This is a genomic window from Pseudomonas sp. FSL R10-0056 (assembly GCF_009600105.1).
Lineage (GTDB): Bacteria > Pseudomonadota > Gammaproteobacteria > Pseudomonadales > Pseudomonadaceae > Aquipseudomonas > Aquipseudomonas bubulae.
Genome location: NZ_WIWL01000226.1, coordinates 1 through 115,021, shown reverse-complemented (window position 1 = coordinate 115,021; position 115,021 = coordinate 1). Strand labels below are relative to the sequence as shown.

Below are 115,021 nucleotides of genomic sequence, written 5' to 3'. Positions count from 1 at the left end.
AGCGTTTGTGCAAGTTGCGGATTTCAAGCGCGGGCGTGGCCAAAGCCATGTGCGTTCCTCTTTGTGTTCGGGTGCGATCCTGCTGTTGGGCGGCCTTCCTGGCGCAGGCCAAGCTAGCATAGGGTTGCAGAGGCAACCAGCCGCCCTGAAGACACAAAAGGCGCGAGGGTGGCAGTTTGTCGCATCGCTACAGCAGAGTGTCGCGCCGACAACAACCGACCCTGTAATTCGCCGTTCGGCCAGACAGGTGTCGCTTAAAAAAGGTCGCGATGTTGCCAGCTTTGGCCCGGTGTTGGAAGCGCGAACCTACTAAAGGTTAAAGATGTGCACTGCTTTTGGGCCATATGGGGTGTTTTGGGTATTTTTGGTGCGTCGAGACCCTTGTAGCTGAGTGTTTCGGTAACGACTTGGCGAAATGCCATTGCGCTCAATGGCTTGCAATGTCTGTTGCAAATCGTTGCAGCCCGCGGAAACCGTGCATATGTCACATTCTGGCTCAGTTATTGCGTCAAGGATTCTAAACGCCCCGTTGGTTACTTTTTACGAAAGTCAACGCGGGTGCTCGGAATGGCTTCAATGAAAGGTAGTCCCAATGAGCAATACGCAATCCTCTAGCGGCCTGGAACAAGGGCTCAAACCACGGCATGTGACCATGCTGTCGATTGCCGGTGTTATCGGCGCCGGTTTGTTTGTCGGTTCCGGACACGCGATTGCCCAAGCGGGCCCTGCCGTGTTGCTGGCTTATGCCGCAGCAGGCACCTTGGTCGTGCTGGTGATGCGCATGCTGGCCGAAATGGCCGTTGCCTCACCTGATACCGGTTCGTTCTCCACTTACGCCGACCGTGCCATCGGGCATTGGGCTGGTTTTACCATTGGCTGGCTGTACTGGTGGTTCTGGGTCCTGGTGATCCCGCTGGAAGCTGTCGCCGCAGGTACCATCCTGCATGCCTGGTTCCCGGGTACGGCGATCTGGGTGTTTACCCTGGTCATCACCCTGTTGCTGACCGCCACCAACCTGTTCAGCGTCAAGAACTACGGTGAGTTCGAGTTCTGGTTTGCGCTGGTCAAGGTGCTGGCGATTATTGGCTTTATCATTTTGGGTCTGCTGGCCATCTTCGGCTATCTGCCTACCAGTCAGGTCAGCGGTGTCGCGCATCTGTCCGATACCATCGGCTTTATGCCCAATGGCATGGGCGCTGTTCTGGCTGCCATGCTGACCACCATGTTCTCGTTCATGGGCACTGAAATTGTCACCATCGCGGCGGCGGAATCCAAAGATCCGAGCAAGCAGATCACCAAGGCCACCAATTCGGTGATCTGGCGTATTGGCCTGTTCTATCTGGTATCGATTTTCATCGTTGTGGCCCTGGTGCCGTGGAACGACCCGAGCCTGGCGCAGTTGGGTTCCTACCAGACCGTACTTGATCGCATGGGCATCCCGAATGCCAAGCTGATCGTTGATATCGTGGTACTGATCGCCGTAACCAGCTGCCTGAACTCGGCGCTCTACACCTCTTCGCGCATGCTCTACTCCCTGAGCAAACGTGGTGATGCACCGGCTGCGGCCAAGCGCACCAATGCTGCGGGCACGCCTTACTGGGCGGTGATGATGTCCACGGGTGCAGCTTTTGTAGCGGTATTTGCCAACTATGTGGCGCCGGCTGCCGTGTTCGAGTTCCTGCTGGCCAGCTCTGGCGCGATCGCGCTGCTGGTGTATCTGGTGATTGCCGTGTCGCAACTGCGCATGCGCCAGAAGCGTACGGCCCTGGGCGAGAACATCTCGTTCAAGATGTGGCTGTTCCCGGGCCTGACCTATGCGGTAATCGTCTTTATCGTGGCTATTCTGACGGTCATGCTGTTCCAGGAAGCGCATCGCGTTGAAATCATGGCGACCGGTATGCTGAGCATTCTGGTGGTGGTGGCAGGCCTGCTGGTGGCACGCCGTCGTCGCATTGAGAAGTTGGGGGCACCGGTACTCAACTGAGGCCAGGACGGTTCTCGCGGTTGAATACCCAGAAAAGCCGTCATCCTTCGGGATGGCGGTTTTTTTGTGCCTGTAAGGGGGGCAATTTGCGACCGCTGATCACTATCTGGCGGTTTTTTCCCATTCAGTGGGAATCGAATTTCAGCTAATGGGAAACACCGTGCACCATGCAGGCAAGAGCATGGGGCCGATAATGAACTACAACACGCCAACTGATCGCTTGCTGCAAATCCTCGTCAGCCTGGGGCAATCCGCCGAGGCGATCTCCGCCAAGGCGCTTTCCGAGCAACTGGGGCAACCGCTGAGCAGCACCTATCGCCACCTCAACACCCTGTTGCGTTGGGGCCTGGCCGAAGAGAACGGCCAGGGCCGCTATCTGCCAGGGCCAGCCTGTTTGCAGCTGGCGAAAAAATTTGACCGCGAAGCGGTTCTGGTAACGCTGGCCAAACCTGAACTCAAGCGTCTGGCCGAGCAAAGCCAGGAGAGCGTGGCCTTGATGGTGCCGAGCAACGGTCAGGCGATTTGCATTGAGCTGGTCGACAGCCCGCAGCCGCTGCGCTGCTGTTACCAGAAGGGGCTGGCCCAGCCGCTGCTGGTCGGCGCTTCTGCGCGGGTGCTGCTGGCGTATATGGATGAAGCGCACAGTGTGTCGGCGCTTCTGGCGCAAGGCGTCGAGCCTGAAGAAGTTGCCACCTATCAGCGCAGCTTTGCCCAAATCCGTGCTGCCGGTTATGCCGTGAGTGTGAGTGAGATCGACGACGGTATCTGGGGCATCAGCGCGCCGTTGCTCGACAGCCGCAATCGCCTGCAAGGCGCCATCAGCCTTATGGCCCCGGCTACCAGGGCACACACCCGCAGTGAACGCCTGATCCGCTGGACCCAGGACGTTGCCCTGCGCCTGAGCGCCCGGCTCGACTGAACTTGACTGGAGTTTCAAACATGACGGTTGTACCCGACATGTCCTTGTGGACAGGCCGTATTGATGCCGCTGAAGGGCAGGGCGCGTTGCGCTGGCATCAATGGGTCAAGCCTGTGGCCGATGGCCTGCCAGCGGGGGCTGCATTGATTGGTTTGGCCAGCGATGAAGGGGTCAGGCGCAATCAGGGCCGTACCGGTGCCCGCAAGGGGCCGGTGGCCTTGCGCAAGGCCTTGGCCAATCTGGCATGGCACGGTCACGCGCCGCTGTACGACGCCGGTGATGTGAGCTGCGCGGGCGATGATCTGGAGGGCGCGCAGCAAGGCTATGGCCAACAGGTCAGCCATTTGCTCGACCAGGGGCATTTACCGCTGGGCCTGGGTGGCGGGCACGAAATCGCCTTTGCCAGTTTCAGTGGTCTGGTTGATCACTTGCGCCGCAAGCACCCGCAGCCACGCATTGGCATTCTCAATTTCGATGCGCATTTCGATTTGCGCCACGCCGAACAAAGCAGCTCAGGCACACCCTTCCGGCAGATTGCCGAGGCTTGCCAGCGTTTCGATATGCCGTTCACCTATTGCTGCCTGGGTATCAGCCAGTTGAACAATACCCAGGCCCTGTTTGAACAGGCCGGGCGCCTGAATGTGCGTTACCGCCTCGACCGGCAAATAAACAGCTGGGACATCCCCGCCTGCGAAGCGTTGATCGATGATTTTCTGCAAGACGTCGATCACCTCTACATGACCCTTTGCCTCGATGTCCTGCCCGCCAGCCAGGCCCCCGGCGTCAGTGCGCCGTCTGCCCATGGGGTGGACATGCAGATCGTCGAGCACCTGGTACGCCACGCCAAAGCCAGCGGCAAATTGCGCATGGCCGACATCGCCGAGCTCAACCCGAGCCTGGACATCGACAACCGAACCGCCCGCATTGGCGCGCGTCTGCTCGCCAGCCTGATTGATTAAGTTTTGCGCAAATCCCTGAAACCGCTTGTTGAATCATAAGAAAAAGAGAAATTCGCCATGCTGACATTCGAACTGGATGCGCTGAGCACCCTTGCTCTCGCGTTGCTCCTGCTGGGCCTGGGTGCCCAACTGAAAAAGCGCAGCTACTGGCTGCGTCAATTGTGTGTTCCTGCACCGGTCATCGGTGGTTTTGGGTTTGCCTTGGTGATCTGGTTATTACGGGATCAGCAACTGCTCAACCTGAGCCTCGACACCAGCCTGCAAACCCCGCTGATGGTGGCGTTCTTCACCACCGTGGGTTTGGGTGGCAGCCTGGGGTTGTTGCGCAAGGGCGGCAAGCTGCTGTTTATCTACCTGGGCGCGTGCTGGGGCCTGGCGCTGGTGCAAAACGTGGTGGGAGTGAGTGTGGCCAAGCTGCTGGGCATCGACCCGCTGCTGGGGATCATGGCCGGGGCGGTGTCACTGGAGGGCGGCTTTGGTGCGGCGGCAGCCTTTGGGCCGATTGCTGAAAACCTGGGGGCGGTCGGGGCTACGACTGCCGCGCTCGCCGCTGCAACCTTTGGCATGGTGGCCGGCGGTTTGCTCGGCAGCCCGCTGGCGCGCTGGTTGATCGAGCGCAACAAACTGGTGGTCAAGGCCGAAGCCGCGGGCAGTCTCAAGGCGTTCGAAGACGTGGTCCACACCCCTGTGGCCGCGCTGGATGCCGCAACCCTGCTGCGTTTGCTGACCTGCATTGTGGTGATTATGGTGCTGGGGTTCTGGCTGGGCTCCAGCTTGCAGCAGCAACTGGGTATCGTCTTGCCGAGCTATGTGGGGGCCATGTTCGTCGCGATCATCCTGCGCAACCTCAATGACCGGGCCCAACTGATCGAGGTGCCCGACCATGCCGTCAGCACTATCGGTGATGTGTGCCTGGGCATGTTCCTGACCATGGCCATGATGAGCTTGAAGTTCTGGGAGCTGGAGAAGCTCGGCTTGCCGTTGCTGGTGATTCTGGTGGTGCAGGTGGTGATCATGATCCTGCTGTGCGTGTTCGTCCTGTTCCGCCTGTTTGGCCGCAACTACGACGCCGCGGTCTTGTGCGCTGGTTTCATGGGGCACGGGCTGGGCGCGACGCCCAATGCCGTGGCCAATATGGGGGCCATCTGCGATCACTACAAAGTCTTCTCGTACAAGGCCTTTATCATCGTGCCGCTGTGTGGGGCGGTGCTGATCGATATCGTGGCGATCCCGATGATCACCTGGTTTATCAACGCCTTCAGCTGACGGGTTGAATGTAAAACGGCCGCTCTCCCGTCAAGGAGGCGGCCGTTTTTATGCATCATTCAGGTGTGATAGCTGCAGGGCATTGTGCTGTTAACCATCAGACCATTCTTGGGACCGTGAAGCGAAACTCGCTGCCTTCTCCCGGTGTACTTTCGGCCAGTAGCTGGCCGCCATGGGCCTTGATGATGCCCTGGGAAATGTACAGCCCCAGGCCCGTGCCCAGCGCGTTGCCTTCTTTAGCCGTCCAGTAGCGGTCGAAGATATGTGGCAGCTGCTCGGGGGCTATGCCCTTGCCCGAATCTCGCACGCTGAACACGATATCGTCCCCGTTGGACATGGCTGCTACGCCGATCTTGCCCTGTGCGGGGGTGAACTTGATCGCATTGCCGATCAGGTTGGAAAGCACCTGGAACAGGCGTTCGGGGTCGGCGCTGATTTTCAGGTCGGGCTCGGCGTGGAAAGTCAGTTCCACGGCCTTGTCCAGCGCCAGCGGCGCGAGCAACGACAGTGCCTCTTCAAAAATCTGGCTGACTTCCAGTGGCTGCGGGCTGATGGTGTAGCGACCGGCTTCGATTTTCGAGGTGTCGAGCAAATCGTCGAGCAGCACGTTCATGCGGCTGCTGGCCTGCTGCATGGTGTCGATGGCCGAGGTGATGCGTCGCGATGTGTGCGGGCCGTCGCTACTGAAGGCCTTTTGCATCATGCCGCAGAGCATCGAGATGATGGTCATGGGGTTGCGCAGGTCGTGGGAGACCACCGCCACCAGCTCGTCGCGTGCGCGCACGGCCTGTTGCTCGCGCAGCACCTGGCGCGACAGGTCGTTTTCCAGGGCCGAGCGGCGCAGGTCATTGGCAGCAAACAGATCGCCGTGGCTCCATTTGCTGGAGATGCCGTCCATCTCGACTTTCCAGATTTCGAACGAGGTGCGCGGGCTCAGGCGCAGGCCGTTGCTGCCGGCTTCCAGGTTCAGCGGTTTATTGGGATCGCCGCTCCACTGGATGCTTTCTTTGACTTCGCGGCGAAACCACAGCACGGCGTTGTCCACGGGCTTGGGCAGGGTCATGGCCAGCAGGCCGCTGGCGATGTCCTTGTACTGTGCTGCCGGGGCGTGCAGGGTGCTGAGGTTGTGGCTGGAGAAGACTGGCTGGCCGCTGTCCTTGAACCATTGGTACAGCGCGCGAGTGTCTTCCGGGGAGGGGCACTGACCATAACGGTGCAGCACCTTGTCTTCCAGAATCGCCACACCGCTGGCGCCAGTCAGATCCATCAAGGCTTCGGGCATTTGTGCCAGGCCTTCAAACACGGCTGCGGTGCTTTGCACCATGGCGGCGTTGAGGCGCACCAGGGCATCCATCTTGGCTTCGCGCTGACGGCTGATTTCCAGGGTTTGCAGGGCGCTGATCTGCAGGGACAGCACCTGACCGATGGTCTGGCAGGCCATGCGCAGTTCATGGGGGACATGCAGCGTCTGGCGATGCCCGCAACTGATGAGTCCCCACAGGCGCTCGCCATCCATCAGCGAGATGCTCATGGACGACAGCACGCCCATGTTCTTCATGTACTGGCAGTGAATCGGAGACACGCTGCGCAATACGGCCCCGCTCAGATCCAGTGCCTCGCCGGTGTCCGGGCGCAATGTGGGAATCAGCGGTACGGGTTGGTAATCGGCGTTCGGAATAATGCGCAGCCAGTGGGTGCGGTACAGCTCGCGGGCTTGTTCAGGGATGTCGGAGGCAGGGAAAAACATGCCGTTGAACAATTCCAACGCTGGCGAGGAGGCTTCCGCGATGACCTGGCCGTGGCCTTCATCCTGAAAACGGTAGATCAGAACCCGGTCGTAGCCCGTCAGTGCCTGGATCTCGCGCACGCAGATTTCATACAGTGCGGTGAGGGTCTTGGCCCCTTGCAGGCGTTGCAGCATACGGCTCAGGTTGCGCACCTTGCCCATGGTGCTGTGAATTTCTGAGTCATCGGGTTTGAGTTCCAGCTCCAGAACCAGAATGCCCTGGTCACGGTGCAGCAGGCCTTCGTATTCACGCCCCAGCAGGTTCAGGGCCAAAGGCGGAGCATCGGCCAGGGTGGTGTAGACGGCGGCCTGCTGCACTGCGTTGGCGGCTTCGGAGCCGCTGAGGGCGGCCAGTGGCAGGCCCAGCAGTGATTCGGCACTGACGCCGAACAGGGTCAGCACATTGGCACTGACCTGCTGGATCTGCAGCCCCGGCTCCGTCAGTGTCACGAGCAGGCCGTGGGGCTGGATCGCCCCGGGAAAGCGAATGGGTTCATCAGCACAATTGGCCAGCAAGCGTTCAAAGGCTTGAGGGTCCTGTGGGGTCATAATAAAACCTCCTGACGTTCGAGCCAGTGCTCGAAACAGCTAAATGTTGAGCTGGCAGCCTGTACGGCCTGGTCTCGCGCTTGGGCGTCCAGGGGCACGCTGCCCAGAAACTCCAGGAATGCCTTCCATTGCCGCCCGGTGGCCTCGCCGTACACGTAAAGGAAAGCGCAGCCGTTGTGTCCCTCCAGGCCCAGTCGTTGCGACATCTGCTTGCGCAGCACGTTGCCGCCCAGAGTGGCGCCTTCCAGCACATACAACACACCCAGTACGCAGGCGGGGCTGTGCAATGCCGGAAGGGTTTCGCACAGTGCAAGCGACTGGATGCTGACCCCCAGGGCCTGCAGATCCCGACGCAGCGCGGGTGTTTTGAGTCGTGCCTGCAGGTCGAAACCGTGGGTCATCCAGGGGCTGTGTTGCAGTCGCTCCTCCAGCTCGTGATAGAAGCCGTAGTAAGCGCTCAACAGGCGCGTGTAGCCTTCAAGGTCGAGTGTATTGCTGAAGAACGGCAGGCGTTTTTCAAGGGCTACATGGCGTGTATGAGTGCCAGCGCGTAGCTCGTGCAGAACGGGCGATACCGCTGATAAAGGTTGGTCTTCTGACATGCCTTGTAAGACGGCTCTCTGTGTGGCGCGTGAATTAGGCGCTCATAACTGTAGGAGGCCATGGTAATAAAAAAGTGCAATTATTTTGCTACAAAACCGGGCAGAACAGTGGTTGTTTGAGTGCGCACAGGCTCGACTTCTCTCCGTAGCAGGATGCTTATTGGGTAGGCTCAATTCGTGACGCGCTGCGTCACAGCTTCGAAGGTTTGCAATGGCGAGGATGTGTATCGCAGGTTGGATACATTTAGGCCATTCCCGAATTCCGCTCTCTTGGCTTAGATCGGGGTTGGTTTTTCGTGGGAAGCGTCTTAAATGTAAAGATGAAAATTACCGGTTCAATGTGAGGTGCTTATGCTCGAATTACGCCCCAATTGCGAATGCTGTGATTGCGATTTGCCGCCAGATTCAGCACAAGCGCGGATTTGCTCATTCGAGTGCACCTTTTGTGCGACATGTACGGAGCAGCATCTAGGTGGTCTTTGCCCCAATTGCGGGGGCGAGCTGTTGGTCCGGCCGCGTAGACCGGTGAGCAAGTTGGCGAGCAATCCGCCGTCCAGTGAGCGGGTGTACAAACCTGAAGGCTGTGCTGCGCGTTGATTTTAAAGCCCCTCACCCTGGCTCTCTCCCGAGGGAGAGGGTGCTTTTACAGAGACTGTCTGCCCCGGGACATCCCCGTTCAATTCCCCGCGTTGCAACCACTGCAAGGCAATCGGCCATAGGCTGTCCTGAAAGCGACTATGGAAAAACGCGAAATGACCTATGGCTGTTTCGCCAATGTCTTGCGGCTGGATACGCAGATGCGTACGCGAGCTGGCACTGAAGTAGTTCAGCAGGCGTTCGATGGCCGCGACAGTACCGAAAGGATCGTCAGTGAAGCTGATGGCGAGGGTTTTGGCCGTAACCGAGCAAAAGGGCAGGGCAGTGAAGCTTCGGGCGCTGGGGAGTTTTTCGTAGCGGGTACTGAAGGCGCCCCAGTCCTTGACCACCCCCGCCGGGGTATCTTCGAGCCAGCCCAGGCGCTTGCCGGGGAAGTAGCCGCACATGCGGGTCAGCAACGGCATGACCCCGTGCCATTTGGCGAGCATCTGCCAGCGCTGTGCGGGTGCGTAGTCACGCCAGTGGGCATATTGCGCGCCGACTGTGACCAAATGGCGAATCGCCGGCCCGGAAGCCGCCAGGCCCGCCGCACAACCGCCAAAGCTATGGCCCACCACATCGATCGGCTGGCCGGGGTACTCGCGCTGTGCGCGCTTGAGCACCGCTTCTGCGTCCAGCGTGCCCCAGTCCGACCAGGAGGCCGTAAAACCGCGCAACGATCCGCTGCGTGAGGCGCCGATGCCGCGGTAGTCGAACAGCATCACGTCCATGCCCTGGCGGAACAGGTATTGGGCAAACCGCGAGTAATACTGGCAACGCACCGAGGTGGCGGCGTTGATGATGATCACTGCTCGCGTGCTGTCCGGTATGCGCTGGCGCCATTCGAAACCGCCCAGCAGGTAACCGTCAGCAGCAGGCTCGGTGAACGCCCGGCTGACAGGTTCGGGCAGGGCTGCTGTCAGTGTGCGCTCCGGGCGTTGCGTTCTGTCAGCAGACGCGAAGCTTCGACGTAGGCTTTCTGGAATGCCGGGGTTTCGATCCAGGCCACGGCGCTGTCTTCGTCATCGCCATGTACGGCAATGCGGTATTCGATCAGCAAGCCCATCAGAAAATCGGTGGCCGGCTCTTCCTCTTCTTCCGAGATCACCAGTTCCAGTACCGGGTACTGCAGGAATACCGCACACAGGGTTTGCAGGTTGATGGCTTCGGCGGCTTTCATGGCCTGGAACAGGTCATCGTAGTCAGCGGGGTCAAAACCGTTGTCGAGGATGTCCTGGAAGTTGAAGGTGCTGAGGTCGATTTTCACGTCATCGAACGGGTTGTCGATCAGGGCGCCAGCCGAGGCTTTGGCCGGTTTGCCCACGCGATTCTGCTTGGCCTTGGTTTTGGCCCGCTGCGCGTTTTTTTGCTGCTTTTTTGGCGATGACATGAAGGTGTGTCCTTTGCAGGCTGATGAGAGGATTGAACCCCATCTCTTTGCAATCGCCAAGAGAGGTGGCGCCGCCGGGTATAAATAACGGCCAAAAAAAAACCCGCACTAGGCGGGTTTTCTTTGTTTTGGCGTGGTGTGAACACCACATCAAAACTGAATGTGGTGCCCAGAGACGGAATCGAACCGCCGACACGGGGATTTTCAATCCCCTGCTCTACCGACTGAGCTATCTGGGCAACGGGGCGCATTAGAAGCCTTTTTCGATAACCCGTCAAACACTTTTTTGAAAAATATTTAATTATTACCGTCGCTTACGGATCAAAGCCTTTAAAACCGGGGTTTATTCGGTTGGCGGAACGTAGCCTTCGGCTTGTGCGTATTCCTCGCCGCTGAAGAACTTGTCCATTTCGCCCTGCAAATATTTACGGTCTTCGGCGTTCATCATGTTCAAGCGCTTTTCGTTGATGAGCAGGGTCTGGTGTTTTTGCCAGTCAGCCCAGGCTTTGGCCGAAACGTGGTCAAAAATGTCCTGGCCTTTGGCGCCCGGAAACGGAGCGCGCTCAAGGGCAGGCAGTTCTTCTTTGTACTTGCGGCAAATGATGGTGCGGGTCATGACGTCTCTCCAGCGTTCAATAGGTCGGCTGCGCGTTTGAGCAGCTTCTTGACCGGGGCGGCAAGGCCCAGGCGCGGCGGGGTGGCGAGGTTATACCAGAGCCAGTCGGCCTCGGCCACGTGATGACCGGACTCCTTGACGTGGATCAGCCAGGGTTCGATGGCCAGTTGGAAATGGCTAAAGGTATGGGTCAGGCCGGTCAGTTCGTGTTGCGCGCCCAGGGCCAGCGAGTGTTGCAGCGCCAGATGCTCGATGTCCTGCAGGTCATCGAGCTCGGGCAGGCTCCACAGGCCGCCCCACAAGCCGGTCGACGGACGGCGGTAAAGCAGGATTTCGCCCCCGGCATTGGCCAGCATTGGCATCAGCGTGCGCTTTTGCGGGATGACCTTGCGCGGTTTGGGGATCGGGTAGCGGGTTTCCAGGCCCAGCAAGTGCGCTTCACAGCCGCTTTCAAGCGGGCACAACAGGCAGCTGGGCTTGCTGCGGGTGCAGAGCGTGGCGCCCATGTCCATCATCGCCTGGGTGTAGGCGTTGACGCGGTCGTGGGGGGTGAAGCGCTCGGCAGTGGCCCACAGCTGTTTGGCCACCTTGGGCTCGCCGGGGTAGCCCTCTTGCGCCGTGTAGCGCGCCAGTACCCGCTTGACGTTGCCGTCCAGAATCGGCGCCCGCAGACCCATGCTCAGGCTGGCAATCGCACCGGCTGTGGATAAACCGATACCGGGTAACTCGACCAGTTTTTCCACATCCCGCGGAAATTGGCCGTCATATTCGGCGACAACGATTTTGGCGGTCTTTTGCAGGTTGCGCGCACGGGTGTAGTAGCCCAGGCCGGTCCACAGGTGCAGTACTTCGTCTTCCGGTGCAGCGGCCAGGGCCTCGACCGTCGGCAGTGAAGCCATAAAACGGTCGAAGTAGTTCAGCACGGTACTGACCTGGGTTTGCTGCAGCATGATTTCCGAGACCCATACCCGATACGGGGTGATGCCCTGTTGCCAGGGCAGGTCGTGGCGACCGTGCTGGTCATACCAGTCCAGCACCGCGGTTGAAAACTGCTCATCTCTCATCGGTTGAACAGCCCTTTGAGCGCGTTCTTGAGCTCGGGGCTGACCTTGTCGCCGAGTTTCTCTTCAAGTTTGTCGGTGAGCTTGTTGCCCGCCACTTTGGCGGCAACCTTGCCCAGCCCTTCCTTGTCCAGACGGCAGGCCTTGGCCCCCAGCTCCAGCGGGCCACGGCAGCGTAATGGCAGCTCGATGCCGACAAAGTTCTTGCCGACCTGGCAGGCCGGGTCGGGCATGGCGCGGGTGTCGCCTTCGATGATGATGCCGATGCGGTAATCCATGCCCAGTACGCGCAGGTCGATGTCGCCATCGCCTTTGACGCTCAGGCCGGGGATGCGCACGATCATGTCCGGGTTGCTGGCCACGCCGTTGCGGAACACCAGGGTGCCCTTGAGCTCCTTGAATGGCGTGTCTTTGCCCAGGGGCGCGCCGCTCAGGGTTTTGCGGTTGAGTACCGAAATACCCTTGCACAGCTGTTGCTCAAGGTTGGCGTTGAGCAGCACACCATCGTTAAGCATAAAGCTGGCGGTGCCGTTGAGGCTGGAAATCAGCTCGCTCTGGCTGTTGCCGCTGCCAGTGACGTTGCTGTTGAGGGTCAGCAGACCGGTCACCGGTGGTTTTTGCCCCTGGCTTTGCAGGATTTTATCCACCGGCACATTGGTAATACGGGTCTGCAGTTTAACCACCGGTAGCATGGGTTGTACGTCCAGGCTGCCATTGGCGGCAAAGCTGCCTTTGTAAAGGTTGCCGCTGAGGTTTTCCAGGGTCAGGACACCGGCTTTGCTGTTGGCCTTGAGCACCGCGTTTTGTATCGGCAGTTTGCTCAGGGTCAGTTGGCCAAAACTGATATCAGCATTCAGGTCGAGCGCCTTGAGGCGGGTGACCGGAATGATCCTGGCGGTGCTCCAGCCGCTTTTGGTCGGAGCCTCCGGCAGCGGCGTGTCGCCCGATGCGGCCAGGGCGCCGGCTTCGCTGCTCTGTACTTCAGCCTTGCGCGCAACGCTGGCGCTGCTGGCTTCGGCCGACTTGGGCGGCATGTAGCGATCAGCGTCGAATGTGTCGCCTTTGAGCTGAATACGTACGGCTTGTTTGGCGAAATCGTCAATGGCCACGAGGCCGGTGAAGGTGCTGTCGTCGACTTTCAGGTTCAGCTCGTCAAAGGTCACGCTGCTGGGCGTGCCCGAAAGGCGACTGACCAGTTCGACCTTGCTCAGGCTGTTCGGCGCCATGGCAGGTAGCGGGTGGCCGATGCTGTCGAGGAACCGGGCCAGATCAAGCTGGGCAATCGACAGGCCGCCACTGATTTGCGGAGTGGTATCGAGGCTGTTGGCCTTGAACTCACCCAGGGCGCGCAACTGGTTGGCTGAAATCTTCAGGCTGCTCCATTCGGCGACGTTCGCAGCCAGATCAACCAGAATTTGCCCCTGTGCGGCGAACGTCATGGTCTTGCCCTGCAGCGGCTCACCGGAGGCTTCGCCGGTGACCTTCATGTCTTCAAACTGATAGCGCTTGAGTACACGGTCAAAGCGCAACTTGCCGTCAACTTCGGTCTTGACCCGCATCACCGGCTGGTTGGTGCCCAGGAAGGCGGTCAGCTTGACCGGGATACTGGTAGCCTCGTGAACCGGGCCGGTGCTCAGCTGGATGCTTTCGGCGCTGAACTGCTTGCCGCTTTGCTCGTCGTTATATTCAACCCGGGCGTTGTTCACGGTCAGGCTGTCGATATCGAGCTTGAGGGGCTGGCCGGCGCTTTCAGGCTTGTTGCTCGCAGCGGGCTCGGTGCCGGTGGTTGGCGCGGCGGCGGTGGCTGGCTTGCCGATGTCCTGCCAATTGCCGTGGCCGTCCTTGTCGCGGGTCAGGCGCAGGTTCAGGCCTTCGACACGCACGTCGCTCATCTGCACTTCTTTGCGCAGCAGCGGCAGTACGCGCACGGACAGACCGAGCATCTGAAGATCGGCGAAAGGCTGGGTCGGCGCTGCGAGAGTGGCAACGCTGGCGTCGTGCAGTTCCAGGCCAAGCCAGGGGAAGAGGCTCCAGCCGATGTCGCCATTGAGGGTCAGCTCAATGTGGGCTTTGTCACGGGCTATCTGGCGGATCTCGTCTTTATAGTCGTTGGGATCGAACAGATGGCTGAGGGCAAAGCCCAGGGCCACGATGATCAGCAACAATCCGAGAAGCACCAGACCCAGGATTTTGCCGAACGCTTTCATGGGCGAGTCCTTGTAAGTCTGTGTGAGAGTAAGTTTTAAATTCAGCCGCAGAGTATAGCGCCACGCGCACGCCGACTGGGGGGTGGATAGTAGCGGATCAGTTGCTTGGCCAAAGACCACATCAGGTTAGGGCCAGGCTGGCGATCAAATGGTAATCTTCGCTTGTTTTTCGGGCCTTCTGCGGCACATTGCCGCGTCTCGATCCAATAAAAACGACTGTGTGCCACAGAGCGCCAAAGTCAGGGAGCGAGCGTGCCGGGGAAATAACTTCATTACCTGGGGGAAACACCTATGAGTATCAGCATTGCTGCGGGCAGTTCTGCTTCGCCGCCTGCGTTCCTGTCCAAGGAGCGCATCATCGCCAAACCCGGCTTCAACCGCTGGCTGGTGCCGCCAGCTGCTCTGGCCATCCATCTGTGCATCGGCATGGCCTATGGCTTTTCGGTGTTCTGGCTGCCGTTGTCCAAAGCCCTGGGCGTGACTGCACCTGTGGCTTGTGCGCCAGACATGAGCTTTATCGCGCAAGTGTTCTCGTCGCAATGCGACTGGCCGATTTCGATGCTCGGCTGGATCTACACCCTGTTCTTTATCTTCCTCGGTTGCTCGGCCGCGGTATGGGGCGGCTGGCTTGAGCATGCCGGGCCACGCAAGGCCGGTGTGGTGTCGGCCTTGTGCTGGTGCGGCGGTTTGCTGATTTCTGCATTGGGTATTTATACCCATCAGATCTGGCTGATGTGGCTGGGTTCTGGGGTTATCGGCGGTATCGGCCTGGGGCTGGGTTATATCTCGCCGGTGTCGACACTGATCAAGTGGTTCCCGGACAAGCGCGGCATGGCTACGGGCATGGCGATCATGGGCTTTGGTGGCGGGGCAATGGTGGGCGCACCGTTGGCTGCCGCATTGATGAACCATTTTGCCGGGCCGGACGGTGTGGGCGTGTGGCAGAGCTTTGTGGCCATGGCGGCGATTTACTTTGTGTTCATGATCGGCGGCGCGTTGTCTTATCGCGTACCACCGACCGGCTGGAAGCCTGAGGGCTGGAAGGCGCCGGCAAAAAAAGCGGCCAACGCGATGATCACCCAGCGCCATGTACACGTAAGTGTGGCGTGGAAAACTCCGCAATTTGCGCTGGTATGGCTGGTTCTATGCCTTAACGTATCGGCCGGTATCGGCATTTTGGGCATGGCCTCGCCATTGCTGCAGGAAGTCTTCGCGGGCAAGTTGCTGGGCAATGATCTGACCTTCAGCCAGCTGGATGCAGCGCAGCTGGCGCAGATCGCCGCGATTGCAGCAGGGTTCACCGGTTTGCTGAGTCTGTTCAATATTGGCGGGCGGTTTTTCTGGGCATCGTTCTCGGATTACCTGGGCCGCAAAAACACCTACTTTGTGTTCTTCGCCCTGGGTTTTGCGCTGTACGCGATGATTCCGAACCTGGGCCATCTGGGCAACGTATCGCTGTTCGTGGCGGCGTTCTGCATCATTCTGTCGATGTACGGCGGCGGGTTTGCCACAGTGCCAGCGTATCTGGCCGATCTGTTCGGTACGCAGATGGTCGGCGCGATCCACGGTCGCCTGCTGACCGCCTGGGCGGCTGCGGGCGTGCTGGGGCCGGTGCTGGTCAACTACCTGCGCGAGTATCAGTTGAGCATCGGGGTGGAGCGTGCGGCGGCGTATGACATCACCTTGTACATCCTCGCCGGTCTGCTGGTGTTGGGATTTATCTGCAACCTGCTGGTACGCCCGGTGGCCGACAAATACTTCATGACCGACGCCGAGCTGGCCGCCGAGCAGGCACTGGGGCACGACAAGGGCGCGGACGCCAGTACGTCGCTGGAGTGGAAAGCCGCACCGGGCAGTCAGCCATTGGTGATTGCAGCCTGGCTGGCCGTGGGCATCCCCTTGTTGTGGGGCGTGTGGGTAACGGTGCAGAAGACGGCGGTGTTGTTTCACTGATTGATGTGTTGAGTCAGCGCTGACGCCATCGCGAGCAAGCCCGCTCCCACAGACGGATTGCGTCTCTGTGGGAGCGGGCTTGCTCGCGATTCAGGCGGCGCGGCCTGTGCGTCAACGCGCATTACGTCAGCCACCGCACCCTTAATGTTTCTGTTTGCCTGACCCGTGCCTATAATGGCCACCTTTTTCGCCCAATGATTTTGCGGAGCTGGTGATGGCCGAACGTAAGGCGTCAGTCGAGCGCGATACTCTGGAAACCCAGATTAAAGCCTCGATCAACTTGGATGGTACCGGTAAGGCCCGATTCGATATCGGTGTTCCTTTTCTTGAGCACATGCTCGACCAGATCGCCCGACATGGGTTGATCGACCTGGACATCGAGTGCAAAGGCGACCTGCATATCGACGATCACCATACCGTCGAGGATGTCGGCATTACCCTGGGTAAAGCCTTCAGCGAAGCAGTCGGCGATAAAAAAGGCATGACCCGCTACGGTCACGCTTACGTCCCGCTGGACGAAGCGCTGTCCCGTGTGGTCATTGACTTTTCCGGTCGTCCTGGTCTGCAAATGCATGTTCCCTACACCCGCGCCACCGTCGGCGGCTTCGATGTTGACCTGTTTCAGGAGTTCTTCCAGGGCTTCGTGAACCACGCCAATGTCAGCCTGCACATCGACAACCTGCGCGGCACCAACACCCACCACCAGATCGAAACCGTGTTCAAGGCTTTCGGCCGCGCGCTGCGCATGGCCGTTGCACTGGATGAGCGGATGGCCGGGCAAATGCCTTCTACCAAGGGCGTGCTCTGATGCAGACAGTGGCGGTAATCGATTACGGCATGGGTAACCTGCACTCGGTGGCCAAGGCGCTGGAGCACGTTGGCGCCGGTCGGGTGCTGATTACCAGCGATGCCAGCGTGATTCGCGAAGCCGACCGCGTAGTGTTCCCGGGTGTGGGTGCGATCCGCGATTGCATGGCCGAAATCCGTCGCCTGGGTTTTGACTCGCTGGTGCGTGAAGTCAGTCAGGATCGTCCGTTTCTCGGTATTTGTGTCGGCATGCAAGCCTTGCTCGACAGTAGCGAAGAGAACGGCGGTGTTGATTGCATCGGCCTGTTCCCGGGCGCCGTGAAGTTCTTCGGCAAGGACCTGCACGAAGACGGCGAGCATCTCAAGGTGCCGCACATGGGCTGGAACGAAGTGCAGCAAAAAGTCGATCACCCGCTGTGGCACGGCATCCCCGACCTGGCGCGTTTCTACTTTGTACACAGCTACTACATTGCGGCGGGCAATCCTCGCCAGGTAGTCGGTGGCGGGCATTACGGTGTTGATTTCGCCGCAGCGCTGGCCGAGGGCTCGCGCTTCGCGGTGCAGTTCCACCCGGAAAAAAGCCATACCCACGGCTTGCAGCTGCTGGAAAACTTTGCGGCCTGGGATGGCCGCTGGTAATGGCGCCGCGCAAAAAGCCGCCGATTCTCACGCTCACCCCTGAGCAAGAGAGCGAAGCCAACAGCAAGATCAAACGCTTTATGGAAGACCGCTTCGAACTGGACCTGGGTTCGTTCGAGGCGGCTGAAATCCTTGAGCTGTTCACCCGCGAAATCGCCCCGCATTACTACAATCGGGCGATTTTCGATGTGCAGGCGCACCTCAAAGAGAGGTTCGAGAGCATCGAAAGCGACCTGTGGGCGCTCGAGAAGAACTGATTTCCGAGTCTCAGACTCCCGAATTTGAAGGTTTGCCACATGCTGATTATTCCCGCTATCGATCTTAAAGACGGTGCCTGTGTACGTCTGCGCCAGGGCCGCATGGAAGACTCCACGGTATTTTCCGATGACCCGGTGAGCATGGCTGCCAAATGGGTAGAGGGCGGTTGCCGCCGTCTGCACCTGGTCGACCTCAACGGCGCCTTTGAAGGCCAGCCGGTCAACGGCGAAGTGGTCACTGCCATTGCCAAGCTGTACCCGCACCTGCCGATCCAGATCGGTGGCGGGATTCGCTCCCTGGAAACCATCGAGCATTACGTCAAAGCGGGCGTGAGCTATGTGATCCTGGGCACCAAGGCAGTGAAAAACCCTGAGTTCGTAGCCGAGGCCTGCCGCGCGTTCCCGGGCAAGATCATTGTCGGCATGGATGCAAAAGACGGCTTTGTGGCCACTGACGGCTGGGCTGAAGTGAGCACCGTGCAGGTCATCGATCTGGCCAAACGATTTGAAGCAGACGGCGTGTCGGCCATCGTTTATACCGACATTGCCAAGGACGGCATGATGCAGGGCTGCAACGTGAGCTACACCGCCGCATTGGCCGCTGCCACCAGCATTCCGGTGATCGCTTCGGGCGGCATCCACAACCTGGGTGACATCAAGGCCCTGATGGACGCCAAGGCGCCGGGCATCGTGGGCGCCATTACCGGTCGCGCCATCTATGAAGGCACACTGGATGTGGCCGAGGCGCAAGCCTTCTGCGACAGCTACAAGGCCTGAGGAGAGACCCATGGCGCTGGCCAAACGCATCATCCCTTGCCTGGACGTGGATAACGGCCGGGTCGTAAAGGGCGTCAAGTTCGAGAACATTCGCGATGCTGGCGACCCGGTAGAGATCGCCCGTCGTTACGATGAGCAGGGTGCTGACGAGATTACCTTTCTCGATATCACTGCCAGCGTCGATGGGCGCGACACCACGCTGCATACAGTCGAACGCATGGCCAGTCAGGTGTTTATCCCGTTGACCGTAGGTGGCGGGGTGCGCTGCATCCAGGACATACGCAACCTGCTCAATGCCGGTGCCGACAAAGTCTCGATCAATACCGCAGCGGTGTTTAACCCGGAGTTTGTGGGCGAAGCGGCGCAACATTTTGGCTCGCAGTGCATTGTGGTCGCCATTGATGCCAAGAAAGTCTCCTTGCCGGGCGAAACCCCGCGCTGGGAAATTTTCACCCACGGCGGGCGCAAGCCAACCGGGCTCGACGCGGTCGAGTGGGCCATGAAGATGGAAGGCCTGGGCGCCGGCGAAATCCTGTTGACCAGCATGGATCAGGACGGCATGAAAAATGGCTTCGATCTGGGTGTTACCCGCGCAATCAGTGATGCACTGGGCATTCCGGTGATTGCCTCGGGCGGTGTCGGTAACCTCCAGCATCTGGCTGACGGCATTCTGGAAGGTCACGCCAGTGCAGTGCTGGCGGCGAGTATTTTCCACTTTGGTGAATACACGGTGCCAGAGGCCAAGGCGTACATGGCAGAGCGCGGAATCGTGGTTCGCTAAGGCCAAAGGCTACTGGACAGCATGGCGTGCCCACGGCACTCTTGAGCACGCCATGGATTCAGGTCGCCTGTCATGTTTAAACGCTTTGTGCCTATTCTCGTCAGTTCCACCATGTGGCTGGCGAGTACCGCTTTTGCGGCTGATACGTCGAACTCATCGATCGTGTTACTGACTGAAAACTTCCCGCCGTACAACATGGCCAAAAACGGCAAGAATTTTGCGCAGAACGATAATATTGAAGGTATCGCCGTCGATATCCTGCGTGAAACCTTTAAACGTGCCGGCATCCCCTACAGCATGACCCTGCGTTTCCCTTGGGAGCGTATCTACCACCTTGCCCTCGAAAAACCCGGATACGGTGTGTTTGTCACCGCCCGCGTGCCCGAGCGTGAAAAGCTGTTCAAATGGGTCGGCCCTATTGGTCCTGATGACTGGGTGTTGCTGGCCCGAGGGGATAGCCCGATTACCCTGACGTCCCTCGAACAGGCCCGCCAGTATCGGGTGGGCGCTTACAAGGGCGACGCCATTGCCTTGTCCCTAGAGAAGCAGGGGCTGGCGCCGGTGATTGTGCTGCGCGATCAGGACAACGCCCGCAAGTTGCAGGCCGGGCAAATCGACTTGTGGGCCACAGGTGCTCCAGCTGGCCAATTTTTGGCGCGTCAGGTAGGGATTTCAGGGTTCAAGACGGTGTTGCGTTTCAATCAGGCCGAGCTGTTTTTGGCGCTGAACAAAGACGTGCCGGACGAGGTGGTGAGCAAGTTGCAGAAGGCGCTGGATGAGTTAAAGGCAGAAGGCGTGGATGAGAAAATCCGCGCAAAGTACCTGTAACACACAGAGCGTGTAGCCGCTGACGAGGAACGAAGGCTGCGCTCCTCAGCGGCTACAAATGGCACGGGTCTCAGCGATAAACCCCATCCTTCCCATGCCCGGCCATCGCCTTGTTGCTGCGCACGCCGATCATTTGCCTGATATCGATCCAGTCAATGCCCTGGGCCTTGAGCTTGGGCAGCTCCCGTTCAAGCACGGCGAGGGTTTGCGGGTAGGGATGGCCGATCATCACCGCCGAACCTTGCTTGCGCGCCAGATTGATCGCGGTGTGCAGTTGTGTGGTGATCGCCTGCTCGGTACGTACGTCATCGAGAAACACATCCCGCGAAACACTGGCCAGGCCGATTTTTTGCGCCTCGGCCGCCGCGACCGTCTGCGCGCTGGTGCGGCTGTCGACAAAGAATTTGTGACGTTGCTGCAAGTTGCCCATCAGCCAGGCCATCGCTTGTGGCTGGGAGGTCATGCGGCTGCCCATGTGGTTGTTGATACCGCTGGTGTAGGGCACTGCCTTGAACGCGGCGTTGAGGCGCTTTTCAAGTTCGTCGACAGGCAGGTCCGGGTGCCAGGCAAAGGGCCCGGTGGCCGGGTCCATTGGCATGTGCAAAATGACGATCTTGCCGGCCTTGTGGGCTTCGCGGGCAAATTCGGCAGCATGGGGGGTGTCGGGCATCACGGCGGTGGTGACCGGGCCGGGCAGCGCCAGCACGCGGCGGTCCCGGGGCAGGTTTTGCCCAAGGTCATCGATAATCAGGCTCAGGTAAGCCTTGTGCGGTGTGGCGGGCGCGCTGACCGGTGCCGCGTGGGCGGTACCGGTCAGGCAGCAGAGCAGGGTGAGGGCCAGGGAAAGACGCACCTCAGTTGCCGCGTGTGATGCTCAAGCCTTTAAGCAGGCTCAGGGCCTGGCTCAGCTGGAAGTCATCGTCCTGGGGCATCGGCTTGGCTTTGGGGCCGGAGCCGGTCGGCTTGTCGGCACCGCCGTTACCATTGCCGAGGTGACCTTGCAGGTCGGCCTCTTTGTAGTACTCGGTGTCTTGCTCGCGGGTGATCCTGGCGCGGCTGACTTCGATATCCGGAACAATGCCCTGGGCCTGGATCGAGCGCCCGTTCGGAGTGAAGTACAGCGCCGTGGTGATCTTCAGCGCGCGGTCATTGTTCAACGGCAGTACGGTTTGCACCGAGCCCTTACCGAAGCTGGTGGTGCCCATCACCACACCACGCTTCTGATCCTGCAAGGCACCGGCGACGATCTCTGACGCCGAGGCGCTGCCGCCGTTGATCAGTACCACCAATGGCACGCCTTCGCTCAGATCCTTGCCGGTAGCCGAGAAACGCAGCTCAGAGTTGGCGATACGGCCCTTGGTATAGACGATCAGACCTTTGGTGATGAAATGGTCTACCACTTCAACTGCCGACTGCAGCACGCCGCCCGGGTTGTTGCGCAGGTCAAGGATGATGCCCTTGAGGCGCTTGTTGCCGTTTTCCCTGCGCAGTTTGGACAGCGCAGCGGCCACTTCTTCGCCAGTCTTGACCTGGAACTGGGTAATGCGGATGTAGCCGTAGCCGTCTTCAAGCAGCTGGGCCTTGACGCTCTTGACCTGGATATTGGCCCGGGTCAGGGTTACGTCAAACGGTGCGCCACCGTTGCGTACCAGGGTCAGGGTGATTTTCTGACCGATCTTGCCGCGCATTTTGTCTACGGCCTCGGTCATGCTCAGGCCACGGGTGGGCTGACCATTGATCTTGACGATTAAGTCACCGGCCTGGATGCCGGCTTTGCTGGCAGGGGTGTCGTCGATCGGCGAGACGATCTTGATGTTGCCGTCTTCAGTGCCGACTTCAATGCCCAACCCGCCAAATTCGCCGCTGGTGCTTTCCTGCAGCTCGGCGAAATCTTCCGGCCCCAGGTAGGCAGAATGCGGGTCGAGGTTGCTGAGCATGCCCTTGATGGCATTCTCCAGCAGGGTTTTGTCGTCTACCGGCTCAACATAGGCGGCCTTGATCCGATCCATGACCTCGGCAAATGTGCGCAGCTCTTCCAGAGGCAGCGGTGCCTTGGCGCTGGTAGCAGCCCCGGCTGGCGGAATGCTCGGCTCGGCAGCAAATGCCAATGGCGAGCCGATCAGCAGAGCGATCGTCAGGGCCAGCGAGTTGAGGCGGGACAAATGCGGCATGTTGAGCGAACTCCTACGTATTAAAGGTGATGGACTCATCCCTGAGTGCGACACCATTGTGCAGGGTCGCTTGGGCGTCCCTGCTGACGAATAGCAAAATACAGTGCTGGCGTGGCCTGACCACCGCTGTTGCCCACGGTGGAAATTACCTCGCCGGCTTTTACAACGTCGCCGGCAGACTTGAGCAACGTCTGATTGTGGCCATACAAGCTTAAGAAACCATTACCGTGGTCCAGAATCACCAGTTGGCCTGCACCGCGCAGCCAGTCGGCAAACACCACGCGCCCGCCGTGTACGGCGTGTACCTGGGTGCCGGCACCGGCGCTGATCATCACGCCGTCCCACTTGGTGCGCGAGTCGTCGCCACGGGTTTCACCGAAACGTGCAAGCAGTCGACCATCAACTGGCCATGGAAGTTTGCCCCGGGCTTGAGAAAAAGCACCGCCGTAAGACGCACCTGCGCTGGAGACCAATGGCCCCGGTGTAGATTGCACCGGTTTTCGCGGGGCATCGGTAACGACCGATGCAGCCTCGCGCTGGCGTTTTTTCTCGGCTTCCTGCTGCGCAATCAGGGCTTTTTGCCGCGCCTGCTCGGCTTCGCGGGCCTGGCGGGCGAGGGTTTCTTCGATGGTCTTGAGGACTTTCGCCAGATCGGCCTGATCCTGCTCGCGGGCCTGCAACTTCTGGTCGCGGTCCTTTACGTCGGTATTGAGCTTGGCCAGCACTTGCTGGCGCTCTGCACGCACCTTGTCGAGCTCGGCGCGCTGGGTGTCCAGGCTGCTTTTCTGGGTCAGCAATTGCGCTTGCTGCAAGTTGATATCGGCCTCGACATTGGCCAGTTGGCGCAGTGTCTCGTTGAAGCCTTTGAGCTGGGCCAGACGGGCTTCGCTCAAGTAGTCGTAATAAGTGAGGGTTCGGGCGAACTTCTCGGGGTTTTGCTGGTTGAGCAGCATCTTCAGGTATTCCTGACGCCCACCCTGATAGGCGGCGCGGGCCTGAATGGCGATCAGGCGTTGCTGTTCAAGTTTTGCGCTGTGGAGTTTTTTTTTCTCGCTATCTAGGCGCAGCAGCTCGCCTTCACTCTTTTTTAGTTCTTGTTGCAGGGTTTCAACCTGCTTCTCCAGCTTGCCGATTTCGGTTTCGGTACCGCGAAGGTCTTTCTGCACGCCGGACTTTTCTTCCTGCAGCTTGCCCAGGAGCTTTTTCAGCTCGCTGATATCCTGGCGCGTGGCATCCAGCTGCTGTTGGGTTTGCGCGCGCTCGTCGGCAAACGCCGGTTGGAGCATGCATGCGAGGGTCAAGGCTATAAGGGCGCGAAGCATGGGGCGGGCGACACCTGGGGAACGGGACGGCCTAGTATGCCCGCCCTCGTCACCTATAAGAAATGGATGAAGGTGAAATTGTAGCCGTTGATCCTGTGGGAGCGGGCTTGCTCGCGATAGCATCACCACGCAATGCCTGATGCACCGCGTCGCCGGTATCGCGAGCAAGCCCGCTCCCACAGGCATTGCGTTGTTTTAAGCGTCGACCAGAATCGATTTGCCGGTCATCTCTTGCGGCTGTGGCAGCCCCAGCAGTTTGAGCATGGTGGGTGCCACGTCGGCCAGCACGCCGCCTTCGCGAACTTTGAGCGAGCGCTTTCCTACATAGATAAACGGCACGGGCTCACAGGTGTGGGCGGTATGCGCCTGGCCTGTGGACTCGTCTTCCATCTGCTCCACGTTGCCGTGGTCAGCGGTGATCAGGGCTTCGCCGCCGACCTTGTCCAGTGCTTCCACGATACGGCCCACGCAGGCATCCAGGCATTCAACTGCCTTGACGGCTGCGTCGAATACGCCGCTGTGGCCAACCATGTCGCCATTGGCGTAGTTGACCACGATCACGTCATAACGCTGGTTTTCGATGGCATCGACGATATGGTCGGTGACTTCGGGGGCGCTCATTTCCGGTTGCAGGTCGTAGGTGGCGACTTTCGGCGACGGCACCAGAATGCGCTCTTCACCCGGGAACGGCTCTTCACGGCCGCCCGAGAAGAAGAAGGTCACATGGGCATACTTCTCGGTTTCTGCAATGCGCAACTGGGTTTTGCCGTTTTTGGCCAGGTAATCGCCCAGTACGTTTTCCAGGCTGCCGGGCGCGAATGCGCTGGGTGCCGGGATACTGGCAGCGTATTGGGTCAGCATCACGAAACCGGCCAGTTTTGGCTGGCGGGCGCGGGCGAAGGCGTTGAAATCATCTTCAACGAATACACGGGTCAGCTCGCGGGCGCGGTCGGCGCGGAAGTTCATAAAGACCACGGCGTCGCCGTCTTCCACTTTCACCGGCTCGCCGATGGTCGTGGCTTTGACGAATTCGTCGCTTTCGCCACGTGCGTAGGCAGCTTCCAGGCCTTCCTGGGCGGTAGCGGCGTTGAACTCGCCCTTGCCGTCGACGATCAGGTTGTAGGCCTGCTCTACGCGGTCCCAGCGATTGTCACGGTCCATGGCGAAGTAACGGCCGATCAGGCTGGCGATACGGCCTTTGCCCAGGTCCTTGAACGCTTCGTCCAGCAGTTCAATGGAAGATGAGGCACTTTTTGGCGGGGTGTCGCGGCCATCAAGGAAGGCGTGCAGGTAGATTTTTTCTGCGCCGCGCTTGAATGCCAGCTCGGCCATTGCGATCAGGTGGTCCTGATGGCTGTGAACACCACCATCGGACAGCAGGCCCAGGATGTGCACGGCCTTGCCTGCAGCCACGGCCTTGTCGACCGCGGCGCAAATGGTCGGGTTTTCAAAGAACTCGCCATCGCGGATGGATTTGGTGACACGGGTGAAATCCTGATACACCACGCGGCCGGCGCCCAGGTTCATGTGGCCGACCTCGGAGTTGCCCATCTGGCCGTCAGGCAGCCCGACATCCATGCCCGAACCCGAGATCAGGCCGTTCGGCATGCTCGCGCAAAGACGATCCAGCACCGGTTTCTTGGCCGAATAAACGGCGTTGTATTCGTGACTTTCACTGTGACCGAAGCCATCCAGGATGATCAGGACCAAAGGTTTAGGCGTGGTAGTCATAGATCCCACTCGTGGCTGGTTTATAAGAAGGTATACAGAGGACGCGCAGTTTAAAGCGAAGTTCATGTGGCGTCACCGCCGGGCGGGGTTTGGCCGACCAAGGTGGCTGTGTATACTGGCCCACATTTTACGACCCTGGAACCTTCTGATGGTTGAGCACCTGATTGCATTTGCGACTTCCCACTACCTGCTTGTAGGCGCGTTTGTCATCCTGCTGGCGCTGTTGATCGCCCACGAGATGAGCCGTGGCGGGCGCAGCATCAGCACGGGCGAACTGACCGGCCTGGTCAATCGCGACGAAGGTGTGGTGATTGATATTCGCCCGGCCAAGGATTTTGCCGCCGGCCACATCGTGGGTGCTATTAATATCCCGCAAGACAAACTGATGGCGCGCATTGCCGAGCTGGACAAGCACAAGGGCAAGACCATCATTCTGGTAGACGCTGCCGGCCAGCACTCGGGCGGCCATGCCCGTGAGCTGCTCAAGGCTGGTTACAATGCTGCCAAGCTGTCTGGCGGCATTTCCAGCTGGCGCGCTGACAACCTGCCAGTGGTGAAGTAACTATGTCCAAGGTCATCGTTTACTCCAGCGACTATTGCCCTTATTGCATGCGTGCCAAGGCTCTGCTTGAGAACAAGGGTATTGCCTTCGAAGAGATCAAAGTCGACGGCAAGCCACAGGTACGTGCCGAGATGGCTCAGAAGGCAGGCCGCACGTCGGTTCCGCAAATCTGGATTGGCGACAAGCATGTTGGCGGATGCGATGACCTGTTTGCTCTGGAGCGCGCAGGTAAATTGGATGCGCTGCTGAACGTCTGACTCTCATTCTCTATAAGCCCCAAGATCAACAAGGATCTGTGATGACTGACCAACAGAACACCGCTGCTGTTAGCGATGAAGACACCGCTCCACAATTCTCCCTGCAGCGCATCTACGTGCGTGACCTGTCGTTCGAAGCGCCGAAAAGCCCGGCGATCTTCCGCCAGCAGTGGGAACCGAGCGTTGGCCTGGACCTGAACACCCGTCAAAAGCCGCTGGAAGGCGACTTCCACGAAGTGGTTCTGACCCTGTCGGTTACCGTTAAAAACGGCGACGAAGTGGCTTTTATTGCTGAAGTGCAACAGGCTGGCATCTTCCTGATCAAAAACCTTGATCCAGCGTCGATGAACCACACTCTGGGCGCGTTCTGCCCGAACATCCTGTTCCCGTATGCCCGCGAAACCCTGGACAGCCTGGTGACACGTGGCTCGTTCCCTGCGTTGATGCTGGCTCCGGTGAACTTCGATGCCCTGTACGCGCAAGAACTGCAGCGCATGCAGGAAGAAGGCAGCCCGACTGTTCAATAAACAGCCGATTGCCAAAAAAAAGCGCCTGAGGGCGCTTTTTTTGTGTGTGGGAGCGGGCTTGCTCGCGATTGAATCGCTGCGGTGCAACAGGTACATCGCGTAGCTTTCATCGCGGGCAAGCCCGCTCCCACAGGGTGTGTGTTTACTTGAAGCCTAGCTGGCGCCAGGCCTCATACACGGCGACCGCTACGGTGTTAGACAGATTCAGGCTGCGGCAGCCTTCGCGCATAGGCAGGCGCAGGCGGTGCTCGCCGTCCAGGCTGTCGAGCACTTCGGGCGGCAGGCCACGGCTTTCAGGGCCGAAGAGAAAAGCATCGCCCTCGGCAAACTGCACGTCGTGAAACGGCCTGGAGCCTTTGGTGGTAAAGGCGAACAGGCGCGGATGGCCCAGGCTTTCCAGGCAACTGGCCAGGTCGGCATGACGCTTGAGCGGCGCATACTCGTGGTAATCGAGCCCGGCACGGCGCAAGCGCTTGTCGTCCAGCTCAAAACCGATAGGCTCGATCAAATGCAGGTGGCAGCCGCTGTTGGCGCACAGCCTGATAATGTTGCCGGTATTCGGCGGAATTTCTGGTTGAAAAAGGATGACGTGAAACATGCACGGCTCCGAACTTAAAGATGGACAGCATTCTACGCTTGAAGAGGACCCGCGACCGAAACTATGGCCACGGGTTTTAGGTTCTTTGGCGATAGTCGGTGTGATGGTGGGGATGATGATCGGTCGATTGACCGCGCCAACCCCTGTGGAGCTGCAGCAGGTGGACGTGCTGCCCGGGGGCCTGGTGGTGTGGTTCAGCGCCGAGCCCAAGCTGCATGGTGAGCTGGTCGACGGCACGCTGGGGTTGCTGTTTGATGCCAGGGGCAAGGTGCAGAGCGGCCAGTTGACGTTTAACGGCAAGAGCGTGAACTGGCGGGTGCGTGATACGGATGGCGGGTTGCTGCTGACCCTGGTGGCGGCCCGTGCCTTGAAGGGCGACTGGGCCGGGGCGTCGCAAGATGGACGCTGGCGGTTGCAGGTAAACCTGCGAGAGTAATAAAAGAGGGAATTCCAGCCTGCCTGTACCGGGTTCCCCAAAAGCGCTGTGCGCGTTGATGCAAAAGGCATCAAGGCTGCGGTGTAAAAGTGGGGAGTCTTGACCTGCCTGTATCAAGGTCCCCTAAAGCGGTGTTGCGTGTAATAGGTATTGCAGGGCGCGTGCCAGTTTTTGATTTTTTGTAAAAATTGCCCCTTGAGTACGCAAAAGCCCCGGAATTCGGGGCTTTTGTTTGGGGGCTGATTTTGTTCCCGGGTTTGGCGAAAACCCTTGAGCTAGAGCTGTGCACGATATTGGGGCGGGTTGCTTGAGGGTGGTGCGGTCAGATCAAGAGCCCCTAACCCTCTTCCGCAGGGAAAGGGGACTAAAGGCAAAAGCAGATTTATGAAACACCACCCATCAGCTCCCTCTCCCTCCGGGAGAGGGTTGGGTGAGGGCGCTTTTGAACGGCTTCAAGCCTCGTCGCCCTCATCCTCGTCGCCATCGATCTTCATGCCCAGTTCCTTGATCTTGCGGGTCAAGGTATTGCGGCCCCAGCCCAACAGCACGGCAGCGTCGCGACGGCGGCCTGCGGTGTGCTTGAGCGCCGTCTCGATCATGATCCGCTCAAAGGTCGGCACTGCACTGTCGAGCAGGTTGGACTGGCCACGCCCCAGCGCCTGGTCAGCCCACTGGCGCAGTGCCTGCTCCCAGTTGGTGACAGGGGAGGCGTCCTGTTGCAGGTTGAGCAACTCGGGAGGCAGGTCGCCGATATGCACTTCGCGACCCGAAGCCATCACCGTGATCCAGCGGCAGGTGTTCTCCAGCTGGCGCACGTTGCCTGGCCAGGGCAGGTTTTTCAGGTACTGCTCGGTCTCGGCCTTGAGCAGTTTTGGCTCTACGGACAGTTCTTGCGCGGCGCTGCTGAGAAAGTGCCGGGCCAGGGTCGGGATGTCTTCGCGGCGGTCTGACAGGCGCGGAATGTGGATGCGGATTACGTTCAGACGGTGGAACAGGTCTTCACGAAACTTGCCGGCCTGCACCAGGGTTTCAAGGTTCTGGTGTGTGGCTGCGATGATGCGAACATCGACCTTGACCGGCGTGTGCCCGCCAACCCGGTAGAACTCGCCATCGGCCAGTACCCGCAGCAACCGGGTTTGGGTGTCCGCCGGCATGTCGCCGATCTCATCGAGGAACAGGGTGCCGCCATCGGCCTGCTCAAAACGGCCCCGGCGCAGGTTTGCAGCGCCAGTGAAAGCGCCTTTTTCATGGCCGAATAGCTCGGATTCCATGAGGTCCTTGGGGATCGCAGCCATGTTCAATGCGATAAATGGCGACGCGGCCCGCGGGCTGTGGCGGTGCAGGGCGTGGGCCACCAGCTCTTTGCCGGTACCTGATTCACCGTTGATCAGCACCGTGATGTTGGAGTGGCTCAGGCGGCCAATGGCACGAAACACCTCTTGCATCGCCGGGGCTTCGCCGATGATTTCCGGCGTCGGGGCCAGCGTCGGCGCCACGGCCAGGCCTTGCTGTTCCTGGGCGTGCTGGTTGGCGCGCTTGACCAGAGACACGGCGTCATCGACATCAAACGGCTTGGGCAGGTATTCGAATGCGCCGCCCTGATAGGACGCTACCGCGCTGTCCAGATCGGAATGAGCGGTCATGATGATGACCGGCAGGCGCGGGTGCTGTTCGCGGATTTTGGCGAGCAGGTCCAGACCGCTGGAGCCGGGCATGCGGATATCGGAAATGATCACGTCAGGCTGTTGGCGAGCCAGTCGGCTCATGACCCCATCGGCACTGTCGAAACTTTGTGTGGTCATGCCTTCCTGTTGCAAGGCTTTTTCCAGTACCCAGCGGATTGAACGGTCGTCGTCGACGATCCACACGGTTTCACTTCGGCTCATGTCGATGCGGCTCCTTGTTCCAGTGGTAGAAAGATCGAGAAGAGTGTGTGGCCGGGGTGGCTTTCACACTCGATCAACCCCTGGTGCTGACTGATGATGTTTTGCGTGATGGCCAGGCCAAGCCCGGTACCGTCCGGGCGGCCGCTGACCATCGGGAAAAACAGGGTGTCTTGCAGCTCGAACGGTATGCCCGGGCCGTTGTCGATAATTTCGATTTTTGTCACCAGCCGGTGGCGTATGTGGCCAATGGTGAACTGGCGCATGGCGCGGGTGCGCAGGCTGATGCGGCCCAGGCGCAGCTCATTCTGGCTGCCGATGGCCTGCATGGCGTTGCGCACGATATTGAGTACTGCCTGGATCATCTGTTCACGGTCGATCAGCAGGTCAGGCAGGCTGGGGTCATAGTCACGCACCAAAGTGATGCTGCCCTGGGTCTCGGCCTCGACCAGGTTGCACACGCGCTCCAGTACTTCGTGGACGTTGGTCATGGCCAGCGACGGCAGTTTGTTGGAACCCAGCATCCGGTCGACCAGATTACGCAGGCGATCTGCTTCTTCGATGATGACGTTGGTGTAGTCGCGCAGGTTTTCGTCGGGCAATTGCCGGGCCAACAGCTGGGCCGCACCGCGAATGCCTCCCAGAGGGTTCTTTATCTCGTGGGCCAGGCCGCGCACCAGCATCTTGCTGGTTTCTTGCTTGGACAGCTGGGCTTCTTCTTTGGTGATGCGCAGCAGACGGTCGCGGGGGTGTACCTCAAGCAACAGCATGGTGCCGCCATTGCTCAAGATGGGCGTTACGGCATAGTCCACCGTCAGGTTCTGGCCCGTCAGCGAGGTCAGCATGGCTTCGCGTTTGGTAAACGGGTGCGCTTGCTCAACTGCCTGGCGCAGCGAGTGCAGAGCCTCGGTGGACTCCGTAAAGAGCTCGCTGATGAACTGGCCGTGACTGCGTTGACCGCTGATCGCCAACAGCATCTCTGCCGCCGGGTTCATGTACTCAAGGCGCAAATCAGCATTGAGTAAAAGCGTGGCAGTGGTCAGGTTGTCGAGTAACAGTCGGTGCAGGGCGTCACTGATGGTCATGGGCCGATCCCGGATTGCGTGCGCGGTGAAGCGCTGGTGCAAGGAAAATGCAAAAACCAAACCAAGGCTCCGAAAAGAAGCGTCGCTCCCCTGAAATAGGCGTTTACAAGCTGGGCGCATATCGCCGCAGCCCGGCATGCGAGTGTTTATGAACCAAATTGGGCTGGTAAGTGCACTATCAAACTATAGTCGCACCAATATAGTGCAATTTAGATGAATGGATTCAGTTGCCTGAAAATGTGCGCGGGATATTTGCTATGGGTGCAGCCAGAGGTTGTGTGCCGCGTTCGAGCGCACATCGGTCATAAGCCCCGAGTGCGCGATGCGACACAGGCAGCGCCCACTCTGAGGTGACCACCGTTTTGCGTTTCGAACGCAGCTTCCGGTACCTGCTACGGGCCTTGCGTGGTTAATGGGACAGCGGCATGCCGGGCGTGCCTGCATAGAACACGATCAGTTCTACCGGGGCCTTGCCGCTGGTGCCTCGATGGGAAGTATTGACCATCTCGGGCAGTACCTGGCCAGGTTTGAGCGTGGTTTTGTGCATGCCGTCTTCGGTTTCGACCAGCAGTTCGCCAGCGACCACGTAGGCGATATTGGGCATGGGGTGCGTGTGCCATTTCAGTGCGGTGTTGGCCGGGAGCGTGATTTTGACCACGGTGAATTCCGGCTTGCCGTCCGGCCAGGTGTAAGGGGTGCCTGTCCAGGATTGGCCTGTCTTGAGCAGTTGTTCGACCGTTACCGCAGTGGGTGAACTGTTGCAGCCCAGCATGAGCAGGCAGGCGCATGCCAGCAGCAGGGTTTTGAGGGCGAGTAAGGGGTGCATGTCAGTCTCCATTGGTTGAGTGGCGACAAACTACCGGTCACTCAGCAGGGTGGCTGTCAGGTGCAGGCACGAATCCAGAAGCTCTGATCCGATGCTTGTGTAAGACGGCGCCCACAAAAAAGCCTCCCGAAGGAGGCTTTTTCAAATCACGCCGCTTGCGCAGGCGTCACCGGATTAGCAGCTGTAGTACAGCTCGTATTCCAGTGGGTGTACGAAGGTACGAACCTGGATTTCTTCTTCGCTTTTCAGGGCGATGTACGCGTCGATGAAGTCGTCGCTGAAAACGCCGCCTTTGGTCAGGAACGCGCGACCTTTGTCCAGTTCCTCCAGGGCCTCTTTCAGGCTGCCGCACACTTGCGGGATCTCTTTGGCTTCTTCAGGCGGCAGGTCATACAGGTTTTTGTCCGCTGCGTCGCCAGGGTGGATCTTGTTCTGGATACCGTCCAGACCAGCCATCATCAGTGCCGCGAAGCACAGGTACGGGTTGGCTGCCGGATCCGGGAAGCGTGCTTCGATACGGCGAGCTTTAGGGCTGGACACGTAAGGAATACGGATCGAAGCCGAACGGTTACGAGCCGAGTAGGCCAGCATTACCGGTGCTTCGAAGCCTGGTACCAGACGCTTGTAGGAGTTGGTAGCCGGGTTGGTGAAGCCGTTCAGGGCCTTACCGTGCTTGATGATACCGCCGATGAAGAACAGGGCAGTGTCGGACAGGCCGGCATAGCCTTCGCCGGCGAAGGTGTTCTTGCCATCTTTGGAGATGGACATGTGAACGTGCATACCCGAGCCGTTGTCGCCGTACAGAGGCTTTGGCATGAAGGTAGCGGTACGGCCGTAGGCATCTGCCACGTTGTGTACGCAGTATTTCAGGGTCTGAACTTCGTCAGCCTTTTTCACCAGGGTGTTGAACTGCACGCCGATTTCGTTCTGGCCAGCAGTTGCCACTTCGTGGTGGTGAACTTCGATAACCAGGCCCATCTCTTCCATGGCGTTGCACATGGAGGTACGGATTTCGTGGTCATGGTCGAACGGCGGAACCGGGAAATAACCGCCTTTGACGCCAGGACGGTGGCCTTTGTTGCCGCCTTCCACGTCCTGGTCGGACATCCACGAACCCTGTTCGGAGTAGATCTTGAACATGGAGCCGGAAATGTCGGACTTGAACTTCACCTGGTCAAAGATGAAGAACTCTGGCTCCGGGCCAACGAAAACGGTGTCGCCGATACCGGTGGACTTCAGGTATTCCTCGGCACGGGTAGCGATGGCGCGTGGGTCGCGGTCATAGCCTTGCATGGTCGACGGTTCGATGATGTCGCACACCAGGATCAGCGTAGGCTGTTCGGTGAACGGGTCCAGAACAGCCGTGCTGTCGTCTGGCAGCAGGATCATGTCGGACGCTTCGATGCCTTTCCAGCCAGCAATGGAGGAGCCGTCGAACATTTTGCCGTCGGTGAAGAAGTTTTCATCCAGCGCATCACGGGCCGGCATGGTCACGTGGTGCTGAGTGCCTTTGGTATCAGTGAAGCGCAGATCAATCCACTTGACGTCATGATCTTTGATGAGTTGAACCGACTTCGACATAGTGTCCTCCGGGGTGGCTTAGGGCTGGTAGTGGAATGCCCTTAATAAGTGGTTGATGCCGGCGCGAATACTCTGCCAAGGCAACCTGCCTCACAAGGGAGCAAATTGCATGCCAGTGCCCCGACTTGGGCGTAATGCGCCAATCTCAAGCAGGTAAGCGGGGCAGACTACCGATTAGCCGCGTTTATCGCACCCAAATGAAGCGAAATCTGGCGTTTATGTTCTATTTTGGTGCGATGAAAACCGTTTGTACGATAACTGGTTAAACCTTGAGCAATTTCCGCTATAATCCGCGCCCCCCTTTTTTGGCAGGCTGCTCGCGCGCTGTTTTCATGAAACTAATCGTTAAAGTCTTCCCCGAAATCACTATCAAGAGCCGTCCGGTTCGGATGCGTTTCGTCCGTCAATTGGCCAAAAACATCCGTACTGTGCTCCGCGATCTGGACCCGGCTGTGGTGGTGACGGGCGTGTGGGACAACATCGAGCTGCAAACGCGCGTAAGTGACCCTAAAGCCTTGAAAGAAATGACCGAACGCCTGAGCTGCATGCCGGGCATCGCGCATTTTCTGCAGGTTGACGAGTACCCGTTGGGCGACTTCGACGACATCGTTGAAAAGTGCAAATTGCACTTCGGCGATGCGCTGGCGGGCAAGATCTTTTCGGTGCGTTGCAAGCGCGCCGGCAAGCACCCGTTTACCTCGATGGAAGTCGAGAAATACGTCGGCAGCAAGCTGCGTCGTGAGTGCGGTGCGGCCGGAATCGAGCTGAAAAAGCCAGAAATCGAAGTTCGAATTGAAATTCGCGACCAACGGTTGTTTGTGATTCACAACCAGCACGACAGTATTGGTGGCTACCCGTTGGGTTCGCTCGAGCAGACCCTGGTGCTGATGTCCGGTGGTTTCGATTCTACCGTGGCGGCCTACCAGATCATGCGTCGCGGCCTCATGAGCCATTTCTGCTTCTTCAACCTGGGCGGACGTGCCCATGAACTGGGCGTGATGGAAGTCGCGCACTATATATGGAAGAAGTACGGCAGCTCCCAGCGCGTGCTGTTTGTGAGCGTTCCGTTCGAAGAAGTTTTGGGCGAAATTCTCGGCAAAGTCGATAACAGTCATATGGGCGTCATTTTGAAGCGTATGATGTTGCGCGCTGCAACGCGTATTGCCGAACGCCTCGATATCGAAGTGCTGGTGACCGGTGAAGCGATTTCCCAGGTGTCGAGCCAGACGCTGCCCAACTTGTCGCTGATTGATTCGGCTACAGACAAGCTGGTGTTGCGCCCGCTGATCGCCAGCCACAAGCAGGACATCATCGATCTGGCAGAAGAAATCGGTACGGCCGACTTCGCCAAGCATATGCCTGAATATTGCGGGGTGATTTCGGTCAACCCCAAGACCCACGCCAAGCGCAACCGCGTGGAGTATGAAGAACAACAGTTTGATATGGCCGTGCTTGAGCGTGCGCTCGAGCGGGCCAAACTGGTGCCGATTGATCGGGTAATCGATGAATTGGGCCAGGACTTGCAAGTCGAAGAAGTCAGCGAAGTGCTGGCGGGCCAGATCGTAATCGACATCCGTCACCCGGATGCTCAGGAAGATCAACCGCTGGAACTGGCTGGCATCGAAGTACAAGCGTTGCCGTTCTATGCTTTGAACAGCCGCTTCAAGGAACTGGATGACACCCGTCAGTACCTGTTGTATTGCGACAAAGGCGTGATGAGTCGCCTGCATGCTCACCATTTGCTCAGTGAGGGACATGCCAATGTGCGCGTTTATCGACCGAGCTAAGAGCCCGGGGCTGTATGCCTGTGGCCTGCGTCACCGGCCCCCCGACGCCGCCGTCAAGCTGTAACGGCTTGCACGGACTCTACTGTTAATCGCTGCCTGGACTCAGTCAGCACACCGAATCCTCTGATCGAGATACACAAGTGATCGAAAATCTACGTAACATCGCCATCATTGCTCACGTTGACCACGGTAAAACCACCCTGGTAGACAAACTCTTGCGTCAATCCGGCACCCTGGAGCGCAACGAGCTTAACGACGAACGCGTAATGGACTCCAACGACCAGGAGAAAGAGCGCGGTATTACCATTCTGGCGAAAAACACCGCCATCAACTGGAACGGCTACCACATCAACATCGTGGATACCCCGGGCCACGCCGACTTCGGCGGCGAAGTTGAACGCGTAATGTCGATGGTTGACTCCGTTCTGCTGCTGGTTGACGCTCAAGACGGCCCTATGCCGCAAACCCGTTTCGTGACCAAGAAGGCTTTCGAAGCCGGCCTGCGTCCAATCGTGGTCATCAACAAGGTTGACCGTCCGGGCGCACGTCCGGACTGGGTTCTGGACCAGATCTTCGATCTGTTCGACAACCTGGGTGCTACCGAAGAACAGCTGGACTTCAAAGTGGTTTACGCCTCTGCCCTGAACGGTATTGCTGGTCTTGACCACACCGACATGGCTGAAGACATGACCCCGCTGTACCAGTCGATCGTCGACAACGTACCAGCACCAGCCGTAGACCGTGACGGTCCGTTCCAGATGCAAATCTCGGCACTGGACTACAACAGCTTCCTGGGCATTATCGGTGTTGGCCGTATCGCTCGTGGTCGCGTCAAGCCGAACACCCCGGTTGTTGCCATCGACGCTGACGGCAAGCGCCGCAACGGTCGTATCCTGAAGCTGATGGGTCACCACGGTCTGCACCGTGTAGACGTTGAAGAAGCTTCGGCAGGCGACATCGTTTGCATCAGCGGTATGGATTCGCTGTTCATCTCCGACACCCTGTGTGATCCGATGAACGTTGAAGCGATGAAGCCGTTGACCGTTGACGAGCCAACCGTTTCCATGACCTTCCAGGTAAACGACTCGCCTTTCTGCGGTAAAGAAGGCAAGTTCGTGACTTCCCGTAACATCAAGGAACGTCTGGACAAAGAGCTGCTGTACAACGTTGCTCTGCGCGTTGAAGAAGGCGACTCGGCTGACAAATTCAAAGTATCGGGCCGTGGCGAGCTGCACTTGTCCGTACTGATCGAAACCATGCGTCGTGAAGGCTTCGAAATGGGCGTTGGTCGTCCAGAAGTGATCATCCGCCTGGTTGACGGCGTCAAGCACGAACCGTTCGAAAACGTCACCATCGACCTGCCTGAAGAATCTCAGGGCAAGGTGATGGAAGAGATGGGTCTGCGTAAGGGCGACCTGACCAACATGGTGCCGGATGGCAAAGGCCGTGTGCGTCTGGAATACAACATCCCTGCTCGTGGTCTGATCGGTTTCCGTAACCAGTTCCTGACCCTGACCAACGGTGCTGGCATCCTGACCTCGATCTTCGACCGTTACGACGTGATGAAGTCGGGCCACATGTCCGGCCGTCAGAACGGCGTTCTGGTATCGGTTGAAACTGGCAAGGCGCTGACCTACTCCCTGGAAACCCTGCAGGCGCGTGGCAAGCTGTTCGTTGAGCACGGTCAAGAGATCTATAACGGTCAGATCGTTGGTCTGAACAGCCGTGACACCGACATGGGCGTTAACCCTACCAAGGGCAAGAAGCTCGACAACATGCGTGCTTCGGGTAAAGACGAAACCATCGCTCTGGTTCCACCTGTTCGCTTCACTCTGGAACAGGCTCTGGAATTCATCCAGGACGACGAGCTGTGCGAAGTGACTCCTAAGTCCATCCGTCTTCGTAAGAAGATCCTGGACGAAGGCGAGCGTACCCGCGCTGCTAAAAAGGCCAAAAACTAAGTTACTTAGTTAGCGGTTACAAAAACGCCCCCGACCTTGCGGTCGGGGGCGTTTTTTTATGGTCGGGATTTGACTCGTTCATCGTTGCCCGTGCTGCGGCGAGCGCGGTCTGTCAGGTCATTTGCGTACAGGCCATCGCGGGCAAGCCCGGCTCCCACAGGGGGCTGTGGTAATTGTGGGAGCGAGCTTGCCCGCGAAGCGATCTGTCAGTCGATTCTGCGCTGCAGGTTAAAAATCCATCAGCTTGACGCTGCTGTTCTTGCGCTCAACGGCCTTGGGCACATACGCGCAGTAACCTGGGCGCGGGCCAATCCGCGGATGGTTGCGGCAGGTATCCGGGCGAATCTCATAAATCGTGCACATGCGCGATTTGCGGTCCAGGTACAGGCAGTCGTTATTGCTCATGCGCTGCAGGGTGAAAATCCCGGACTTCTGGTTGAAGCGCTCAACGATCCCTTCCTTTTGCAGGCGCTTGGCGATGTTCTTTGGCGGGTCGCCCATCTCGAACTCGTCAACGATGCCGATGCGGATCAGGTCTTTGATTTTGACCTCGACCGGCAAGGTGCAGCAGCTGGAAATGCAGGAGCCGCACATGGGCGCGGAGTATTTGGCCCAGGTATCGAGACGGTCGATTTCCGCGGCGGCGATCAGGTTGGACTTCATCAGACTTGTATTCCAGCGTGCATCAGGGCGCGCGATCATACCGGGGTTGCTGAAGGAGTGAACAACCATTTGCCGGTTTTTCGATCAGAGCCATGTTTTAAAGCGTTCAACTGCGAATGTGCCTCGTTTTGGGGCGGCATTCACTTTGTCAGCTTTTTTTAAATAATCGCCGAAAAAAGCCCGAATCAAAGCACTTTGTTTCTGTTGAAGCGTCTAGGCTGACACCACTCGCTCTTCAAATCGCTCCATCTCGATTGAGGTTGTATCGATGCCCCAGGAACCGCTTGTTCGTGACGCACAGGTGGCGGCTTTCCGTGCCGCTGTAGTAGCCAAGCTGACTTACGCGGTGGGTAAGGACCCGGAACACGCGTTTGACCATGACTGGTTTGAGGCCATAGCCCTGGCCGCCCGCGACCATATGGTCGAGCACTGGATGGACAGCACCCGGCAGATTTATCGCAAGGACCAGAAACGGGTGTACTACCTGTCGCTGGAGTTTCTGATCGGTCGCCTGCTGTATGACAGCCTGAGCAACCTGGGGTTGCTGGAGGTGGCGCGTGAGGCACTGGGCGAGCTTGGCGTGGATCTGGAGCGCATCCGTGTCCTGGAGCCGGACGCGGCCCTTGGTAATGGTGGCCTGGGTCGGCTGGCGGCGTGCTTTATGGAAAGTATGTCGACCCTGGGCATTGCCGCCCACGGCTATGGCATCCGCTATGAGCACGGGCTGTTTCGCCAGAGCATTGTCGATGGCTGGCAGCAGGAACAAACCGAGAACTGGCTGGATTTCGGCAACCCGTGGGAGTTCGAGCGTGCTGAAGTGCTGTACTCGGTGGGTTTTGGCGGTTCGGTTGAAACCAAACAGGATGAACAAGGCCAGCTGCGGCAGATCTGGTGGCCGGGCGAGACGGTGCGGGCTATTGCCTATGACACGCCTGTTGTGGGCTGGCGCGGGGCCAGCGTCAACACCCTGCGTCTGTGGCGGGCGAGGGCCCTGCACGATCTGAACCTGGGCCGCTTCAACGCAGGCGATCATTTGGGGGCGGTGGCCGAAGTGGTACGGGCCGAGAGCATCTCCCGCGTGCTGTACCCGGCTGACAGCAACGAGGCTGGTCAGGAGCTGCGTCTGCGCCAGGAATTCTTCTTTGTCTCGGCCTCGTTGCAAGACCTGCTGCGCCGCCATCTGCACGTCCATGAGACGCTGCTGAACCTGGCCGAGCATGTGTCGATCCAGCTCAACGACACCCACCCCTCGATCGCCGTGGCCGAGCTGATGCGTATCCTGGTTGATGAGCACGGCATTGAATGGCATGCGGCGTGGCAGGTCACCGTCGACACCTTGTCCTATACCAACCACACGTTGCTTCCGGAAGCGCTGGAAACCTGGCCTGTGGGCTTGATGGAGCGGCTGTTGCCGCGCCATATGCAGATCATCTACCTGATTAACGCACACCATATCGATGCGCTGCGGGCCAAGGGCATTCATGATTTTGACGTGTTGCGTGCCGTTTCGCTGATCGAGGAAGACCACGGCCGCCGGGTACGCATGGGCAACCTGGCATTTCTCGGTTCCCACAGCGTCAATGGCGTTTCCGGGCTGCATACGCAATTGATGCGCAGCACCGTGTTCGCCGAGTTGCACAAGCTCTACCCGGAGCGCATCAACAACAAAACCAACGGCGTGACCTTCCGCCGCTGGCTGTTCCAGGCCAACCCGCCATTGACCGCCATGCTGGTGGATGTGCTGGGCCCGGATGTGCTTGATGAAACCGAACACAAACTGATCAGGCTGGAGCCTTTTGCCGAGCGCTCCGATTTTCGCAAACGCTTCGCCGAACAGCGCCTGCAAAGCAAATGCACCCTGGCGGCGCTGATTTATGAGCGCCTGGGGGTCGTGGTCAACCCTGAAGCCCTGTTCGATGTGCAGGTCAAACGGATTCACGAGTACAAGCGCCAACTGCTCAACCTGATGCACACCGTAGCGCTGTATCAGGCCATTCGGGCCGAGCCGGGCAACCAATGGGTGCCACGGGTGAAGATTTTTGCCGGCAAGTCGGCGGCCAGTTATGAACAGGCCAAACTCATCATCAAACTGGCCAATGACATCGCCCGTACCGTCAACAACGATCCCACCGTACGCGGTCTGCTCAAGGTGGTGTTTATCCCCAACTACAACGTCAGCCTGGCCGAAAGCATCATTCCGGCGGCTGACTTGTCCGAACAGATCTCCACGGCAGGCTACGAAGCGTCGGGCACCAGCAACATGAAGTTCGGCCTTAACGGCGCGCTGACCATTGGCACAATGGATGGCGCCAACGTCGAAATGTGCGAGCGGGTGGGTGCCGACAATATGTTTATCTTTGGTCTGAGCTCGCAGCAGGTCGAAGCGCGCAAGCGCAATGGAGAGTTCCATGCAGCACCGGATGTCGCGGCCTCACACAGGCTCAATGACGTGTTGCAGGCGATTCGTGGGGGGGTGTTCTCCCACGACGACCCTGCGCGCTACACCGGCCTGGTGGATTCGCTGATCGAATATGACCGGTTCCTGGTGTGTGCCGACTTCGATGCCTACTGGGATGCCCAGATGCGCGTGGAGCACCTGTGGCACGACAGGGAAGAGTGGTGGCGCAAATCCGTGTTGAACACGGCACGCATGGGCTGGTTCTCATCGGACCGGACCATTCGCGAATACGCGACCGAGATCTGGAAAGCGTTGTAGGAAGTTTCACGCGCTGTGGGAGCGGGCTTGCTCGCGATGCAGGCGACGCGGTTGAGCTGAAAACCGCGTGGCCTGCATCGCGAGCAAGCCCGCTCCCACAGGGTCTCTGGTGGCTGTTTTGGAACCCGTTCGGCCAGTTCTGAGTCTGATTAGAAGATTTGCACGGCAACACGCGCTAAACTGCGCGGGTTTTTCGCCCCCTCCCCCTTGTTCGGAGCCTTACATGTCCCGCGTTACCCTGAGTCGCTATTTGATCGAGCAGACCCGCAGCAACAACACGCCTGCTGATTTGCGTTTCCTCATCGAAGTGGTGGCGCGTGCTTGCAAAGAGATCAGCCACGCCGTATCCAAAGGCGCCCTGGGTGGTGTTCTGGGCAGCATGGGCACCGAAAACGTGCAAGGTGAAGTGCAGAAGAAGCTCGATGTGATCTCCAACGAGATCCTGCTTGAAGCCAACGAATGGGGCGGTCACCTGGCCGGCATGGCGTCCGAAGAAATGGACAATGCCTACCAGATCCCGGGCAAATACCCGAAAGGCGCGTACCTGCTGGTATTCGACCCGCTGGACGGCTCGTCGAACATCGACATCAACGCACCAGTTGGCACTATCTTCTCGGTACTGCGTTGCCCGAACGAATACCTGACCCAGAACGAACCTTTGAATGAAAAGGCCTTCCTGCAGCCAGGCACTCAGCAAGTCGCTGCCGGTTACGCCATCTACGGCCCGCAGACCATGCTGGTTCTGACCCTGGGCGACGGCGTCAAAGGCTTTACCCTGGACCGCGAAATGGGCAGCTTCGTACTGACCCACGAAGACATCACCATTCCTGACGCTACCCAGGAATTTGCCATCAACATGTCCAACCAGCGTCACTGGGAAGCCCCGGTACAGCGCTACGTTGACGAACTGCTGGCAGGTGAAGAAGGTCCGTTGAAAAAGAATTTCAACATGCGCTGGATTGCCGCCATGGTTGCCGACGTGCACCGTATCCTGACCCGCGGTGGTCTGTTCATGTACCCGCGCGACAGCCGTGAGCCGTCCAAGCCGGGCAAATTGCGTTTGATGTACGAAGCCAACCCGATGTCGTTCCTGGTGGAACAGGCTGGCGGCGCATCGACTGATGGCCATCAGCGCATTCTCGACATCCAGCCAGAAGGCCTGCACCAGCGTGTAGCCGTGTACCTGGGCTCGAAAGAAGAAGTCGCACGCATCACCGCTTACCACAAAGCGTAAGCCCCTGTGGGAGCGGGCTTGCTCGCGATAGCATCGACCCGGTATGTCAGGCATACCGGGTTGCCTGTATCGCAAGCAAGCCCGTTCCCACTGTTGTTATCCCTCCTGAAATAAATCCCTGCGTCCTGCGGGAACCAGCCTGCGCTTTTCTCTTCTAAGCTTGGATCAAGCGGCACTGCCGACTTTCTTTCTCAGGAGCTTTCCATGAAGTTGCGTTCTCTGGCGTTGTTGTCGTTCTGTGTCTTGCTGGCCGCGTGCAGCAAAATCAATCAGCAAACCTACTCGAAACTGTCGACCGGCATGACCAAGGCCGAAGTCGAGCAGTTGCTGGGCACCCCGACCGATTGCTCCGGCGCGCTGGGCATGTCGAGCTGCACCTGGGGCGATCAGAAGAGCTTTATCAGCGTGCAGTACGCAGGCGACAAAGTGCTGATTTTCTCGGGCCAGGGTTTGAAGTAAGACCGATCAGGAGCGTTTACGATGAAACGTCTTTTAGTCAGTCTCGGGGCTGCGCTGTTATTGGGCGGGTGTGCAAGTTCCAGCAGCGATTCGCTGGCGCCCAACACCGTCTCCAGTGTCGACCTCAAGCGCTATCAGGGCACCTGGTATGAATTGGCGCGGTTGCCGATGTTCTTCCAGCGCAATTGCGCGCAGTCCGAAGCCCATTACAGCTTGAAGACCGACGGGAATGTAGCAGTGCTTAACCGCTGCCGCACTGCCGAGGGCAAGTGGGAAGAGGCCAAGGGCACGGCCACCCCGCAAGTGGAGGGCAAGACCGACAAGCTGTGGGTCGAGTTCGACAATTGGGTATCGACCCTTTTGCCGGGTGTGACCAAGGGTGATTACTGGGTGTTGTACCTGGGCGACAACTACAGCACGGCGCTGGTAGGCAATCCCGACCGTAAATACCTGTGGTTGCTGTCGCGTAAACCGCAGGTTGATCAGCAAACCCGTGATGAGTTGCTCAGCAAGGCCCAGCAGCAGGGCTATGACACCACACGCTTGATCTGGCGCACGCCGGATGCGGACATGCCCAAGGGCACGAAGTAAGGCAGGAATGTCCCTCGGCAGGCGCTGAGGGACACAGGCCGGGCGCTTAAGCGCGCAGCAGGGTCTTCCAGGCGCGGTTCTGGTACACGGCGATGGCTTGCTGCTTGCGGGCGTTGAGCAGTTCGTCGTTGCTCTCGGCGTCTTCAGAAATCGGCAGGTTGGCCAGTTCCTGCAGCTTGTTCATCTCGCCGTACAGACGGTCCAGTTCCGGGATTTCCAGCACGTTACGCGCCAGACGCAGCCAGGCCTGAATACGCTCGATGCGCGGCAGTTGCTCGGCCAGGTCTTCGGGTTGCTGCTGGTAGCGGTTCAGACGCAAGGCAATCGCTTCGTCCGACAACAAACGCGGCAACCAGCTTTGCAGCTGCGCAGCGCCCTGGCGGTTGCCCCGGGTGGTGCCACGGTCCACAGTCCAGCTGCGCTCCATCAACCAGCGCGAAGTGTTCAGGGAGAACTGGCCCCAGCGCGGGTCTTCCAGTTCCTCGAGGAACTGCTCCGGTGCGGCTTTGCGCACATCTTCGTCGTCCTGACCGATCTGCACCAGCGGGCGCCAGTCTTCCAGCAGGGCGTCCAGCGCAGCGCGCAAGGCGCTGGTGGACTGACGTGGTGCGGCTTGACCCAGGCTGCTGACCAGTGCACGCAGGTCGATCAATTGCTGAACCCAGTCTTGCAGCAAACGCCAGTGGCCATTGAAGCGATACTGCTCGGCCAGGCGCTGGCTATTGCCCAGCAAGTGCCAGGCCAGGGCGGCGAAGGCATCGTCCAGGGGTGTTTCTGGCGCCAGCACCGGGGCTGGCAGGGTGACGGCGTAGCTGTTGGCGTCGAACAGGCGATAGCCGCGCTCGGCCTTGCTGATATCACACGGCATCAGGGCCAGCTTCTCGGCCAGTTCTGCGGCCAGTTCCAGCAGGGCAGACGGCTCGCCTTCGCGCAGTTCGAGCTCCAGCTCGCAGATTTCTTCCTTCTGCTTGCCGGCAATCACATGGCCCAGGTCCAGAGCGGCTTCGATGACCACTTTGGCTTTGCCGCGGCCCCAGGAAATTTCAGCACGTTCGCGTACGAAATCCGTGGTGAAAATGGGCTTGAGAGTTTTTTTGTCCAGCTCGGCCAGCTCTTGTGGCCAGCATTCGCCGTCGAGCTTCTTGATGTCGAGCTTGGCTTTGGGCAGGTTCCAGTCGTACTCGTTGCGTACGGACAGGCCAGCAACGCTTTCGCCGCGGGTCTTGAGGGTCTGGATCACGTCTTCGCCATCACGGCGCAGGCGCAGGGCAACCTTGGCCTTGGCCAGGTCGCGCTCAGGTGTATCGAAGTACTGGTTCAACAACTCACGGCTTTCCCAGCCACTTTTGTTGCGCTTTTTCAGCAAAGGGTGCTCGCGCAAGGCGGCGAGGGTTTCGCGGCTGACGCGCAGTTTGATTTCGGTTTCTTTTTGCATGGCCGGAAAATCCAGGAACGGTTGCGCAGCCGGGAAAAAGTGTGGCTGCCAAGGCCGTGCAGTGTACAGGACTCGCCGCCCCGGCGGGCCGCGAGGGTTTATTCTGCGGCGCAGATAGCTCTATGATGGGCCTCGCCCCGCCTACAGGAAGTCAGCGCATGCCCTTACCTTCCATGAAAGAGCAGTTCGCTGCCTTGATCGCCGTACCGTCGGTCAGTTGCACCCAGCCGACACTGGATCAGTCCAACCGCGGGGTGATCGATTTGCTGGCCAGCTGGCTTGGCGATTTGGGTTTCAACTGCGATATCCAGCAGGTCAGCCCCGGCAAATTCAATTTGCTCGCCAGTTTTGGCAGTGGCCCCGGCGGGCTGGTGCTGGCCGGGCACAGCGACACCGTGCCCTACGATGAAGCGCTGTGGCAGACCGATCCGCTCAAGCTGACAGAGGTCGATAACCGCTGGGTTGGCCTTGGCAGTTGCGATATGAAGGGCTTTTTTGCGCTGGTGATCGAAGCAGTGCGGCCTTTGCTCGATCAGCCCTTCAAGCAGCCACTGCTGATTCTGGCCACCTGTGACGAAGAAACTTCGATGGCCGGGGCCAGGGCGCTGGTCGAAGCTGGTCGCCCGCTGGGCCGTGCTGCGGTGATTGGTGAACCGACCGGGCTCAAGCCGATCCGCATGCACAAGGGCGTGATGATGGAGCGCATCGAGATCCTCGGGCAGAGCGGTCACTCATCCGACCCAAGCCTGGGCCACAGCGCGCTGGAGGCCATGCACGACGCGATCAGCGAACTTAAGGGGTTGCGTCAGCAGTGGCTCAATGAGTACCGCAATCCGCAGTTCAGCGTGCCGCAACCGACCCTTAACTTTGGCTGTATCCATGGCGGCGACAACCCCAACCGGATTTGCGGCCAGTGCTCGCTTGAATTTGACCTGCGCCCGCTGCCGGGCATGGACCCGAATGCGCTGCGGGCCATTATCCGCAGCAAGCTGCAACCCCTGGCCGAGCGTCATCAGGTGAAGATCGATTTCGCGCCCATTGCCGCCGGAGTGCCGCCCTTCGAGCAGGATGCCGATGCCGAGTTGGTGCGCGTGGCTGAGCGCCTCACCGGGCATCGTGCGCAAGCAGTAGCGTTTGGCACCGAAGCGCCTTATCTTCAGCAGCTTGGTTGCGAAACGCTGGTATTGGGCCCGGGTGACATCGCCTGTGCGCATCAACCAGGGGAATACCTGGAAATGTCACGTTTGCAGCCGACAGTACGTCTACTGACTCAATTGATCGAACACTATTGTCTGAAATAGTGAAGATACCCATACGATTTATCCACAAGGAGAGCCGCGTGTTGCCAACAATGTTTCGACGATAGCCATCAGCCCGTTGTGCGTTTGCTGTTCTAGCCCTTTTTAGGCGATTTATTTTCTACAGGCTCTGGTTATGCACGATTACGTTAACTGGTTGCGTCACGCGTCTCCCTACATCAATGCCCACCGCGATTGCACCTTTGTTGTCATGCTCCCTGGCGACGGTGTGGCACACCCCAACTTTGGCAATATCGTCCACGACCTGGTGCTGTTGCACAGCCTGGGTGTGCGTCTGGTGCTGGTCCACGGTTCGCGCCCGCAGATCGACAGCCGCCTTGAGGCGCGTGGCCTGGTGCCGTATTACCACAAGGGCATGCGTGTCACCGATGCATCAACGCTCGAATGCGTGATCGATGCTGTCGGGCAACTGCGCATTGCGATTGAAGCGCGCTTGTCGATGGACATGGCGTCTTCACCGATGCAGGGTTCGCGTCTGCGCGTAGCCAGCGGCAACCTGGTCACTGCGCGGCCGATCGGCGTGCTCGACGGTGTGGATTTTCACCATACCGGCGAAGTGCGCCGGGTGGACCGCAAGGGCATCAACCGCCTGCTCGATGAGCGCTCGATTGTGCTGCTGTCGCCCTTGGGTTACTCGCCCACCGGTGAGATTTTCAATTTGGCCTGTGAAGACGTCGCCACCCGTGCCGCCATCGACCTGGCGGCGGACAAACTGCTGCTGTTTGGTGCTGAATCGGGTTTGCTCGATGCCGAAGGGCGGTTGGTGCGTGAGTTGCGTCCGCAACAGGTGCCGGCGCATATGAAACGTCTGGGCAGTGACTACCAGGCCGAATTGCTGGAAGCCGCCGCCGAGGCCTGCAGTGGCGGCGTGGCCCGCAGCCATATTGTCAGTTATGCCGAAGACGGTGCGCTGTTGACCGAGCTGTTCACCCGTAACGGTGGCGGTACGCTGGTGGCGCAAGAACAATTTGAAGTTACGCGGGAGGCGGCGATTGAAGACGTCGGTGGCCTGCTTGAATTGATCAGCCCGCTGGAAGAGCAGGGCATCCTGGTGCGTCGTTCGCGTGAAGTGCTGGAGCGTGAGATCGAACAGTTCAGTGTGGTGGAGCGCGAAGGCATGATCATCGCCTGTGCGGCGCTCTACCAGATTGCCGATTCGGATGCGGGGGAGCTGGCGTGTCTGGCGGTGAACCCGGAGTACCGTCATGGCCGTCGTGGCGATGAGTTGCTCGAACGTATTGAAAACCGCGCCCGTGCCCAGGGGCTGAAAACCTTGTTCGTGTTAACCACGCGCACTGCTCACTGGTTCCGTGAGCGCGGGTTTGAGCCTAGCGGTGTAGAACGCCTGCCGGCGGCGCGGGCGTCGCTGTACAACTACCAGCGTAACTCGAAGATCTTTGAGAAAGCGCTGTAAGGCGCCAGCTGTTCAGGCTCTGGGCTGGAGAAGATTCGTAGCAGCTGACGAGTGGAACGAGGCTGCGTTCGGCGGCGAAGCCGTCGTAAAGTCAAACACCGTGGTGTGCCAGTTAAACTTGGAACTCTGGTTTTACGGTCGCTGCGCAACCGAACGCAGCCTCGTTCCACTCGTCAGCTGCTACGGATAACTGCAACTGCGGTGCTCAACAAGCCCCGTCAAAACTCCCGCAAACACACATCATCTATTACCGCCTTGCCCATGTCGCACAAGTAATGTGAAGCCCAGGCATGGCGCTCGCAGTTCTTGTCCAGCGCGGCATCCAGCGCCAGTTTTTTTGCGCAATAAAGCAACGCCGACACCTGCTCCAGCGCCTGGCGCAGCGGTATGTCGGGGTTGACGCGAAACAGCTCGTGGTTGTCCTGGCCGCAGGGGTCGAAGGTGACAGTGCCGAGAGTTTTGATTGGGGGATGATCAGCCATTTAGCGCGCTCCTAAAGTAATTAAGAGCTGTCACTTTCGTTTCCAGGCGAAGGTGGCAGCTGTACGCAGGCTGGAAACCGGGACAATAGGAACCCGGCAGGTCCGAAGACCTCCCGCGTACAGCCGCCATAGCACATAAAAACAGGGATTGATGGCATTAAGGCGAATATTGTTACCCGGGTTTCCAGGCCCGGTCACTGTTTTTTCAGTGACGGTGCACAGTACGCTTTGCTGTAAAACCCGTAAGCCGTCCCTTGCCTCAGTGGGCGTAGGAACTGACCGCCCGCGCTCGCACGAACACCACCGGTCTGTCCCCTCTCCCTCCGGGAGAGGGCTAGGGTAAGGGGCTTTTGATCTGCCTAGTTACTGATCGCCAAAATACTCGCCTGGTACGAAGCCACAAACAGGTCGAAGTCGCCTTCTTCCGTTTGTTCGGTCTCGGCCTGCTCGAGCAGTGACTTGCGCGCTTTCTCTTCAAACGCAGCCTGATCTTCAGCACTCAACGGTTCACTGCGGAAGAACTCGGCATGGGCCAGGCTCTGGCGCATCGAGAACTGAGCGAAGCTCTCCTTGTGCTCGGCCATGCTGGCCAGCACTTTGGCAGACGGCGTCAGCGACACGTCCTTGATCTTCGCCAGCTGTTCGTCGACTGCCTTGCTGTGGTTATCGCCACCCTGGCTCTGGTCGAGCAAGGCGGCCAGCGGCGCGATTTTTTCCAGCAGCTCGGTAGCCCATTCCTTCATGTCAACGGCTGCGCCATCACGCTGCAATTGCAGGCCCGGACGGCGACCTTCCTTGACTACGCTAAGGAAGTTGGAAGAGCAGCTGCCACAGCCTGCGCTGTCGAACTGCGGGCTGTCTTGTAGCGCGCAATACAGCAGGAAGGCGTCCAGAAAACGCGCTTCAGGCAAATCGATGCCCACCGGCAGAAACGGGTTGATATCCAGCAGGCGCACTTCAACGTACTGCACGCCACGGGACACCAGGGCCTGGATCGGCCGCTCGCCGGTGTAGGTCACGCGCTTGGGGCGAATGTTGGAGTAGTACTCGTTTTCGATCTGCAGGATGTTGGTGTTCAACTGCACCCACTCGCCATCCTTGTGCGTACCGATTTCTACATACGGCGGATAAGGTGTGGCCACTGCCTTGCGCAGGCTGTCGGTGTAGCTGTCGAGGTTGTTGTAGCACGGCGTCAGGCCTGCCTGGGCGTTGCTCTGATAGCCCAGGTCGCTCATGCGCAGGCTGGTGGCATAGGGCAGGTAGAGCGTGTCGGCGTCCAGTTGCTCCAACTGGTGCGAACGACCGCGCAAAAAGCCCGCATCCAGCGCAGGCGAAGCACCGAACAGGTACATCAGCAGCCAGCTGTAGCGACGGAAGTTACGAATCAGGGCGATATAGGCGTCGGACTGATAATCGCGCTCGGTTCCGACAAAACCCTCTGCCTGCATCAGCACTGGCCACAGGGCCTCTGGCAGGGAGAAGTTGTAGTGGATGCCGGCAATGCACTGCATGGTCTTGCCGTAGCGCAGGGCCAGGCCCTTGCGGTAAACGTACTTGAGCTGTCCGATATTGGACGTGCCGTAGTAGGCAATCGGAATATCTTCTTCGGCCGGCAACGGGCACGGCATCGAAGGGCTCCACAGGAACTCGTTACCGAGCTTGCTGTAGGCAAAGCGGTGGATCTTGTCGAGGCTGGCCAGCGTCTGCGCCGGATCAGGCAGGGCCGGGGTGATGAACTCCAGCAGCGACTCGGAATAGTCGGTGGTGATTTGATCGTTGGTCAGGGCCGAGCCCAGTTCTTCCGGGTGCGGGGTTTGCGCCAGGCGAGCATCGGCCGTGACGCGCAGGCATTCGCGCTCGATGCCGTGCAGGCACTGCTCCAGAAGAGAGAGGTTGGCGCGCTCGCTGAGCAGAGCCAGGCGGCGGTTGAGAAGTTGGCTCAAGTTGGATTCCTTCACGCGTCAGTCGCCCCAATATGGGGGTGGTCAGGACGGTCTACAAGGGTGAAGTTGAAACTGGCGTGGTCGCCTGGTTTTGTTGGCATCGCTCAGTTCCGTCCCTGATTCGGCGCCGCGGCGCTCCAAGCGCATTTCGGCACTGCATTGGCAGTGCCGAAATTAACTCAAATCAGCCGTTGGCCGCTACAGGACAGCGAACGTGCCTTGTGCTTTTGCGACCAGCTTGTCGCCCTGCAACACATCCGCTTCGACGACCAGCGTGCGTCGCCCGGGGTGGATGACCTTGGCGATACATACCACTTCGCCTTCAGCCACCGCGCGGATGTAGTTGATTTTGCACTCAATGGTCGCGCTCTGCTGATCGAAGCCATGGGTGCTGGAACAGGCCAGGCCCATGCTGATGTCCACCAGGCTGAACAACACACCACCGTGCAACTTGCCTGCCCGGTTGCGCAATTGCGGCTCCAGGCTCAGCGCAACATGCGCCACACCGTCTTCCAGCGATTGCACGCGGCAGCCGAGCAACTGGCTGAAGGCGCTCTGGGTCAGGCCGTCCGGGATGGCCATCAGCGTTTCTTCAACTGTTTGGCGTTGGCGAACAACGAGGCCATGGCGTTATTGGACGGTGCGGCGGCAACGCTCTCCTTGCGCGGTGCCGAGCTTTGCTGGCGCGGGGCCGAGCCCGGACGTGCGCCGCGAGCACCGTCGATTTTCTCGCCCGGGGTGTCGCTCATGCGCATCGACAGGCCTACGCGTTTGCGCGGGATGTCGACTTCCATGACCTTGACCTTCACCACATCACCGGCTTTCACGGCTTCGCGCGGGTCTTTGATGAATTTCTCGGACAAGGCCGAGATATGCACCAGACCGTCCTGGTGCACGCCGATATCGACGAAAGCCCCGAAGTTGGTCACGTTGGTCACCACGCCTTCCAGGATCATTCCCAGTTGCAGGTCTTTGAGGTCTTCGACACCTTCCTGAAACTCGGCGGTCTTGAACTCCGGGCGCGGGTCGCGGCCTGGTTTCTCCAGCTCCTGGAGAATATCGGTCACCGTCGGCAGGCCGAAGGTCTCGTCGGTGAACTTCTTCGGATCAAGACGCTTGAGGAACCCGGCGTCGCCGATCAGCGAGCGGATGTCCCGCTCGGTGTCCGTAGCGATGCGTTTGACCAGCGGGTAGGCTTCGGGGTGAACCGCCGAGCTGTCCAGCGGATTGTCGCCATTCATCACGCGCAAGAAACCTGCCGCCTGCTCGAAGGTTTTTTCGCCCAGACGGCTGACTTTTTTCAGCGCTGCACGGGTTTTGAATGCACCGTTTTCGTCGCGGTGAGCCACGATATTTTGCGCCAGTGTGGCATTTAGGCCCGAAATTCGCGCGAGCAGTGCTACCGAAGCCGTGTTCACGTCCACGCCCACGGCGTTCACGCAGTCTTCAACCACAGCGTCCAGGCCGCGTGCCAGCTTGAGCTGGGACACGTCGTGCTGGTACTGGCCGACACCGATGGATTTAGGGTCGATTTTCACCAGTTCGGCCAGCGGGTCTTGCAGGCGGCGGGCGATCGATACGGCGCCACGGATCGAAACGTCCAGATCCGGGAATTCCTTGGCTGCCAGTTCCGATGCCGAGTACACCGAAGCACCGGCCTCGGACACCATCACTTTGGTGACTTTCAGGGCCGGGTATTTTTTCATCAGGTCGATCACCAGCTTGTCGCTTTCACGGCTGGCAGTGCCGTTGCCAATGGCAATCAGATCGACCGAATGCTTGGCACACAGGGCGGCCATGACCGAAATGGTCTGGTCCCACTTGTTGTGCGGCACGTGCGGGTACACGGTGGCGTACTCCAGCAGCTTGCCGGTGGCATCGACCACGGCAATCTTGCAACCGGTGCGCAGGCCCGGGTCCAGGCCCAGGGTGGCGCGCGGGCCAGCCGGCGCGGCCAGCAGCAGGTCGTGCAGGTTGTGGGCGAATACATTGATGGCTTCGGTTTCAGCGGCGTCGCGCAATTCACCCAGCAGGTCGGTTTCGAGGTGGGTGTAGAGCTTGACCTTCCAGGTCCAGCGCACCACTTCGCTCAACCATTTATCAGCCGGGCGGTTTTGATTTTCCAGACCGAAGCGCTGGGCAATCATCATTTCGCCGGGGTGCATCGTGCCGGGCAATTCTTCACCGACTTTGAGCGACGAGCTCAGAATGCCTTCGTTGCGACCGCGGAAAATCGCCAGTGCGCGGTGCGATGGCATGCTTTTGAGCGGTTCATCGTGCTCGAAGTAATCGCGGAACTTGGCGCCTTCCTCTTCCTTGCCGGCAATTACGCGGGCGCTGAGGATGGCTTCCTGTTTGAGGAAGCTGCGCAGCTTGTCCAGCAGGCTGGCGTCTTCGGCGAAGCGCTCCATGAGGATGTACTTGGCGCCATCAAGGGCTGCCTTGACGTCAGCCACACCTTTTTCAGTGTCGACAAAACGGGCAGCTTCGGCATCTGGCGTGAGTGTCGGGTCGTTGAACAGGCCGTCTGCCAGCTCGCCGAGGCCAGCTTCCAGGGCGATCTGGCCCTTGGTGCGGCGCTTTTGCTTGTACGGCAGGTACAAGTCTTCAAGGCGGGTCTTGGTGTCGGCGAGTTTGATGTCGCGGGCCAGTTCGGGGGTCAACTTGCCTTGTTCTTCGATGCTGGCGAGGATGCTGACGCGCCGCTCGTCGAGTTCGCGCAGGTAGCGCAGGCGCTCTTCGAGGTGACGCAACTGGGTGTCATCCAGGCTGCCGGTCACTTCCTTACGATACCGAGAGATGAAGGGTACGGTGGAGCCCTCATCCAGAAGAGCGACGGCCGCTTCGACCTGCTGCGGGCGCACGCCGAGTTCTTCGGCGATGCGGCTGTTGATGCTGTCCATAAAACCACCTGACAAAATGTGATGCAGGCTCGCAGGCCCGGGCTTGAAGGCTTGCGAGGCTGGTTGAGCAGCCCGGAAGGGGCCGCTGCCTGGGCCAAAAGGGCAGCCTGTTGACCCGTGAAGTCAGCTGATTACGCCAGATGTTGAAAAAATAAATACTGGCACAACCATTGAAAGTTCGAGATTGCCCGACACAAAAGGCCGCGCATTATAACCAGCGTTCCCGGATTCAGGGGATTGCGCGCGGTGGTCTCATTACCTGGTCTAATGTTTAAGGAAGAAAAATCTGCTAACAATGCACACAATGCGTATCGCAGCGGCTGAGCCATAATGCGCGCCGAGATCACAGGAGCATCCTAATGAGCAGCACTGCACAAACGTCTGAAGGCGAAAAAATCCTTATCGTTGATGATGATCCTGGGCTGAGCAACTTGCTGGTACGTTTCTTTTCCAGCAAGGGTTATCGCGCCACTTCCGTGACCAATGCAGCGGACATGGATCGACGGCTGGCCCGCGAAATGTACCACCTTGTGGTGCTGGATCTGATGCTGCCCGGCGAAGACGGCCTGTCAGCCTGTCGCCGTTTGCGTGCAGCGGGCAATCGCGTGCCGATCATCATGCTGACAGCCAAAGGTGATGAACTTAGCCGTATCAAGGGCCTGGAACTGGGTGCCGACGATTATCTGGCCAAGCCTTTCAACCCCGATGAGCTGATGGCCCGTGTGCGTGCGGTATTGCGTCGTCAGGCGCCGCCGGTGCCGGGTGCGCCGGGCAGCGAAGACGAAAGCGTGACATTCGGTGATTACGAGTTGTCCCTGGCAACCCGCGAACTCAAACGTGGCGACGAAGTTCACATGCTCACCACGGGTGAGTTTGCGGTACTTAAAGCCCTGGTCATGCATGCCCGCGAGCCGTTGACCCGCGACAAGCTGATGAACCTGGCCCGTGGTCGTGAGTGGGATGCGCTGGAGCGTTCAATCGATGTCCAGATTTCCCGTTTGCGCCGCATGATCGAGCCGGATCCGTCCAAGCCCCGCTATATCCAGACCGTCTGGGGCGTGGGTTATGTGTTCGTGCCGGATGGCAACGCAACCAAATGACAGATCATTTGTAGGAGCGAGTCGCACTGGTGCTGTCTGGTACCGTGTGGCTCGCGATTTATCTTTTTTTCGGGCCTCGGGGCTCGCTCCTGCAAAGTATAAAAGCGGCTGTCTATGAAAACCCCTGTCTGGTTCCCCCAAAGTTTCTTCTCGCGCACACTCTGGCTTGTCCTGATTGTTGTGCTGTTTTCCAAGGCCCTGACGCTGGTTTATCTGCTTATGAACGAGGACGTGCTGGTTGACCGCCAGTACAGCCACGGCGTGGCGCTGACCCTGCGTGCCTATTGGGCCGCCGATGAGGAAAACCGCAACAAGATCATCGATGCCGTTGATTTGGTTCGCGTTGTGGGCGGAGGTGTACCCGAGGGTGAACAGCACTGGCCTTACAGCGAGATTTATCAGCGTCAGATGCAGGCCGAGCTTGGCCCCGATACAGAGGTGCGCTTGCGTATGCACACATCCCCTGCGCTGTGGGTGCGTGCCCCGAGCCTGGGGGATGGCTGGTTGAAAGTGCCTTTATATCCGCATCCTCTGCGTGGGCAAAAAATCTGGAATGTACTGGGTTGGTTTTTAGCCATCGGCTTGTTGTCCACTGCTTCGGCGTGGATTTTCGTCAGCCAGCTTAATCAGCCCCTCAAGCGTCTGGTGTATGCAGCTCGCCAGTTGGGGCAGGGGCGCAGCGTGCGCTTGCCTGTCGGCGACACGCCCAGCGAAATGACGGAGGTGTACAGCGCCTTCAATCAGATGGCTGAAGACGTCGAACAGGCGGGCCGCGAGCGAGAACTGATGCTTGCAGGCGTGTCCCATGACCTGCGCACCCCGCTGACCCGTTTGCGTCTGTCTCTGGAGCTGATGGGCAACCACAACGACCTGACCGACGACATGGTGCGTGATATTGAGGACATGGACGCGATTCTCGACCAGTTCCTGGCCTTTATCCGTGACGGCCGTGACGAGCCGGTTGAAGAGGTTGATCTGTGTGAATTGATCCGTGAAGTGGTGGCGCCCTATAACCAGAACGGAGAGCAGGTACGCCTGCGTCTGCAGCCGATTCAGCCGTTTGCGCTACGTCGGGTATCGATGAAGCGTTTGCTCAACAACCTGATCGGCAATGCCTTGCACCATGCTGGCGAAGACGTGGAGGTTGCGGCTTACGTATCGGGTGATGTCAGCGCGCCGTATGTGGTGCTGAGCGTGATGGACCGGGGGGCAGGGATTGATCCTGCGGAGCTGGAAGATATCTTCAACCCGTTTATCCGCGGTGACCGTGCCCGTGGCGGTAAAGGTACGGGGCTGGGGCTGGCGATCGTCAAGCGGATTGCCTCCATGCATGGTGGCAATGTCGAGCTGCGTAACCGCAGCGGCGGAGGGCTTGAAGCCCGTGTACGTTTGCCGCTGGGGCTTATGTTGCCAAGAGGGGCGGTATAGCTTTGACCCTGTGGGAGCGGGCTTGCCCGCTCCCACAACAAGTCTGCTCACCCAAGGGTTGATGCGCTGTCAGCCTTTGCCCTTGGTCCGGGTCATATGCGGGCTGCTGTTTTTTTCCAGGTGCTGGATGATAATCCCGGCCACATCCTTGCCGGTGGTGGTTTCAATGCCTTCCAGGCCTGGCGATGAGTTGACCTCCAGCACCAGCGGGCCGTGGTTGGAGCGCAGGATATCGACACCCGCCACACTCAGCCCCATGACCTTGGCCGCACGAATGGCGGTCATGCGCTCTTCGGGGGTGATCTTGATCAGGCTGGCGCTGCCGCCCCGGTGAAGGTTGGAGCGGAACTCTCCAGGTTTGGCCTGGCGTTTCATGGCCGCGATCACCTTGTCACCGACCACGAAGCAGCGAATATCGGCACCCCCGGCCTCCTTGATGTATTCCTGCACCATGATGTTTTGCTTGAGGCCCATAAAGGCCTCAATCACCGACTCGGCGGCGGTAGCGGTTTCACACAGCACCACGCCGATGCCCTGGGTGCCTTCCAGCACCTTGATGACCAGCGGGGCGCCGTTGACCATTTCGATGAGGTCGGGAATGTCATCCGGCGAGTGGGCAAAACCGGTTACCGGCAAACCCAGGCCACGCCGGGACAACAGCTGCAACGAACGTAATTTGTCCCGCGAGCGAGCAATTGCCACCGATTCGTTGAGCGGAAACACGCCCATCATTTCAAACTGGCGCAGCACTGCGCAGCCATAGAACGTGACTGACGCGCCAATGCGCGGGATCACCGCATCAAAGCCTTCCAGCGGCTTGCCGCGATAGTGAATCTGCGGCTTATGACTGGCTATGTTCATATAGGCGCGCAGGGTATCGATCACTACCATCTCATGGCCTCGTTCGGTACCGGCTTCAACCAGACGACGAGTGGAATACAGACGCGGGTTACGCGACAGCACAGCGATCTTCATGCAACACCTGTGGCAGAGGTAGTAGTGACCGGGAATTCCGGCTTGTCTTGTACATATTTTAGTGCAGGGTTGACGACCAATTGGCCGTCGATCAACGCTTTTGAGCCCAGCAACAAGCGATAACGCATCGATTTGCGGCAGGCGAGGGTGAACTCGACCGGCCAGACCCTATCACCCAGCGCCAGGCCGGTGCGGATCACATAGCGAACCTGGGTGTGGCCATTGGAGCTTTTAATGGTTTTAATTGCCACCAAAGGCGCTTCACAGTGACGGTGACGCAGTTGTACCAGGGTGCCCAGGTGGGCATTGAAACGTACCCACTCGACACCGTCGCGCACAAAAGGCTCGATTTCGGTAGCGTGCAGGCTGGAAGTACTGGCACCGGTGTCGATTTTCGCGCGCAGGCCGGCGACTCCCAAATCGGGAAGCGCCACCCACTCGCGCAGACCGACAACGGTCAAGTGATCAAAAGTCTTCAATATAAGTAACCAGCGATTAACGTATTCAGGCCGCAGGAGGAACCCTGCAGGTAAAGCAATCGGCGATGCCGATTTGGCAATGTACAAAGAGCATTCACGCAGAATATTCAGCAAATGGCGACAGTTATCTGCGTGTCCGCTACTCGGCAGGCAGGCATTCTATCGGGACGAATGCTTCAGTTGTTCATTGCAAGTAGTAGTACAGTTCTGACTATTCAAGTGAAGAGGAATTCCAGTGGCGCAAAAGCAGGAAGAGGACGACAAGGTTCGCCTGGATAAGTGGCTCTGGGCGGCGCGTTTTTACAAGACCCGGGCACTGGCCAAGGCCGCGATTGAAAGCGGCAAGGTGCATTGCCGGGGTGAGCGCTGCAAGCCGAGCAAAGAACCTCGCCTGGGCGATGAACTGCAAATTCGTGTTGGCCTTGAAGAGCGCACTGTCGAAGTCAAAGCGCTGTCTGTGGTCCGCCGTGGCGCCCCTGAAGCCCAATTGCTGTACGCCGAAACCGAACAAAGCATCGCCAAGCGCGAAAACGCGGCTGCCATGCGCAAATCCGGGGCCATGGGCATCACGACTGATGGCAAACCGACCAAGAAGCAGCGGCGCCAACTGCATCAGTTTCATGACGCCAGTGGGGGCGAGTGAGCTGGCCAGGGCCCGCAAGCCGTACGTCGAGTCCGTGGCTGCATAGCTTGTAATCATTCAGGTATGGCGCCATATAGGGTCATCAGACCTGCACGATATTTAATGGCGCTTACACATTTTGTCACCAATTCAGAACTCTATTCTTATGTCCGACTTACACAAAACCGATGCCACACAACGCTTTATGTTCGATACCAGCGACGCCCGCGGCGAACTGGCCTCGTTGGAGCACAGCTACGCTGACGTGTTGGCCAAGCACGCTTATCCACAGCCGGTCCAGCAATTGCTGGGCGAGCTGATGGCTGCGGCTGCGTTGCTGGTGGGCAACCAGAAAATCGATGGCTTGCTGAGCCTGCAGGCCCGTTCCGAAGGCCCGGTGCCGCTGCTGATGATCGAATGCACCAGCGACCGGGAAATACGCGGCCTGGCCCGTTTTGACGCCGACCAGATTGCTGCCGATGCCACGCTGGCTGACCTGCTGCCCAACGGCGTACTGGCCATTACCATCGATCCGGTGGTCGGCAAGCGCTACCAGGGCATCGTGGACCTGAACGGCGAAACCCTGGCTGACTGCTTCACCAATTACTTCGTGATGTCCGAGCAAGTGCCGACCCGCTTCTGGCTGGTTGCTGATGGCCAGCGTGCGCGGGGCATGTTCCTGCAGCAGTTGCCTGCCGATGTGGTCAAGGATGAAGACGAGCGCGTCGACAGCTGGGACCGCCTGCTGATGCTGGGCGATACGCTCAAATCAGAAGAGCTGCTGGGGCTGGATAACGAGACCATCCTGCACCGTTTGTATCACGAAGAAACCGTGCGCCTGTTTGATAATCAGGCCATTGAATTCAAGTGCAGTTGCTCCCGTGAGCGTTCGGGCAATGCCCTGACCAGCCTGGGTCATGCCGATGCGCTCAATCTGGTGACCGAGCATGGCGGTCATATCGAAATCGATTGCCAGTTCTGCAACGAGCGTTACCTGTTTGATGCAGCAGATGTCGATCAATTGTTCGCTGGCGCAGGTGTTGAATCCCCTTCAGGCACTCATCACTAAAACGTTTCAGCTCAGGTAAAACACCTGTCAAAGCCCGTTCTTGCGCGGTTCTGACAGGTGGGGCCTACTCTTTTTGGGGTTTTCTGGCATAATCCGGCCCACTTTTTTCGCGGTAGTAGTGCAAACTTTTCTACTACAAAACGTTTGGCGCACTCGGCCAATGGCCGACGGGGAACCTCATGACGCAAGCTAATAACGCCGTGTACACCGATCTGAGCATCGACGATCTGGTCAAAGAAGCCCTGAACCGTGGTGAAGGCGTGCTTGCCGACAATGGCGCACTGGTTGTCGAAACTGGCCACCGTACAGGCCGTTCGCCGGCTGACCGCTTCATTGTTGAAGAACCGTCCACTCAGGCTGCCATTGCCTGGGGCCCGATCAACCGCAAGTTCCCGGCCGACAAGTTCGATGCCCTGTGGGACCGCGTCGAGGCGTTCAACAACGCGCAAGAGCATTTCGTTTCCCACGTGCATGTAGGTGCTTCCGAAGACCACTACCTGGCCGTGAAAATGACCACCCAGACTGCCTGGCAGAACCTGTTCGGTCGTTGCCTGTTCATCAACCCGGCCAAGTACAACCCTGCCGGTCGTGATGAGTGGCAAGTGCTTAACGTGGCCAACTTCGAGTGCGTGCCTGAGCGTGATGGCACCAACTCTGACGGTTGCGTGATCATCAACTTCGCCCAGAAAAAAGTGCTGATCGCTGGCATGCGTTACGCCGGTGAAATGAAAAAAGCCATGTTCTCGGTACAGAACTTCCTGCTGCCTGCTGCTGACGTGCTGCCTATGCACTGTGCTGCCAACATTGGCGAAGAAGGCGACGTGACCCTGTTCTTCGGTCTGTCCGGTACCGGTAAAACCACCCTGTCCGCCGATGAAAGCCGTTACCTGATCGGTGACGACGAACACGGTTGGGGCGAAGGCGTGGTGTTCAACATCGAAGGCGGTTGCTATGCCAAGTGCATCGACCTGTCGGAGAAGAACGAGCCGGTTATCTGGAAAGCCATCAAGCACGGCGCCGTGCTGGAAAACGTTGTGCTCGACGCTGCCGGTCACCCTGACTATGCCGATGTCAGCCTGACCCAGAACAGCCGCGCCGCTTACCCGCTGGAGCACGTTGCCAAGCGTTCCGAGAAGAACCTGGGCGGCGAACCAAACGCTGTGATCTTCCTGACCTGCGACCTGACAGGCGTACTGCCACCTGTGTCGATCCTCAGCGAAGAGCAAGCGGCCTACCACTTCCTGTCTGGCTACACCGCACTGGTGGGCTCGACTGAAATGGGTTCAGGCAGCGGCATCAAGTCGACTTTTTCCACCTGCTTTGGCGCACCGTTCTTCCCGCGTCCGGCCGGTGAATACGCAGAGCTGCTGATCAAGCGCATCCGTGGCTTCGGCTCCAAGGTGTACCTGGTTAACACCGGCTGGACCGGCGGTGGCTACGGCGTTGGCAAGCGCTTCAACATCCCGACCACCCGTGCGGTGATTGCTGCGATCCAGAGCGGTGCTCTGATCGGCGCTGAAACCGAGCACCTGGACATCATCAACCTGGACGTGCCTAAAGCCGTACCGGGCGTTGAGACTGTTCTGCTCAACCCGCGCAACACCTGGGCTGACAAAACTGCCTACGACGAAGCTGCCAAAGCATTGGCCGGCCTGTTCGTAGAGAACTTCAAGAAGTTCGACGTCAGCGACGCGATCAAGGCAGCCGGCCCGAAGGCGTAAGTATTCGGTCAGTGTGTTGATCCACAAAAAAGCCGCCTGAAAAGGCGGCTTTTTTGTGCCTGAATTTTTCTGTGGGTATACATCCTGTGGGAGCGGGCTTGCTCGCGATGGCATCGCGGCGGTGAATCAGACAAAACCGCAGCGTCTGCATCGCGAGCAAGCCTGCTCCCACATGCCTAGGCCTCCAGGCCTTGGGTATCCCACTGTCCGCTGCAGATCGCCGCGTAGAGCATACCGATGGTCAGCGGTACTTTGCTTTCCCGACCCTTGGCCTTGCGCTTGAGGTGCGGGTCATTACCGGCGGGCTGGAAATAGCGATAGGCATCGTAGTCCGCCAGTTCCAGGCCAAAACGTTCTTCCAGGGCTTCTATCAAATGCTGGGCATCCGCGCCATTGCAGCCCAAATCAGCATTGATCGCGGTCTTGAGGCTGATGGTCTTGTGTTCCGGCAAGCCGATTTCTTCGTGCAGCAGCTGCAGCAGCTCACGCAGGGTTGGGGTATCCGGGAGGTCTGGGGCGAGGTTCATTATTCATTGTCCCGATTTTCAGTGTGAGCGTTTGTTGGAGTGTCTTTTATGGCGCTGTTAAAAGTGCTATTTTTAGTGCTTGATTGTGTTGGCTCAGCAGCTTACAGATTTAGCAGATGAGTCTTTCCGTATACATAGGCATGAGGCCATATCATGACATTCGCCATGCTCGCTAAAGTCGCTGCGTCAGTAACAGATCTGAAAAAAGACCCCATGGGTACTTATCGTGAAAGCGGTGGTGACCCAATGGTCATTCTCAATCGTAACGAACCTGCGTTTTATATTCTTTCCCCTGAGCGCTACGAGCTGTTGCTGGAGATGATCGACGACGCTGAATTGGCCAGGTTGGTCAAAGAGCGGCGTGGCAATCCTACAATCAAGGTCGAAATTGATGAGCTCATCGCAACTGCCGAGAAAAACTGAGTCGCAGGCAGATGCAATCAAGACTTATACCCTTGAGTTCGAAATTGAAGCAAAAAAGGAGCTGGAAAAGCTGGATAAGGTGCTCCAGATCCAGCTACTAAAGAAGCTCAAGTGCCGTTTGTTGTCCCCAAAGGTTCCGGCCGCCGGGCTTAGGAATATGCCGAACTGTTACAAAATCAAGCTTCGTGCCAGCGGGGTGAGGCTGGTGTATGAAGTGATTGATAACCGTCTGATAGTTCTGGTGCTTGGTGTCGGTCGTCGTGATGACCATGCTGTCTATATCGCCGCGAAGAAGCGTTTGCACTAGTGATATCGGGTAATTTCAAAACACACCTGTATCATCCTCTCTCAATTTGCCCCCGACCTTTTCTCGATCGTCTGCAAACTTGGCGTTAAAGTTTTGCGCGTGTGGCGGTCAATGGAGTGACAGTGATGTACAACACCCTGGAACAGGTTTTCGGTTATCCACAATTTCGTGCCGGGCAAGAGGCGGTGGTCAGTGCTGTTTTGGCCGGGCGTTCGGCGGCAGCGATTTTCCCCACGGGCTCGGGCAAGTCGTTGTGTTATCAACTGCCGGCGCTGCTGTTGCCCCACCTGACGCTGGTGGTTTCGCCGCTGTTGGCTCTTATGCAGGACCAGCTGGCTTTTTTGCAGCGCCACGGCATTGCCGCCGCCAGTATTGATTCCGCGCAAAGTCGTGAGGACGCCAGCGCCGTGATGGCCCGGGCCAAGGCGGGCGAATTGAAGATCCTGATGATTTCGGTCGAGCGCCTGAAAAACGAGCGCTTCCGTAACTTTTTGCAGCAAGTACCGATTTCACTGCTGGTGGTGGATGAAGCCCACTGTATTTCTGAATGGGGGCATAACTTTCGCCCTGATTATCTGAAACTTCCAGACTACCAGCGCCAGTTCAATATCCCCCAAGCCTTGCTGCTTACAGCGACCGCCACGCCCAATGTGATCGCGGACATGCAGGCCAAGTTCGCGATTGCCGAGACGGATGTCATCACCACCGGCTTCTATCGCGCCAACCTCAACCTGTGGGTTGAGCCGGTCAGCGGCGCGGCAAAGCGCCAGCGCCTGGTGCAGTGGATGAACGGGCGCATCGGCCAGCCGAGCATCGTCTATGTCACATTGCAACGGACCGCCGAGCAGATTGCCGAGCACCTCAGCCAGCACGGTATCAGTGCCAATGCTTATCACGCCGGTTTGCCCCATGAGCAGCGCGAGGGCATTCAGCGCCAGTTCATGGGCGGGCAGCTGAACTGCATCGTCGCCACCATCGCCTTCGGGATGGGTATCGATAAAAGCGATATCCGCAATGTGGTGCATTTCGACCTGCCCAAATCGATTGAAAACTATAGCCAGGAAATCGGTCGCGCCGGGCGTGATGGCCAGCCCTCCGACTGTCTGGTGCTGGCCAACCGCGACAGCCTTAACGTGCTGGAAAACTTTGTGTATGGCGACACGCCCGAGCTTGCGGGTATTCGCTGTGTACTTGAGGAGTTGCGTGGGGCAATACCTGAAGGGCAGTGGGAATTTATGCTGCTGCCGTTGTCCGATCAGAGCAATATTCGTCAGCTACCACTTAAAACCTTGCTGGTGCAGCTGGAGTTGCGCGGCTTGATAGCACCGCGCTATGCCTACTTTGCCGAGTATCGTTTCAAATTCCTGATCGAGCCCGAGGTATTACTGGCCAAATTCGAAGGTGAACGTCAGCAATTTGTCTCGGCCATCATTCAGACCTCCACCCGCGCCAGAACCTGGGCCACGGTAAATTTCGACACCCTGTACGGGCAGCATCAGGCCGATCGCAATCGGGTGGTCAAGGCGCTGGATTATTTTCAGGAGAAGGGTTGGATCGAGCTTGAAAGCAAGCAGATGACCGAGGTCTACAGCCTGCTGGTGAGCGATTTTGATGCCGAGGCATTAAGCCAGGAGCTGCATGCTTACTTCTGTGCCCACGAGAGCGGCGAGATCAAGCGGATTCACGCAATGCTGGCGCTGTTTGCCAGTGATACCTGTCTGAGCTACCGACTGGCCCGGTATTTTGGCGATGACCAGGCACCTCGGCAGTGCGGGCATTGCTCGGTATGCGCAGGACATGTGGCGCGTTTACCGGAGCCCCCCGCGCTGGCGCCGCTTGAGGATAAAAACGTTGAAGCACTGTGTGGCGCTTTTATCCACAGGCATCAGGAATACGCAGGAAGTTATCCCCCGGCAGAACGCCTGACCCGGTTTTTATGCGGGATCAGTGTGCCGATGTTCACCAAGATGAAAGCGCGGGCCATTCCGGGGTTTGCAGCGTTGGAAAATTATCCCTATGCCGAGGTTCGCGATTGGGCTGCGAAGCATCTGAACGGTCTGTAATCCAACTACCTGTGGGTGTTGTGGGAGCGGGCTTGCTCGCGATTGGATCGCCGTGGTTTGACAGATAGACCGCGTCGTAGCCATCGCGAGCAAGCCCGCTCCCACAAGGTGTTATGCACCTACCCCAACAACTCGCGTAGCACACGGGTGAAGTCGCGGCAGCTGGCCTCTTCATCGGCATGATGCCCGTCGCGAACTACCCATTGGCCGTTAACCATCACGTTGCGTATCTGGCGGTCGCCGCCGGCAAACAACCAGCGGTTTAGAATGGCGTCGTCCTGTGCGGTGGCCAGGTACGGGTCGTTGCCGTCAAGCACCAGCCAGTCGGCGCGTTGACCAACGGCCAAGCCAGCGACTGGTTGCCCCATCGCTTGTGCACCACCCGCCAGGGCGGCGTCGTACAGCGTACGCCCGACCATCGGCTGATCACTGCGATACATCCGGTTGCGGCGTTGGTCGCGCAAACGTTGGCCGTACTCCAGCCAGCGCAGTTCCTCGACCACGCTCAGTGACACATGGCTGTCCGAACCGATGCCCATGCGCCCGCCTTGAGCGAGGTAATCCACCGCCGGGAAAATACCGTCACCCAGATTGGCTTCGGTGGTCAGGCACAATCCGGCGACGGCCTTGCTCTGCGCCATCAGTTGAACTTCGTCTGCGTTGGCGTGGGTGGCATGCACCAGGCACCAGCGCGAATCGACTTCGACATTGTCATATAGCCACTGGATCGGTCGCTTGCCGCTCCAGCTCAGGCAGTCGTCGACTTCCTTTTGTTGCTCGGCAATATGGATATGCACCGGGCAGGTTGTGTCGCTGGCGCCCAGCACTGCGTTTATTTGCCCGGGAGTAACGGCGCGTAACGAGTGAAAACACAGCCCCAGGGTCTGCGCTGGCTGTTGCGCCAGTAGCGGCTTGAGCTGTTGCTGCAATTTGAGGTATTGCTCGGTGCTGTTGATAAAGCGCCGCTGACCGTCGTTGGGTGCCTGGCCGCCAAAACCCGAGTGGCTATAAAGTACCGGCAGCAACGTCAGGCCAATGCCGGTGGAGCGTGCAGCTTCGCTAATTCGCAGTGCCAGCTCAGCCGGGTTGGTATAGGGCTGCCCTGACAGATCGTGATGGACATAATGGAATTCCGCCACCGAGGTGTAACCGGCCTTGAGCATCTCGATGTACAACTGACGGGCAATGACGCCGAGTTGTTCAGGGCTGATTTTTCCGACGAGCCGATACATCAAGTCGCGCCACGTCCAGAAGCTGTCATTGGGGTTGCCCGCCACTTCGGCCAAACCGGCCATGGCCCGCTGGAACGCGTGAGAGTGCAGGTTCGGCATGCCCGGCAACAGCGGGCCGCTCAAACGTTCTGCCCCGTGCGCGTCGGCATTGGCTGTAATTTGTGTCAGGCGACCATCGGCACCCACCTCGATTCGGACATTGGCAGACCAGCCAGTCGGTAGCAGGGCGCGCTCGGCAAAGAAGACAGACATCGGTTCGGTACCCCAAAGCTTGTTATTTGTATATACATATACAGACGTTTGCCTGCCCGGTAAACTCCGGCAAGCTACGCCCTTTACTCATGAACAAGGATTGCCTGTGTCGACTCCGCCTGTCGTGTCCCCGCTGGCCGCCCACATGGGCGACAGCCCGGCCCCGCTTTACGCCCGCGTAAAGCAAATGATCACTCAACAGATCCAGAGTGGAAACTGGCCGCCGCATTACCGTGTGCCATCTGAAAGCGAACTGGTGACCCAGCTGGGTTTCAGCCGCATGACCATCAACCGTGCGCTGCGTGAAATGACCGCCGACGGCTTGCTGGTGCGCATGCAGGGTGTCGGTACCTTTGTGGCCGAGCCCAAGACACAGTCCGCGCTGTTTGAAGTCAACAACATCGCTGATGAAATTGCTGCCCGCGGGCACACTCACACCTGCAAGGTCATCAGCCTGGGTGAAGAAATGGCCGGCTCGGAACGCGCCGCCGTGCTCGATATGCGTGAAGGGCAAAAGGTCTTTCATTCCCTGATCGTGCATTACGAAAACGGGATTGCCGTGCAAATCGAGGACCGTTTCGTGAATGCACAGGTGGCGCCGGACTACCTCAAGCAGGATTTCACCCTGCAAACACCGTATGCCTATTTGTCTCAGGTCGCTCCGCTGACCGAAGGCGAGCATGTGGTCGAAGCGATTCTGGCTGACCCCAAAGAGTGCAAGTTGCTGCAAATCGAGCCAGGCGAGCCGTGCCTGCTGATTCGCCGCCGCACCTGGTCGGGCCGTCAGCCTGTGACCGCCGCCCGGCTGATCCACCCCGGTTCCCGTCATCGTCTTGAAGGACGCTTCAATAAATGAGCCAGCCCGTTGTTTTACGTGCCGTCGATTATCCACGCATGCCGTGGAAAAACGGCGGCGGCAGCACTGAAGAAATCACCCGTGACGCAGGTGAAGGCCTTGTCGGTTTTGGCTGGCGCCTGTCGATTGCCGATATTGGCGAATCAGGTGGCTTTTCGCGTTTTGAGGGTTATCAGCGGATTATCAGCGTGCTGCAAGGCGCGGGCATGAACTTGCAAGTTGACGGGGCGAGCACGCGGGCACTGTTACCCTTTGATGCATATGCGTTCAAGGGTGAAAGCACCGTCTCCTGCACCCTGATTGATGGGCCGATCCGTGACTTCAACCTGATCTACGCCCCGCAGCGCTACGCAGCACGTCTGCAATGGCTGGATGCAACCGTCCCGCAACGCCTGTTCAGTTCGGCGCAGACCGTATTGGTGTTCAGTGCGGGCGAGCAGGTGCATGTTGGCCTGGGTAACACCTGCCATGAACACCTGGGCCGCTACGACTGCCTGCAACTAAGCGGCAATCGCGAGTTGCTGGAAATCACGCTAACCGGGCTGTGTTGCGTGATTGAGTTGAGCGCGGTCTGACACAGTCCTGATCAGGTGGGAGCGGGCTTGCTCGCGATGCAGGTGACTCGGTTTATTGGCGGGTCGCAGTGATGCGATCGCGAGCAAGCCCGCTCCCACAGAACACATGCGTTACCAAACGCCCCAAATCAGCGCACACATCTACTTCAGTAACACCCCTCGCTAATTTCTCCCTCTCCACCAAGAAACTTCTCTTGCGGTTGCGCACCTTTATTTCCGTGGCTTGCAGCTTTTTCATCAGGAAAATTTTCAGATTGGCCGCTAACTTGCATATGCTTGTATGTACAAGTACATAAGTGTGCGTCGATCCTCTTCTCACACCCGACGCATCTGCCCAACGCTGAGGAGTTACCCGTGACTTCAACTACCCCAAAATCGCCTGCCGAGTTCACCCGTCACCGTGATGGTGAGATCCGCGCCGCCCGCGGCACCCAGCTCACTGCCAAAAGCTGGATGACCGAAGCACCCCTGCGGATGCTGATGAACAACCTCGACCCGCAAGTGGCCGAGAACCCGACTGAACTGGTGGTGTATGGCGGTATTGGCCGGGCAGCGCGCAACTGGGAGTGCTACGACAAAATCGTCGAAAGCCTGACCAACCTAAACGATGACGAAACCCTGCTGGTGCAATCGGGCAAGCCGGTCGGCGTGTTCAAAACCCACAGCAACGCGCCACGGGTACTGATCGCCAACTCCAACCTGGTACCGCACTGGGCCACCTGGGAGCACTTCAACGAACTCGACGCCAAGGGCCTGGCCATGTACGGCCAGATGACCGCCGGCAGCTGGATCTACATCGGCAGCCAGGGCATCGTCCAGGGCACCTACGAAACCTTCGTCGAGGCCGGTCGCCAGCACTACAACGGCAGCCTGGTCGGCAAGTGGGTACTGACCGCAGGCCTGGGCGGCATGGGCGGCGCCCAACCACTGGCAGCAACTCTGGCCGGTGCCTGCTCGCTGAACATCGAATGCCAGCAAAGCCGTATCGATTTCCGTCTGGCCACCCGTTATGTCGACGAGCAAGCCGCGGACCTGGATGACGCACTGGCGCGTATTGCCAAATACACCGCTGAAGGCAAAGCGATTTCCATTGCCCTGTGCGGCAACGCTGCTGAACTGCTGCCAGAAATGGTTCGCCGTGGTGTGCGCCCGGACATGGTCACCGACCAGACCAGCGCCCACGACCCGCTGAATGGCTACCTGCCAAAAGGCTGGACCTGGGAGCAGTACCGCGACCGCGCCGTGACCGATCCGGCTGCTGTGGTCAAAGCTGCCAAAGCGTCAATGGGTGAGCACGTTGAAGCGATGCTGGCATTCCAGAAAGCTGGCGTGCCGACCTTCGACTACGGCAACAACATCCGTCAGATGGCTAAAGAAGTTGGCGTAGAAAACGCCTTCGACTTCCCGGGTTTTGTCCCTGCTTATATCCGCCCACTGTTCTGCCGTGGTGTAGGGCCGTTCCGCTGGGTCGCACTGTCGGGGGATGCCGAAGATATCTACAAGACCGATGCCAAGGTCAAAGAGTTGATCGCCGACGACGCTCACCTGCACAACTGGCTGGACATGGCGCGCGAGCGCATCAGCTTCCAGGGGCTGCCGGCACGTATCTGCTGGGTCGGCCTGGGCCAGCGTGCCAAGCTGGGCCTGGCGTTCAACGAAATGGTGCGCAGCGGCGAGCTGAAGGCCCCGATCGTGATCGGCCGCGACCACCTGGACTCCGGCTCGGTATCCAGCCCGAACCGCGAAACCGAAGCCATGCAGGACGGTTCGGATGCCGTGTCCGACTGGCCACTGCTCAATGCCTTGCTCAATACTGCCAGCGGCGCGACCTGGGTGTCGCTGCACCACGGCGGCGGCGTCGGCATGGGCTTCTCCCAGCATTCGGGCATGGTGATCGTGTGTGACGGTACCGACGAAGCGGCTGAGCGCATCGCCCGTGTCCTGCACAACGACCCGGCCACCGGTGTAATGCGTCACGCCGATGCCGGTTACGACATCGCCATCGATTGCGCCAACGAGCAGGGCCTGAACCTGCCGATGATCAACGGCTGACCTCTGGTCTCCCGTGGGAGCGAGCCTGCTCGCGAACGGCCTTCGCGAGCAGGCTCGCTCCCACATGGTTGTTAAAGATTTCTATAATTTCGGTAACACGCGTGAAGGAGTATTAACGTGCTTGAGTTAAACCTGATCCCCGGCCAACTGAGCCTTGCCCAACTGCGTGACATTTATCAGCAGCCGGTTACCCTCAGCCTGGACGCGAGCGCCTCGGCGCAGATCGATGCCAGCGTGGCGTGCGTTGAGCAGATCCTTGCCGAAAACCGCACCACCTACGGTATCAATACAGGTTTTGGCTTGTTGGCTTCGACCAAAATCGCCAGCGAAGACCTGGAAAACCTCCAGCGTTCCCTGGTGCTTTCCCACGCCGCCGGTATCGGCGAGCCAATCAGCGATGATCTGGTGCGCCTGATCATGGTGCTCAAGGTCAACAGCCTGAGCCGTGGTTTCTCCGGGATTCGTCGCGTGGTCATCGATGCATTGATCGCCCTGATCAATGCCGAGGTTTACCCGCATATTCCGCTCAAAGGTTCGGTGGGCGCATCGGGCGACCTGGCACCCCTGGCGCATATGTCCCTGGTGCTGCTGGGTGAAGGCAAGGCTCGTTACAAAGGCGAGTGGCTGGATGCCGTCACTGCCTTGAAACAAGCCGGTCTTGAGCCGCTGACCCTGGCTGCCAAGGAAGGCCTGGCCCTGCTTAACGGTACTCAAGTATCGACGGCCTACGCTCTGCGCGGTCTGTTTGAAGGCGAAGACCTGTTTGCCGCTGCGATGGCCTGTGGCGGCCTGACCGTTGAAGCCGTTCTGGGTTCGCGCTCGCCGTTCGACCCACGCATTCATGCTGCCCGCGGCCAACGCGGTCAAATCGACGCGGCGGCGATTTATCGCGATCTGCTGGGCACCAGCAGCGCAGTGTCCGAGTCGCACAAAAACTGCGACAAGGTACAAGACCCGTACTCCTTGCGCTGCCAGCCACAAGTCATGGGCGCCTGCCTGACCCAGTTCCGTCAGGCCGCCGAAGTGCTGGGCATTGAAGCCAACGCAGTGTCGGATAACCCGCTGGTATTTGCCGAACAGGGCGACGTGATCTCTGGCGGTAACTTCCACGCCGAACCAGTGGCGATGGCAGCCGACAACATGGCCCTGGCCATTGCCGAAATCGGTTCGCTGAGTGAGCGTCGCATCTCGTTGATGATGGACAAGCACATGTCGCAACTGCCGCCGTTCCTGGTGGCCAATGGCGGCGTCAACTCCGGTTTCATGATCGCCCAGGTGACGGCTGCGGCCCTGGCCAGCGAGAACAAGGCGTTGTCCCACCCGCATAGCGTGGACAGCATTCCTACATCGGCCAACCAGGAAGACCACGTATCGATGGCGCCTTCTGCGGGCAAGCGTCTGTGGGAAATGGCCGAAAACGTTCGCGGTGTTCTGGCCATTGAATGGCTGGCCGCGTGTCAGGGCCTGGATCTGCGTGATGGCCTGAAAACGTCCGCCAAGCTGGAAATCGCTCGCACCACCCTGCGCAGCAAAGTCGCGCATTATGAAAAAGACCGTTTCTTCGCGCCGGACATCGAAATCGCCATGCAACTGCTGGCGTCCCGTTGCCTGAACGCACTGCTGCCTGCACACGTTCTGCCAAGCCTGTAATCCAAAAAAACGCAGAGGGCCTACGGGCTCTCTGCGTCTCTGTTTTCGCCGACAAAAATAATCAAGGACGCGAAATGCAAAACCAGACTCAAGGTTTGAAACGCGGGCTTTCCGCTCGCCACATCCGTTTCATGGCGCTGGGTTCAGCGATCGGGACGGGTCTTTTCTATGGTTCAGCTGCTGCCATCCAGATGGCTGGACCTGCTGTGCTGCTGGCTTACCTGATTGGTGGCGCGGCGGTCTTCATGGTCATGCGCGCACTGGGCGAAATGGCCGTGCACAATCCGGTGTCCGGTTCCTTCGGTCACTACGCCAGCACCTATCTGGGGCCCATGTCGGGCTTTATTCTCGGCTGGACCTATGCCTTCGAGATGATCATCGTGTGTCTGGCCGATGTCACCGCGTTCGGTATTTACATGGGCTTCTGGTTCCCGGAAGTGGCGCGCTGGATCTGGGTGCTGGGTATCGTGCTGCTGATTGGCGGCCTGAACCTGTGCAGCGTTAAAGTCTTCGGTGAAATGGAGTTCTGGCTGTCGCTGCTCAAGGTTGCTGCCATCGTGGCGATGATCCTGGCCGGCTTCGGCATCATGCTGTTTGGTATTGGCACCTCGGGCAGCTCCGATGCGGTGGCGACCGGCATCAGCAACCTGTGGTCCTTCGGCGGCTTCATGCCCAATGGCGTGGGCGGTTTGATCGCCTCGTTTGCCGTGGTGATGTTTGCCTTTGGCGGCATTGAAATCATTGGTATTACCGCTGGCGAAGCCAAAGACCCGCAGCGTGTGATCCCTAAAGCGATCAACGCGGTTCCGCTGCGCATTCTGCTGTTCTATGTACTGACTCTGTTTGTACTGATGGCCATTTACCCGTGGACTCAGATCGGCAGCCAGGGCAGCCCGTTTGTGCAGATCTTTGACAGTCTGGGTATCAGCTCGGCGGCCACCATCCTCAATATTGTGGTGATCTCGGCGGCAGTGTCGGCGATCAACAGCGACATCTTCGGTGCAGGCCGCATGATGTACGGGCTGGCCCAGCAAGGGCAGGCGCCCAAGGGCTTTGCCAAAATCTCCAGACACGGCGTGCCGTGGATGACCGTGCTGGTAATGGGCGCCACCTTGCTGGTGGGTGTGGTGCTTAACTACCTGATCCCGGAAAACATCTTTTTGGTAATCGCCTCGATTGCGACCTTTGCCACGGTATGGGTATGGCTGATGATTCTGGTCACCCAGGTGGCCATGCGTCGTTCCATGACCCGTGAACAAGTGGCCGAACTCAAGTTCCCGGTGCCGTTCTGGCCGTATGCGCCGATTGCCGCCATTGTGTTCATGGTGTTTATCTTCGGCGTACTGGGTTACTTCCCTGAGACACAAGCCGCGCTAATGGTAGGTGTGGTCTGGATTCTCATGCTGGTTGTGGCTTATCTGCTGTGGGTAAAACCTGCAGCGGGTCGGGCAATTGAAGTGGCTCCCGAGCTTTCCTGAGTTTTTGATCATTGACGGAGTGACGCGATGAAAACCCTTTGGCAGCACTGCAATGTCGCAACAATGGCCAACGGCACGTACTCGATCATCGAGGATGCCGCCCTCGTCACCCGTGACGGCTACATTGAGTGGCTTGGCCCGCGTCAGCAGTTGCCGACGGGCGAATATGGGCAAACCCACGGCCTTGAAGGCGCGTGGGTAACGCCGGGGCTTATCGATTGCCATACGCACACGGTGTTTGGCGGCAACCGCAGCGGTGAGTTCGAGCAGCGTCTGCAAGGCGTGAGCTATGCCGAAATCGCCGCGGCCGGAGGCGGTATTGCCAGCACTGTGCGTGCGACCCGCGCGGCCAGCGAGGACGAGTTGTTCGACAGTGCCCGTCAGCGTTTGCGGTGTTTGCTGCGCGATGGCGTGACCAGTGTCGAGATCAAGTCCGGTTATGGCCTGAGCCTGGAGAGTGAACGCAAAATTTTGCGGGTGATCCGCCGTCTTGGCGAAGCGTTGCCGGTCACGGTGCGCAGCACCTGCCTGGCCGCCCATGCCTTGCCGCCGGAGTTCAAGGATCGCGCCGATGACTATATCGAGCATATCTGCAACGAGATGCTACCCGCGCTGGCGGCCGAAGGGCTGGTGGACGCTGTGGATGCGTTCTGCGAATACCTGGCGTTCTCACCGGCCCAGGTCGAGCGGGTGTTCAAGGTAGCGCAGCAATTGGGCCTGCCGGTCAAATTGCACGCCGAGCAGCTGTCTTCATTGCATGGCTCCAGCTTGGCGGCGCGCTATCAGGCGCTGTCGGCCGATCATCTGGAATTCATGACCGAAGAAGACGCCATTGCCATGGCCGCCTCCGGCACCGTGGCCGTGCTCTTGCCTGGTGCGTTTTACTTCTTGCGTGAAACCCAGTTGCCGCCGATGGAGGCCCTGCGCAAGCACGGGGTAAAAATCGCCATTGCCAGTGACCTCAACCCGGGAACCTCGCCGGGACTGTCGTTGCGCCTGATGCTGAACATGGCCTGCACCCTGTTCCGTATGACCCCCGAAGAAGCCCTGGCCGGGGTCACCCTGCACGCGGCAACGGCATTGGGCATGGGCGAGACCCACGGCTCGCTTGAGCCCGGCAAGGTGGCCGACTTTGTCGCCTGGAACATTGATCGTCCGGCAGACCTGGCTTATTGGCTGGGCGGTGATCTGGACAAACGCGTCGTGCGTAGCGGCGTTGACGTAACGCTTTAGGAGAAAGCTTGTGGACAAGGTTCTGACATTCAAACAAGGCCGCGTGCCGTTGCTGATCAGCATGCCCCATGCTGGTCTGAAACTGACTCCGGCAGTCAAGGCCGGGCTGATCCCTGAGGCGCAAAGCCTGCCGGACACCGACTGGCATATCCCGCAGCTGTACGACTTTGCCAGCGAGCTGGGTGCCAGCACCCTGGCAGCCGAGTATTCGCGGTTTGTGATTGACCTCAATCGCCCGCAGGACGATGCGCCGATGTATGTGGGCGCCACCACAGGTTTGTTCCCGGCCACGCTATTTGATGGCGTGCCATTGTTTCGTGAAGGGCTGGTGCCTACGAAAGAGGAGCGTGCGACGTACCTGGAGCAGATCTGGAAACCCTATCACCAGACCTTGCAACAGGAACTCAAACGCATGAAAGACGAGTTTGGCTATGCGCTGCTGTTTGATGCGCATTCCATTCGTTCGCAAATCCCTCATCTGTTTGACGGCCGTCTGCCGGACTTCAATCTGGGCACCTTCAATGGTGCCAGTTGCGATCCGACGCTGGCCCGCGATCTTGAAGCCATTTGTGCCGAGCATCCAGCCTACAGTCATGTACTGAACGGACGCTTCAAGGGTGGCCATATCACCCGTCATTACGGCAGTCCGGTGGACAACATCCATGCTGTGCAACTGGAACTGGCGCAGTGCACCTATATGGAAGAGTTCGAGCCGTTCAACTATCGCGAAGACCTTGCGGCACCGACCCGGGTGGTACTCAAGCAATTGTTGGCGCGGATTATTGAGTGGGGCCGGGAACGTTAAGTCAAAAGCCCCTCACCCTAGCCCTCTCCCGGAGGGAGAGGGGACAGAGTGCGCGCGGCCTCAAGAACACCGACAATCAGCCCCCCTCTCCCTACAGGAGAGGGTTGGAGGCGCGCCACCGATCCAAACCCCATCCTTTTAGTAAGGGCATGCTCAATACCTCCAATCGGGTTTATGATGCCTGACGGCAATCTCTTTCGACCCCTCCCTGGAGTGCGTAATGCAGACCTTGTTCCCGCAGATCAAACCCTACGCCCGGCATGAACTGGCGGTCGATGGCCCGCATGTGCTCTACGTTGACGAGAGCGGTTCGCCAGACGGCCTGCCGGTGGTGTTTGTCCACGGCGGGCCGGGGTCGGGTTGCGATGCCAACAGCCGCTGCTATTTCGATCCGGGCCTGTATCGCATCATCACCTTTGATCAGCGCGGCTGTGGTCGCTCGACACCGCACGCCAGCCTGGACAGCAACACCACGTGGGATCTTGTCGCCGATATGGAGCGGATTCGCCTGTACCTGGGCATCGACAAGTGGGTGTTGTTCGGCGGTTCGTGGGGCTCGACCCTGTCACTGGCGTACGCGCAAAGCCATCCAGCGCAAGTACATGGCCTGATTTTGCGTGGGATCTTTCTGGCGCGGCCGCAGGAAATCGAATGGTTCTATCAGGCAGGGGCCAGCCGGATTTTCCCCGACTACTGGCAGGACTATATCGCGCCGATCCCTGAGGAAGAGCGTGACGACCTGATGAGTGCCTTTCACAAGCGCCTCACGGGCAACGACCAGATTGCCCAGATGCATGTGGCCAAGGCATGGTCGACCTGGGAAGGCCGCGCCGCCACCCTGCGGCCCAACCCGCAGGTGGTCGAGCGCTTCTGCGACCCGCACCGGGCATTGTCCATTGCCCGTATCGAATGCCACTACTTTATGAACAATGCGTTCCTTGAGCCCAATCAGCTGCTGCGGGACATGCACAAGATTGCCCACCTGCCGGCCGTGATCGTGCATGGCCGCTACGACATGATCTGCCCGCTGGATAACGCCTGGGAGCTGCACCAGGCCTGGCCGGGCAGTGAGCTGCAAATCATCCGTGAAGCCGGGCACGTCGCTTCCGAGCCCGGCATTACCGACGCCCTGGTGCGCGCCACCGAGCAAATGGCCCGTCGTCTGCTCAACTTGCAGCCTGACGAAGCATGAAGGGGCTGTTGCAGCGCGTCAGTGGCGCGCGGGTAGAGGTGGCGGGGGAGATTGTCGGTTCAATCGATCAGGGCTTGCTGGTGCTGGTTGCCGTCGAGCCCGGGGATACCGAAGCCAGCGCCGCCAAGTTGCTGCATAAGCTGCTCAACTATCGAGTATTCAGCGATGCCGAAGGCAAAATGAACCTGTCACTGGCCGATATCGGCGGCGGCTTGCTGCTGGTTTCGCAATTTACCCTGGCGGCAGACACCAAGAGCGGCCTGCGTCCGAGCTTTTCCACGGCAGCACCACCGGCATTGGCCGAGGCGTTGTTCAATCAGCTGCTTGAAGCGGCAAAACGACTTCACCCCAGCGTCGAATCGGGGCGTTTTGGCGCTGATATGCAGGTGCATTTGATCAATGATGGCCCTGTGACATTTTTGTTACAAACCTAAAACCCTGAAAAACCGTGTTTTCGTCTGAAAACAGGGGGTTTTAGCGAGAAATACTTGCTGACAGTAGATGCGTTGTAACGCGGGCTACTAGATAATCCTGCGCTACACAGAGACTAATCCGACACGTCCGGGGAATCATTTATTCCTTTGACGGTCGGAACAGTGCTCGCCAACCTGGCATTTAGATCGCTGGCCGTTGGTTTCATCATCTGTTTTCGGCGAGGTTTGCTCGTGATTGTTAGTCCATTAAATGCACCAAAAATGTCTGCCAAGCGGTTGCGTAACGCACTGGTGACGGGCTCTGCGCTCTTTTGCTTGTTCGGTGCGGGTCAACTGTGGGCATTCAGTCTGGATGACGTGGCGGCTGAGGCTAAAACCCTCGCCGAGCAGAAGTACCAAGCGCCGCGCAGCAATTTGCCAAAGGAATTCCGCGACATGAAGTTCGCGGACTACCAGAAAATCCAGTTCAACCGTGACAAGGCCCAGTGGGCGGGTGACAAAACCCCGTTCAAACTGTCCTTCTATCACCAGGGCATGCATTTCGACACGCCGGTGAAAATCAACGAAGTGACCGCCACCACGGTTGAAGAGATCAAGTACGACCCGAGCCGTTTCGACTTCGGTGACGTCAAGTTCGATCCTAAAGCCACCGAAAACCTCGGTTGGGCGGGTTTCCGCGTGCTGTATCCGATCAACAAGGCGGACAAACAGGACGAGATCATGACCATGCTCGGCGCGAGTTACTTCCGCGTTGTGGGCAAGGGCCAGATCTATGGTCTGTCGGCCCGTGGTATGGCGATCGACACGGCATTGCCGTCGGGCGAAGAGTTCCCGCGCTTCACCGAATTCTGGATCGAAAAACCCAAGCCTAACGACAAGCATCTGGTGATCTTCGCCCTGCTGGACTCGCCACGGGCTACCGGTGCTTACCGCTTTACCCTGCGCCCGGGTGTGGACACGGTAGTGGACGTCAAAGCGCAAATGTTCCTGCGTGACAAGGTCGGCAAGCTGGGCATCGCTCCGCTGACCAGCATGTACCTGTTTGGCGCCAACCAGCCGTCCAAGGTCCTCAACTACCGTCGCGAACTGCACGATTCGTCGGGCCTGGCCATTCACGCCGGTAACGGCGAGTGGATCTGGCGTCCGCTGAACAACCCGAAACACTTGTCGGTAAGCAACTTCGCCGTTGAAAACCCGCGTGGTTTCGGCTTGCTGCAACGTGGCCGTGATTTCAGCCACTACGAAGACCTGGATGACAACTACCATAAGCGTCCAAGTGCGTGGATCGAACCTCAGGGCGACTGGGGCAAAGGCTCGGTTGATCTGGTAGAAATTCCGACTGCTGATGAAACCAACGACAACATTGTTGCTTTCTGGAGCCCGGACACCCTGCCGGAGCCGCTCAAGCCGTTTGATTTCGCTTATCGCCTGCACTGGACCATGGATGAAGCAGCTCTGCACCCGGCCGACAGCGCCTGGGCACAACAGACCCTGCGTTCGACCGGTGACGTCAAGCAATCCAACCTGATCCGCCAACCAGACGGCAGTGTGGCGTATCTGGTGGACTTCGAAGGCCCGTCCCTCAAGGCTCTGCCGGAAAATGCTGCTGTGCGCAGCCAGGTCAGTGTGGGTGACAACGCCGAACTGGTTGAAAACAACGTGCGTTACAACCCTGAAACCAAGGGCTGGCGTTTGACCCTGCGGTTGAAAATCAAAGACCCGAGCAAGGCCACGGAAATGCGTGCAGCGCTGGTCCAGGACGTTGAGCCGGCTGCGGCCGCCAAAGCGGATAAGGCACCTGAGACCAAAGCCGAGAAAGCTGCGGCCAAGGCACAGGACAAGAAAGACCACGCAGCCAAGGACGCCAAGGCGCCTGAAGCGACCCCAGCCACTCCGGAGCCGGTCAAGACTGAAAAAGTGCTGACCGAGACCTGGAGCTACCAGTTGCCAGCCGATGAGTAATGCTCAGCCCCACCCGGCCTCGCTCAGCGAGTACCTGGCGCATTTACCACTGAGCGATGAGCAGCGCGCGGAACTGGCGAACTGCACCTCGTTCGCCGAGTTGCATGCGCGCTTGTCGGCGCAGAGCGACGTGGATGCCGCCGAGGCCGCTCAGGCTTCGGTGGGCACGCGTCTGAACCTGACTTCAGCGGCTGAACTTGAGGAAGCAGAAATGCTCGCCCTCGACGCCAGCGGCCGGGTCATGCTCAAGGCTACGCCGCCGATTCGCCGTACCAAGGTAGTGCCAGAGCCATGGCGCACCAATATCCTGGTGCGTGGCTGGCGGCGCCTGACCGGGCGCAGCAACCCGCCCAAGCCGGAAATCGACGAACGCGTCCTGCCCAAGGCCCGCTGGCGTACGGTGGGTTCGATCCGCCGCTACATCCTGCTGGTGTTGATGCTCGGCCAGACCATCGTTGCGGGCTGGTACATGAAAGGCATCATGCCGTACCAGGGCTGGTCGTTCGTTGACCTTGAAGAAGTATTGCACCAGCCGTTGATGCAAACGGCCCAGCAAGTGCTGCCCTATGCCCTGCAAACCAGCATCCTGATCCTGTTCGGGATTCTGTTCTGCTGGGTGTCGGCGGGTTTCTGGACCGCCCTGATGGGCTTTCTGGAACTGCTGACCGGGCACGACAAATACCGTATTTCCGGCGCCAGCGCCGGTAATGAACCGATCCCGGAACAAGCGCGTACCGCGCTGGTGATGCCGATCTGCAACGAAGACGTCACCCGTGTATTCGCGGGTTTGCGCGCGACTTACGAGTCGGTGGCCGCCACCGGCGACCTGGACCGCTTCGACTTCTTCGTCCTCAGTGACAGCAACGATCCCGATATCTGCGTTGCCGAGCAACAGGCCTGGCTGGATGTATGCCGCGAAACCGAAGGCTTCGGGCGGATCTTCTACCGCCGTCGCCGCCGCCGTGTAAAACGTAAAAGCGGCAACCTCGACGACTTCTGCCGTCGCTGGGGCGGTGATTACAAGTACATGGTGGTGCTCGACGCAGACAGCGTGATGAGCGGTGAGTGCCTGACCAGCCTGGTACGCCTGATGGAAGCTACGCCGGACGCCGGTATCATCCAGACCGCGCCACGAGCCTCGGGCATGGACACGCTGTATGCGCGCATGCAGCAGTTCGCCACCCGTGTGTACGGCCCGCTGTTTACCGCCGGCTTGCACTTCTGGCAGTTGGGTGAATCCCACTACTGGGGTCACAACGCAATTATCCGCATGAAGCCGTTTATCGAGCACTGCGCCCTGGCGCCGCTGCCGGGTAAAGGCGCTTTTGCGGGCGCGATCCTGTCCCACGACTTCGTGGAAGCCGCGTTGATGCGCCGTGCCGGTTGGGGTGTGTGGATTGCCTACGACTTGCCGGGCAGCTATGAAGAGTTGCCGCCTAACCTGCTGGATGAACTCAAGCGTGACCGTCGCTGGTGCCACGGTAACCTGATGAACTTCCGCCTGTTTCTGGTCAAGGGTATGCACCCGGTGCACCGTGCGGTGTTTCTGACCGGGGTGATGTCGTACCTGTCGGCACCGTTGTGGTTCTTCTTCCTGCTGTTGTCGACGGCCCTGCTGGCGGTCAACACGCTGATGGAGCCACAGTACTTCCTGGAACCACGGCAGTTGTACCCGTTGTGGCCACAGTGGCACCCGGAAAAAGCCGTGGCGCTGTTTTCCACCACCATCGTCTTGTTGTTCCTGCCCAAGCTGCTGAGCATCATTCTGATCTGGGCCAAGGGTGCCAAAGAGTTCGGTGGCAAGTTCAAAGTAACGCTGTCGATGCTGCTTGAGATGCTCTTCTCGGTGCTGCTGGCACCGGTGCGCATGATCTTCCACACCCGCTTTGTACTGGCCGCGTTTCTGGGCTGGGCGGCGACCTGGAACTCGCCACAGCGTGACGACGACTCCACGCCGTGGAGCGAAGCCGTACGCCGTCATGGCCCGCAAACCCTGCTGGGTGCTGCATGGGCTGCATTGGTGCTGTGGTTGAACCCGAGCTTTTTGTGGTGGCTGGTACCGATTGTCGGTTCACTGATGTTGTCGATCCCGGTTTCCGTGATCTCCAGCCGGGTGAAACTGGGCCTCAAGACCCGTGACGAAAGCCTGTTCCTGATTCCTGAGGAATATGCGCCGCCCCGTGAGTTGTCGGCTACGGCCGAGTACACCCATGAAAATCGCTACCATGCGCTGCATGACGGTTTTGTCCGGGCCGTGGTTGATCCGCAGCAGAACGCATTGGCCTGTGCTTTGGCGACCTCGCGTCACCGGGAAGCCGAGCCGATTGAGTGGTTGCGTACCGAGCGTGTGCGTCATGCACTCAAAGTCGGTCCAGAGGGCGTTACCAACAACGAGCGCATGCAGTTGTTGAGCGACCCGGTTGCCCTTGCACGCCTGCATGCGCTGGTGTGGAGCGAGGGGCACGAAGGCTGGCTGAACGCCTGGCGTGAGTCGGTTGCTGCCGACCCTCACGCACCGCTGTTGCCGTTGCAGCCTGCTGCTTGATCCTTCGTGAGCAACCCGTTTCCGCTTTAAGTGGGAGCGGGCTTGCTCGCGATTGCATCACCTCGTAATACCTGTTGCACCGCGTCGCTTGTATCGCGAGCAAGCCCGCTCCCACAGTGACTGTATCCCCCGGCCATTGGCCTTTTCTGTTTCAAAACTCGTCTCACAACCCTCAGTGAGTTAGCATCCGTTTTCGAATGGGTGAGTGCCCGGCTTTATTGGCTTTTTGCTTCAAGCCAGCCGCTGGCCAACACCTTAATTGAGTAGGTGAGGGGGAGTTGATGATGAAGAAGTTTGTCTCGAAACTGCTGTGCGGTGTCACTGCACTGCTGGCGATCAGCGCAGCCCATGCAGGCGCAATTGATGATGCGGTCAAGCGTGGCACCTTAAAGGTGGGCATGGACCCTACCTACATGCCCTTTGAAATGACCAACAAGCGTGGCCAGATCATTGGCTTCGAAGTTGACCTGCTCAAAGCGATGGCCAAGTCCATGGGTGTCAAGCTGGAGCTGGTGTCTACCGGTTACGACGGCATCATCCCGGCCCTGATGACCAACAAGTTCGACATGATCGGCAGCGGCATGACCCTGACCCAGGAACGCAACTTGCGCCTGAACTTCAGCGAACCCTTCATTGTTGTGGGCCAAACCCTGCTGGTACGCAAGGAACTGGCTGACAAGATCAAGTCCTACAAAGACCTCAACGACCCGCAATACCGCCTGACCTCGAAAATCGGCACCACCGGCGAAATGATCGCCCGCAAGCTGATGTCCAAAGCCCAGTACCACGGCTACGACAACGAGCCTGAAGGTGTGCTGGACGTGGTTAACGGTAAGGCTGATGCCTTTGTATACGACGCGCCTTACAACGTTGTAGCCGTCAACAAGTTCGGTAACGGCAAACTGGTGTTCCTTGACCAGCCATTCACCTACGAGCCACTGGCCTTCGGTCTGAAGAAGGGTGACTACGACAGCATCAACTTCATCAACAACTTCCTGCACCAGATCCACGAAGACGGCACTTACGATCGCATCCATGACAAGTGGTTCAAAGACACCGCCTGGCTCAAGGACATGGAATAAGGCTGATTGAATCATCGCGGGCTTGCCCGCGATGACGGCCTCCCTAGCGATACAAGACGTGGAACCTGAAAGTGATCAAACAAAAAAAAGCCCAGTGGCCCTGGCACGTATTGACCGTGCTGGTGCTCATCGGCCTGGCGGGGGCTTTGTATTACGCCACCTCGCTGATGTCTTACGAATGGCGCTGGAACCGCGTCCCCCAGTATTTCGCTTATCAGGCCGAAGAAGCCCAGCGGGCTGCTGAGCACTCGACCATCATCGAACTGGTACGCAAGGGCGACACTGCCGAAGTGCTGCTGCGCGGTGATGATGGCAATGAACAACGGGTGAGCGTTGCCGGCAATAGCCTGCAACTGGCCGAAGGTGACGAAGTCGACGAAGGCGATGTGATCGGCGTCAACCGCCACTGGGCTGCGGGGCCGCTGCTGTGGGGCCTGTGGACGACCGTCTGGCTGTCGCTGGTGTCTGGCGTACTGGGCTTGATTATCGGGCTGGTTACGGGCCTGTGCCGGCTATCGAACAACCCGACCCTGCGCGACCTCTCGACACTGTACGTCGAACTGGTCCGTGGCACGCCGTTGCTGGTGCAGATTTTTATCTTCTACTTCTTTATCGGCACCGTACTCAACCTGTCCCGCGAATTTGCCGGTATTGCCGCGCTGTCGCTGTTCACCGGTGCGTATGTGGCTGAAATCATCCGCTCGGGCGTGCAGTCCATTGCTCGCGGGCAAAACGAAGCGGCCCGCTCGCTGGGCCTCAACGGCAGCCAGTCGATGCGCTATGTGGTGTTGCCGCAGGCGTTCAAGCGGGTGCTGCCGCCATTGGCCGGGCAATTTATCAGCCTGGTCAAGGACACTTCGCTGGTGTCGGTGATTGCCATTACCGAACTGCTCAAAAGCGGTCGGGAAGTCATCACTACCTCGTTTTCGCCGTTCGAAATCCTGTTCTGCGTAGCGGGCCTGTACCTGTTGATCAACCTGCCGCTGTCGCATTTCGCCAGCCGGCTTGAGCGGAGGCTCGCGCAAAGTGATTGAAGTTCGCGAACTGGTAAAAGTCTTCGACACCCGCGGCCATATCGTGCGCGCCGTGGACAACGTCAGCACCACCGTCGCCCAGGGCGAAGTGCTGGTGGTGATTGGCCCGTCGGGTTCCGGCAAGTCGACTTTCCTGCGCTGCCTCAACGGCCTGGAAGACTTCGACTCGGGATCCGTCAGCATCGACGGCCTGGACCTGGCCAACCCCAAGACCGACGTGAACGCCTACCGGCGTGAAGTCGGCATGGTGTTCCAGCATTTCAACCTGTTTCCGCACATGACCGTGCTGGAAAACCTGTGCCTGGCGCAGAAGGTTGTGCGCAACCGTGGCAAGACCGAGCGCGAAGCCAAGGCCCGGGCATTGCTGGACAAGGTCGGGATCGGGCAAAAAGCCAATGAGTACCCGTCACGTCTCTCGGGTGGCCAGCAACAGCGTGTGGCAATTGCCCGTGCGCTGGCGATGGAACCCAAGGTGATGTTGTTTGACGAGCCGACTTCGGCGCTCGACCCGGAGATGGTCGGCGAAGTGCTGGACGTGATGAAGACCCTGGCCCGCGAAGGCATGACCATGGTCTGCGTGACCCACGAAATGGGCTTTGCCCGTGAAGTGGCGAACCGCGTGCTGTTCTTCGACCACGGCAAGTTACTGGAAGATTCCGCCCCGGAAGATTTCTTCACCTCGCCCAAAGACCTGCGCGCCCAGGCGTTTTTGCGTCAGGTGCTTTAAGAGCAGGGCCTGCCTGCTTTTGTGGGAGCGGGCTTGCCCGCTCCCACAGGGGCAGAGGTTTCTAAACCTTGAACCGCCCCACCAATGTCTGCAAATGCGTACCCAGGCGCGCCAGTTCAACGCTGGAGGCTGCTGTCTCTTCGCTGGCGGCGGCGGTTTGCTCAGACACATCACGCACATTCAATACACTGCGGTTGATTTCCTCCGCCACCGCGCTCTGCTGCTCGGCGGCTGCGGCAATCTGCTGGTTCATGCCCTGAATCGTAGACACCGTGCGGGTAATATTGCCCAGTGATTCGCCTGCTCGACGGGTCAGCTCAACGCTGTTGTCAGTCAGGGCGCGGCTGCTGTCCATGCTGCTGGAGACCTGCTGGGTGCCGCTTTGCAGCCCGGCAATCAGCTCTTCGATCTCCTCCGTGGATTTTTGCGTGCGCTGCGCCAGGCTGCGTACCTCATCGGCCACCACGGCAAAGCCGCGACCGGCTTCACCCGCCCGTGCCGCTTCAATCGCCGCGTTGAGCGCCAGCAGGTTGGTTTGCTGGGCCACGGACTTGATCACGTCAAGCACACTGCCGATCTTGTCGCTTTCGCGCTTGAGATGGCCCATGGCGTCGGTGGAGTGGCCGACTTCGATGGCCAGCTTCTCGATCTGGGCCAGGGCCTGCGCGACCACTGTGTCGCCCTCACGCGCCTGCTGGTCGGCCGCGAGCGCAGCCTCGGAAGCTTCTTCGGCATTACGCGCCACTTCCTGCACGGTTGCCGCCATTTCGTGCATGGCGGTAGCGACCTGATCGGTCTCGACCTTCTGGTTGTTGACCCCGGCGCTGGTTTGCTCGGTGACCGCCGAGAGTTCTTCGGCGGCACTGGCGATTTGCGTTATGCCGTCGCTGATACCGCCAATCAACTCCCGCAGGCCGGCAGTCATGCGCTGTATGGCTTGCTGTAGCTGGCCCAGCTCGTCGCGGCGGTCGGTCGGGTGGTCGTGGGTCAGGTCGCCTGCTGCAATGCGCTCAACGGTTTTGAGGGTGCGTTGCAGCGGTATGACTATCTGGCGGGTAATAACCCAGGCAGCAATGATGCCCAGTACCAGTGCCAGCAGTGTGCAGCCGATCAGCAGGTTGGTAGCCTGGCGGCTTTCGTTGTTGCGTTTGGTGGCCTGCAGGGTCGAGAGCTTCTGGCTTTGCTCGATCAGGACATTGCCCTGCTGGTGCATGCGTTCAACGGCTTGATCACTGGCCTGCGTACCCTGGATCAGGTCGGCGAAGGCACGTTTGTACTCCGCCACGGCGTTGAGCTGCTGCTCAACCAGGGCCAGGTCGTCGGGAGAGGTCAGCTGTTTGCGCGACAACGCCAGTGCGTTGTCCAGTTCGCTCAGTTGGTTGGTAACGCCGGCAAGTGCGCTTTCCCCGGGCTGGCGTTCATATTCGAGGCGGGCAATACGCAGGTCTTTGGTCAGGCTGATGATTTTCGAAATGTTGGCCAGCTTGTCGCCCCGGTCGATCACCGAGACCAGGCCGTTCCAGCCCGTGCCGGCAATCAGCAGGGTCAGCACCAGCACCAGGCCGAAGCCCAGGCAGAGTTTGCGGTTGACGCTGATATTGCCCAGCAGTTGGGCCAGCTGACGGTACATGGTGATACTCCTTGGAGGGGTATCAGGTCATCGGCGTCGTGGCCCGGAACTGAAGGACAGTTGCCGTTAGTGTGACGAAAGTCGCACCGCTCCTGGTCAGACCTTGAAACGGGCCACCAGGGTTTGCAGCTGTGTGCCTAGCCGTGCGAGTTCAATGCTGGAGGCGGCGGTCTGCTTACTGGCGGTGGCAGTTTGCTCTGACACGTCGCGCACATTCACCACACTGCGGTTGATCTCTTCGGCCACCGCGCTTTGTTGCTCGGCCGCGGCCGCAATCTGCTGATTCATACCTTGAATGGTCGATACGGTACGGGTAATGGTGCTCAAAGACTCACCCGCCCGACGGGTCAACTCGACACTGCTGTCCGTCAGCAACCGGCTGCTGTCCATGCTGCTGGATACTTGTTGCGTACCGTTTTGCAGGCCCGTGATCAGCACTTCAATCTCTTCCGTGGACTTCTGCGTGCGCTGCGCCAGGCTGCGTACCTCGTCGGCCACCACGGCAAAACCACGACCTGCCTCTCCGGCACGGGCGGCTTCAATTGCGGCGTTGAGGGCCAGCAAGTTGGTTTGTTGCGAAACAGCCTTGATGACATCCAGTACGCTACCGATCTTGTCACTTTCGTGCTTCAGATGTGCCATTGCATCAGTGGATAGCTGCACTTCCGCCACCAGGCGGCCAATCTGCTCAACGGCCTGGGCCACCACGGTGTCACCCTCCTGAGCTTGCAGGTCGGCGGTGATCGCGGCTTTGGACGCTTCCTGGGCATTGCGCGCGACTTCATGCACGGTGGCGGCCATTTCATTCATGGCAGTGGCGACCTGATCGGTTTCGATGCGCTGGCTGTTGACCCCTGCGCTGGTTTGCCCGGTAACGGCAGACAGCTGCTCCGCTGCGCTGGCAATTTGGCTAACGCCTTCGCCGATCCCGCAGATCAGTTCGTGCAAGCCCCCGCGCATGACTTCAATGGCCTGCTGCAGCTGGCCGGGTTCGTCACGGCGGGTTGTCGGGCGGCTCTGGCTGAGGTCACCGGCTGCCACGGCCCGGACAATATTGAGCGTGTCGCGCAAGGGCGTAACGATCTGCCAGGTGATGATCCAGGCCGCGATAATGCCCAGCACCAGTGCCAATGATGCGCAGACCAGCAGCGCGGTTTTGGCGTGTCGGGTATCGATATCCCGTTGGTCAAGTTGTGACAGGGACAGTTTGTTGCTCAGGTCGACCAGTGCATCGCCCAGTACTTGCAGTTGTGATAATTGCTTGTCGCTATTCACTTGGGAATCGCGAAAGTCGATAAAGGCAGCGCGGTAGTTCTTCAGCGAAGCGATGGCCTGCTCGAATTGAGGGGCATAGGTAGCGGGCAGTCGCTTACTGAGGCTGGCCAGTTCTGCCAGCGCTTGATCGATGGCTTCCACGGCAGGCACCGCGGCATCGATGTCGCCGGTGTGGGTGTAGCCGCGCACCTCGAAGCGGGCCTGCAACAGCGACCGGTTGACCTGGTTGACGCTGTTGAACTCGGCCAGGTTTTCACTCTGGAGCACGTCCTTTTCGATCCCGGCAATCTGGCTGAGGGCGGCGACGGATGTTGCACCGAGCTTGGCCCTGCTGACTTCGCGTGCCCGGGTCGCCTCATCGATAGTGGCGAAGATGCTCTTGTACTGCTCGACGGCCCTGATTTCGTCCTTGCTCATGCTCAGGTCATTGGCCTGGACCATCAGCTTGTTGGCGGCGACCAGCTGGTTACCGATCTTGTTGAGCAGGTCATTGACCTCGCCCGGGCCGTTTTCACCGTTGTTCTTGTCGTAGGTGACGCGGGCAATGCGCAAATCCTTGATCAGGGCGATGACCTGGGAAATATTGGCCAGCTTGTCGCCCCGCTCAATCACGCTGGTCAGCCCCTTCCAGCCGGTGATGGTGATGAGCAGGGTCAGCAGCAACACAAGGCCGAAGCCCAGGCCGAGCTTACGATTGACACTGATATTGCCTAGTGTGGCAGTCAACCAATGGTTCATGGACGAGTTCCTTTTTTTGATCGATTGGCATCGATAACAGCCGTCCATGGCTTCTTGAGTGATATTGAAGTGCTACTGCATCGGCTCGAGCGAGCAAATCTTAAGGAGGAAAAGAGGCTACACAAATGTCAGGGGCTGCTGCGGGCCTGGAATGCGCCCGCAGCGCCCTGCAGAGCGGTCTAGAACAGGCGGGCGAGCAGCGCCGTGACGGCGGTTTCGACCCGCAGGATGCGTGCGCCCAGTTGCACTGGCTGCAAGCCCGCCTTGGCCAGCAAGTCGATCTCGTAGGGGATCCAGCCACCCTCAGGGCCGATGGCCAGGGTTACGGCCTCATCCAGCCCGCGCGGGCAGGCCGGGTAATCCCCCGGGTGGCCCACCAGGCCCAGGGTGCCTTCCACCAGCGCCGGCAGGCGGTCTTCGACAAACGGCTTGAAGCGTTTTTCGATGATGACCTCGGGCAACACGCTGTCACGGGACTGCTCCAGCCCCAGGATCAACTGTTCACGGATGGCTTCGGGCTCCAGAAACGGTGTCTGCCAGAAGCTTTTTTCAACCCGGTAGCTGTTGACCAGAATGATCTTGGGCACACCCATCGAGGCTACGGTTTGCAGCACCCGGCGCAGCATTTTCGGGCGCGGCAGCGCCAGCAGCAGGGTCAGTGGCAGTTTGGCGGGTGGCGGCAGGTCCAGGCTGTGGATAACCAGCTCAGCCTCTTTGGCCTCCAGACGCACCAGTTCGGCGCTGCCCATCAGCCCGCCAATGCGCCCCACGCGCAGGCTGTCGCCCACTGCAGCACGGTGAACTTCCTGCATATGCGTCAGGCGCCGGTCACGCAGGATCACGCGGTCGGCGGCAATGAAATCAGCCTCTTCGAGGAGCAGCAGGTTCACGCTTGTGGTGCTGGCGGTTGGGCGTCGTTATCGGCCGGTTGCTCGTCTGCGTCATCGCCACGCTTGTTTTTGCTGACCAGGCTGCCAAACAGGATGCCGATTTCAAACAGCATCCACATCGGGATCGCCAGCAAGGTTTGCGAGAAAATGTCGGGCGGGGTCAGGATCATGCCGACCACGAAGCAGCCGATAATCACGTAGGGGCGGATCTTGCGCAGGTATTGCACATCGACGATGCCGATCCACACCAGCAGCACTACGGCTACGGGGATTTCAAAGGCCACGCCAAAAGCAAAGAACAGGGTCATGACGAAATCAAGGTAGCTGCTGATATCGGTCATCATCGCAACCCCTTCCGGGGTGGCAGCGGCGAAGAACTTGAACACCAGCGGGAATACCAGGAAGTAGGCAAAGGCCATGCCGGCGTAAAACAGGAAAATGCTCGACACCAGCAGGGGCACGGCGATGCGTTTTTCATGCTTGTACAGGCCCGGTGCAATAAACCCCCAGATCTGATGCAGGATCACCGGAATGGCGATAAACAGCGAGACCATCATGGTCAGCTTGAGCGGGGTCAGGAACGGCGAGGCCACGTCGGTGGCGATCATCGTTGCACCCACCGGCAGGTATTCACGCAGCGGCGTGGAGACCAGGGTGTAGATCTGCTGGGTAAAGGCAAACAGCCCGGCAAAAATGATGAAAATCGCCGCGATGCAGCGCAACAGGCGGGTACGCAACTCGGTCAGGTGCGAAACCAGCGGCATTGGCTGGTCGTGTTCAGGCTTATCGCTCATGCGCTTAAGGGGCTCGCGGTGGCAGGGTGGGGTCGTGTGGCGCTGCCGGTTGCGGCGCAGGGGCGGACGCGGTTTTGCTCAGGGTCACGGGCGCAGCGCTCGCAGACTCTGGGTGTGCGACGGGAGCGGTACTGACAGGTGGCTCGGTGGGCGTTAACGGCTTCACAGCGTCCTGCAGCGGAGCCAGAATTTTCTTGGCTTCCTCTTCCATCGACAGGATATGTTCGTTGTGCAGCTGCCGACGTATTTCGTCCGCGCCGATTTCCCGTTCAACTTCCTGTTTGATCGCATTAAAGCTGCGTTTCAGGCGCCCGATCCACAGGCCCGCCGTGCGTGCAGCACCCGGCAAGCGCTCGGGGCCGAGCACCAGCAGGGCCACCAGGCCGACGAGCAGCAGTTCACTGAAGCTGATACCGAACATTAGTTTTGGCTCACACGTCTTTGCGGGTCGGCTCTTCGACTTTTTGCGCCTGCACGTCGATGGTGTGCGGCTCGTTCAGGGTCGAAGTGGTGTGCGGCTGCGGCGCGGCGGTTGGCTGCGCAGGTGGAACCACGGGCTCGGCAGGCTTTTCGTCGTCGTTCATGGCCTTGCGAAAGCCCTTGATCGATTCGCCGACATCCGTGCCCAGGTTTTTCAGTTTTTTGGTGCCGAAGACAAGGACTACGACTACCAGAATGACGATCCAGTGTTTCCAGTCAAAAATGCCCATGATCTGTTCCTTTGCAAATAAGGGTTAGGTGGACGGCCGCGAGGCTTTTTCCACATGGCCGGAGGTGCCGATACGACGTTCCAGTTCATCCAGTACGGCCTGAGGATGCTGCCCCAGCTGGGCCAGCATGATCATGCTATGGAACCACAGATCGGCTGTTTCGTAGATGACATCGCTGCAATCACCGCTGATGGCAGCGTCCTTGGCGGCGATGATGGTCTCGATCGACTCTTCGCCGACCTTTTCCAGAATCTTGTTCAGGCCCTTGTGGTACAGACTGGCCACATAGGAGCTGTCCGGGGTTGCGCCTTTGCGCGCTTCGAGCACTTGGGCTACGCGGCTCAGAGTGTCAGTCATGGGAGTGCCCTGCTTGGTAAATGGCGTGCGGATCTTTAAGTACCGGGTCGACGATCTTCCACTCGGCGTTTTCGTACACGCGGTAGAAGCAGCTCTGACGGCCGGTATGGCAGGCGATATCACCGATTTGTTCGACCATCAGGATGATCACATCGGCGTCGCAGTCCAGGCGCATTTCATGCAGCTTTTGCACATGGCCGGACTCTTCGCCCTTGCGCCACAGCTTGCCACGGGAACGTGACCAGTAGATGGCACGGTTCTCGGTTGCCGTCAGGCTCAGTGCCTCGCGGTTCATCCAGGCCATCATCAGTACGCGCCCGGTTTTGTGGTCCTGGGCAATCGCCGGCACCAGGCCGTCGTTGTCCCATTTGATCTCGTCCAGCCAGTCTTTCATGTTCGACTCCGACAACCTGCCTCAGCCCTGTGGCTGAGGCCTGGTGAATTAACAGTTTGCCAGCCTCGACCGGGGCTGGCTATCGGCGCACGATCAGATACAAGCCCACGGCCAGCATTATGCCGGCAGGCCAATAGCCTGCAGTGTGTAGCGGGCCAATACTGGCCAGTAATGCGCCAGCGGCCAGATGCCCGGCACCGATCAGGCGCAGGAACCAGCTGTCACGGGGTTCGCGCACGACCAATTGTTTGTTATGGGCATGGGGCTGCGACATGCGTTCGAGCAAGTCGCGGGTCATGCCGGCCAGATGCGGGATCTGCTCGACCTGGCTGTGCAGGTTGCGCAGCAGGGTCTTGGGGCTGACGCGCTCACGCATCCAGCGCTCAAGGAACGGCTGGGCGGTACTCCACAAATCCAGGTCGGGGTACAGCTGGCGGCCCAGGCCTTCGATATTGAGCAGGGTTTTTTGCAGCAGCACCAACTGTGGCTGGACTTCCATATTGAAGCGTCGCGCCGTTTGGAAAAGGCGCATAAGCACCTGGCCAAAGGAAATTTCCTTCAGCGGCTTTTCGAAGATCGGCTCACACACGGTGCGGATCGCCGCTTCAAACTCGTTGAGCTTGGTGTGCGCCGGTACCCAGCCTGAATCGATGTGCAACTGCGCCACGCGCCGGTAATCGCGCTTGAAAAAGGCGAACAGGTTGCGCGCCAGATAGTCCTGGTCCTCGGGGGTCAGGCTGCCGACAATGCCGCAGTCGATGGCGATGTATTGCGGGGCCCACGGGTTCACGGTGCTGACAAAAATGTTGCCGGGGTGCATGTCGGCATGAAAGAAGCTGTCGCGGAACACCTGGGTGAAGAAAATCTCCACGCCACGTTCGGCCAGCATTTTCATGTCGGTGCGCTGATCGGCCAGGGCTGCAAGGTCGGTGACCTGGATCCCGTAGATGCGCTCCATCACCAACACTTTCGGGCGGCACCAGTCCCAGTAGACTTGCGGCACATACATCAGCGGCGAGCCTTCGAAGTTGCGCTTGAGCTGGCTGGCATTGGCCGCTTCACGCAACAGATCGAGTTCGTCGTAAATGGTTTTTTCGTAGTCACTGACCACATCCACCGGATGCAGCAGGCGGGCGTCTGCGCTCAAACGCTCGGCAGTGCGGGCGAGGATAAACAGCCAGGCCAGGTCGGAGCCGATGATCGGCTTGAGGCCCGGGCGTACAACCTTGACCACCACTTCTTCGCCGGTCTTGAGTTTGGCCGAGTGAACCTGGGCCACCGAGGCCGAGGCCAGTGGTTCGATATCAAAACGGCTGAACACTTCACTGATCCGGGCGCCGAGCTGTTCTTCGATCAGCTTGACTGCCAACTGCGGGTCAAACGGCGGTACGCGGTCTTGCAGCAGCATCAGCTCATCGGCGATATCGGCGGGCAGCAGGTCGCGGCGGGTCGAAAGGATCTGGCCGAACTTGATGAAAATCGGCCCCAGATCCTGCAATGCCAGACGCAGGGCGGCACCGCGGCTCAGCTCCAGTTTTTTGCGCGGGAACCAGCGCCACGGCAGTGCATAGCGCAGGGACAACATCCACCACGGCAAGGGCAGGGCGAACAGCAGGTCATCGAGCCGGTAGCGAATGACGACGCGCTGGATGCGGAACAAACGGCGTATGGCAAGCAGCTTCATGCGTTATCGCTGGAATTGAGGGATCGGCAAAGGCGCTCAAAGCGCGCTTCAAGGCGATCCAGGTCGAGTTTGAGTTGGTCCAGCTCGTCAAAGCGCGCTTGCGCCTCACGTTCTCCGACCAAAGTGCGGGCTTCTTCGCTCAGGTATTCGGCCAGGTTCTGGTTGATGCTGGCGAAACCTTGTTGATACCAGTTGGCGCGGCTGCGTACATGGCCACCGATCAATGCCGTTGCCACAGGCCCGATCCAGTTCGAAAGTTCATACTCCCAATCCAGTTCCAGGTCTTGCAGCACCGCCGCCAATTCCATCAACACAGCGCTGTCGCCTTCGAGTTCGACTTCAGGGCTGTGCAGGATGGCGCTCTTGTCCTTGCTCAGAGCAAGGCGCAACAGGCTGGAGGCAGGCGCGCGCAGGGTGCAGTCAGGCTCGGCTGCCCATTGGCTCGCCAGCATCAGGCCTTCTTCGCTGGGCAGAATAAACAGGTGCAGCGAGGGGCTGGCGCAATCGACGGCAATCAACTTGCCGGTCAAGGGGCGCAAACGCGCCAGGGCCGTGCTGTCCAGCCGCAATACGCGGTTGACGCCGTGTTCGACGCTGGCGAGAAGGCCGCGCAGCAACATCAGGGCTTGATGCCGCGATGCAGGGCGACGATACCTGAGGTCATGTTGTGATAGGTCACGCGGTCAAAACCGGCCTCGACCATCATCGACTTCAGGGTTTCCTGGTCCGGGTGCATGCGGATCGATTCTGCCAGGTAGCGATAGCTTTCCGGGTCGTTGAGGATCAGCTTGCCCACCATCGGCATGAAAGCGAACGAGTAGGTGTCGTAGACCTTGGACATCAGCGCGTTGGTCGGCTTGGAGAACTCCAGTACCAACAGGCGGCCGCCCGGCTTCAGCACGCGCAGCATGGAGCGCAGGGCGTCTTCCTTGTGGGTCACGTTGCGCAGGCCGAAAGCGATGGTCACGCAATCGAAATAGTTGTCCGGGAACGGCAGCTTTTCAGCGTCGGCCTGAACGAACTCGATATTGCCGGCTACGCCCTTGTCCAGCAGGCGGTCACGGCCGACTTTGAGCATGGACGCGTTGATATCAGCCAGCACGACCTGGCCGGTAGGGCCAACCAGATGGGAGAACTTGCGGGCCAGATCGCCGGTACCGCCAGCGATGTCCAGCACCTTGTTGCCCGGGCGTACACCGGACAGCTCGATGGTAAAACGCTTCCACAGACGGTGCATGCCGCCTGACAGAACGTCGTTCATCAGGTCATATTTGCCGGCTACAGAGTGGAAAACCTCGGCGACTTTCTCGGCCTTCTGGCTTTCCGGTACGTTTTTGAAGCCGAAGTGAGTGGTGGGTTCGGCATCGCTGCCTTTGCGCTGATCAGTCATATCGCTGTCACCAAAAGAGAATGCTGGCCATTCTAATCCCGGTGGCCGGCTTTGTCTTGGCGAGGGTGAATGTATAGTGGCGGCTTTATTTATCAGGAGCCACGCCATGGCGCGTATCAGCGTTGAACGTACCCACAGTCTGGGCCTTGAGGCCGCACGTGAGAAAGCCCGTCCTTTGGTCGAGAAACTGGCCAGCCAGTATGGCCTGACCCCTACCTGGGCGGGCGACACGGTAAAACTGAAGCGCTCGGGAGTGAATGGCACCCTGCTAATCAGCGACAACAACGTCAAGGTCGATGTGGAACTGGGCCTGTTGATGTCGGCGATGAGCGGCATGATCCAGTCGGAAATCGAACGCTCGCTGGATAAGGCGCTGGCGTAGTTGTGTTGCCGGTCTAATAGCGGCCGCGCCCTTGATACAAGGCGGTTTAACGTCTAAACCTGATGCAGGTGAGCACCTTTGTTCATCTTGATGATTCGACGATCCTGCTCACCGGCGTCGCGACATGACATTGAGGGGAACACGATGGCTGCGAAAAAACCGACTGCTAAAGACAGCAACACCTGGGTAGGCAAGGTGGAAGAGTACTCACGAAAAATCTGGCTCGCAGGTTTGGGTGTGTACTCGAAAATTGATACCGATGGCAGCAAGCTCTTCGACACCCTGGTCAAGGATGGCGAAAAGGCCGAAAAACTGGCCAAGGATGCCGGGCACAAAGTGGCCGAGGGCGTTAAATCGTCGACATCGTCCGCGCGCTCGCGGGTTGAAGATGTCAAGGATCTGGCCCTGGAAAAGTGGGGCGAGTTCGAAGAGGCTTTCGACAAGCGCCTTAATAGCGCCATTACCCGCTTGGGTGTCCCCAGCCGTGATGAGGTCAAGGCGCTGCATGCCAAGGTCGAGACCCTGACCAAGCATATCGAGAAGCTGACTGCGGCGGCTGCCAAAGTTGCGGCCAGCAAGGCGCCGGTTGCGAGCAAGGCGGCACCGGCCAAGGCTGCGGCAAAACCTGCGGTTGCCAAAGCGGCTGCCAAGCCTGCGGCCAAACCTGCAGCCAAGCCCGCTGCTGTTAAAGCTCCTGCGGCCGCGAGCAAGCCAGCAGCCGCCAAACCGGCCGCCAAAAAACCTGCGGCCAAGAAACCAGTAGCGCCTAAAGCGCCAGCGGTTGATGCCAAGGGAACGACTTCCACTTTGTAGCCGCTGACGAGCCGCGCGAGGCTGCGCCCGGCGGCGAAGCCGTCGTAAATCCGGTAAACGCAGTGCATCTGAATAACCGGAGTGGATGGTTCTACGACGGCTTCGCCGCCGGGCGCAGCCTCGCTACGCGCGCCTCAGCGGCTACAAAAAAGCTGCAGCCGGCTCAGAGCATCAATTTGACCACCGACACCGAAGGGTCGCGGGACTTGCCGGCTTTTTTCAGTTCCTGCAAGTAATCCGCCCACAGCTCTTGCTGGCGCACGCCGAGCTGGTAGAGGTAGTCCCAGGTAAACAGCCCGCTGTCGTGACCGTCATCGAAGGTCAGTTTCAACGCGTACTGGCCTGCGGGTTCGATCTTGCTCAAGCCGACATTGATCTTGCCAAATTGCAGAATCGGATTGCCGTGGCCCTGAACCTCGGCAGACGGCGAGTGCACGCGCAGAAACTCGGCCGGCAGGTGGTGCTCTTCGCCGGACGGGTATTTGAGGGTGAGGGTCTTAGAAGCTTTGTGCAGGTTGATGGCACTGGGGATCATGGTCATAACCTTAGGTCATTGCACAAGCGCTGTAGCCGCTGAGAGCGGCTACAGGTGCAAAGGGCTTACAAGATGTAGCGCGAGAGGTCTTCGTTCTCGGCCAGTTCGCCCAGGTGGCTGTTGACGTATTCGGCGTCGATGCGGATAGGCTCCTCATTCTGCGCACTGGCGATATCACCGGCGCTGAAGGACACCTCTTCGAGCAAACGTTCAAGCAGCGTGTGCAGGCGGCGGGCACCGATGTTCTCGGTTTTCTCGTTCACCTGCCAGGCAATTTCGGCCAGACGCTTGATGCCTTCAGGCATGAACTCGATGTTCAGGCCTTCGGTTTTCAGCAGCTCGCGGTATTGCTCGGTCAACGAAGCGTGCGGCTCGCTGAGGATGCGTTCGAAATCCTGTGGCGACAGCGCCTTGAGTTCAACGCGGATCGGCAGACGGCCTTGCAGCTCGGGCACCAGGTCGCTTGGCTTGCTCAGGTGGAACGCACCGGAAGCGATAAACAGGATGTGGTCGGTCTTGACCATGCCCAGTTTGGTATTGACGGTGCAACCTTCGATCAGCGGCAGCAGGTCGCGCTGCACACCTTCGCGGGACACATCGGCGCCACCGACATTACCGCGCTTGGCCACTTTGTCGATTTCATCGATAAACACGATACCGTGCTGTTCGACCGCTTCCAGGGCCTTGGCCTTGAGTTCTTCGTCATTAACCAGGCGACCGGCTTCTTCGTCACGCACCATTTTCAGGGCTTCTTTGACTTTCAGCTTGCGGCTCTTGCGCTTGCCTTTGCCCATGTTGGCAAACAGGCTTTGCAACTGGTTGGTCATTTCTTCCATGCCAGGCGGCGCGGAGATGTCCACACCAACAGCATCGGCGACTTCGATTTCGATTTCCTTGTCGTCCAGCTGGCCTTCACGCAGACGCTTGCGGAACAGCTGGCGAGTGTTGGAATCCTGCGGTACGGCGGCTTCTTCGCCGAATGTGCGGGCAGGAGGCAGCAGGGCGTCGAGGATGCGTTCTTCGGCGGCGTCTTCGGCACGGTGGCGAACCTTTACGATTTCCTGTTCACGCAGCAGCTTGATTGCAGCATCAGCCAGATCACGGATGATCGACTCGACGTCGCGGCCTACATAGCCAACTTCGGTGAACTTGGTCGCTTCAACCTTGATGAACGGTGCGTTGGCCAATTTGGCCAGACGACGGGCGATCTCGGTTTTACCGACGCCGGTAGGGCCGATCATCAAGATGTTTTTTGGTGTGACTTCAACGCGCAGTTCTTCCGGCAGTTGCATCCGGCGCCAGCGGTTACGCAGCGCGATGGCAACGGCGCGCTTGGCGTCGTCCTGGCCGATGATGTGGCGATTGAGTTCGTGGACAATTTCGCGGGGAGTCATGGACATAATAATTGGCGTTCCTCTAGCAGAATCAAGGTTCACAAACGGGCCGTTGAAGCGGCCCGGCAGGTGACTTATTCAGCGAGGTCCTGCTCCTCAATAGTGATGTTGTGGTTGGTGAATACGCAGATATCGCCAGCAATACCGAGTGCTGTTTCAGCGATTTCGCGGGCCGACAGTTCGGTCTTCATCAGCAGGGCACGGGCCGCTGCCTGGGCGAATGCACCGCCCGAACCCATTGCGATCAAGCCGTCTTCAGGCTCAACCACGTCACCGTTACCGGTGATGATCAAGGATGCGTCCTTGTTGGCTACGGCCAGCATGGCTTCCAGGCGGCTCAGCGAGCGGTCGGTACGCCATTCTTTGGCCAACTCGACAGCGGCGCGAACCAGATGGCCCTGGTGCTTTTCAAGCTGGCCTTCAAAGCGTTCGAACAGGGTGAATGCATCAGCGGTGGCACCGGCGAAACCGGCGATGACCTGGCCGTGATAGAGGCGACGGACTTTTTTCGCGTTGCCTTTCATCACGGTATTGCCAAGAGAAACCTGGCCGTCGCCAGCCATGACGACTTTGCCGTGGCGGCGTACTGAAACGATGGTGGTCAAGGGAGAGTCTCCACGCAGCGGGGCGAAAATGCCTGATGGAAATACATATGGGGGTTGTCGCGGATTTTTCAACAGCGGGGAGGGAATGGGGATGAACGGGGAGGCAGGATTTGGCGAAGATGTTGTGGGAGCGGGCTTGCTCGAAATGCAGACGACCCGAAGTGTCAGGCTGATCGCGGTGATGCCATCGCGAGCAAGCCCGCTCCCACAGGGTGTAGCGTAATCCCGTGGGAGCGGCTGGTATCAGCGGCGCTGTTGCAACAACAGGTTGTTGAAACCGCCGCCCGCCAATTGCTTTTGGGCCACCGTCAACTGGTCGCGATTGCTGAACGGGCCAACCAGCACCCGGTACCAGGTTTCGTCTTTCACCGTGCCGGCTTCAACCGTAGCGGTCTGGCCCAGCAGGATGATTTGCGCGCGTACTTTTTCGGCATCGGCCTGTTTGCGGAACGAGCCCGCTTGCAGGAAGAACTTGGTAACCGGTGCCGCCTTGACGACAGGTGGCGCTGGAGGCGGAGTGATTCCGCTCAAGGCTGCCTGGGCGCGGGCGGTGTCGATTTTGGCTGCTTCAGCCGGTGTTACCGGTGCCAGCGGCGCGGTTTGTGGTGTAGGCAGGGTCTTCTCGGGCACGGCTTCTGGCGGCACGAGCACTTCAGACTCGGGCAGCAAGGTATAGAAGTCGTACTTGGGCTTGGCCGGCTGAGTCGGGCTCGGCGCGGTCTTGTTGGCTTCGGCCACTTTCGTGGCTTTCTGCTGCTCCTGCTTGACCCGTTTGACGTCATCACCCTGGCCGGGTTCGAGCTTCATCAGAAACACGATAAAGGCGCCCACGGTCAGGCCGATGGCCATCCATAGCCAGCCCGGGATCGGCTTTTTGGCGGGCGCCTGATACCGGCTGGCACCACGCTTGGGTACTGGTTTCTTCTTGGCGGCCAACTTACATGCGCTCCAGGGTTTCCAGACCCAGCAGTTCCAGGCCTTGCTTGAGGGTACGGCCTGCCAGTGCCGCCAGACGCAAGCGGCTCTGTTTCTGTGCTTCGTCTTCGGCGCTCAGGATCGGGCAGTTCTCGTAAAAGCTGGAGAACAGGCCGGCCACTTCGTACAGGTAAGTACAGAGGGTATGAGGCGTGCCTTTTTCGGCCACGTTGTTCAGCACCTCGCCGAACTGCGCCAGCTTGGCAGCCAGTTCCTGTTCTTGCGGGGCTTCAAGCACGATCTGGCCCTGCACTTCTTCAAAGCCCTTGCCCAGTTTACGGAACACGCCCGCAACGCGGGTGTAGGCGTACAGCAGGTAAGGTGCGGTATTGCCTTCAAAGTTCAGCATCAAGTCGAAGTTGAAGCTGTAGTCGCTGGTGCGGTGCTTGGACAGGTCGGCGTATTTCACCGCGCCAATGCCGACAACTTTGGCAATGGCACGCAGTTCGTCTTCAGGCAACTCCGGGTTTTTCTCTTTAACCAACGTGTAGGCACGTTCTTTGGCTTCGTTGAGCAGGTCAATGAGTTTAACCGTACCGCCATCACGGGTCTTGAATGGACGGCCATCGGCGCCGTTCATGGTGCCGAAGCCCATGTGTTCCATTTCCATCGGATGGGTGATGAAACCGGCCTTGCGCGCAACCGCAAACACCTGCTGGAAGTGCAGGGCCTGGCGCTGATCGACGAAGTACAGGGCGCGATCGGCTTTCAATACGCCGCTGCGATAGCGAATGGCTGCCAAGTCAGTGGTGGCGTATAGATAGCCGCCGTCGGCCTTGACGATGATGACGGGCAGCGGCTCGCCTTCGGCATTCTTGAACTCGTCGAGGAACACGCACTGGGCGCCGTTGCTCTCGACCAGCATGCCCTTGGCCTTGAGGTCGTTGACCACGTTGATCAGGTCGTCGTTGTAGGCGCTTTCGCCCATTACGTCAGCCATGGTCAGTTTAACGTTCAACTGCTCGTAGATTTTCTGGCAGTGCGACAGTGAGATGTCTTTGAACTTGGTCCACAGCGCCAGGCAGTCCGGGTCACCGGCTTGCAGCTTGACCACCAGGCTACGGGCACGGTCGGCGAACTCCGGGGACTCGTCAAAGCGTTTTTTCGCGGCGCGGTAGAAGTTTTCCAGATCGGACAGCTCGTCGCTGGTGATCGGGTTTTCTTCCAGATAGGCCATCAGCATGCCGAACTGGGTGCCCCAGTCGCCTACGTGGTTTTGGCGAATCACCTCGTCGCCGAGGAATTCCAGTACACGGGCCACGCCATCGCCAATGATGGTGGAGCGCAAGTGGCCCACATGCATCTCTTTGGCCAGGTTGGGCGCGGACATGTCGATCACGGTACGCATGGCCGGGGTGGCCTTGCGTACACCGATTTTCTCGTCAGCCAGGGCCGCGTCGAGGCGCGAAGCCAGGGCCTGGGTGTTCTGGAAGAAATTCAGGAAGCCAGGGCCGGCGATTTCGGTTTTGCTGATCTGCTCATCGGCGGGCAGTGCCGCGATGATTTTTTCAGCCAGATCACGGGGTTTCATACCCGCAGGCTTGGCCAGCATCATGGCTATGTTGCTGGCGAAGTCGCCGTGGGTTTTGTCACGGGCGTTTTCCACCTGAATCGCTGGCGTCAGGCCTTCAGGCAACACACCTTCTGTGACGAGTTGAGCTAGGGCTTGTTGAATAAGCTGGCGAATGGTGTCTTTCATGGTCTTCTCTTTCGACCGCAAGCGCGGTAGCGCTTCAGTGCGCAGGTGGAAAAACTGGGTATTATCCGTTGCAAGGTCGGCCTTGCCAACCTTAGCAGGCGGGTTATGGATCTGCGGTGTTCGGTTATTACTTCAAAACGGTGGGCGCGAGCTTGCTCGCGATGGCATCGCTGCGGTTTTCAAGTTGTACCGCGTCGTCTGCATCGCGAGCAAGCCCGCTCCCACGGGGGTCATGAGGTGACTCAATAAAGGTCTACCGGGTCCACGTCCAGCGACCAGCGCACCTGACGACCGCTGGGCATTTGCTCAAGGACCAGCAGCCATTGGCTCAGTAAACGATGCAGCGGTGCACGGGCATTGGCCTGTAATAGTAGTTGAGCACGATAGCGTCCGGCCCTGCGCTCCATTGGCGCAGGCACGGGGCCGAGCAACTCGATACCCCCCAGGTTCAGCTCACCCAGCAGGCGCTCAGCCTCGCTGCAGGCTTCATCCAGAAAACCTTCGGCTTGTCCCGGTTTGTGGGCTTCTGCGCGCAGCAGCGCCAGATGGGCGAAAGGCGGCAGCCCTGCCGCCCGGCGTTCGCTCAGGGCCTGTTCGGCGAAGGCGAAGTAACCCTGCTCGGTCAGTTGGATCAGCAGCGGGTGGTCGGCCAGATGGGTCTGGATAATCACCTTGCCCGGCTCTTCAGCCCGGCCGGCCCGGCCCGCGACCTGAACGATCAGCTGGGCCATGCGCTCGCTGGCGCGGAAGTCGCCGGAGAACAGGCCGCCATCGGCATCCAGGATCGATACCAGCGTCACCCGGGGGAAGTGATGGCCTTTGGCGAGCATTTGTGTGCCGATCAGTATGCACGGCTGGCCCTTCTGGATCGTGGCAAACAGTTGGTTCATCGCGTCCTTGCGCGAGGTACTGTCTCGATCTACCCGCAGTACCGGGTAGTCGGGGAACAAAATCCCCAGCCGCTCTTCGGCGCGCTCAGTCCCGGCACCTACAGGCCGCAGGTCGACTTTGCCGCATTGCGGGCAGTTGCGCGGAACGCGCTCGACGTAGCCGCAGTGATGGCAGCGTAGCTCGCCAGAGCGCTGATGAACGGTCATGCGCGCATCGCAGCGCTGGCATTCAGACATCCAGCCACAGTCATGGCACAGCAATGTCGGCGCGAAGCCTCGACGGTTCAAAAACACCAGTACTTGCTGGCCTGCAGCGAGGGTCTGGCCGATGGCCTGTTGCATCGGCCCGGAAATGCCGCTGTCCAGGGGACGGCTTTTCACATCCAGGCGCAGGAAACGAGGCTGTTTGGCCCCGCCAGCACGCTCGTTCAGGCGCAGCAAGCCGTAACGGCCGGTGTAGGCGTTGTGCAGGCTTTCCAGTGATGGCGTTGCGGAGCCGAGTACGATGGGGATGTTTTCCTGCCGGGCACGCACCAGTGCCAGGTCGCGGGCGTGGTAGCGCAAACCTTCCTGCTGTTTATAAGAGCCGTCGTGCTCTTCGTCGATAATGATCAGCCCCGGGTTTTTCATCGGGGTGAACAGCGCTGAACGCGTGCCAATAATAATGTCGGCTTCGCCGTCACGGGCTGCCAGCCAGCTTTCCAGGCGCTCGCGGTCATTGACCGCAGAATGCACCAGCGCAATACGGGCATTGAAGCGTTGTTCGAAGCGGGCCAGGGTTTGCGGCCCCAGGTTGATTTCCGGGATCAGCACCAGCGCCTGCTTGCCGGCCTGGAGGGTTTCACGGATCAATTGCAAATACACTTCGGTCTTGCCGCTGCCAGTGACCCCGGCCAGCAGGAAGGCATGGAAGTGGTCGAAACCTGCGCGAATCGCTTCGTAGGCAGCGCGTTGCTCGTCGTTGAGCGGCAACTCGGGCTGAGCCAGCCAATGTTCATGGCGCTCACTGGGTGCATGGCGGCGGATCTCGACAGTGACCAGCTCCTTGGCCAGCAGCAGGTCGAGGCTGTCCTTGCTCAGCATCAACTTGCTTAACAGTTGATGCGCCACGCCGTGGGGGTGTTGGGCGAGGGTGGCCAGTGCTTCACGCTGGCGTGGAGCGCGGGCAACACGGGGGTCGTCAAGCCGGGCGCCCGGGGCAATCTGCCAGAACCGTTCCTGGCGCGTTTCGGCCAGCTCACCCTGGCGCAGCAATACTGGCAACGCCCAGCTCAGGGTGTCGCCCAGGCTGTGCTGGTAGTACTGCGACGTCCACAGGCACAGCTTGAATAAAGAGGCGGGCAGCGGCGGCGTGGCGTCGAGCAGGGCGATGGCGGGCTTGAGCTTTTCGGCTGGTACTTCGCTGTGGTCGACCACCTCGACCAGTATGCCAATCATCTCCCGTCGTCCGAACGGTACCCGCAGGCGCATGCCGGGCTGTAAATGACTGCGCAGCACGCCAGCAGGCGCCCGGTAATCAAACAGGCGGCGCAAGGGGGAAGGCAGGGCAAGGCGCAAAATGGCGTCGGGCACGCGGGGCTCTCAAGTGATGAACGGCAAAGATGGCCCGGAGCCTAGCAGACAACGCCGCGCGGGACTAAAAGGCAGGTCAATGAACTGTGAAACTTGCAGGCGGATCATGCTTTGCCGCTTGCGTCAATGCAAAGGTCTGGTATTATCGGCGCCCTAATTTTACGTGCGGTATTCAACAATGGTGTTGAGTGGCGGCACGCTAGAGGAATACCCCATGAAAGCCGATATCCATCCAGCGTACGAAACAATCCTGGTAACTTGCAGCTGCGGCAACAAGTTCGAAACTCGTTCGAACCTGTGCAAGCCACTGGGCACCGACGTATGCAACGAGTGCCACCCGTTCTACACCGGTAAGCAGAAAACTCTGGACGTTGGCGGTCGTGTTGATCGCTTCAAAACTCGTTTCGGTGCTTTCGGCGCTACGAAAAAAGCCGCCGAGTAAGGCGCATGACCATGGGCAGGCTTTTGGGTCTGGCCAGGTTATTGAAAAAGGCGTCCCTTGCGGGCGCCTTTTTTGTGCCTGCGATTTGGCTGGCCAGTGTTTCGGCCGCGCCGCTGTGCCCGGCGCCAGGGGCTGTGGCCTACGCCACGGTGGAGCGGGTGACCGATGGCGACACCCTGCGTCTCAAGGATGGCCGCAGCGTGCGCATGATCGGCCTCAATGCCCCGGAGACGGGCAAAAAAGGCCGGCCCGCCGAGCCCTTTGCCGAGGCGGCGCGCAAGCGCCTGCAAACGCTGGTGGCGCAGAGCGATGGCCGTGTCGGGTTGCTGCCAGGTAAACAGGCCCGGGATCGTTATGGTCGCACCCTGGCCCATGTATTTGGTGCCGATGGCAGCAACCTTGAAGCCCGATTGCTGGCTGACGGCCTGGGATTTCAGGTGGCTATCGCGCCGAATGTAGCGCTGCTTGACTGTCAGCAAGCCGCCGAGCGCAGTGCGCGCAAGGCTCGTCTGGGCCTTTGGCGGCAGTCGCCGGTGCTGGCGCCGCAACAAATCCGTCGCTCGGGTTTCGCCCTGGTGAGTGGCACGGTCAGTCAGGTCCGGCGCAATCAGGGCGGGCTCTGGATCGACCTGCAAGGCGGCCTGGTGTTGAACATTGCGCTCAGGCAATTGCCCACTTTCGATCAAAAGCAACTGGCCAGGTTGCAAGGTGCGCAAGTCGAGGCCAGAGGTTGGGTTCTGGATCGTTCGCAGCGTGCAGGCGTGAAGGCCGGGCAGGCACGCTGGATGTTGCCTTTAACTCATCCGGGAATGCTTAAAGTCATTGCCCGCTAAAAATTGTAGACAATTTTAAATACAGATTGTGGACACTCCAGCCCTTATGGGGCGCGGCTCTTGGGCCAAAGTCGTAAGGTAAAGGCCTTGACACTGCTGACTGGTCAGTCTTGTCGGGACTTTGCGACACGCGTATGCTCGGCGATTCGTCTGTCCAACAGCAAAAAAAGCGGAATGCCCACATGTCTGATTTGAAAACTGCCGCTCTCGAATACCATGCCCAGCCACGTCCAGGCAAACTGAGTGTCGAGCTTACCAAACCTACCGCTACTGCCCGCGATCTAGCGCTGGCATACAGCCCGGGTGTAGCCGAACCAGTGCGCGAAATCGCCCGCGACCCTGAACTGGCCTACAAGTACACCGGCAAGGGCAACCTGGTAGCCGTGATCTCTGATGGCACCGCTATCCTGGGCCTGGGTAATCTCGGCCCATTGGCCTCCAAACCTGTTATGGAAGGCAAAGGCGTGTTGTTCAAGCGCTTTGCCGGTATCGATGTTTTCGACATCGAAGTTGATTCCGAGAGCCCACAGGCTTTCATCGACACCGTAAAACGCATCTCCATCACCTTCGGCGGCATCAACCTCGAAGACATCAAGGCACCTGAGTGCTTTGAGATCGAACGTGCTCTGATCGAGCAGTGCGATATCCCTGTATTCCATGATGACCAGCACGGCACCGCTATCGTGACCGCGGCCGGCATGATCAACGCCCTGGAAATCGCTGGCAAAACCCTGGCGCAAGCCAAGATCGTTTGCCTGGGCGCCGGTGCTGCTGCCATCTCCTGCATGAAATTGCTGGTGAGCATGGGCGCAACCATCGAAAACATCTACATGATCGACCGTACCGGTGTGATCCACTCCGGCCGTGACGACCTGAACCAGTACAAGTCGGCATTCGCCCATGCTACCGAGAAGCGCACCCTGGCTGATGCCATGGACGGCGCAGACGTGTTCGTTGGCCTGTCGGGTCCGAACCTGCTGAGCGCTGAAGACTTGCTGCGCATGGCGCCTAACCCGATCGTGTTCGCGTGCTCGAACCCGGATCCGGAAATCTCCCCGGAGCTGGCTCACGCCACCCGTAACGACGTGATCATGGCCACTGGCCGTTCGGACTACCCGAACCAGGTCAATAACGTGCTGGGCTTCCCTTTCATCTTCCGTGGTGCCCTGGACGTTCGCGCCAAGCGCATCAACGAAGAAATGAAAATCGCTGCAGCCAACGCATTGCGTGAACTGGCCAAACTGCCAGTGCCACAAGAAGTGTGTGACGCTTACGGCGGTATCAAGCTGGAATTCGGTCGTGAATACATCATCCCGAAACCAATGGATGCACGCCTGATCACTCTGATCTCCGATGCAGTGGCCAAGGCTGCCATCGAGACCGGTGTTGCAACCCTGCCATACCCGAAAAACTACCCGCTCAAAAGCGTGGATGACGTCTTCAACGGCTAAGGCTGTGTAGCGTCATAAAAAAGCCCCGGCGCTGTAAAGCGTCGGGGCTTTTTTGTTTTTTGCGAAACGGGCACGAAAGGATCTACAAAATAAGCCTAACCCTTCTACAAAATAGGAATTGTCTTACATTAATTTTTTCGAGCCTCCGTTAATTTCATTCCTTTGTTCCGAGGGGAGCCTGTTCTGAATTCTGAAGAATTCTGAAGTGTGCCCTCTGTTTTATAGGACGTTTTATAGGAATCACGGATGTTCACTCGCCTTCGTCAAAGCCGTTACAGTCAGACCCGCTTTCAACTGATTGACGACCAGGGGGTGAGTACCGCCTATGCAGGGCTGGCCTTTGAGCTGGTTGATCAGCGAGGTAGACGGCACGGCGGTCGTCTGGATGCCTCGGGGGTTGGCAGGGTGCGCAAGGGCGTTGAAGGGCCATTTGCGCTTATGTTCAGGCAGTTGCATGACGCCAGCAATGGCCTGTATTCGCGGTTGATGGGTCGAACGCATTACCCTCTCAAGATCACCGAGCTTCAGGTCAGGGCGGAGCGCACCCGCTTCCTCGACAGGAGCGGTGCGCGCCCGCAGAGCAAGCCGCCATGCATTGATCCCGACAGTGACTATTACCAGATTGAAGTGCGGCATCTGGTCGAGCATGTTTCTCATTTGCCGCCTGAGGCCGGGAGCCTGTTCCCGGTCGAGCGTGGCCCGCTCGGTGTGCATATTGCAGAGGGGCGTCATACGGTGCTGCAGGTGCGTCCCTTGCGGGCCTTGTGCCCGCTGCTGTCCACGGACCCGCAGTTTTGTGCGCTCAATCTCTATCAATTGGCGTTGATGGCCACCCTGGGCAACTGCTCATTTGCTGGGCCGGCCCGCATGTCGCGTGTGCAAGATCCCTTTGGGGAGGCAAGCATGATGGGCTGGCGGGCCAGCCCGGAACAGGCAAAGTCCTATTACCCTTTATATGAAGATGTGCCGTATTCGGCGCGTTTGGAAATTGTGCCTTTCGACCCCGTGCTGTACCCGGCCAATGACCCGCTTTGCGGAATGGCTCAGGAAACTCCGTCTTCAGTGCATTATCGCGGAGATATCCGTTTTGGGGCTCAAGGCGCAGGTGCACAAGTTTTTGTGAGCCATAACGATAAAGTTGTCTTGGTTGCCGTTCATAGCACCTGTACCTGGTCTGATTTGTCACAGGATGCAGAGGCCCCTCAAGTACCCTTTGAAGAGGGTGAGGGCCAGGTACATGGCGGTTTTTACGACGCCGCCAGGCAGGCTTACGAGCTTGTTGACAGGTACATGGACAAGTTCCACTGGGGGCAAGCCGTACTGATTTGCGGACACAGCCAGGGCGGGGCTATCGGTTTGATCCTTGCCCAAATGTTGATCCAGCTGAGGGCCTGTGAGGTGCAGCTCTACACGTACGGAGCCCCTCGCGCAGCGGACGCAACCTTTGTTCGCGCGGCACAGGGGCTGGTGCATCAGCGCATGGTTAACCATAACGATCCTGTCCCCGGGGTGCCCGGCAGCTGGATGAACCGCCCATTGTCGGCCTGTTGTGCAGGCACGGTACTCAGTTTCGTGAACGTACCCGCAGGTTTTGGCGTGTTTGTGGCGGGCCTGAGCCGTTTGCTCGCAGAGCCTTATCAGCATCACGGAACCTTGCGCCACTTTATGCCGCTGGAGTTTGCTCAGGAGATGAGGTCGCATGTCCTGTGGGATCCGCTTAGCAAGACGATCACCCAGCATGCCGTCAGCCATGCGGTACTTGAGCAAAACAGTGCAGCACCCGAATCAGAGGGTGGGCTCAAGCCACGGGTCGATGCAGGCCAGCCGTTTATGATCGACAGTTATATTCCCAGTTGCTGGGCGGTTTTGCGCCGCAGCCAGCAAGCGCTGCAGGCCCGGTGTTCACTGGTGACCGAGCGTGAGGTGTTGTTCGTGGATCAGGCGCTTGAACACGTCGCGCAGCAACTGCGGGTTAAGTACCGTGAGGTAATGACCTGTGCGGGCGGTACGTTTGAAGAGCAGGTAGAAGCCATGAACCTGCTCATGCGCGAAATGAGCAATGTCCATAAAACCCGCAAGCGCTTGTACCTGCTGAGGTTTCGGGTGCCGACCCGGGCAGATGTGTATGGGCAGTATGCGCAACAGCCCGGTGTGCTGGCTGAAAGTCTGGAGCGCTGGGAGTCTCACAGCGAGAGCACGCGTATCGATCAACTGGCGATGGCGCCGATCGATGAGCTGTTTGCAGGGGGTGTGCCTGTGGATCACCTGCTTGCTTGAGCCTGCCAGGCTGCACGTTGCAAGCGCTCGGGCGCTCTGCAACGTGCAGCCCTGTTGATCAGAACAGGTCTATTGGGGCGCCGTCATCTGCCGGCAGCGGGCTGCCCGGTGCTACGTTGTTGCCCAGTTCGCTGTTGGTGGGCGGTGTGTCTTCGCTCTTGAACAGTTCAAAGTAGGCGCCAGGCGTGCCTGGAGACGCGATACGGCCGCTGGACGGATCAATCCGCAAGCTGAGGATGCCTTCGGGTTCTGGCTGCGTATGCGCAGGCTTGTCTTTGAGCGCGCCCCCCATGTACGTCATCCAGATCGGCAGCGCGACGGTGCCGCCGTATTCGCGACGGCCCAGGCTTTCGGGCTGGTCGAAACCGGTCCAAACAGTGGTCACATAGTCGGCGTTGTATCCTGAGAACCACGCATCCTTGGATTCGTTGGTCGTACCGGTTTTACCTGCCAGATCGGTGCGGCCCAGCGCCAGGGCGCGGCGGCCGGTGCCGAGCTTGATCACGTCCTGCAGCATGCTGGTGAGGATGTACGTGGTGCGCCCGTCGACAATCCGCTCGGCTACTGCTTGCGTCTCGACAGTGGGCAGGCCCGGTGCGGCATTGATGGTGTCAACGGTCAGCGCTGCGGCTTCAGGCGGCACATCCTTGCTGTCGGCTTTAGGCACGCTTGGCGGGTTGGCCACGAACAGGGTCTCGCCATTGCGGCTTTCGATTTTGTCGATCAGATACGGCGTGATCTTGTAGCCGCCGTTGGCGAATGTACTCCAGCCGGTGGCAATCTCCATTGGCGTCAGGGTGGCAGTACCCAGGGCCAGCGACAGGTTGCGCGGCAAGTCCTGTTTGTTGAAACCGAACTTGCTGATGTAGTCGACGGTGCGGTCGACACCCAGGCTTTGCAGCAAGCGGATGGAGACCAGGTTGCGCGACTTGTACAGTGCTTCACGCACGCGGATCGGGCCGAGGAAGGTGTTGGTGTCGTTCTTCGGGCGCCAGACCTTGTCCAGATATTCATCGACAAACACGATAGGTGCGTCGTTGACCAGGGTGGCGGCGGTGTAGCCATTATCCAGTGCGGCGCTGTAGATGAACGGTTTGAAGCTGGAGCCCGGTTGGCGCTTGGCCTGCATCGCCCGGTTGTAGTTGCTTTGCTCAAAGGCGAAACCGCCCACCAGCGCGCGAATGGCGCCGTTGTCCGGATCCAGGGATACCAGTGCGCCTTGCACGGTGGGCATCTGGCTGAATTTGTAGCTGCCGTCGGTCTGCGGTTGTACGCGAATCAGATCACCGACCTGGGCGACATCCGAAGGCTGTTTGGGCATCGGCCCCATGCTGTTGGTGTTGAGGAACTTGCGCGCCCATTTCATGGTGTTCCAGGCGACGTGCGCCTCACCGGTGCGAGTCAGTACTTGAATGCCGTCCTTGTCGACCTGGGTCACGATGGCCGGTTCAAGACCGCTGATCGGGCGCTGCTTGGCCAGTTCCTGAGTCCATACGGCCAGGGTCTTGCCCGGCAGGCGTGACTCGGGGCCACGGTAGCCGTGACGCTGGTCGTAGGCAATCAGGCCTTCATGAACGGCGGTGTTGGCCAGTTCCTGAAGGTCACTCGGCACCGTGGTAGTCACACGGAAGCCTTCGGTGTACGCCTCGCTGCCATAACGGCCGACCATTTCGGCACGGGCCATTTCGGCGATGTAGGGGGCGCTCACTTCCGGCGTTGGCACGTGATAGCTGGCGTTGACCGGCTCGGCGATCGCTGCTTGATAGCTGGCCTGATCGATTTTACCCAGCTTGTACATACGCCCCAGGATCCAGTCGCGGCGCTCTTTGCTGCGCACCGGGTTGGCCAGCGGGTTAAACCGTGAAGGGGCTTTGGGCAGGCCGGCGATCATCGCCATCTGCGCCAGGCTCAGGTCGCGGATCGATTTGCCGTAGTAAACCTGAGCTGCGGATTCGATACCGTAAGCGCGGTTGCCCAGGTAAATCTTGTTCACGTACAACTCAAGGATCTCGTCCTTGGTCAGCTCGCGTTCAATTTCGAGAGCCAGCAGGATTTCGTTGGTCTTGCGCGAAAAGCTTCGCTCGCTGGAGAGGAAATAGTTCTTCGCCACCTGCATGGTGATGGTGCTGCCACCTGATTGTATGTGTCCGCTTTTTACCAACTGGGTAGCGGCACGCATCAGGCTGCTGGGGTCGACCCCGTAATGATTGGCGAAATTGTCATCTTCTGCAGAAAGCAGGGCATTGATGAAATTGGGCGGAATGTCGGCGAACTTGATCGGTGAGCGGCGCATTTCGCCAAACTCTGCGATCAACTTTCCGTCGCTGGTGTAGACCCGCAAAGGAATCTGCAACTGGATGCTTCTCAACGACTCTACAGACGGCAAGCCAGGACTAAGATAGAGAAACGCGCCGCTCAACACGAGCAACAGCCCGCAGAACACGGCAACGAAAGACCACCCGAAAAACTTCAGCAGACGAATCAAGGCTTTTGGATTTCCAGATCAAGAAATGGGTTTGCACGTCAGGGTAGTGCGCAGTTGCGCCGGGTCGACGATACGGAAAAAACGCCCGGCATTATAAGCATTTTTCGCTCATGAACGTCATGAGCCGCATGTCAGAACAGGTTTTGAACGGATCTCATTTTTTACCCTCCGTAAGTTACGGATTGCATTAGGGAAAACAAAGGTGCCCGGATTATTTCCTCAAACACGTCAGCGCTGTGTCGGCGTACAAATCGGCCAGCAGTCGATCAAGCTCGTCGAGCTGAGCCGTTCACAGGGCCGGTTCAAGCTACAGTCCTATGCCATGGAACCCCTGCCAGCCGGGCTTGTGAATGATCAGACCGGCGCAGAGGCCAAAAGTGTCGTCCCAGTGCTTCTCAGGGCGCTGGAAAAGGCCCAGGTAATCGCCAGGGACGCCATTATCGCGATGCCCGATGGTCAGGTTATCTGCAAAAGCCTGGAGGTGGAGGCAGGCTTGAGCGAAGTAGAGCTTGAGCTTCATGTGCGGTTTGAGGCTGAGCAGTACATACCTTATGCACTGGATGACATGGCACTGGATTTTGAGCTCCAGGATCACCCGTCGAACCATACCGGGCCGGCCCGCGTGCTGATGGTGGCGTGCCGCCAGGAAGCACTGGAGTGGCATTGTTCGGTCTTGACCGGTGCGGGATTGGTCCCGCGGGTGGTTGCCGTGCAGGCTCATGCCCTGGTGCGGGGCGTTGAGGCAATGACTGCAGGTCAGGCACTGAACGGGGCCGTGGCCGTGGTCGATTTTGCACCCCATACAATCCTGCTGAGCATCGTGCAGCAGGGTCAGGCCATTTACGTCCGGGAGCTGCTTTGCGGGCAGGCCACTGCAGGGGCGCAAGCATTCGAAACCACGATTGTCGAAGAGCTGGAGCGAGAGCTTGGGCTGTTTGCCGACTCCGGAGTTGATGGGCGGATCGGCCTGATCGTATTGGCCGGTGAGGCTGCCATGGATCCGCTGCTGGCTCAGCGGGTTGAATCCCGTCTTGGCACGCCGACACGCATCGCCAACCCGTTTGCGCTGATGGACCTCGATCCCTCACTCACCTCTGAAGCCTTGCTTTGCGATGCCCCTGTGTTGTTGACTGCCTGCGGTCTGGCCTTGAGGGGGTTTGATTAATGGCGAGAATCAATTTGTTGCCCTGGCGCGCGTTGTTGCGTGAAAAGCGGCGCAAACGTTTTTTGATGGTGCTGGTGGCCCTGTCTTTGCTGGCGGTGGCCGGCCTGTTTGCTGCTGACCACTTTATCGACACCTTGGTAGAGGAGCAGATGGAGCGCAATGACCTGATCCGCAGTACCACGTTCCAGCTGGATGGGCGTGCGGAGCAGATCGACCAGTTGAAAGTGCGCCGGGAGCAATTGCTTGAACGCATGCAAACCATAGGCATGTTGCAGAGCAGCCGGTCGAGCAGCGGGATCATTTTGGAGCAATTGGCGCGCAGCTTGCCGGAAGGTGTGCATTTCACCGACGTGAAAATGACCGAGGGCACCATTGTCATCACGGGGATTGCCCAGTCCAACAACCTTGTCGCCCAGCTGATGCGAAATCTCGATGCTTCGCACTGGCTGGATACGCCGCAACTCAATGACGTCAAGGCAGACCCTGCCCAGGCAGGCGGGCAGGAGCGCCTGTTTCAGATGACGGTGCGTGAGGCCCGACATACCCCTTCCGGGGGGGCATTGTGATACCTGCGCACTGGCTCGTTAGCCTGCGCAATTTCGACCTGCGCGAACTGGCCCCGGGTAACATGGGCGCCTGGTCGCCAGCCCGCAAAACAACCGTGGCTCTGGTGTGGCTGGGCCTGGTGCTGGTGTCGGGTCATGCGCTGCTGCTTCAACTGCCTTCTTCCCGGCTGCAACAGTTGCACGAGACTCAAACCACGCTGAAGGCGGAGTTTGAATCCAGGGTCGCACAGGTTGCCAATCTGGATGCTTATGTGATGCAAGTTCACAGGCTGGAAGCCGGGTTCAGTGCGTTGCTCAAACAACTCCCCGCTCAGGCACAAGTGCCCGAATTGCTGGATGAGATTTCGCGGTTGGGTCTGAGCAATGGTCTGCTGGTCGAGCACATTCAGTGGCTCCCTGAAGTCCTGCAAACGTTCTATGCCGAACTGCCACTGCAGATGACCCTCGTCGGGGGCTATCACGAACTTGGCCTCTTCGTCAGCGCCATGGCCAGCCTGCCGCGCATTGTCACCTTGCATGACCTCAGCCTTGCGCCGAGCAACGGTACCGGTGATGGTCAACTGCGCATGACGCTGCTGGCAAAGGCCTACCGAACCACGATCAAGGACTGATCCCATGGGTGTTTGTTTGCGAGTGTTTGGCGCCGGATTGCTGGCAAGCCTGGCAGGGTGTGACAGCCCGCAGACTACCGCAGACCTGCACAGTTATTTACAGGCTACGCAGGGGCATGCGAGCAACGCCATTGAGCCGCTCCCCGTGATCAGTGTCGGGCCTGTGTTTGCCTATGGATCGATGGGTTTGCGCAATCCTTTTCAGGCTATAGGGGGGGGAGGGGACGGCAGTTGGCAGGTCAGCCTTGCCGGCGATGAACTTGACGCGGACCGGCCCCGGCAGTTTCTGGAAGGCTTTGATCTGGAGCAGTTCGAGATGGTTGGCATGCTGTCCAGTGAATCGCAGGCAAATGCCTTGCTGCGGGCCAATGGTGTTATTCATCGCTTGAAAGTGGGGGATTACCTGGGGCGCAACAATGGCCAGATTGCTTCGATCCAGGCGCACCAGATTGAAGTATTTGAACTGATTTCCGATGGTCGGGGCGGTTGGTTGGAAAGGTCCCTGACGATTCCTTTAAATCAACAGTCTTAACGGATAAACACCATGAAAAGGATTTCACCGGTCTGCGTACTGGCGCTATGGAGTGCGCTGAATTCGCAGTCAATGCTGGCGGCTGGGCAGGCCGCACCATCATCCGTCAAGCGCTCGCAGTATGTGGGCGAGCCCATGTCCCTGAGCGTGCAGAATCTTGATGTACGCACGGTACTGCAATCGCTGGCGGATTTTACCGGGTTCAACCTGATGGTCAGCGACACTGTAAAGGGCAGCATAACCCTCAGTTTGCAGGATGTGCCTTGGGATCAGGCGCTGGAGCTGGTGCTTGAGAGCAAGGGGTTGGGCAAGCGTCTTGAAGGTAATGTGTTGTTGATCGCGCCCCTGGAAGAGATCGCAGCCCGCGAGCGCCCTGAGCCTGCGCCTTTGCGTCGGGAGTTGGTGCAAGTCAATTACGCCAGGGCGGCAGATATCGTCATGCTGTTCCAGTCAGTGACCGGCGGGCAGCCCGGCATCGAGGGGCAGGGCACGATCACGGTGGATGAACGCACCAATACCATCATTGCTTATGAATCGAGTGAACGGCTGGAGGAGCTGCGGCGCATCGTGGCTCAACTGGACGTGCCAGTGCGTCAGGTGATGATCGAAGCCTGGATTGTCGAGGCAGGCGTGGACTTCGAAAAAAGCCTGGGTGTGCGTTGGGGGGGAGCGCTAAACAATGGTGGCCTCTGGAAAGCCGGTGGTATTACCCAGCCTGCGGCGTCCGGGGCTGCCCCTGGCAACGTTAGTGCGCCCTTTGTTGATTTGGGTGTTTCGCGAAATACCTCGGGCTTGGGCATCGCCTTCATCACCAACAATGTGTTGCTGGACCTGGAACTGACGGCCATGGAAAAAACCGGTAATGGGGAAATCATCTCGCAACCCAAAGTGGTTACTGCGGATAAGGAAACCGCCAAAATTCTTAAAGGCACCCAAATTCCTTACCAGCAGGCCAGCAAAACCGGGGCTACATCGGTTTCGTTCAAGGAAGCCTCATTGTCACTGGAGGTGACGCCGCAAATCACTCCGGACAACAGCGTCATCATGGCCGTCGTAGTGACCAAGGATGAGCCCGATTACATGAGCAGGCTGCAGGATGTACCGCCCATCAAGAAGAACGAGGTCAGGGCCAAGGTGCTGGTCAAGGACGGTGAAACCATCGTGATTGGGGGAGTGTTCTCAAAAACTCAAAGCAAAGTGGTAGATAAAGTGCCATTTTTAGGCGATCTGCCGTATGTTGGCCGACTTTTCCGTAGAGACGTTGTCCTGGAAAAAAAATCCGAACTGCTGGTGTTCCTGACTCCGCGTATCATGAACAACCAGGCGATTGCTGTGAGTCATTGATTCTGTGCGAAATTTGATTCTTGTTGGGCCAATGGGGGCTGGAAAAAGCACCATCGGACGTTTGCTGGCCAAAGAGCTGCACCTGCCGTTCAAAGATTCCGATAAGGAAATTGAAGTGCGCACGGGTGCCAATATCCCGTGGATCTTCGATAAAGAAGGCGAGCCGGGCTTTCGCGATCGTGAAACAGCCATGATTGTCGAGCTGTGCCATGAAAATGGCATTGTGCTGGCCACCGGTGGTGGCGCGGTCATGCGCCCGGAAAACCGGCAAGCGCTGCGCAATGGTGGGCGCGTGGTGTATTTGCACGCCTCCATCGAGCAGCAGGTGGCGCGCACCTCCCGTGATCGCAACCGGCCCTTGCTGCGCAATGCCAACCCGGAAAAAATCCTGCGCGACCTGCTGGCTGTGCGCGACCCGCTTTATCGTGAAATTGCTGACCTGGTGGTTGAAACCGATGAGCGGCCGCCGCGCATGGTGGTGCTCGATATCCTCGAGCGCCTGGCCCAGCTTCCTCCCCGGTAGTCGCTGCACAGACCATTAAAGTGCGATACGAAATGCGCTATTCTCGGCGCCGAGCATGCCTTTTTACGGCATGCCATCACTTGATAATTGCGAAGCAGGGCGCTGGCGCCGTGCTTCAACGCGGGGTTTCATGCAGACAGTGAAGGTTGATCTAGGCGAGCGTAGCTACCCGATTCATATTGGCGAAGGTTTGTTGGATCAGCCGCAGTTGCTGGCTCCGCATATCGCCGGGCGCCAGGTGGCGATTGTGACCAATACAACGGTCGCGCCACTCTATCTTGAGCGCTTGACGCGTAGCCTCGCGCAGTTCTCGGTGTTGCCGATCATCCTGCCCGATGGCGAGTCGTTCAAGAATTGGGAAACCCTGCAGCTGATTTTCGATGGCCTGCTCACAGCACGTCATGATCGACGCACCACGGTGATAGCGTTGGGTGGCGGTGTTGTCGGTGACATGGCCGGTTTTGCTGCTGCTTGTTACCAGCGCGGAGTCGATTTTATCCAGGTGCCGACCACTTTGTTGTCCCAGGTCGATTCGTCCGTGGGCGGCAAAACCGGGATCAACCACCCCTTGGGCAAGAACATGATCGGTGCCTTCTATCAGCCCAACCTTGTGCTGATCGACACCCAGACCCTCAACACCCTGCCTGCCCGCGAATTGTCCGCAGGGCTGGCTGAAGTCATCAAATATGGCCTGATATGCGATGAGCCGTTCCTGACCTGGCTTGAAGACAACATGGATGCGCTGCGATCCCTGGACCAGGCGGCCCTGACTGCCGCGATCCAGCGTTCGTGCGCGGCCAAGGCTGAAGTGGTCGGCGCCGATGAGCGCGAAGCGGGTGTGCGTGCAACGCTCAACCTGGGGCATACCTTTGGCCATGCCATCGAAACCCATATGGGCTACGGCGTGTGGCTGCATGGCGAGGCCGTCGCTGCGGGCACCGTGATGGCACTGGAAATGTCTGCCCGCCTGGGCTGGATCACCGATGCCGAGCGTGATCGAGGTATCCGGATCTTTCAGCGTGCCGGTTTGCCAGTGGTGCCGCCCGTCGAAATGACCCCGGCCGACTTTATGCAACACATGGCAGTTGATAAAAAAGTGATCGACGGTCGTATGCGTCTGGTGCTGTTGCGCCGCATGGGCGAAGCCACAGTGACTGACGATTATCCACAAGAGGTTCTACAAGCCACGCTGGGTGCGGATTACCGCGCGCTGGCTCAGCTTAAAGGTTAATAAGATCCCGATGACTAGTTTGCATGCCGACGAGGCGTTCCTCGGTCACTTCCAGCTCACCCACGACCCCTTTGCACCGCGGGTTCCGGGCTTCAAGTTTTTCCCGGCCCAGCGCAAGCCGGTTCTGGGGCAGTTGCATCACCTTGCCCGCTACAGCCAGTTGCTGCTGGTGGTCACCGGGCCTGAGGGCAGCGGCAAAACCTTGCTGCGCCAGGCGTTGGTGGCGAGTACCAACAAGCAGTCGGTGCAAAGTGTCGTGGTCTCGGCGCGTGGGGCCGGCAATGCCGCCGGTATCCTGCAGCAAGTGGCGCAAACCCTGAATGTGGCGCGCCCTGACGTGGGCTCCATTCTGGCGCAAGTGGTGCAACTGGCGCTTACGGGGCAAGAGGTCTACCTGCTGGTCGATGATGCCGAACAGCTCGATGAGTCTGCGCTGCAAGCCTTGCTGGCGCTGGCTGCGGGTACGCCAGAGGGGCGTCCGCACGTGTTCTTGTTCGGTGAGCCGTCGATGATTGCCGGTCTTGAGGAGCTGAGCGCTGATGAAGAACGCTTCCATGTGGTCGACCTGCAGCCCTATGACCTCGAAGAAACCCGCGAATATCTGGCCCAGCGCCTTGAAGGTGCCGGGCGCGGGATCGAACTCTTTAGCGCTCAGCAGATCTCAGATATACACGAGAGCTCTGAAGGCTGGCCCGGGATTATCAACCAGGTCGCCCGTGATGCAATGATCGAAGCCATGATTGCCAGCCGCTCAGCGGTCAAGCGTCCAAGTATGGGGTTCAAGATGCCGAAGAAACACGTATTGGCCATTGGTGCAGTAGTGGTAGTGGCTGTCGCTGCTGCCGTTTTGATTCCGGGCCGTGGCAAGGCGCCTGTTGCGCCGGATGCCGAACAGACACAGCTGGGGCAGGCCACACCCAATGGCGGGGCCAAGCCTTCGGTGGATTTCGCCGGTTCTTCGCAGCCGATGCCGTTGCCGTTGGTGGGGCAGTCTCAGCCGGTGATGCGTGGTCCGCTGGCTGAAGCGGCCGGTGGGATCTCCGAGGGCGACGATGGCGGTGTGCCTGCGGTCGACGGCGGCGTTGCTTCGCCACCGACCGTCACCACC

At 59.0% G+C, this 115,021-nt stretch carries 105 protein-coding genes, 1 tRNA gene and 1 pseudogene (1 of these 107 cut by a window edge); 60 read left to right on the top strand and 47 right to left on the bottom strand.

Annotated features, from left to right (window positions below; all coding sequences use genetic code 11):
- A protein-coding gene (locus GHO42_RS22940) for an ABC transporter ATP-binding protein (protein WP_088378475.1) crosses the window boundary here: on the bottom strand, positions 1-49 show its start. Its footprint begins 725 nt before the window's first position; the window shows 49 of its 774 coding nt (coding positions 1-49); the start codon lies at positions 47-49; the stop codon falls past the left edge of the window.
- A gap of 543 nt (positions 50-592) precedes the next feature.
- Between GHO42_RS22940 and gabP the strand changes: the two genes are divergently transcribed.
- The 4 genes from gabP to gltS all read left to right on the top strand — a co-directional run bounded on the left by gabP (position 593) and on the right by gltS (position 5,128).
- Positions 593-1,984 (top strand): GABA permease, encoded by a 1,392-nt coding sequence (gene gabP, locus GHO42_RS22935; protein ID WP_095017765.1) that lies wholly within the window; start codon positions 593-595, stop codon positions 1,982-1,984.
- A gap of 193 nt (positions 1,985-2,177) precedes the next feature.
- On the top strand, positions 2,178-2,903 hold the full coding sequence (locus GHO42_RS22930) for an IclR family transcriptional regulator (protein WP_095000773.1): 726 nt from the start codon (positions 2,178-2,180) through the stop codon (positions 2,901-2,903).
- Between the two features lie 20 nt (positions 2,904-2,923).
- The gene (gene hutG, locus GHO42_RS22925) at positions 2,924-3,862 is read left to right on the top strand and encodes a formimidoylglutamase (RefSeq protein WP_095031404.1); all 939 of its coding nucleotides are present in this window, start codon (positions 2,924-2,926) and stop codon (positions 3,860-3,862) included.
- A gap of 57 nt (positions 3,863-3,919) precedes the next feature.
- Positions 3,920-5,128, top strand: coding sequence for a sodium/glutamate symporter (gltS, locus tag GHO42_RS22920; RefSeq protein ID WP_095020136.1), 1,209 nt, complete (start codon positions 3,920-3,922; stop codon positions 5,126-5,128).
- A gap of 97 nt (positions 5,129-5,225) precedes the next feature.
- Here the strand turns inward: gltS and GHO42_RS22915 are convergent, their stop codons facing one another.
- Positions 5,226-7,463: an ATP-binding protein gene (locus GHO42_RS22915; protein ID WP_153326930.1), complete on the bottom strand. Its 2,238-nt coding sequence runs from the start codon at positions 7,461-7,463 to the stop codon at positions 5,226-5,228.
- The gene (locus GHO42_RS22910; protein ID WP_153326928.1) at positions 7,460-8,065 is read right to left on the bottom strand and encodes a biliverdin-producing heme oxygenase; all 606 of its coding nucleotides are present in this window, start codon (positions 8,063-8,065) and stop codon (positions 7,460-7,462) included. Before GHO42_RS22910 ends, GHO42_RS22915 begins: the two co-directional genes overlap by 4 nt.
- Positions 8,066-8,416: 351 nt before the next feature.
- Between GHO42_RS22910 and GHO42_RS22905 the strand changes: the two genes are divergently transcribed.
- Positions 8,417-8,662 (top strand): DUF1272 domain-containing protein, encoded by a 246-nt coding sequence (locus GHO42_RS22905; RefSeq protein ID WP_095000778.1) that lies wholly within the window; start codon positions 8,417-8,419, stop codon positions 8,660-8,662.
- 2 nt (positions 8,663-8,664) lie between these two features.
- On the opposite strand, the gene GHO42_RS22900 is transcribed toward GHO42_RS22905, so the two are convergent.
- From GHO42_RS22900 to GHO42_RS22875, 6 genes are all read right to left on the bottom strand, one after another.
- On the bottom strand, positions 8,665-9,561 hold the full coding sequence (locus tag GHO42_RS22900) for an alpha/beta fold hydrolase (protein WP_153326926.1): 897 nt from the start codon (positions 9,559-9,561) through the stop codon (positions 8,665-8,667).
- A gap of 59 nt (positions 9,562-9,620) precedes the next feature.
- Entirely contained in the window at positions 9,621-10,091 is a 471-nt protein-coding gene (locus tag GHO42_RS22895) for a hypothetical protein (protein ID WP_095000780.1), read from the bottom strand.
- A 163-nt stretch (positions 10,092-10,254) separates the two neighbouring features.
- Positions 10,255-10,330, bottom strand: a tRNA-Phe gene (locus GHO42_RS22890).
- A gap of 104 nt (positions 10,331-10,434) precedes the next feature.
- Complete coding sequence (locus tag GHO42_RS22885) at positions 10,435-10,707, bottom strand: oxidative damage protection protein (protein WP_003438557.1); 273 nt, start codon at positions 10,705-10,707, stop codon at positions 10,435-10,437.
- Positions 10,704-11,771, bottom strand: coding sequence for an A/G-specific adenine glycosylase (gene mutY, locus GHO42_RS22880; RefSeq protein WP_095000781.1), 1,068 nt, complete (start codon positions 11,769-11,771; stop codon positions 10,704-10,706). Before mutY ends, GHO42_RS22885 begins: the two co-directional genes overlap by 4 nt.
- The gene (locus GHO42_RS22875) at positions 11,768-13,975 is read right to left on the bottom strand and encodes an AsmA family protein (RefSeq protein WP_095023762.1); all 2,208 of its coding nucleotides are present in this window, start codon (positions 13,973-13,975) and stop codon (positions 11,768-11,770) included. The genes mutY and GHO42_RS22875 overlap by 4 nt, the downstream gene beginning before the upstream one ends.
- A gap of 291 nt (positions 13,976-14,266) precedes the next feature.
- Between GHO42_RS22875 and GHO42_RS22870 the strand changes: the two genes are divergently transcribed.
- From GHO42_RS22870 to GHO42_RS22840, 7 genes are all read left to right on the top strand, one after another.
- The gene (locus tag GHO42_RS22870; RefSeq protein ID WP_095023763.1) at positions 14,267-15,928 is read left to right on the top strand and encodes an OFA family MFS transporter; all 1,662 of its coding nucleotides are present in this window, start codon (positions 14,267-14,269) and stop codon (positions 15,926-15,928) included.
- Positions 15,929-16,142: 214 nt separating this feature from the next.
- Complete coding sequence (hisB, locus tag GHO42_RS22865) at positions 16,143-16,736, top strand: imidazoleglycerol-phosphate dehydratase HisB (RefSeq protein ID WP_016783108.1); 594 nt, start codon at positions 16,143-16,145, stop codon at positions 16,734-16,736.
- Positions 16,736-17,374 (top strand): imidazole glycerol phosphate synthase subunit HisH, encoded by a 639-nt coding sequence (gene hisH / locus GHO42_RS22860; RefSeq protein WP_016783109.1) that lies wholly within the window; start codon positions 16,736-16,738, stop codon positions 17,372-17,374. The genes hisB and hisH overlap by 1 nt, the downstream gene beginning before the upstream one ends.
- The gene (locus GHO42_RS22855) at positions 17,374-17,631 is read left to right on the top strand and encodes a DUF2164 domain-containing protein (protein ID WP_016783110.1); all 258 of its coding nucleotides are present in this window, start codon (positions 17,374-17,376) and stop codon (positions 17,629-17,631) included. The genes hisH and GHO42_RS22855 overlap by 1 nt, the downstream gene beginning before the upstream one ends.
- A 39-nt stretch (positions 17,632-17,670) precedes the next feature.
- Entirely contained in the window at positions 17,671-18,408 is a 738-nt protein-coding gene (gene hisA / locus GHO42_RS22850) for a 1-(5-phosphoribosyl)-5-[(5-phosphoribosylamino)methylideneamino]imidazole-4-carboxamide isomerase (protein ID WP_088378464.1), read from the top strand.
- Positions 18,409-18,418: 10 nt separating this feature from the next.
- On the top strand, positions 18,419-19,189 hold the full coding sequence (gene hisF, locus GHO42_RS22845; protein ID WP_048383956.1) for an imidazole glycerol phosphate synthase subunit HisF: 771 nt from the start codon (positions 18,419-18,421) through the stop codon (positions 19,187-19,189).
- Positions 19,190-19,261: 72 nt separating this feature from the next.
- Complete coding sequence (locus tag GHO42_RS22840; RefSeq protein WP_095000785.1) at positions 19,262-20,017, top strand: ABC transporter substrate-binding protein; 756 nt, start codon at positions 19,262-19,264, stop codon at positions 20,015-20,017.
- A gap of 70 nt (positions 20,018-20,087) precedes the next feature.
- Here the strand turns inward: GHO42_RS22840 and GHO42_RS22835 are convergent, their stop codons facing one another.
- From GHO42_RS22835 to gpmI, 4 genes are all read right to left on the bottom strand, one after another.
- Positions 20,088-20,870 carry a divergent polysaccharide deacetylase family protein gene (locus GHO42_RS22835; RefSeq protein ID WP_095017756.1) on the bottom strand — a complete coding sequence of 261 codons (783 nt, stop codon included), beginning with the start codon at positions 20,868-20,870 and terminating at the stop codon, positions 20,088-20,090.
- Between the two features lies 1 nt (position 20,871).
- Complete coding sequence (locus GHO42_RS22830; protein ID WP_095000787.1) at positions 20,872-22,188, bottom strand: S41 family peptidase; 1,317 nt, start codon at positions 22,186-22,188, stop codon at positions 20,872-20,874.
- Between the two features lie 35 nt (positions 22,189-22,223).
- On the bottom strand, positions 22,224-23,510 hold the full coding sequence (locus tag GHO42_RS22825; protein ID WP_095000788.1) for a murein hydrolase activator EnvC: 1,287 nt from the start codon (positions 23,508-23,510) through the stop codon (positions 22,224-22,226).
- Between the two features lie 195 nt (positions 23,511-23,705).
- Positions 23,706-25,241, bottom strand: a complete 1,536-nt coding sequence (gene gpmI, locus GHO42_RS22820) for a 2,3-bisphosphoglycerate-independent phosphoglycerate mutase (RefSeq protein WP_095017755.1) — start codon at positions 25,239-25,241, stop codon at positions 23,706-23,708.
- A 148-nt stretch (positions 25,242-25,389) separates the two neighbouring features.
- On the opposite strand from gpmI, the gene GHO42_RS22815 reads away from it, so the two are divergent.
- The 3 genes from GHO42_RS22815 to secB are packed head-to-tail and all read left to right on the top strand — an operon-like array spanning position 25,390 to position 26,587.
- Positions 25,390-25,803: a rhodanese-like domain-containing protein gene (locus tag GHO42_RS22815; protein WP_086799305.1), complete on the top strand. Its 414-nt coding sequence runs from the start codon at positions 25,390-25,392 to the stop codon at positions 25,801-25,803.
- A 2-nt stretch (positions 25,804-25,805) separates the two neighbouring features.
- Positions 25,806-26,060 (top strand): glutaredoxin 3, encoded by a 255-nt coding sequence (gene grxC, locus GHO42_RS22810; RefSeq protein WP_095000790.1) that lies wholly within the window; start codon positions 25,806-25,808, stop codon positions 26,058-26,060.
- 41 nt (positions 26,061-26,101) lie between these two features.
- Positions 26,102-26,587: a protein-export chaperone SecB gene (secB, locus tag GHO42_RS22805; RefSeq protein WP_003438592.1), complete on the top strand. Its 486-nt coding sequence runs from the start codon at positions 26,102-26,104 to the stop codon at positions 26,585-26,587.
- 142 nt (positions 26,588-26,729) lie between these two features.
- Here the strand turns inward: secB and trmL are convergent, their stop codons facing one another.
- Positions 26,730-27,185, bottom strand: a complete 456-nt coding sequence (trmL, locus tag GHO42_RS22800; RefSeq protein ID WP_095000791.1) for a tRNA (uridine(34)/cytosine(34)/5-carboxymethylaminomethyluridine(34)-2'-O)-methyltransferase TrmL — start codon at positions 27,183-27,185, stop codon at positions 26,730-26,732.
- Between trmL and GHO42_RS22795 the strand changes: the two genes are divergently transcribed.
- Positions 27,184-27,621, top strand: coding sequence for a hypothetical protein (locus GHO42_RS22795; protein ID WP_095017754.1), 438 nt, complete (start codon positions 27,184-27,186; stop codon positions 27,619-27,621). The two genes, trmL and GHO42_RS22795, sit on opposite strands and share 2 nt — an antisense overlap.
- A gap of 452 nt (positions 27,622-28,073) precedes the next feature.
- Here GHO42_RS22795 and ntrC read toward each other — a convergent pair whose 3' ends face one another.
- The 4 genes from ntrC to glnA form a co-directional block, all read right to left on the bottom strand.
- Positions 28,074-29,507 carry a nitrogen regulation protein NR(I) gene (gene ntrC / locus GHO42_RS22790; RefSeq protein ID WP_088378458.1) on the bottom strand — a complete coding sequence of 478 codons (1,434 nt, stop codon included), beginning with the start codon at positions 29,505-29,507 and terminating at the stop codon, positions 28,074-28,076.
- The gene (gene glnL, locus GHO42_RS22785) at positions 29,504-30,589 is read right to left on the bottom strand and encodes a nitrogen regulation protein NR(II) (protein ID WP_095000793.1); all 1,086 of its coding nucleotides are present in this window, start codon (positions 30,587-30,589) and stop codon (positions 29,504-29,506) included. The genes ntrC and glnL overlap by 4 nt, the downstream gene beginning before the upstream one ends.
- A gap of 409 nt (positions 30,590-30,998) precedes the next feature.
- On the bottom strand, positions 30,999-31,415 hold the full coding sequence (locus GHO42_RS22780) for a cupin domain-containing protein (RefSeq protein WP_095023767.1): 417 nt from the start codon (positions 31,413-31,415) through the stop codon (positions 30,999-31,001).
- Positions 31,416-31,589: 174 nt separating this feature from the next.
- Positions 31,590-32,996 (bottom strand): glutamate--ammonia ligase, encoded by a 1,407-nt coding sequence (gene glnA / locus GHO42_RS22775; RefSeq protein ID WP_095000795.1) that lies wholly within the window; start codon positions 32,994-32,996, stop codon positions 31,590-31,592.
- Positions 32,997-33,328: 332 nt separating this feature from the next.
- Here glnA and thiI point away from each other — a divergent pair, with 332 nt between their 5' ends.
- Together thiI and typA are read left to right on the top strand one after the other, a co-directional pair.
- The gene (gene thiI / locus GHO42_RS22770) at positions 33,329-34,783 is read left to right on the top strand and encodes a tRNA uracil 4-sulfurtransferase ThiI (protein ID WP_095000796.1); all 1,455 of its coding nucleotides are present in this window, start codon (positions 33,329-33,331) and stop codon (positions 34,781-34,783) included.
- Positions 34,784-34,923: 140 nt separating this feature from the next.
- Complete coding sequence (gene typA / locus GHO42_RS22765; RefSeq protein WP_016783126.1) at positions 34,924-36,744, top strand: translational GTPase TypA; 1,821 nt, start codon at positions 34,924-34,926, stop codon at positions 36,742-36,744.
- A gap of 228 nt (positions 36,745-36,972) precedes the next feature.
- Here typA and GHO42_RS22760 read toward each other — a convergent pair whose 3' ends face one another.
- The gene (locus tag GHO42_RS22760; RefSeq protein ID WP_095001087.1) at positions 36,973-37,410 is read right to left on the bottom strand and encodes a YkgJ family cysteine cluster protein; all 438 of its coding nucleotides are present in this window, start codon (positions 37,408-37,410) and stop codon (positions 36,973-36,975) included.
- A 265-nt stretch (positions 37,411-37,675) separates the two neighbouring features.
- On the opposite strand from GHO42_RS22760, the gene GHO42_RS22755 reads away from it, so the two are divergent.
- From GHO42_RS22755 to GHO42_RS22740, 4 genes are all read left to right on the top strand, one after another.
- Positions 37,676-40,123, top strand: coding sequence for a glycogen/starch/alpha-glucan phosphorylase (locus GHO42_RS22755; protein WP_095000797.1), 2,448 nt, complete (start codon positions 37,676-37,678; stop codon positions 40,121-40,123).
- Positions 40,124-40,346: 223 nt separating this feature from the next.
- A complete protein-coding gene (locus GHO42_RS22750; RefSeq protein ID WP_016783129.1) occupies positions 40,347-41,357 on the top strand; it encodes a class 1 fructose-bisphosphatase in 1,011 nt (336 codons plus the stop codon).
- 204 nt (positions 41,358-41,561) lie between these two features.
- On the top strand, positions 41,562-41,816 hold the full coding sequence (gene bamE / locus GHO42_RS22745; protein ID WP_153326922.1) for an outer membrane protein assembly factor BamE: 255 nt from the start codon (positions 41,562-41,564) through the stop codon (positions 41,814-41,816).
- A gap of 21 nt (positions 41,817-41,837) precedes the next feature.
- The gene (locus GHO42_RS22740) at positions 41,838-42,407 is read left to right on the top strand and encodes a lipocalin family protein (protein ID WP_095023769.1); all 570 of its coding nucleotides are present in this window, start codon (positions 41,838-41,840) and stop codon (positions 42,405-42,407) included.
- Between the two features lie 46 nt (positions 42,408-42,453).
- On the opposite strand, the gene GHO42_RS22735 is transcribed toward GHO42_RS22740, so the two are convergent.
- On the bottom strand, positions 42,454-43,842 hold the full coding sequence (locus GHO42_RS22735; RefSeq protein ID WP_095023770.1) for an inorganic triphosphatase: 1,389 nt from the start codon (positions 43,840-43,842) through the stop codon (positions 42,454-42,456).
- A gap of 158 nt (positions 43,843-44,000) precedes the next feature.
- Between GHO42_RS22735 and argE the strand changes: the two genes are divergently transcribed.
- Both argE and argA read left to right on the top strand, forming a co-directional pair.
- Positions 44,001-45,143 carry an acetylornithine deacetylase gene (argE, locus tag GHO42_RS22730; RefSeq protein WP_095000800.1) on the top strand — a complete coding sequence of 381 codons (1,143 nt, stop codon included), beginning with the start codon at positions 44,001-44,003 and terminating at the stop codon, positions 45,141-45,143.
- A 133-nt stretch (positions 45,144-45,276) separates the two neighbouring features.
- Positions 45,277-46,575, top strand: coding sequence for an amino-acid N-acetyltransferase (gene argA, locus GHO42_RS22725; RefSeq protein ID WP_095017751.1), 1,299 nt, complete (start codon positions 45,277-45,279; stop codon positions 46,573-46,575).
- Positions 46,576-46,793: 218 nt separating this feature from the next.
- Here the strand turns inward: argA and GHO42_RS22720 are convergent, their stop codons facing one another.
- From GHO42_RS22720 to GHO42_RS22705, 4 genes are all read right to left on the bottom strand, one after another.
- Positions 46,794-47,057, bottom strand: coding sequence for a DUF3077 domain-containing protein (locus GHO42_RS22720; protein WP_095020143.1), 264 nt, complete (start codon positions 47,055-47,057; stop codon positions 46,794-46,796).
- Positions 47,058-47,416: 359 nt separating this feature from the next.
- Positions 47,417-49,000, bottom strand: a complete 1,584-nt coding sequence (gshA, locus tag GHO42_RS22715; RefSeq protein WP_095000803.1) for a glutamate--cysteine ligase — start codon at positions 48,998-49,000, stop codon at positions 47,417-47,419.
- 198 nt (positions 49,001-49,198) lie between these two features.
- Entirely contained in the window at positions 49,199-49,582 is a 384-nt protein-coding gene (locus tag GHO42_RS22710) for a PaaI family thioesterase (protein WP_095020144.1), read from the bottom strand.
- On the bottom strand, positions 49,582-51,903 hold the full coding sequence (locus GHO42_RS22705; protein ID WP_095020145.1) for a Tex family protein: 2,322 nt from the start codon (positions 51,901-51,903) through the stop codon (positions 49,582-49,584). Before GHO42_RS22705 ends, GHO42_RS22710 begins: the two co-directional genes overlap by 1 nt.
- Positions 51,904-52,262: 359 nt before the next feature.
- On the opposite strand from GHO42_RS22705, the gene ompR reads away from it, so the two are divergent.
- The gene (ompR, locus tag GHO42_RS22700) at positions 52,263-53,003 is read left to right on the top strand and encodes a two-component system response regulator OmpR (RefSeq protein WP_095000806.1); all 741 of its coding nucleotides are present in this window, start codon (positions 52,263-52,265) and stop codon (positions 53,001-53,003) included.
- A gap of 114 nt (positions 53,004-53,117) precedes the next feature.
- A complete protein-coding gene (locus GHO42_RS22695) occupies positions 53,118-54,431 on the top strand; it encodes an ATP-binding protein (RefSeq protein ID WP_016783139.1) in 1,314 nt (437 codons plus the stop codon).
- Positions 54,432-54,500: 69 nt separating this feature from the next.
- Here the strand turns inward: GHO42_RS22695 and rimK are convergent, their stop codons facing one another.
- Together rimK and GHO42_RS22685 are read right to left on the bottom strand one after the other, a co-directional pair.
- Positions 54,501-55,406 carry a 30S ribosomal protein S6--L-glutamate ligase gene (rimK, locus tag GHO42_RS22690; RefSeq protein ID WP_016783140.1) on the bottom strand — a complete coding sequence of 302 codons (906 nt, stop codon included), beginning with the start codon at positions 55,404-55,406 and terminating at the stop codon, positions 54,501-54,503.
- A complete protein-coding gene (locus tag GHO42_RS22685) occupies positions 55,403-55,852 on the bottom strand; it encodes an ATP-dependent zinc protease (RefSeq protein WP_169916200.1) in 450 nt (149 codons plus the stop codon). The genes rimK and GHO42_RS22685 overlap by 4 nt, the downstream gene beginning before the upstream one ends.
- Before the next feature lie 268 nt (positions 55,853-56,120).
- On the opposite strand from GHO42_RS22685, the gene GHO42_RS22680 reads away from it, so the two are divergent.
- From GHO42_RS22680 to GHO42_RS22670, 3 genes are all read left to right on the top strand, one after another.
- Positions 56,121-56,528 (top strand): RNA-binding S4 domain-containing protein, encoded by a 408-nt coding sequence (locus tag GHO42_RS22680; protein WP_095000808.1) that lies wholly within the window; start codon positions 56,121-56,123, stop codon positions 56,526-56,528.
- A gap of 145 nt (positions 56,529-56,673) precedes the next feature.
- Complete coding sequence (gene hslO / locus GHO42_RS22675; RefSeq protein ID WP_095000809.1) at positions 56,674-57,576, top strand: Hsp33 family molecular chaperone HslO; 903 nt, start codon at positions 56,674-56,676, stop codon at positions 57,574-57,576.
- 179 nt (positions 57,577-57,755) lie between these two features.
- Entirely contained in the window at positions 57,756-59,297 is a 1,542-nt protein-coding gene (locus tag GHO42_RS22670; RefSeq protein ID WP_095017745.1) for a phosphoenolpyruvate carboxykinase, read from the top strand.
- 176 nt (positions 59,298-59,473) lie between these two features.
- Here the strand turns inward: GHO42_RS22670 and GHO42_RS22665 are convergent, their stop codons facing one another.
- Positions 59,474-59,824, bottom strand: a complete 351-nt coding sequence (locus GHO42_RS22665; RefSeq protein ID WP_095017744.1) for a DUF1493 family protein — start codon at positions 59,822-59,824, stop codon at positions 59,474-59,476.
- 153 nt (positions 59,825-59,977) lie between these two features.
- On the opposite strand from GHO42_RS22665, the gene GHO42_RS22660 reads away from it, so the two are divergent.
- From GHO42_RS22660 to GHO42_RS22650, 3 genes are all read left to right on the top strand, one after another.
- Positions 59,978-60,247, top strand: a complete 270-nt coding sequence (locus GHO42_RS22660; RefSeq protein ID WP_169916159.1) for a type II toxin-antitoxin system Phd/YefM family antitoxin — start codon at positions 59,978-59,980, stop codon at positions 60,245-60,247.
- Positions 60,216-60,554 carry a type II toxin-antitoxin system RelE/ParE family toxin gene (locus GHO42_RS22655; RefSeq protein WP_095017743.1) on the top strand — a complete coding sequence of 113 codons (339 nt, stop codon included), beginning with the start codon at positions 60,216-60,218 and terminating at the stop codon, positions 60,552-60,554. The genes GHO42_RS22660 and GHO42_RS22655 overlap by 32 nt, the downstream gene beginning before the upstream one ends.
- Positions 60,555-60,679: 125 nt before the next feature.
- Positions 60,680-62,617 (top strand): ATP-dependent DNA helicase RecQ, encoded by a 1,938-nt coding sequence (locus GHO42_RS22650; RefSeq protein ID WP_153326919.1) that lies wholly within the window; start codon positions 60,680-60,682, stop codon positions 62,615-62,617.
- 119 nt (positions 62,618-62,736) lie between these two features.
- On the opposite strand, the gene GHO42_RS22645 is transcribed toward GHO42_RS22650, so the two are convergent.
- The gene (locus GHO42_RS22645; protein WP_095000814.1) at positions 62,737-64,101 is read right to left on the bottom strand and encodes a formimidoylglutamate deiminase; all 1,365 of its coding nucleotides are present in this window, start codon (positions 64,099-64,101) and stop codon (positions 62,737-62,739) included.
- A 145-nt stretch (positions 64,102-64,246) separates the two neighbouring features.
- Between GHO42_RS22645 and hutC the strand changes: the two genes are divergently transcribed.
- The 14 genes from hutC (at position 64,247) to GHO42_RS22575 (ending at position 81,726) form a co-directional block, all read left to right on the top strand.
- Positions 64,247-64,957 (top strand): histidine utilization repressor, encoded by a 711-nt coding sequence (gene hutC / locus GHO42_RS22640; RefSeq protein WP_153326946.1) that lies wholly within the window; start codon positions 64,247-64,249, stop codon positions 64,955-64,957.
- A complete protein-coding gene (locus tag GHO42_RS22635) occupies positions 64,954-65,532 on the top strand; it encodes a HutD family protein (RefSeq protein WP_095017740.1) in 579 nt (192 codons plus the stop codon). Before hutC ends, GHO42_RS22635 begins: the two co-directional genes overlap by 4 nt.
- Before the next feature lie 354 nt (positions 65,533-65,886).
- Complete coding sequence (gene hutU / locus GHO42_RS22630) at positions 65,887-67,584, top strand: urocanate hydratase (protein WP_095000817.1); 1,698 nt, start codon at positions 65,887-65,889, stop codon at positions 67,582-67,584.
- Positions 67,585-67,701: 117 nt separating this feature from the next.
- On the top strand, positions 67,702-69,234 hold the full coding sequence (gene hutH / locus GHO42_RS22625) for a histidine ammonia-lyase (RefSeq protein ID WP_095000818.1): 1,533 nt from the start codon (positions 67,702-67,704) through the stop codon (positions 69,232-69,234).
- A 74-nt stretch (positions 69,235-69,308) separates the two neighbouring features.
- Complete coding sequence (locus GHO42_RS22620; protein WP_095017738.1) at positions 69,309-70,712, top strand: amino acid permease; 1,404 nt, start codon at positions 69,309-69,311, stop codon at positions 70,710-70,712.
- A 27-nt stretch (positions 70,713-70,739) separates the two neighbouring features.
- Positions 70,740-71,945: an imidazolonepropionase gene (hutI, locus tag GHO42_RS22615; protein ID WP_095000820.1), complete on the top strand. Its 1,206-nt coding sequence runs from the start codon at positions 70,740-70,742 to the stop codon at positions 71,943-71,945.
- A 10-nt stretch (positions 71,946-71,955) separates the two neighbouring features.
- On the top strand, positions 71,956-72,750 hold the full coding sequence (gene hutG, locus GHO42_RS22610) for an N-formylglutamate deformylase (protein ID WP_095017736.1): 795 nt from the start codon (positions 71,956-71,958) through the stop codon (positions 72,748-72,750).
- 220 nt (positions 72,751-72,970) lie between these two features.
- A complete protein-coding gene (gene pip, locus GHO42_RS22605) occupies positions 72,971-73,942 on the top strand; it encodes a prolyl aminopeptidase (RefSeq protein ID WP_095000822.1) in 972 nt (323 codons plus the stop codon).
- Positions 73,939-74,376, top strand: a complete 438-nt coding sequence (dtd, locus tag GHO42_RS22600; RefSeq protein WP_095000823.1) for a D-aminoacyl-tRNA deacylase — start codon at positions 73,939-73,941, stop codon at positions 74,374-74,376. Before pip ends, dtd begins: the two co-directional genes overlap by 4 nt.
- A gap of 231 nt (positions 74,377-74,607) precedes the next feature.
- Complete coding sequence (locus tag GHO42_RS22595; RefSeq protein ID WP_095001089.1) at positions 74,608-76,338, top strand: glucan biosynthesis protein G; 1,731 nt, start codon at positions 74,608-74,610, stop codon at positions 76,336-76,338.
- The gene (gene mdoH / locus GHO42_RS22590; protein ID WP_095017735.1) at positions 76,331-78,883 is read left to right on the top strand and encodes a glucans biosynthesis glucosyltransferase MdoH; all 2,553 of its coding nucleotides are present in this window, start codon (positions 76,331-76,333) and stop codon (positions 78,881-78,883) included. The genes GHO42_RS22595 and mdoH overlap by 8 nt, the downstream gene beginning before the upstream one ends.
- A gap of 284 nt (positions 78,884-79,167) precedes the next feature.
- Positions 79,168-79,965, top strand: a complete 798-nt coding sequence (locus GHO42_RS22585; protein ID WP_016783160.1) for a transporter substrate-binding domain-containing protein — start codon at positions 79,168-79,170, stop codon at positions 79,963-79,965.
- A 74-nt stretch (positions 79,966-80,039) separates the two neighbouring features.
- Positions 80,040-80,999: an amino acid ABC transporter permease gene (locus GHO42_RS22580; protein WP_370688616.1), complete on the top strand. Its 960-nt coding sequence runs from the start codon at positions 80,040-80,042 to the stop codon at positions 80,997-80,999.
- Complete coding sequence (locus GHO42_RS22575; RefSeq protein ID WP_178126950.1) at positions 80,992-81,726, top strand: amino acid ABC transporter ATP-binding protein; 735 nt, start codon at positions 80,992-80,994, stop codon at positions 81,724-81,726. The genes GHO42_RS22580 and GHO42_RS22575 overlap by 8 nt, the downstream gene beginning before the upstream one ends.
- A gap of 61 nt (positions 81,727-81,787) precedes the next feature.
- Here the strand turns inward: GHO42_RS22575 and GHO42_RS22570 are convergent, their stop codons facing one another.
- The 12 genes and pseudogenes from GHO42_RS22570 to ubiE all read right to left on the bottom strand — a co-directional run bounded on the left by GHO42_RS22570 (position 81,788) and on the right by ubiE (position 91,588).
- Complete coding sequence (locus GHO42_RS22570) at positions 81,788-83,356, bottom strand: methyl-accepting chemotaxis protein (protein ID WP_095000827.1); 1,569 nt, start codon at positions 83,354-83,356, stop codon at positions 81,788-81,790.
- 96 nt (positions 83,357-83,452) lie between these two features.
- Complete coding sequence (locus tag GHO42_RS26515) at positions 83,453-84,166, bottom strand: methyl-accepting chemotaxis protein (protein ID WP_371926149.1); 714 nt, start codon at positions 84,164-84,166, stop codon at positions 83,453-83,455.
- Positions 84,167-84,307: 141 nt separating this feature from the next.
- A pseudogene (locus GHO42_RS26510) lies at positions 84,308-85,369 on the bottom strand (methyl-accepting chemotaxis protein); the annotation flags it as partial.
- A 179-nt stretch (positions 85,370-85,548) separates the two neighbouring features.
- Positions 85,549-86,259, bottom strand: a complete 711-nt coding sequence (locus GHO42_RS22560; protein WP_095000829.1) for a 16S rRNA (uracil(1498)-N(3))-methyltransferase — start codon at positions 86,257-86,259, stop codon at positions 85,549-85,551.
- A complete protein-coding gene (gene tatC / locus GHO42_RS22555) occupies positions 86,256-87,053 on the bottom strand; it encodes a twin-arginine translocase subunit TatC (RefSeq protein WP_095000830.1) in 798 nt (265 codons plus the stop codon). The genes GHO42_RS22560 and tatC overlap by 4 nt, the downstream gene beginning before the upstream one ends.
- 4 nt (positions 87,054-87,057) lie before the next feature.
- Positions 87,058-87,474, bottom strand: a complete 417-nt coding sequence (gene tatB / locus GHO42_RS22550) for a Sec-independent protein translocase protein TatB (protein WP_095000831.1) — start codon at positions 87,472-87,474, stop codon at positions 87,058-87,060.
- Between the two features lie 10 nt (positions 87,475-87,484).
- Positions 87,485-87,763 (bottom strand): twin-arginine translocase TatA/TatE family subunit, encoded by a 279-nt coding sequence (locus GHO42_RS22545; protein ID WP_019825245.1) that lies wholly within the window; start codon positions 87,761-87,763, stop codon positions 87,485-87,487.
- A 24-nt stretch (positions 87,764-87,787) separates the two neighbouring features.
- Positions 87,788-88,120, bottom strand: a complete 333-nt coding sequence (locus GHO42_RS22540) for a phosphoribosyl-ATP diphosphatase (protein ID WP_095000832.1) — start codon at positions 88,118-88,120, stop codon at positions 87,788-87,790.
- Entirely contained in the window at positions 88,113-88,514 is a 402-nt protein-coding gene (gene hisI, locus GHO42_RS22535) for a phosphoribosyl-AMP cyclohydrolase (RefSeq protein ID WP_095000833.1), read from the bottom strand. Before hisI ends, GHO42_RS22540 begins: the two co-directional genes overlap by 8 nt.
- A 79-nt stretch (positions 88,515-88,593) precedes the next feature.
- On the bottom strand, positions 88,594-90,198 hold the full coding sequence (gene ubiB / locus GHO42_RS22530; RefSeq protein ID WP_095000834.1) for a ubiquinone biosynthesis regulatory protein kinase UbiB: 1,605 nt from the start codon (positions 90,196-90,198) through the stop codon (positions 88,594-88,596).
- The gene (locus GHO42_RS22525) at positions 90,195-90,818 is read right to left on the bottom strand and encodes an SCP2 domain-containing protein (protein WP_095000835.1); all 624 of its coding nucleotides are present in this window, start codon (positions 90,816-90,818) and stop codon (positions 90,195-90,197) included. Before GHO42_RS22525 ends, ubiB begins: the two co-directional genes overlap by 4 nt.
- Complete coding sequence (ubiE, locus tag GHO42_RS22520; RefSeq protein WP_095000836.1) at positions 90,818-91,588, bottom strand: bifunctional demethylmenaquinone methyltransferase/2-methoxy-6-polyprenyl-1,4-benzoquinol methylase UbiE; 771 nt, start codon at positions 91,586-91,588, stop codon at positions 90,818-90,820. The genes GHO42_RS22525 and ubiE overlap by 1 nt, the downstream gene beginning before the upstream one ends.
- Before the next feature lie 106 nt (positions 91,589-91,694).
- On the opposite strand from ubiE, the gene GHO42_RS22515 reads away from it, so the two are divergent.
- On the top strand, positions 91,695-91,970 hold the full coding sequence (locus GHO42_RS22515; RefSeq protein WP_095000837.1) for a polyhydroxyalkanoic acid system family protein: 276 nt from the start codon (positions 91,695-91,697) through the stop codon (positions 91,968-91,970).
- Between the two features lie 144 nt (positions 91,971-92,114).
- A complete protein-coding gene (locus GHO42_RS22510) occupies positions 92,115-92,783 on the top strand; it encodes a phasin family protein (protein WP_095000838.1) in 669 nt (222 codons plus the stop codon).
- Positions 92,784-92,946: 163 nt separating this feature from the next.
- On the opposite strand, the gene GHO42_RS22505 is transcribed toward GHO42_RS22510, so the two are convergent.
- From GHO42_RS22505 to GHO42_RS22480, 6 genes are all read right to left on the bottom strand, one after another.
- Positions 92,947-93,318, bottom strand: a complete 372-nt coding sequence (locus tag GHO42_RS22505) for a gamma-butyrobetaine hydroxylase-like domain-containing protein (RefSeq protein WP_169916155.1) — start codon at positions 93,316-93,318, stop codon at positions 92,947-92,949.
- 65 nt (positions 93,319-93,383) lie between these two features.
- Complete coding sequence (gene hslU, locus GHO42_RS22500; protein ID WP_083369675.1) at positions 93,384-94,718, bottom strand: ATP-dependent protease ATPase subunit HslU; 1,335 nt, start codon at positions 94,716-94,718, stop codon at positions 93,384-93,386.
- A gap of 68 nt (positions 94,719-94,786) precedes the next feature.
- A complete protein-coding gene (hslV, locus tag GHO42_RS22495; protein WP_016783176.1) occupies positions 94,787-95,317 on the bottom strand; it encodes an ATP-dependent protease subunit HslV in 531 nt (176 codons plus the stop codon).
- A gap of 243 nt (positions 95,318-95,560) precedes the next feature.
- On the bottom strand, positions 95,561-96,253 hold the full coding sequence (locus tag GHO42_RS22490; RefSeq protein WP_095000840.1) for an SPOR domain-containing protein: 693 nt from the start codon (positions 96,251-96,253) through the stop codon (positions 95,561-95,563).
- Position 96,254: 1 nt separating this feature from the next.
- The gene (gene argS / locus GHO42_RS22485) at positions 96,255-97,991 is read right to left on the bottom strand and encodes an arginine--tRNA ligase (RefSeq protein WP_095017730.1); all 1,737 of its coding nucleotides are present in this window, start codon (positions 97,989-97,991) and stop codon (positions 96,255-96,257) included.
- A 242-nt stretch (positions 97,992-98,233) separates the two neighbouring features.
- Complete coding sequence (locus GHO42_RS22480) at positions 98,234-100,453, bottom strand: primosomal protein N' (protein WP_178126949.1); 2,220 nt, start codon at positions 100,451-100,453, stop codon at positions 98,234-98,236.
- A 214-nt stretch (positions 100,454-100,667) separates the two neighbouring features.
- On the opposite strand from GHO42_RS22480, the gene rpmE reads away from it, so the two are divergent.
- The 4 genes from rpmE to GHO42_RS22460 all read left to right on the top strand — a co-directional run bounded on the left by rpmE (position 100,668) and on the right by GHO42_RS22460 (position 105,456).
- Positions 100,668-100,895 (top strand): 50S ribosomal protein L31, encoded by a 228-nt coding sequence (rpmE, locus tag GHO42_RS22475; protein ID WP_016783180.1) that lies wholly within the window; start codon positions 100,668-100,670, stop codon positions 100,893-100,895.
- Positions 100,896-100,900: 5 nt separating this feature from the next.
- On the top strand, positions 100,901-101,728 hold the full coding sequence (locus GHO42_RS22470; RefSeq protein ID WP_095020158.1) for a thermonuclease family protein: 828 nt from the start codon (positions 100,901-100,903) through the stop codon (positions 101,726-101,728).
- Between the two features lie 182 nt (positions 101,729-101,910).
- The gene (locus GHO42_RS22465) at positions 101,911-103,179 is read left to right on the top strand and encodes a malic enzyme-like NAD(P)-binding protein (protein WP_095000845.1); all 1,269 of its coding nucleotides are present in this window, start codon (positions 101,911-101,913) and stop codon (positions 103,177-103,179) included.
- Positions 103,180-103,425: 246 nt separating this feature from the next.
- Positions 103,426-105,456 (top strand): lipase family protein, encoded by a 2,031-nt coding sequence (locus tag GHO42_RS22460; protein ID WP_240882227.1) that lies wholly within the window; start codon positions 103,426-103,428, stop codon positions 105,454-105,456.
- A 58-nt stretch (positions 105,457-105,514) separates the two neighbouring features.
- On the opposite strand, the gene GHO42_RS22455 is transcribed toward GHO42_RS22460, so the two are convergent.
- Positions 105,515-107,938: a penicillin-binding protein 1A gene (locus GHO42_RS22455; RefSeq protein WP_371926148.1), complete on the bottom strand. Its 2,424-nt coding sequence runs from the start codon at positions 107,936-107,938 to the stop codon at positions 105,515-105,517.
- A 205-nt stretch (positions 107,939-108,143) separates the two neighbouring features.
- Here GHO42_RS22455 and pilM point away from each other — a divergent pair, with 205 nt between their 5' ends.
- From pilM to GHO42_RS22415, 8 genes are all read left to right on the top strand, one after another.
- Positions 108,144-109,106 (top strand): type IV pilus biogenesis protein PilM, encoded by a 963-nt coding sequence (pilM, locus tag GHO42_RS22450; RefSeq protein ID WP_178126948.1) that lies wholly within the window; start codon positions 108,144-108,146, stop codon positions 109,104-109,106.
- Complete coding sequence (locus GHO42_RS22445) at positions 109,106-109,672, top strand: PilN domain-containing protein (protein WP_095000848.1); 567 nt, start codon at positions 109,106-109,108, stop codon at positions 109,670-109,672. The genes pilM and GHO42_RS22445 overlap by 1 nt, the downstream gene beginning before the upstream one ends.
- Positions 109,669-110,283, top strand: a complete 615-nt coding sequence (locus tag GHO42_RS22440; RefSeq protein WP_240055622.1) for a type 4a pilus biogenesis protein PilO — start codon at positions 109,669-109,671, stop codon at positions 110,281-110,283. The genes GHO42_RS22445 and GHO42_RS22440 overlap by 4 nt, the downstream gene beginning before the upstream one ends.
- 37 nt (positions 110,284-110,320) lie before the next feature.
- The gene (locus GHO42_RS22435) at positions 110,321-110,815 is read left to right on the top strand and encodes a pilus assembly protein PilP (protein WP_232527659.1); all 495 of its coding nucleotides are present in this window, start codon (positions 110,321-110,323) and stop codon (positions 110,813-110,815) included.
- A gap of 12 nt (positions 110,816-110,827) precedes the next feature.
- Complete coding sequence (locus GHO42_RS22430) at positions 110,828-112,159, top strand: type IV pilus secretin PilQ (protein ID WP_095000850.1); 1,332 nt, start codon at positions 110,828-110,830, stop codon at positions 112,157-112,159.
- 4 nt (positions 112,160-112,163) lie between these two features.
- Positions 112,164-112,682 (top strand): shikimate kinase AroK, encoded by a 519-nt coding sequence (gene aroK, locus GHO42_RS22425; RefSeq protein WP_029611693.1) that lies wholly within the window; start codon positions 112,164-112,166, stop codon positions 112,680-112,682.
- Between the two features lie 130 nt (positions 112,683-112,812).
- Positions 112,813-113,913 carry a 3-dehydroquinate synthase gene (gene aroB, locus GHO42_RS22420; protein ID WP_095000851.1) on the top strand — a complete coding sequence of 367 codons (1,101 nt, stop codon included), beginning with the start codon at positions 112,813-112,815 and terminating at the stop codon, positions 113,911-113,913.
- A 10-nt stretch (positions 113,914-113,923) separates the two neighbouring features.
- Positions 113,924-115,021, top strand: a 1,098-nt coding sequence (locus GHO42_RS22415) for an AAA family ATPase (protein ID WP_153384189.1), incomplete at its 3' end; no start/stop codon positions are given.

Coding starts and splice junctions, on each gene's coding strand:
- GHO42_RS22570 (WP_095000827.1), bottom strand. CDS start 83,356: ATGTACCGTCAGCTGGCCCAACTGCTGGGCAATATCAGCGTCAACCGC.
- GHO42_RS22620 (WP_095017738.1), top strand. CDS start 69,309: ATGCAAAACCAGACTCAAGGTTTGAAACGCGGGCTTTCCGCTCGCCAC.
- GHO42_RS22885 (WP_003438557.1), bottom strand. CDS start 10,707: ATGACCCGCACCATCATTTGCCGCAAGTACAAAGAAGAACTGCCTGCC.
- ubiB (WP_095000834.1), bottom strand. CDS start 90,198: ATGAAGCTGCTTGCCATACGCCGTTTGTTCCGCATCCAGCGCGTCGTC.
- GHO42_RS22870 (WP_095023763.1), top strand. CDS start 14,267: ATGAGTATCAGCATTGCTGCGGGCAGTTCTGCTTCGCCGCCTGCGTTC.
- GHO42_RS22655 (WP_095017743.1), top strand. CDS start 60,216: ATGAGCTCATCGCAACTGCCGAGAAAAACTGAGTCGCAGGCAGATGCA.
- GHO42_RS22780 (WP_095023767.1), bottom strand. CDS start 31,415: ATGCACCCCTTACTCGCCCTCAAAACCCTGCTGCTGGCATGCGCCTGC.
- hisI (WP_095000833.1), bottom strand. CDS start 88,514: ATGAAAGACTGGCTGGACGAGATCAAATGGGACAACGACGGCCTGGTG.
- GHO42_RS22915 (WP_153326930.1), bottom strand. CDS start 7,463: ATGACCCCACAGGACCCTCAAGCCTTTGAACGCTTGCTGGCCAATTGT.
- GHO42_RS22465 (WP_095000845.1), top strand. CDS start 101,911: ATGTCTGATTTGAAAACTGCCGCTCTCGAATACCATGCCCAGCCACGT.
- GHO42_RS22755 (WP_095000797.1), top strand. CDS start 37,676: ATGCCCCAGGAACCGCTTGTTCGTGACGCACAGGTGGCGGCTTTCCGT.
- hslU (WP_083369675.1), bottom strand. CDS start 94,718: ATGTCCATGACTCCCCGCGAAATTGTCCACGAACTCAATCGCCACATC.
- GHO42_RS22830 (WP_095000787.1), bottom strand. CDS start 22,188: ATGCCGCATTTGTCCCGCCTCAACTCGCTGGCCCTGACGATCGCTCTG.
- argA (WP_095017751.1), top strand. CDS start 45,277: ATGCACGATTACGTTAACTGGTTGCGTCACGCGTCTCCCTACATCAAT.
- GHO42_RS22875 (WP_095023762.1), bottom strand. CDS start 13,975: ATGAAAGCGTTCGGCAAAATCCTGGGTCTGGTGCTTCTCGGATTGTTG.
- GHO42_RS22670 (WP_095017745.1), top strand. CDS start 57,756: ATGACGCAAGCTAATAACGCCGTGTACACCGATCTGAGCATCGACGAT.
- GHO42_RS22825 (WP_095000788.1), bottom strand. CDS start 23,510: ATGCTTCGCGCCCTTATAGCCTTGACCCTCGCATGCATGCTCCAACCG.
- hslO (WP_095000809.1), top strand. CDS start 56,674: ATGTCCGACTTACACAAAACCGATGCCACACAACGCTTTATGTTCGAT.
- thiI (WP_095000796.1), top strand. CDS start 33,329: ATGAAACTAATCGTTAAAGTCTTCCCCGAAATCACTATCAAGAGCCGT.
- aroB (WP_095000851.1), top strand. CDS start 112,813: ATGCAGACAGTGAAGGTTGATCTAGGCGAGCGTAGCTACCCGATTCAT.
- hisH (WP_016783109.1), top strand. CDS start 16,736: ATGCAGACAGTGGCGGTAATCGATTACGGCATGGGTAACCTGCACTCG.
- rpmE (WP_016783180.1), top strand. CDS start 100,668: ATGAAAGCCGATATCCATCCAGCGTACGAAACAATCCTGGTAACTTGC.
- GHO42_RS22720 (WP_095020143.1), bottom strand. CDS start 47,057: ATGGCTGATCATCCCCCAATCAAAACTCTCGGCACTGTCACCTTCGAC.
- GHO42_RS22515 (WP_095000837.1), top strand. CDS start 91,695: ATGGCGCGTATCAGCGTTGAACGTACCCACAGTCTGGGCCTTGAGGCC.
- tatB (WP_095000831.1), bottom strand. CDS start 87,474: ATGTTCGGTATCAGCTTCAGTGAACTGCTGCTCGTCGGCCTGGTGGCC.
- GHO42_RS22840 (WP_095000785.1), top strand. CDS start 19,262: ATGTTTAAACGCTTTGTGCCTATTCTCGTCAGTTCCACCATGTGGCTG.
- GHO42_RS22855 (WP_016783110.1), top strand. CDS start 17,374: ATGGCGCCGCGCAAAAAGCCGCCGATTCTCACGCTCACCCCTGAGCAA.
- GHO42_RS22650 (WP_153326919.1), top strand. CDS start 60,680: ATGTACAACACCCTGGAACAGGTTTTCGGTTATCCACAATTTCGTGCC.
- hutC (WP_153326946.1), top strand. CDS start 64,247: ATGGGCGACAGCCCGGCCCCGCTTTACGCCCGCGTAAAGCAAATGATC.
- glnL (WP_095000793.1), bottom strand. CDS start 30,589: ATGACCATCAGTGACGCCCTGCACCGACTGTTACTCGACAACCTGACC.
- ompR (WP_095000806.1), top strand. CDS start 52,263: ATGAGCAGCACTGCACAAACGTCTGAAGGCGAAAAAATCCTTATCGTT.
- GHO42_RS22545 (WP_019825245.1), bottom strand. CDS start 87,763: ATGGGCATTTTTGACTGGAAACACTGGATCGTCATTCTGGTAGTCGTA.
- GHO42_RS22645 (WP_095000814.1), bottom strand. CDS start 64,101: ATGTCTGTCTTCTTTGCCGAGCGCGCCCTGCTACCGACTGGCTGGTCT.
- gabP (WP_095017765.1), top strand. CDS start 593: ATGAGCAATACGCAATCCTCTAGCGGCCTGGAACAAGGGCTCAAACCA.
- GHO42_RS22470 (WP_095020158.1), top strand. CDS start 100,901: ATGACCATGGGCAGGCTTTTGGGTCTGGCCAGGTTATTGAAAAAGGCG.
- pip (WP_095000822.1), top strand. CDS start 72,971: ATGCAGACCTTGTTCCCGCAGATCAAACCCTACGCCCGGCATGAACTG.
- gpmI (WP_095017755.1), bottom strand. CDS start 25,241: ATGACTACCACGCCTAAACCTTTGGTCCTGATCATCCTGGATGGCTTC.
- GHO42_RS22510 (WP_095000838.1), top strand. CDS start 92,115: ATGGCTGCGAAAAAACCGACTGCTAAAGACAGCAACACCTGGGTAGGC.
- tatC (WP_095000830.1), bottom strand. CDS start 87,053: ATGAGCGATAAGCCTGAACACGACCAGCCAATGCCGCTGGTTTCGCAC.
- GHO42_RS22930 (WP_095000773.1), top strand. CDS start 2,178: ATGAACTACAACACGCCAACTGATCGCTTGCTGCAAATCCTCGTCAGC.
- hutG (WP_095031404.1), top strand. CDS start 2,924: ATGACGGTTGTACCCGACATGTCCTTGTGGACAGGCCGTATTGATGCC.
- GHO42_RS22795 (WP_095017754.1), top strand. CDS start 27,184: ATGCACGGCTCCGAACTTAAAGATGGACAGCATTCTACGCTTGAAGAG.
- hisF (WP_048383956.1), top strand. CDS start 18,419: ATGGCGCTGGCCAAACGCATCATCCCTTGCCTGGACGTGGATAACGGC.
- gltS (WP_095020136.1), top strand. CDS start 3,920: ATGCTGACATTCGAACTGGATGCGCTGAGCACCCTTGCTCTCGCGTTG.
- secB (WP_003438592.1), top strand. CDS start 26,102: ATGACTGACCAACAGAACACCGCTGCTGTTAGCGATGAAGACACCGCT.
- mutY (WP_095000781.1), bottom strand. CDS start 11,771: ATGAGAGATGAGCAGTTTTCAACCGCGGTGCTGGACTGGTATGACCAG.
- GHO42_RS22705 (WP_095020145.1), bottom strand. CDS start 51,903: ATGGACAGCATCAACAGCCGCATCGCCGAAGAACTCGGCGTGCGCCCG.
- GHO42_RS22430 (WP_095000850.1), top strand. CDS start 110,828: ATGAAAAGGATTTCACCGGTCTGCGTACTGGCGCTATGGAGTGCGCTG.
- hisA (WP_088378464.1), top strand. CDS start 17,671: ATGCTGATTATTCCCGCTATCGATCTTAAAGACGGTGCCTGTGTACGT.
- mdoH (WP_095017735.1), top strand. CDS start 76,331: ATGAGTAATGCTCAGCCCCACCCGGCCTCGCTCAGCGAGTACCTGGCG.
- GHO42_RS22635 (WP_095017740.1), top strand. CDS start 64,954: ATGAGCCAGCCCGTTGTTTTACGTGCCGTCGATTATCCACGCATGCCG.
- GHO42_RS22815 (WP_086799305.1), top strand. CDS start 25,390: ATGGTTGAGCACCTGATTGCATTTGCGACTTCCCACTACCTGCTTGTA.
- GHO42_RS22905 (WP_095000778.1), top strand. CDS start 8,417: ATGCTCGAATTACGCCCCAATTGCGAATGCTGTGATTGCGATTTGCCG.
- ntrC (WP_088378458.1), bottom strand. CDS start 29,507: ATGAGCCGAAGTGAAACCGTGTGGATCGTCGACGACGACCGTTCAATC.
- hisB (WP_016783108.1), top strand. CDS start 16,143: ATGGCCGAACGTAAGGCGTCAGTCGAGCGCGATACTCTGGAAACCCAG.
- GHO42_RS22910 (WP_153326928.1), bottom strand. CDS start 8,065: ATGTCAGAAGACCAACCTTTATCAGCGGTATCGCCCGTTCTGCACGAG.
- GHO42_RS26515 (WP_371926149.1), bottom strand. CDS start 84,166: ATGAATGAAATGGCCGCCACCGTGCATGAAGTCGCGCGCAATGCCCAG.
- ubiE (WP_095000836.1), bottom strand. CDS start 91,588: ATGACTGATCAGCGCAAAGGCAGCGATGCCGAACCCACCACTCACTTC.
- argE (WP_095000800.1), top strand. CDS start 44,001: ATGCCCTTACCTTCCATGAAAGAGCAGTTCGCTGCCTTGATCGCCGTA.
- glnA (WP_095000795.1), bottom strand. CDS start 32,996: ATGTCGAAGTCGGTTCAACTCATCAAAGATCATGACGTCAAGTGGATT.
- GHO42_RS22695 (WP_016783139.1), top strand. CDS start 53,118: ATGAAAACCCCTGTCTGGTTCCCCCAAAGTTTCTTCTCGCGCACACTC.
- GHO42_RS22665 (WP_095017744.1), bottom strand. CDS start 59,824: ATGAACCTCGCCCCAGACCTCCCGGATACCCCAACCCTGCGTGAGCTG.
- bamE (WP_153326922.1), top strand. CDS start 41,562: ATGAAGTTGCGTTCTCTGGCGTTGTTGTCGTTCTGTGTCTTGCTGGCC.
- grxC (WP_095000790.1), top strand. CDS start 25,806: ATGTCCAAGGTCATCGTTTACTCCAGCGACTATTGCCCTTATTGCATG.
- trmL (WP_095000791.1), bottom strand. CDS start 27,185: ATGTTTCACGTCATCCTTTTTCAACCAGAAATTCCGCCGAATACCGGC.
- GHO42_RS22895 (WP_095000780.1), bottom strand. CDS start 10,091: ATGTCATCGCCAAAAAAGCAGCAAAAAAACGCGCAGCGGGCCAAAACC.
- GHO42_RS22750 (WP_016783129.1), top strand. CDS start 40,347: ATGTCCCGCGTTACCCTGAGTCGCTATTTGATCGAGCAGACCCGCAGC.
- GHO42_RS22710 (WP_095020144.1), bottom strand. CDS start 49,582: ATGGCCATCCCGGACGGCCTGACCCAGAGCGCCTTCAGCCAGTTGCTC.
- GHO42_RS22740 (WP_095023769.1), top strand. CDS start 41,838: ATGAAACGTCTTTTAGTCAGTCTCGGGGCTGCGCTGTTATTGGGCGGG.
- GHO42_RS22660 (WP_169916159.1), top strand. CDS start 59,978: ATGACATTCGCCATGCTCGCTAAAGTCGCTGCGTCAGTAACAGATCTG.
- GHO42_RS22525 (WP_095000835.1), bottom strand. CDS start 90,818: ATGTTGCTGCGCGGCCTTCTCGCCAGCGTCGAACACGGCGTCAACCGC.
- GHO42_RS22460 (WP_240882227.1), top strand. CDS start 103,426: ATGTTCACTCGCCTTCGTCAAAGCCGTTACAGTCAGACCCGCTTTCAA.
- GHO42_RS22735 (WP_095023770.1), bottom strand. CDS start 43,842: ATGCAAAAAGAAACCGAAATCAAACTGCGCGTCAGCCGCGAAACCCTC.
- GHO42_RS22540 (WP_095000832.1), bottom strand. CDS start 88,120: ATGACTGACACTCTGAGCCGCGTAGCCCAAGTGCTCGAAGCGCGCAAA.
- hutI (WP_095000820.1), top strand. CDS start 70,740: ATGAAAACCCTTTGGCAGCACTGCAATGTCGCAACAATGGCCAACGGC.
- GHO42_RS22445 (WP_095000848.1), top strand. CDS start 109,106: ATGGCGAGAATCAATTTGTTGCCCTGGCGCGCGTTGTTGCGTGAAAAG.
- dtd (WP_095000823.1), top strand. CDS start 73,939: ATGAAGGGGCTGTTGCAGCGCGTCAGTGGCGCGCGGGTAGAGGTGGCG.
- rimK (WP_016783140.1), bottom strand. CDS start 55,406: ATGAAGATCGCTGTGCTGTCGCGTAACCCGCGTCTGTATTCCACTCGT.
- argS (WP_095017730.1), bottom strand. CDS start 97,991: ATGAAAGACACCATTCGCCAGCTTATTCAACAAGCCCTAGCTCAACTC.
- GHO42_RS22505 (WP_169916155.1), bottom strand. CDS start 93,318: ATGATCCCCAGTGCCATCAACCTGCACAAAGCTTCTAAGACCCTCACC.
- GHO42_RS22585 (WP_016783160.1), top strand. CDS start 79,168: ATGAAGAAGTTTGTCTCGAAACTGCTGTGCGGTGTCACTGCACTGCTG.